Origin of the sequence: Ammoniphilus sp. CFH 90114 (assembly GCF_004123195.1) — a bacterium.
GTDB lineage: Bacteria > Bacillota > Bacilli > Aneurinibacillales > RAOX-1 > YIM-78166.
The window spans coordinates 173,015-288,357 of the sequence record NZ_SDLI01000002.1 but is presented as its reverse complement, the minus strand read 5'-3'; the positions used below and the strand labels follow the sequence as shown (position 1 = coordinate 288,357).

Here is a 115,343-nt window from a genome sequence, read left to right as displayed (position 1 = left end):
GTTGGCTGCAGGGGCAAAAGAGATGTCACTGACTAAATACCTGATACAACAAGTTATGTTATCAAAAGAACAGCGCATGGAAGAGTTACGTGAGTTTATCCCGGACGCCAGAATTGAGGATTGGGATTTAGTCATAGCGGGCCAACGTGTCCAAGTTATTAAGGATACTGAAGCAGGTGGCAAAGGAACTCTTCAATTTGGTACGGAAGTGATTAGTGCTGCTGATGGCTCAATAGCTGCATTGCTTGGTGCTTCTCCGGGCGCGTCTACCGCTGTTTCTGTCATGCTTGAAGTAATGAAAAAGTGCTTCCCACAACATATCAATGCATGGGAACCAAAATTGAAGGAAATGATTCCTTCTTATGGTGTGTCGCTTATGACAAAACCAGAACTCATCGAAGAAATTCATGCATCAACTGCGCAGACGCTCGGCCTAAGCGAAGAGTTGCTTTTACAATTAGTACACTAATATCATAGATTTATTATTATCAGAAATTCTTCCATTGTATTCAAAAAGGACTTCTCAATTTTGTGGGAAGTCCTTTTTTTTCAAGGGAGGGGTAGAAAAAAGAACCTAGTAGTAGTATACTGGGTTCTTTTAATTGCTCATCAAATTTGTATGTTTCACTTTGAATATTGCAACAAAGGAGGGTTGCTCGCTTTTGAGATATTTACAGAACCATCGTTGCAATATGGTAATACCACATAAACCGTCGTCCCTTTTCCCATCTCACTTTCAAACGAGAGATCCCCATTATGCTCTTGTACAATCTTTTTACAAATCGTAAGACCCAAACCCGTTCCTTTTTCCTTTAAACTATAGAATGGCTGACCTAGTTTTTCCATTCGCTCTTCGGGAATTCCCATGCCGTTATCTATTACGGAAACTAAAACGAATGCTTCCCCCTGGGATTGCACTCTCAGCCTAATCACTCCTCCGCTCGGCATGGCTTCGATCGCATTTTTCATAAGATTAATGAAGACCTGTTTGATCTGGTTTACATTACATGTAATCATAGGAAGTTCTTCATCGATCTCTGCCTCCAGTTGGATATTATGAAGTATGGCTTGAGGAGTAAGCAGAAGTGTGACCTGTTCTAGTATCTCCCTGATAGGGACCGTCTTTCTCTCCGCTGCTAGCGGTTTTGCCAAATATAATAATTCATTCGTAATAGCTTCGATCCGATCCAATTCATCATCCATAATACCAAGATAAGAAGAAGGATTATCCTTCTTAATCAAATGGATGAAACCCTTTAATGTAGTCAGAGGGTTCCTTAATTCATGTGCGATTCCTGCTGCCAGCTCTCCAACAAGAGATAATTTTTCTGTATTTCGCAAGAACTCGTCGGTTTTCTTTTGTTCTGTAATATCTCTATACACACCTGAAAATCCAATAACGTGGCCGTTCCGGTCATATATTGTGGAGACAGATATACTCACGTGAAATGGCTCCCCATTCTTTCGCAATCGGACGGCTTCATATCCAATGACGGATCCATTGGTCTTCGTCTGTCTGCGAAACCGGGAAGCCTCTTCTTGATATTCAGCAGGAATCCATGGAAGGGTCTTCCTCCCCAACACTTCCCCTGCCCTCCATCCTGACATTTTCTCAAAAGCGGGATTGATTTTTATAATTCGTTCATCACGATCTAGAATCACAATTCCATCTGCATTATGAGTAATATAAGATTCAAGCTGTTCCTTCGCTTCATGTAAATCGTGAACGGTCTTCTCCATATCCTCTTGAGACTTCTTAAGCTTCATCAGGGTTTGCTGTGACCCTCGCAAGGATTCAATAAGATGAAAAGCAACAGCTCCTCCTAGGAACGCAGCACCAGCGTAAACAATCCAAAAATCAAAACGATGGATCGTTAAAACGTCTGGAAGGATGAAAAGCAAAATCAACACAGTAGCAACCAGCGTAATGTACCAGCTGAAACGGTAAGACCTTATCAGGGGCGGAAGAATGACCCCAATGAGGGCATCCAGCCCGAGAATCAAGATGGGTATAGAGTAATCACCAAGTGGTTCGGTCAAAGAGAATCTTCCCATAGACGCTAAGATCCAAGCAGGAAAAGCGGAAGCCCATCCCCCATAGAAAGCAGCTAATAAAATAGGAAGGTGCCTAAGGTCTACTAATCCACTCTCTAGCTGAAAGCGGAAAAACATGAGAACGACACTCACAAATCCAAAACTAAAGCCAAGAACTACTCTCGATTTTAGTGGAGAATCTCTGAAAACAGGTTCCTTACAAATATAATAATGAATGATAAATACCATAGACAAAAAAAGGGCTGCATTAATGATCATATAACTTATCACAATTATACTCCTTAAGGCCAACATTAAAACGGATTGGCATAAGTAATGCTTTCATATAAAACTTTTAACAATATCAAATTATATACATGTATTCCATCAATTTACTCTATAAATATAGCATATTAAAACCCTTCATCACCAGTAATTCATCTTTTTTACATATTTATAAAACAAAAATGGACTTCTTCGAAAAGAAGTCCTTTAAATATAAGCAACGATGACTTATTGGGTATTTTCCTGAACATCCACTTTTACACCATCAACTAAAAGGGTTTGGCCTTTTACGACCACTTGATCTCCAGCATGGAGACCTTCTTTGATTTCCACTTGTTCGCTTGTTTCTGTTCCTGTCGTGACTTCCACTTTCATTGCTTTGTTTTCCTCTAACTTATAAACAAATCTCTTTCCTTGTTCCTCAACCAACGCTTTACGTGGGATAAGGGTTAATTTTTCACCGCTACCGGAACCAAAACGAACGTGTACGACCATGTCCGCTTTCAATTCCAGGTTCGAATTAGGGATGCTAATCTCAACCGGATAGGCTTTTACATCATTATTCATAATGGGGCTGACGGCTGTCACTTTTGCTTCTAACTGTTTATTTAAGGTTGGTATTTCTACGTTCACATTACTTCCTACTTGAATTTGAGTTAATTCCTGTTCCGAAACATTCGTTTTCACCTTAACCGGATCCATACGGGCCATACTGACTACAGGGGATTGCGGCCCGACGATCTGTCCCGTTGAACCGTGAACGATGGAAACGATACCTGTAATAGGAGCCGTTACGGTTGCGTTAACCAATTGGCTTTGCGCATTTTCTAAAGCAACTCGTGCTTGATCAACAGATGCTTTAGTCACTTGAACACCATTTTTATTTTTAGCATGCTCAAGATTTTTCTTTGCGTTATCATAAGACAACTTCGCGTTTTCCAAAGAGGTCTGTGCATTTGCTAAGCCTATCTGTGCATTTTTCAATGCCGTTTCGACTCTCTCTAGCTCCGAGTTGGGTACTGCTCCTGCCGTATGCAACTGTCTTGTACGTTGCTCAGCCATAGTCGCATCCTGTAGAGCCTGCTCTTGCTGTGTCACTGCATTCTGTGCTTGAGTAATGGCATTTTGATATTGAATCACCGAAGACTCGGCCTGGTCAATTCCTTGTACAGCACCGCTTTCTGCTTGTTTTAGATTGGCTAAGCTTAATCGATAAGCGGCTTCTGCCTGTTTTACGCTGTTGGCAAGATCCGTTTGATCTAAGGTGAACAGAACCTCTCCTTGTTGAACAAACTGTCCAAGAGAAACGTTAATCTTCTGGATTTTACCAGAGACTTTAGGTGACACGTCCACGGCTTCATCTGGGGATAGTTTTCCCGTAATGGATGCTCGTTCCTCAATCGTTCCCTCCGATACCTTTTCTACTTGAACCGGAACAACTTGTTCTTCTGCCGATTGTATGACAGGCTCAGCTTTTGTACAAGCTGATAAGGTCACGGAGAAAGCTAGTATTGAGATCAAAATATATCGGTTTGTCTTCATCTATTCCTTCCCTTCTAAGCCTGAACACTTGGTTCCGGACTTGTTTTCTTTGTTTTGCGGTTCTTCAGCTTTTGTTTCATATCATCAAATAACGTATAGACGACAGGAATGAGGATTAAAGTAATCACTGTTGAAAAACTTAACCCAAAGGCTACGACGATGGCCATCGGCGCCTGACCTTCATTCCCCGATCCTCCCCCGAAGGCTAATGGCAAAATCGCCAAGATCGTAGATAGGGTTGTCATCAGAATAGGACGCAAACGAATAGGTCCAGCTTTTAAAATCGCCTCGTTTCGCTCTACTCCTTCTCCTCTTAATTGATCTACGAAATCAATTAACACGATTGCGTTGTTCACAACGATACCAATGAGTAAGATATAACCGATTAACGCCATGACACTAAGAGGGGTATCCATGATAAGAAGACCCGCTACGACCCCAATAAAGGTAGGAGGAATCGAGAACATGATGATAAATGGGCTTAAAAGAGACTCAAACTGAGCAGCCATGACCATATAAACGAGGACAATGGAAAGAAGCATCGCTAAGCCCAAGCTAGTGAAGGATTCTGCCATATCCTCACTCTGCCCTCCAACTTGAACAAAGTAACCTTCAGGAAGTTGAATTTGGTCTATCTTTGCCTGCACGTCCCTCATAATGGAGCCCAAGTCACGACCAAAAATATCACCGGAAATCTGTACCTCTTTTGTCTGATTCGCACGCTTAATCGTTTGTGGAACATCTTCTTTAATCAGCGTAGCTACCGAAGTCAAAGGTATATTCGCCCCTCCTGGGGTGGTAATGCGAAGGCGCTCTAAGTAACCAATATCTTCTGTGTATTCGGCTGGAAGCTTAATTCTTACGTCGATTTCGTCTTCCCCTGTGCGATAGGTTGTCGCTTTTTGCCCATCGAAGGCTGTGCGTACCACACCCAGAATTTGTGAAGTATTCAATCCGTACAAGCTCGCTAGCTGTGGATCAACACGAACCTGGAATTCCTGTTGTTTAGCATCCAGAGAGGTTTCTACATTGACAGCACCTTGAACCTCTCTGATTTCACCCGCAATAATTTGGCTTATGTCTTCCAACACGGCCAAATCATCACCACGAAGACTGACTTGGATTGGTGCACCCGTGTCCATTCCAGACATTTCTTTAACTACGATTTCTACCCCAGCAATGGAACTCAGGTTTCCTCTAAGCTCGTTGACTACTTCTTCTGAAGAGCGCTCTCTCTGTGCTAAATCTACGAGGAACATATACATTTCAAGTTTATTACTTGAAGCCGCACCGCCAATGGGACCTGAAGCTCCGCCACCGACTGAGCTGAATAACATATCAAATTCTGGTACATCCATTACGACTTTTTCGATTTGCTTTGATACCTTTTCGGTCTCGTCTATAAGCGTACCTGGAGGTAATTTTGCCGTTATCGTGAGCATTCCTTGGTCCATCTTTGGAATAAATTCCATCCCAACCATAGGAACCAATGCCCCTGCACCAATAAACATCGCAATCGTTAGGGATAGTACAGATTTGCGGTGGCTTAAAGACCAACGAAGTAGTTTAGAATAAATATCCACTAACTTTTCAAATCCGATATTAAACCAGACCGCTATGTTTATGCCACGATATGTACCACTTCGATAGACGTGCTCATCCGGTATTTTCTTTAACATACGAGAACTCAGCATAGGAACAAGCATAATAGAAACAACAAGAGCTGCTATGTGGGAGAAAATAACGGTTAACGCAAGCGGACCAAATAGCTCTGCTGCTAAGCCTTCTACAAAAATGATAGGAAGGAATACTACAATCTGAGCTAATGCAGAGGCCATAACCGCATTCCCTACCTGCTTAGACCCCTCTTTTGCTGCTTGCAGCATACTCTTTCCTTGTTGACGTTGCCTAAATATATTTTCAAGAATGACAACGGCAAAGTCTACTAAGGAACCCAAACCTAGTAACAAACCACTCAAGGAGATTAAGTTAATGGTCTGTCCTGTAAAATACATGAGAGAGAATGTAGCAATAACAGAAATAGGTAAGACAATGGATACAACAAGTGTAGATCGAACACTATTTAGGAACAGATATAGAATGAGAACGGCAAAACCGCCCCCTAATAACGCATGCTCCGCCACAGTAAAAATAGAGTCGCTGATATACTTGGAGTTATCCATTACGACCGTAAGGTTCATACCTGATGGTAGATTGGCCTTCAGGTTTTCTATCTCCTCAATGACATCCTTGGCTATGGATACCGTATTACCTCCTGACGCCTTAGTTACCATTAAACCAAGAGTGGGTTCACCATTAAAGTAACCCTTTTGTGTCATTTGCTTGTATGTATCTTCGATCGTTGCAATGTCCTTTAATAAGATGCTTCCACCAGCAACAGGGATGGGAGTAAGTCCAAAGTCAGCAATCTGCGCAAATTCTCCCTGAACTCGAATATTAAGTTTACTGTCCCCTTGCCTTACTGAACCAGAGGCTCCGGAAAGATTGGTTGCAGATAAGGCCATTCGTACCTGATCAAGCGTAATACCGTAGGTTTGTAACTTGGCAGGATCAAGTTGCACATCCACCACTCGATCTCTTCCCCCTGTCACAGAAAGAGATGCCACTCCTCCTACCCTTTCTAATCGAGGCTTAATGACATCATCAGCATAGCCTTTTAACTCTGTTAAATCCTTGTCCCCATTCAAGGCAACAATGATAATAGGTTGGCTATTGGGATCGAGCTTTAGGATCAATGGAGCTTTCGCAGAGTCGGGTAGCATTCCCCGTACTTGATCCACTTTATCCCTCATATCTAAGGTAGCTTGATCTAAATCTTTCCCCCACTTAAATTGAACAATAACTTGTGAGGCACCCTCAACCGAATTAGAAGAAATCTGATCGACTCCCTCCACGGAACCTAACGCTTCTTCTATTGGTTTCGTCACCAGTTTTTCTACTTCGGCAGGTGTACCTCCGTCAACGCTCGTCACGACTACTGCTACCGGTACATTAAGTTCCGGGTAGAGATCAACCGCCATCTTAGGAATGGAGATTAATCCAAAAATAATCATAGCGATGAGGATCATCCAAACCGTGACTGGACGACGGATGGAGAACTCAGATAAATTCACACCACTTCACTCCCTCTCTTTTCTTGAATACTCTTGAGTTTTTTTTCTAGGAGTTGATTGACCAATTGAAGCGAATCATACAAAGAATCCAACTGCTTGGAATCTACTTCTCTCAAATCTCCTACTAAAAAATTCAGAAAAAAACCTTCATTAAATATAGGGCATTTCTTCTCTAAACATTCCATTTGATCTGTTAAGGAGACCCATACGACGCGGCGGTCCTGGTGATCACGTTTACGGATCACAAGTCCATTACGTTCTAACCGATCTACTATTCCTGATACTGTACTATAGGATAGATCTATGGTCTTACTAATTTCTCCAATGGTCATAGGTTTGTCCTTAATGGTACCAAGGACCACAGCCTGGGGAAGCGTGATTCCATACTTCGATAACTCCATGGTCATTAGAGCGAAAAAGTCGTTATTTCCCTTTACGAGAAGTTTCCCTATCTCCTGTAGACGATCCATTATTCCTCCTCATTACATTTCGCTTGCCGAATATTTTCAAACACAAAATAAATGATACTTAACTTATATATTTCCTGTCAAGGAATATTATTCCTGCAGTTGCAAGTGCTAGTTTTGTTGCAAACTAGTAAATTGGTCCTACTTTTAAAAAGTTTAACAAAGTTTTTAAAAAGATCAGTAAAATCATATATAAAAATAACTTTGCTGTAGGTAAAATGGTGATAATCGATAAAAGTATAGCGTTTGAACATACTAGAGGCACTGATAAAGGAGGGGATTTTTCTAATGAGTGGTTTTTTTATGAAAACATCAAGAGACGTGTTAGATGAACTGAACGTTACGGAAAAAGGTTTAGTATCAGAAGATATAGAGAAACGTCGAGATCAATACGGATATAATGAATTGGCTGAAGGGAAAAGAAAAACAGCAATTAGAGTCTTTTTCGAACAGTTTAAGGACTTTTTGGTCATTATTTTAATTGCAGCAGCTATTATTTCAGCTTTTTTAGGAAAGTTTGAGAGTACGATTGTCATCTTGGTCGTTATCATCCTGAACTCCATTCTAGGAACGGTTCAGCATCTGAAAGCAGAACAAAGCTTAAATAGTTTAAAAGCCCTTTCTTCTCCAACGGCAAAGGTCGTAAGAGACGGTCAGAAGGTTGAGATCCCTTCTAGGGAACTGTTGGTCGGCGATATCCTTTTTCTTGATGCAGGTGATTTTGTAAGTGCAGATGGGAGAATACTAGAGAATCACAGTTTGCAAATTAATGAAAGCTCCCTAACAGGCGAGTCCCTAAGTGTCGAGAAGGACGTTGACCCCATAGTTGAGAAGGATGTTCCTATTGGTGATAAAAAGAATATGGTTTTTTCTGGCAGCTTTGTTACCTATGGACGTGGTGTTGTCGTTGTGACAAACACTGGCATGAAGACAGAGATTGGGAAGATTGCCAATTTGTTAGACTCAGCCAAGGAGAAAAAGACACCGCTTCAGGCAAGTCTTGATCAATTTGGAAAAAAACTTGCGGGTATTATCATTGCTATTGCGATCCTTATTTTCATATTAGATATCCTAAGAGGAAACGAGATTGCTGATTCGTTTATGTTTGCCGTGGCATTAGCCGTAGCAGCCATTCCGGAGGCATTAAGCTCCATTGTGACCATTGTATTAGCTTTTGGAACCCAGAAGATGGCGAAAGAAAATGCCATTATCCGAAAGCTGCATGCTGTAGAAAGTTTAGGAAGTATATCCGTGATTTGTTCTGATAAAACAGGTACGTTGACTCAAAACAAGATGACGGTTCAAAAACTCTATGTGAATCAAAAGGTCATGGAACATGACCAATTACATTTAGAGAATCCAATTGAAAAAAGAATTCTATTCATGTCTCTACTATGTAATGATTCCGTGACCATCGATAAAAAGGAGATCGGAGATCCAACAGAAATCGCGCTGGTAGATCTAGGTGAAGAATACCAATTAGATGAACTGATGATCAGGGAAGAATACCCAAGGCTCGGAGAATTGCCTTTTGACTCTGATCGCAAAATGATGAGTACAGTCAACCATTATGAAGGTCAGACCTTGATGGTTACAAAAGGCGCATTGGACGTCCTTTTACAACGAGTAGCGAGGATAGAAACTTCGGATGGCATTATAGATTTTACCGAAAAACATCGACAAGAAATAGAGAATGTAAATCGTGATTTTTCGATGAGCGGTCTTCGGGTTCTTGGGTTTGCCTATAAAGAAGTAGACGAAGGCACAACCATAGGTTTTGTAGATGAGAAGGACTTAACGTTTGTAGGTTTAATTTCCATGATGGATCCCCCAAGAGCTGAATCCGCAGCAGCTGTAGCTTCTTGTATTGAAGCAGGCATTAAGCCGGTTATGATTACCGGAGATCATAAGATTACAGCATCTGCCATTGCTAAGCAGATAGGTATTCTTAAAGATGACTCAGAAGCAGTAGAGGGCTCTGAAATGGAGAAATGGAGTGATCATGAACTTCAAGAAAAGGTAGCTTCTCTCTCCGTTTATGCAAGGGTTTCTCCAGAACATAAGATTAGGATTGTAAGAGCTTGGCAGGAAAAAGGGAATGTCGTTGCGATGACGGGAGACGGTGTCAATGATGGACCTGCTTTGAAACAAGCTGACATTGGAATCGCCATGGGGATCACAGGGACAGAAGTTGCGAAAGAGGCATCGTCTATGGTTCTAACGGATGATAACTTTTCTACCATTGTAAAAGCGATCTCTAATGGAAGAAGCATCTACGCCAACATTCAGAATTCCATTAAGTTCTTATTAGCTGGAAATATGGGTGGGGTTTTGTCTGTTCTTTACGCATCCTTATTAGCTTTGCCTGTTCCCTTTGCTGCCGTACATTTACTATTTATTAACCTTCTTACCGACAGTTTGCCTGCTATAGCCATCGGACTTGAGCCTCATAATAAACAGATAATGAAGGAAAAGCCTAGAGATATTAACATCCCTCTTTTAAATAAAACCTTTGCGAAACGGGTTTCAGTTGAAGGTGTCATCATCGCCATCTCAACCTTAATTGCTTTTCACATGGGTTTATCGACCGGAGACACGATGGTGGCAAGTACCATGGCCTTCTCCACCTTATGCTTAGCAAGATTATTTCACGGTTTCAACTCAAGAAGTAGCCAGACGTTATTAAATATCGGTGTCTTCTCGAATCCATATCTATGGTATGCTGTCATCATTGGAGTCGTACTGCTGCACTTGGTTTTACTTTTCCCACCGCTGATGAGTGTATTTGAAATTGCTAATCTGAATGCAGCACAGTTTGCAACCATTTATATTTTGTCTTTCATTCCTCTTGTGGTTATTCAGTTGTACAGAGTAATTTTTTTCAAAGTAAGGAGTAATTTCGCTGAATAGAAAAATGGCTGCCTTTATGATGGCAGCCATTTTTTAATAACTAACATAGTAGCATGTTCAATCCCTTTTCGTACGCGTCAAAGTCTGTAAAAGATTCCGCTTATACAAGGCTGCAATCAGATTAAGAATAAATGCCGGGATCTTCTTTGGAAAAAAACGCAAACGATAAAATCTATTGAAAGCTACCTTAAGATCATCCCATTGGGTACATTCTTTTGATTGTCTAAAGCGAGCTACATCAATCAATTTTATTTGGTCATTTGTCGTAATCATAATATTTCGAAGGTGAATGTCTGATGGATTCAATCCTTTTGCCCTTGCTAACCTTAATGCTTTATCCACTTCCGTAGTATGCTTGTCTGTAATTTCAATGCCTTTCGTTAAACATTCAAACAAGGTATGACCTTCAATGTAATCTATAACCAAATAGTTTGGGCCAGTCTCATGAAGCTCAGGGTAATATCTCACTCCCTGCAGTACCTGGTAAATAGAAGCCTCCTCCTTAGCTAAATGAGTAAAGGAAGGGAAAAATATCTTAACTACTTTATCCGTCGATTGGATTCGATAAACGAACGCGCTCCTCCCTTCGCCAATCAACTGCAAGGAAGGATCTCGGACAAGTTCAACATCGGGTATCAAATTAGAAAAGTCCTCCTAAACACCAAAGGTGCATTATATTTGCCTCAATCTTGCCCCATTCTTGAATTCAAATATTGCCAGACAAAAAGTAAGCCATACCATACCTGCCGTATACCCAGCTATCACATCGGTTAAATAATGAACGCCCAAATAAAGTCGACTAAAACCGATCAGTAGAATGAGCATCACCAGCAAACTGCTCAATAAGAACTTCACCCGACGATGGACCTCACTCTTTTGTACCAGATAGTAGATAAATCCGTAAAAAATCAAAGAACCCATGGCGTGACCACTAGGAAAACTATATCCGCTTGCTTCATATTCCAGCAAGATGTTAGGGCGTTCACGTTCAAAAAATAGTTTTAACCATTTATTCAATAACCCTCCACCACCAACAGCAAAAAGGAAGCAGAGGATAGACCAAAGACTATGCTGTAACCACCATAAAGTCCCGGCCACAAAAAGAGTAAAGAAGGCAAACCACCATACCGATCCGGTCTCTGTAAGAATTCCCATAGCGGTCAGCATTCCTGGTTGATGAAGAGCTGCTATGACTTCTACAACCAAAATATCTATTTCGATCGGGTCATTTAAATATAAATCTCTTGCCAGCACTATAAATATAACAGCAGATAAGACTAATATCGCAGCCCTAATTATCCACCCTCTAACTACCAGTTCCATACTTCATACCACCCATATCGCTTAAAATGCAAAAGTAACGTCAGTTTATAGTCCTAAATTTTCAATCCGATTCAACAAACTAATTACATCATTAATTGTATTAAAAATTTGTGTATTTTCGATACGATCCAAAACGACATTCCCATTCTCCACTACCTTATTTAATTCATCTAACAGAGCTTGGTTTTTCACAATTAACTGCTCATGAATGCTTTCGGCCAACGAAGGAACTTCAATCTTGTTAAAGTCAATTATATTTGTTTTCAATTCATTCAATTGACTCTCCAGTTCTTTTCTGGCCTCTGGACTTAAAGCTGCATCCTCAAGCAATTGCGGTGCCTCTTCTGCAAAGCTACTTAGTGTATCTAGTTGTTTCTTAATTTCGTTTGCATACTCTAATGAATGATTAACTTCCTCTGAAAGAGAACATGCACTTAACATGAATGCTGACAAAATGACAACCATGAGAATTGCCTTCTTCATCTACTCCAGCACCTCTTTTCATTTCATTGAAATTAAACAGCCTTCCCTTGCTGCTGAGCTACTTCTCCACCTTCGTCCTTAGATAAGAACCATCCTCCTACAGCAATAAGAATAAGCACGCTATAGAACGTAATTTTCCAGGCTGGCTGACTAGTGAAGCCGTCAGGAAGAATAGCGATAGCTGGGTGAGACAGCGTATAAGCTGCCAGCTTTACCCCTACCCAACCTACGATGAAGAAGGCTGCAACTTCCAAACCCGGTTTGCGTTGCAAAAGATTAACAAATACATTAGCAGCAAAACGCATAATAATAAGTCCGATAAAACCTCCTGCAAAAATAACTAGAAACTGCCCTCCATCCATGCCTCCTATTTGAGGTAAGTTCGATTTTGGAAGGGCAACTGCTAAGGCAACCGCTGCTAGGATGGAATCGACTGCAAACGCAATATCAGCTAGTTCTACCTTAAAGACAGTCATCCAAAATCCAGAACCCTTTTTCTTTTCACCATGACCTGCTTTCATAGCTACTTCCTCTTCTGCCTTTTTCACAACTAACTTTCTAAAGATATGGGATATCGCAATGAATAGAAGATAGATCGCTCCAATTGCTTGCACCTGCCATACATCGACAAGAAATGAAATGATAAACAATGAAGCAAGACGAAATACAAAAGCTCCTGCCAAACCATAAAATAGAGCCTTCTTCCTTTGTTCGTCAGGCAAATGCTTTACCATAATCGCCAAAACTAAAGCGTTATCCGCAGCTAGAAGCCCTTCCAAAGCAATGAGAACTAATAAAACCCACCCATACTCAAACAATAATGACATTTCCATTCTCTTCTTCGCTCCTCCTTATTTTAGAAAAAAAATGACCTTTACCATATCTCGGTAAAGGTCATAAAAATATAAATAACCTTTACCGTTTCGTATGGTAAAGGTCTCGCTAACAACATATAGTTGCCAACAAAGCCGAGGGATAACCCTGAAATGACGACTTTGCTGTACCAGCTACTCCCCTTTAGAGGAATATTCGTTTGTAAGAATATAATACATTGATTATAGATTTCCGTCAATCTTTTTTCGGTTACATAACAAACTATTTGTCATCGGCGCCAAGAATTAATACATTGCTCAAATTTATTTAAGTAGACTCAGCCTCAACAAGCGGCCACCGTCACTAGGGCGTGTTTCCCTCGGGGGCGTGTTCTCGTATAAGCAATTTTTGTTTCTTCCAATATTAGCACCAAAGGATAGAAATTGATTAAGGAGCAGCCATAACGAACTGCTCCGATACAAACGTGTTCCTTAAGATTACCATAACTTTATTTATAGAAAAATCGCAATAAACATTAATCCTAATCCTAGAAGAAACGCGCCAATCAAATCATAATTGTCCAATAGAAATGTTAATTTACTTTGATTGGTGAAGTCATATGAAATAACTCTTTTTCTTAACCAGAAACCAAAAATAATAATAAACAGAAACCCAAACAGAAGTAACATAGGGGTATCTTTTATATAAATTTTACTTTCCATATTTTCACCTACTATTAAGATTTCTCTAGTGACTTTTAGGTTATATGGATATAAAAGCAAACTGACGATTTTTATTTAACCCACTCCCATTTAGTTTAGTCAATGAATGAGTCTGTTAAAAACGCCAAGTGGAAGTAACGACTCCCGTCGTATTATAAGGTCAGCCAGTTTTTTCTGGTTGATCTTTTTTCATTATTAGTTTTTATTTTTACGGTAGCCGGGGGAGAACGACCGACTCCCTGGGACTATGATCCCGTCGCTAAAACTGTTCGCCCCCCTACTTGTAGAAACCATGTTTTAGCTGGTTGGGACAATGGATCTCGTATCACAAGCGATGTTGTGGAACTGCAAGCAGTATTAGGGGTTACCGGCATATTTCAATTTTAGAAAGGATGAGATGTATGAATCCAGTCATTGGTCTGGATATTTCCAAGGGGCAAAGTCAAGGACAAGCATTTTTAAAGAAGGGACAACCTCACGGTAAGAGTTTTTCTTTTGTTCATACTCAGGAGGGGCTTCAATATTTTTTAAACCTAATTAAGGAGGTTGAGTCACGTACAGGTCAATTGCCTACTGTAATGTTAGAGTCAACCGGGCATTACCAAGCAGCTGTAGTTCAATTCTTAGAGGAGCATGATATATTCTACATTGTGGTGAACCCGTTAATTTCGAACCAAGCGAAAAAGTCCTCTCTTCGAAAGGTGAAAACGGATGCCGTGGATGCCTTTCAACTTTGGGAGTTGTACTACAAGGAAGAGTTCGAGATATACAAACACAGAGGCATAAAGCTATTAAACCTTCGCCATCTGACAAGGCAATTTGAATCTCTGACAGATATGTATGTTCAAGCGAAATTACAATTTCATGCAGTATTAGATCAGGTTTTTCCTGAGTACAATGGAGTCTTTGGAGATCTGTTTTCGAAGATATCTCTCTCCTTCTTACGGGAATTCCCTACCTCGCAATCCATTGAAGATGCAGGTGAATCTACCCTAGTTGAGAGAGTCGCTTGTATTTGTACCAGCCGTTCTGAGCGTTGGGCTAAAGAAAAAGTTCAAGTCATTATGACTGCTGCATCACGTAATCCATTCAAGAAAACAGCCTACGAGAGCCATTTGATCAGCCTACAGTTGTATATCGACTTACTTCTCCAATACCAAGAGCATCTATCCAAGTTAGAAGTTAAGGGAATTCTATGACAAGAAAAGAGAAGAAGGAAAACCATACCGAGTAGCTATGATTGCCTGTGTAAACAAGCTTCTTCATTGGATTTATGCCCTATTAAAAAACAAAGAAACGTTCCTTGATCTAGCTTAATCTCCAAATTTCATCAGCACTTGAAAAACCTTCCTTTAGGTATTTGGAAGGTTATTTGGCATGCTCACTTTTAGTATAACATCGGATTTTAAAAATTTAAGAGACAAGTATTGACAACCTATTAGCTGGTTTTAGCATAATAAATGATGCTAAACTTTGGATGATAACCATTATTGCACCAGCTACCCAAAGTAGGATAATAACAGGGGTAGCTTCAGGAATCTGCTTATTTCAACGCTTGTAGATTTCCATTAAAAGCCCGATTCTTCTCTAAAGACTAGAGAAATCGGGCTTTACTTCTTTAACTATCAAATCTCTTTAGTTGAATAACCATCTACCTTCTCCTTGGAAGTAAAACGCAATCGCAAGAATAATCAATACAACTATAAAGGCTAGTTTTTGTCCAACTGGTTCCGGAAACATAGTTACACCTCAAACGATAAAAATGGGTTTGTGTCGATGATCCGATGATATCGATCTCGGTTAGAAAATAGTTCCAATGTATATATTCAACGATTGGTGTAACGAAATTAATGGCTATCCCTGCACCATTCAGGAAGAAAATTATATTAAAAAGTGCTTTTTGATAACGACTTTTAGGGAAAATTTCTTTGTACTTTCTATTTAGGAAAACCTGTAGAATCCCAATTAGAATTTAATAAAAAAGCGAAAATCATTATATTATCGTCATTGAAATTGGTATCAGTAAAATTGACTCCCACAGATTCACCTCCAACTTTAATGTCCTAATTCTACCATCATTATTATTAACTTGCCTCTAGTTGCGTAATGTAAAGATGAGCAGCCGTGCGACTGCTCCGAAGCTAATGATCCCCGTTACCAAATCCATGCCACAATCAAAATATTGCGTTCAACTGATTTCATGGAGGGGTGGCTCTCGCCTGTTTGTTAATGGTGGTATCCTCTAAATATCGACGACCCATCGTTCTATATGGGTAACCGTACTCATTATTAACCTTTATGGGGCTTGTGTATTTTTCATTAATAAATGGCTAGGTTCGAACTACCTGCTACCTGTACATTATGAAAAAACCCGGGAATACTTCCCTTCTTGATTATGGCAGGAGAACGACTGGACGATTCTTGATGCGGGATTGAATCGCCCGAAACGGAGAAAACATGGCAAGAAGCATTTGATCAATTTACTTCACATCATAATGACCCGCAAAAGCAGCAAACATGACGTTCTTCGGCTCCCCATCGTTTCGCTTTTTCATCGAAACGACTAAATGATAGCGGCAGGTCCCTCCGAGGGTGAGGTGAACGCCTGAAACCGTGGGCACCGTGTTTCGAATCGACTCCAGCGCTCAAACAGCTTTGCATCTATGCCAAATTGATCCAATGCCTTCCCCACACTCTGATTCACAATATCGTCAAGGCTAGTGGGCTTATGATAAAAGCTCGGGACAGGCTGAAGAATGACTCCTCCCATTTCCGTAACGGACAGCATCAGCTTGATATGGCCGAGATGAAGCGGCGTTTCGCGAAGGAGAATCACCAGCTTTCTACGTTCCTTTAACGTGACATCAGCGGCTCTAACCAATAGATGATCGTTGTAGCTGTTTGCGATCCCTGACAAGGTTTTAATCGAACAAGGGGCAATGACCATTCCATCGACTAAAAAAGACCCGCTGAAAATCTTCGCTCCAATATCGCGATCATCATAGAGATGCGTACAAAGAGATTTGACGTAAGCCAGGCTATAGGACGTCTCATGTTCAATCGTTCGGACTGCAGAGCCGGTGATGACAGCATGGGATTCAATCCCCAGCCGATGGAGCGTTTCGAGGATCCTGACACCGTAGATCGCTCCGCTCGCCCCGGATATTCCTACCACAAACTTCTTATTCACAGCATAGCCCCCCAAATGGAATAAAGGGGGAGCCCAGCCAGCCTGCCCCCCTTTCCTTCCTTACTTTCCTGTAAAATTCGGCTTGCGCTTTTCTACAAACGCTGTTGTCCCTTCCAGGTAATCCTGCGTGCTGCGAAGCAATCCATAGGCTTTGCCTTCCAGCTTAATCCCTACGCTGATTGGGCTATCCTCCGAAGCATTCAATACCTCTTTCGCTACCTTTTGAGCGAGCGGAGAGAAGCGAACAAGCTCGGCAACCAGAGAATCTACTTCCGCCTCTAACTGGTCCTTCGGCACCACCTTGGTTAATAGACCCCATTGGTAGGCTTCCTGGGCAGGAATGCGGCGAGCACGCATAATCATATCCTTCGCACGGGTAAGGCCCACGATCTTCGCGATCCGCTGCGTTCCGCCGCTGCCTGGGATTTGCCCTAGATTCATTTCCGGCAGCGCTAATTGGGTGTCTTCTGCCGCAATGCGGAAGTCGCAAGCCATGGCGATTTCGCAGCCAACGCCAAAGGTATAGCCTTGAAGCTGAGCAATGACCGGCTTAGGCGATCTTTCCGGAGCTGCAACATTGACGGCCAAGTGAGACAATTCTTCTTGATGGACTTCCAAGAACCCATGGATATCTCCCCCGGCCGTAAAGCACTTGTCTCCTGCACCCTTAATAATGATAACCCGCACTTCTTCATCCCGGTTCAGCTCATCGAAGATTTGCGTCAAGTGTTGGCGACCCAGCATGCTCACAAAGTTCATTTTTTCCGGACGGTCCAGAATAATCGTTGCGGTTTGCTTTTCTCTATTTTTCTCTACCGTAATGTGATCGTATTGTTGGTTCATATCTATATTCTCCTCTCAAATGTGAACAGTAGTTTAGGAAACGGCATTATTTCTTGCTTCATATTCAGAATAGTCGCCTTCACGCAGCTTTCTGCGCAGGATTTTACCAACTGGACTCTTCGGAATCTCAGTCACAAAAACATACTTTCGAGGTCTCTTAAAATTCGATAATTCGGCGCTGGCCTTACAGTACTGGTCCAGCTCCTGCATGGTGAGCAGGGAATCCTTCGGCACCACATAGGCGGTGACAATCTGTCCCCATCGTTCATCCGGCTCCCCGACAATCGCTACTTCAGATACCTTCGGATGCTTGGCTAGGAGATCTTCGACCTCCAAGGGATGAATGTTTTCCCCTCCGGAGATAATCATGTCATCCACGCGGCCGACGACAAACAGATCCCCGTCTTGATCGAGCACGCCCAAATCTCCCGTAAAGTACCACCCCTCTCTAATCGCCTTGGCTGTTGCATCCGGGCGATTCCAATACCCTTTGAAGGCTTCTCCTGATTCCGTGTTGGCGATAATTTCACCCACTTCTCCGATTCCTACGACATCATTCGCCGTCGATTTGCCATCCGGATCAGCCACCACCAGCCGGATATTCTGATGAATCCCGGGCTTTCCGGCAGAGCCTGGCTTGGCGGCGACATCTGGACAAATCGTAAAGGTATACACTTCAGTGCTCCCGTAATGGTTCACAAAAATGTTGGGCTGAAGCATGGCCTTGCACTTTTCAGCCAAAGCGGTCGTCATTGCCGCTCCGGCATAGCCAATCTTTTTCAGATGCGACAAATTGTATTCGCCAAAGCGAGGATGATGGAGAATATCATGATAGAGGGTCGGTACCAGATAGACACAGCTAATCTTCTCTTCGCTCAACACTTTTAGCGCGTCCTCGGAATCGAAATCAGGCAGGATCGCGAATTTTCCATTGAGAACCAGCATGGAAAGTAATGAACGCATCCCCATCGTGTGATATAATGGCATTACGCCAAGTGTGCTCTCACCATCGGCATACTGGTTTTGTATGGTATGGGCCAAGGCTGCTGAGTACTCGTTCATGTGCGTGCGCGGTACTCCCTTTGGTCTGCCCGTTGTTCCCGATGTATACAGCATGAGCGCGACATCCGTCTCTTTGACATCGGGCCTCTCGTATCCATCTGCCCCTTTATCTACTAGCTCCTTGTACGTAACCTCTGCTTCACAGTCATCCTCTAGCCCAACAAGAAGAGGGCTGTTCTGGAACCTCGCCATTTTTACCGCATCCTTGCTTGCTCCCTCATAGACGACCACCTTAGCACCCGCGTCATTAACGCAGTACTCCACTTCTTCACCTGATAATCGGAAGTTAATCGGCGTAAATACCGCTCCAAGCTTCTGCACTGCCCAATACAGGATCACGGTTTCAAGGCGATTCTTGAGAATGATCATGACACGGTCCTGCTTCCCCACTCCATGCTTCTGGAGTGAGGAGGCGACTCGAGTGACTTCATTGCTCAACTGCTGGTAAGTATAGCGCTGTTTTCCCTGTACGAGAGCGATTCGGTCGGGGAATCTCTCCACGCTAAAATCAAACAGGGTTCCTAGGTACATAGCTTCATCTCCTTGTCTTCGTCGACATTCTTTTCTTTTACCGTTTTTTCTATGGCTTTTACAATGCCGTCATATCCAGTACACCGGCAGAGGTGACCGGACAGCATCTCTTTAATTTCTTTCGTGGAGGGACATGCGTGCTGCCTTAAGAAATCATCGGTAGACATCAGAATTCCCGGCGTACAGAATCCGCATTGCAAGCCATGGCATTCGGAGAAATTCTGCTGAAGCGGCGTCAGGCTACCCGGTTGGGCTAATCCCTCCACCGTCTTGATTTCCTGGCCATCGGTTTGAACCGCGAAGAGCAAGCAGCTTCGGACCGCCGATCCATTGACTTGAACCGTACATGCCCCGCATACGCCATGCTCGCATCCCACATGGGTTCCCGTTAGCCCGCAGTTCTCGCGGAGAAAGTCGCTGAGCAGCAGGCGAGACTCCACCGTTTCGCGGTACTTCTTTCCATTAATTTTGACTTCAATGGTATGAACGTGATGATCCACTTTTGCTCACCCCTTTGCTTTTGTGTAGGCTTGACGAAGAACATCACCCGCCATCACCTTCGCCAGATGCCTGCGGTAATCGGCGCTGGCATGAAGGTCGGTCTCCGGGTCCACTCGTTCTTCTACGATGTCTTGAATGCGTGCGATGATGGAATCGCTCAGCTTCTCACCCACGAGCAGGTCGAACGCTTCTTCAATCCACAGCGGAACCGCATCCACCCCGCCAAGAACCAATCTTCCTGCAGCAATCCGGTCCTGTTGATCCAATACCATGTGACAAGCACCCGCTACAAGAGCAAAATCGCCATGGCGCCGGCTAAATTCGGTAAAGGCATAGCCCTGGCGTTCCACGCTCCAGGGAATCTGCACCTGGGTGAGCAGCTCGTTGGGCAGGATATCCGTGGTCAGGTACGTGATAAAAAACTCCTCTGCCTTCACTTCTCTCGTTTCCTCAAGCGAGGAGATCTGAACTGAACCGCCTAAAGTTAAAAGCGTCATCGGCAGTTCTGCCGTCGGGTCAGCATGCACCAAGCTTCCCCCCACGGTACCCCGATTTCTCGTTTGTACGTGGCCAATATAAGGAATTGCCTCGCTCATCAACCCCACTCGCTCCCGAATGACGGGGGAATGCTCCAGTTCGCTTTGGCGGGTTAAGGCACCAATCCGCAGAATAGGGCCATCCGCTTCGATATAGCGAAGCTCCGGAATTTGATTAATATCAATTAAGCACTTCGGTGTGGCTAACCGCATGTTCATAATCGGCACGAGGCTTTGCCCCCCTGCAATGACCTTGGCTTCATCTCCAAGCTCATCGAGAAGCTTGAGGGCTTCTTCCAGCGTGCTGGGTCGCAGATAATCGAATGCAGCCGGTTTCATTCCATCGTTCCCCCTTCCCCGTTATGAACCTACGGCTTGTTTAACCTCTTTGCTGAACTTTTTGAAAAAGTCATTAATAATCAGCTTCGCCACACCACCGAGCATGCGCTGGCCGATCATGGCCACTTTTCCGCCAACCTCTGCCTCATACTCATAATTCAAAGTGGTGGTATTCGCATCCACGGCTGACAGGTCGACCACCCCGGTCGCTTCCACATGTCCCGGGCCGCCTTCCCCTTTCACAATCAGCTTATAGCGCTTCGGTTTCTCCAGATCCGCCAATTCGATCGTAGAGGAATAGCTTCCTTTTACCGCTGCGATCCCGACGGACAAATCCGCTTTATACTTGCCTTCTTCCACCAGCTCCAGCTTATTGCAGCCCATAATGCACTTGGCCAAAACCTCCGGGTTCAGCAGGACATCCCATGCTTGCTCCACTCCAGCTTCTAATGTGATACTTCCCTTTCCATTCATGCTCATGCACCTCACCATTTTAATTAAGTAGGATTCTATCGAAGTAATTTCCAAATATAATTCGGGCTCAAAGGCAACGTATCAATCTTCACACCAAAACCTTCCAGGGCATCGCTCACGGCGTTCGCCACCGCTGCCGGCGCGCTCATCGTATTGCCCTCCCCCAGTCCCTTCGCCCCCAGCGGGGTTAGTGGTGACGGGGTCTCGATATGCTTCAGGGTCACACGCGGAATCTCAGGAGCCGTCGGACATAAGTAATCCATGAACGAACCGGTCAGGAACTGCCCGCGATGATCATACATCAGCTCTTCATATAGCGCTCCACCTATGCCATGCGCTAGACCGCCATAGATTTGGCCATCTACAATCTTCGGATTTAATAGCGTTCCGGCATCATGTACGGTGAAGTAATCTTCGATCCTCACCTCTCCCGTATCCGGCATCACTTCCACCAGCACCAAGTCCGCGACAAAACCATAGGTTGCTGAAGAATTGATCAAATCGTTCTCATCCGGCTGGATCGCTTGAGGCAGCGAGAAATACGCGGTTTCATAGATACCGGCCTCCATGTCAGCTGGCAGGTCTGCTGGATTCCAGTGTGCCAGTCCCGTCAGCCTCCTTAAGGGAACCTGCTTTTCCGGCTGCTCCTTCACAAACACTTTGCCCTCTTGCAGCTCTAATTCGTCTTCTGACGTGTGGAGCAAAGACGAGGCAATCTTGATCAGCTTCGCTTTTACTTTGCCTGCGGCATGGTACACGGCACTGGATCCAAGAGCGGCAAATCGGCTGGAGTAGCTACCCGATGCAATCGACCAGGCGCTCGTATTGGTATCAAGTTCAGCGATTACACGGATTCGTTCAGCGGGAATGCCCAGTACATCCGATACGATCTGTGCGGTGACCGTTTCATGCCCCTGGCCGGACGGTGTTGTACTGATTCGTACGGTGACATTTCCCATCGGATCAATGGACACCGTTGCCGCTTCCGGACACCCGGATTTAGGCAAGGATTTCGCCCGTTCCTCCGGCGTGAGGGCGATGGTGACATAGCCCATGTTGGAGCCGGACGGTTCTACGATACAAGCGAACCCGATTCCCAGGTGTCGGCCTTCTTTTCTCGCCTCTTCCTGACGTTGTCGCAATTCCTGATATTTCCCCGTTTCCACCACCAGGTTAAACGCTTTAACATAATCTCCGCTGTCGTACACACCGCCAGTAGCCGTGCGAAACGGAAACTTTTCCGTCGCGATCAGGTTTTTACGTATTACGTCAACCGGATCCAGCTGAAGCTCCTGAGCGATGATGTGCATCATGCGTTCTAGAGGAAAATAGGTTTGCTGGCCGCCATAGCCGCGGATTAATCCCGTCGGACATTTGTTGCTCATCACGGCCATCGTTTCGAGCTCTAGGTTCGCAACATCATAGGCACCCGTCGTATTCCCATGATTCCGGTAAAGACAAGCCGGTTCCGGGGCGCGGATATACGCTCCTACGTTATCGATAAACTTCATCCGAAATCCGGTGACCTTGCCATCCTTCTTGACCGCGGCTTCAATATACGTGACCCGGTCCGTCCCGCTGGAGCTGCTCATCAAGTGCTCTTGTCTGTCCTCAATCCACTTCACAGGGAGCCCCAGCTTCTTGCTTACGGCAGACATCAGGACGATATACGGAACCAAGCCGGCTTTAATCCCGTAGCTTCCTCCGTTATCCTTCGGTGTAATGAGCCGCAAGTGGCTGCTTGGCACTTTCAAGGCCTTCGCCATCAAGGAATGAAGAATAAACGGGCCGTGAAAATTAGCGTGCACCGTATGGACTTCCGAAGCGTGATCATAACTGGCCAGGACGCCATAGGTTTCTACCGGGGTTGCGCTATATTTAGGAAATTTAAACTTGTGCTTGATGATATGGTCGGCTTCCGCAAAAGCCTGATCGGCATTCCCATAATGGAAATAGCGATGGTTGGCTACATTGGATCCAACCTGTTCATGCAGGATGGGGGCATCGGGTTCCGCGGCCTGTTCCACATCCACTACAGCGGGAAGCGGATCATATTCCACCTTGATTTTTTCCATGGCATCCTCAGCGATATAGCGATTCTTTGCCACAATCACCGCAATGGGCTCCCCGACATATCGAACCTTCTCGATGGCGATCGGGTAATATTCCACCGGGGCCGTTACCCCCACTGGCAGATAATCGAGATCCTGGCGCAGATCCTGGCCTGTCAGGATGCCCTCTACGCCTGCCATTTTAAGCGCTTCGCTAACATCAATGCTTTTAATCCGGGCATGCGGAAGCGTGCTGCGCATGATCATCACTTGCTTCGTGTTCGGAAAAACCGGCAAATCATCAATATAGGTCCCCTTGCCGGTCAAAAGTCGGGCATCTTCCACCCGATTCATGGGCTTTCCTAGCGAACTCATCTACGAACCTCCTCGCCTATTAATCTTGCATAATCTTCCATCGTATCGATGTCATTTATGGGTTCGTCATCAAACTCGACCCACTCTATCTGATCGGACAAGCTTCGAATGATGTCCTTTCCGCCCTGATCCCCCTTCACCTTTAGGAGCTGAGGAAAAAGATCTCTAGTAAAGATCACCGGGTGACTTTTCTGGCCTCTGTAAGTCGCTTGAATGATCGGGTTTTCAACTCGATAAAACCGTTCTACTAATTGATCGATGATTGCCGACTGCATGTGCGGCTGATCGCCTAGTAGAACCATCACCGCATCCGCCTCTAGCGGGAGCGACTTCAATCCTTCGATTAAAGATGTCGACATCCCTTGCTCGGCCTCCTCATTTCGGACCATACGATCCGCACCTGAAGCTTGAACGGCCTCCTCCAGCTCCTTCCACTGCGGGTTGATCACCACAGCGACCCCATCCAGCTTGGATTGCACGGCTGAATGGATCATATGCTGGATCATTGGCCTTCCTTTAAAAGGGAGGATCAGCTTGGGAGAACCCATTCGCCGGGAAAGCCCTGCAGCCAAGACTAATCCCCAAATGGTTCTTGTCGGCTTAGATGACGGATGCATACCAATGAAACTCTCCTGCCTTTTCTTTAAGCGAGGAGGAGGCCATGGCTCCCCGATAGCAAGCGGTCAGTTCGCTTAGAATGCTAAGGGCAATTTCCTCCGGCGTTTTCGAGCCGATATCCAATCCGATAGGGCTATGAATGCGTTTTAATTTTGTAGCCTCCCATTGACATTCCATATGTTCCAGCAGCCTTTGCGTACGATGCCTTGGACCCAATACCCCAATATAAGGCACATCCGACGGGAGCGCATGAGTCAGCATCAATTGATCCTGCTCGAAGTGATGGCTCATGATCACGACATAGGTATGGGCATCGAGCTCCACGGCAGGCGCCTTCCCCGCTGGCGTATAAACGAGCTGATCCGCACTGCCGAAGGGAGGCTGGTGGAGATAGCCTGGGCGATGGTCCGCCACGGTCACATGCCACCCCAAGTCCTTGGCTCCCTTCACCACAGGAACAGCGTCTGGCCCAGCGCCAAACACGAGCAGCTTGGGAACCGGTGTGATGCGATCATGAAAAAGCTTCCACACCGCAAGCGATAGGTCCCTTCGCTCCGTTGCCAACCACTTCTCCCCAATCCTGTCGGGATGAGGACCATCGATGATAGTGACGACCGTTTGGGTTTCCTGAATCAGCCGGGTCACTGACATTTCTATCAGTTCGGAGCGATCAGGCTGTTGAATGGGATTGTAGAGCTCTAAAAAAATCTGAATAGCCCCATTGCAGCCGACGCCCAATCCCCAAAGGTCACTTGCTTCTCCGCGAAAATCATAGATAATCGTTTTGGGCTTGCGCTGCTGCAAAACGTCCTTAGCATGTTCTTCGATGTCTTGCTCCACACAGCCGCCGCTAAGAATTCCTGTTAATATGCCATCCTCGGAATAGAAGCATTTCGTCCCTTCCTTTTGATAAGCCGAGCCTTCAACCTGAATAATGGTGGCCAGGACACCGGATCGCCCTTCCCTTTTGCATCTGAGCAGTTCCTTCATGATATTAGACATGGAATTTAGCCTCCCACTTGAATGACAAACTTCTCCTTCAGCTCGTCTGGAATCGCGCAGCTTTTCGCATCCGCTTTTTGAACAGCTACACGAGTCGTTACTGCCTCGGCGACTAATTCGCCCGCTTCATTATGAATCGTTTGTGATAGAGCAAAGCTAGAACGGCCGACTTTTTCCACCTTGGTCATAACGACAAGCTTTTGCCCGTGCCGTGATTCCTTTTTATAATTAATGTTGATATTGACGGTAACCAGCTTGATTCCGTATTGATCTAGGGCTTCAGGAGTCAGACCCACCTCAGTGTTCCATTCCTGTCTTGCCCACTCTAAATACTCCAGATATTTGGCATTGTTCACATGACCATTTCCGTCAATTTCGGTTGATCGAACCGTAATTTGCATTTCCGTCTGCATGTTCATCCCTCCTGCTTCTTTCTTTCTCCTAAGGAAGCTTCTCAGTTATTTATAAAGCAAGATTGATGCCAACTTTTCATATCTAAAACCAGCCGTCATGAGCACCGAAGTGGAACCCCTCCATTTCCATATGGAATGTGAGCGTTTCCAGTGTTTATCAAAAGATGATCCGAACCTCCCATTTCGCAAAAAAAAAGACAGATCAACTCTGTCCTTGTCTCGACCCCCTATGGGATCTGACCCGCTGTAAGGCCAAATTTCTTCATTTTTTTGAGTACCGTGGTATGGGATACCCCCATCGCTTTCCCGGTTTTGCGAACCGATCCGTATCTTTTTAAAGCCTTGACCAAGGCTTCCTTTTCCAGCTGTTCAAATCGGTTTTCCTCCTGCAGGGGATCGTCCCATCCTAGCATCAGGATATCTTCCTCCGCTCGAGGCTCGGCTACTTTTAAGCGGGATTCTGTTTGGCTGATATCCTGAACGACATTGCTTGGCAAATGGTGGACATCCATAATATCCTCCCGGCAAGTCAAAACCAGCCGCTCCACGAGGTTGGACAACTCTCTGACATTCCCCGGAAAGCCGTACATCATGAGCTGATCAACCGCTTCACTGGAAAACTTCTTCGAATAATGATATTTTTCATTAAAAAACTTGAGGAAATGCCCGAGTAGAGGAACAATATCCGCCTTGCGTTCTCTAATCGGTGGGATTTTAATCGGTACGACGTTTAAGCGGTAATATAGGTCCTGACGGAACGTTCCCTGTCTTATCATTTCTTCCAAATCGCGATTGGTTGCAGCAATGATGCGAACATTGATCTTAACGGGCGTTACGCCCCCTACGCGCATGATTTCTTGCTCCTGAAGGACTCTAAGTAATTTAACCTGCATGTCTAGCGGCAGCTCTCCGATTTCGTCGAGAAATAGGGTCCCATTGTGCGCCAGCTCAAAAATGCCAGGCTTTCCTCCCTTCTTCGCTCCAGTAAAAGCACCCTGATCATATCCGAATAACTCTGACTCCAATAAATTGGGAGGAATGGCTCCGCAGTTGACCTTCATGAAGGTCCCCGTCTCAACCCGGGAACTGTTTTCATGTAATATCTTCGCCATGACTTCTTTTCCAACTCCGGATTCCCCCAGAAGCAGTACAGTAGAATCTGACGAAGCCACATGATACACCAAATCAAGAACATCATCCATCTCTTGGCTATAGGCAATCAGCTTTCCCGTGGATTTCATATTTTCAAAACGCAACTGCTTGAGTTCGGTTTGATAGCGGTTGGTAATCTCTTGAGACTTTTCCAACTGCTTCTGCAATCGGGTAAGCTCAGAAATATCTCGAACGTTAGCCAGGACAAACTTTAATTCGCCGTGCTCATCATGGACAGGAGCTGCAGTGACTAAGGTGTCAAGGCCTGTGTTTTTATAGGATTGCACATTGGTATAGGACTTTCCCGTCTGTAGCGTTTTCATCACCACGGACTCGTTACGAAACAATCCCTTGCTGACCAGATCTGTCATATGCATGCCCTCTAGCTCTGTTTTTTTGAGCATAGTCATTTGTTCGAGTGCCTTGTTGATATACAAGATGTATCCCTGTGCATCCGCAATCAGGATCCCGTCGTAAGACTGATCGATTACGGACTGCTGCTGTTGGAACTGATCGCGGATTAAGGCAAAAAGATGTTTCCTATCCATGCATCCTTTATATATTCCTGCCTCCACGATAGGTACATATCGTTCGGATAAACCTGGGAATGCTTGCAGTGTGATTTCTTCCGTTACCGTCACATGATCTGCAATGATGTGCATGGCGACCGGCTCATCAAGTTCAGCACCCAAGAGCTTCCTGGCGTATACCATCCCCATGTATTTCTCCCCTTCTAAAACAGGAATACCTTCCACATCGTAGTGTTTTATAATTTCAATAGCATGCCTGACCAGCGATTGGCTTTGGATCGTTGGGACAGAGGTTTCTACTAAATGTGCAATTCCCATTCTCAACACTCCTTCTCTACTCTATGTTCACTTGCATTTGGCATTAGTATTGCATCAGTTACATGTAAAAGGAGGAAAGACCCGAATGAAAAAAAGTTTTAATGCCGCATGTATGATTGTTAGGTGCTTGTATATGCTGGGGGTAAACCCTGTTTTAACCACAAGAACAAAGACCTCAGCCTGTGATAATGTAAATGAGCACAAAGAAAAGCGACATGTAATGAGTTTGGAATATAACCAACATTATAACATTACAATTAGATGAAAGATTTATCATATCGTTCATTTCTGAACTAAAATCCCTTCTGCGATCCTTTGCGGAACTCGTTCAATCGCCAGCGTCCATCCAAAGATATTAGCGGTCCCTATATCGCGAAATATCTCTGTTTGCGCTTACAAATTCAGTTCTATCTTCACCTCTTCTTTCCAAGCTCCCTATTTTGATTTAACAAATAAATTAAGCAAGTATCATACCAATGCAGGAGCTCCTTTTACTTATCTCATTCACGTCTAAATCCGAGAAAAACGGAAACACATGGTTTCCACTGGAATGGATGCGCTTCCAAGTCTGCTAATTCTGGCTTCACAATCCCATGTTTGATGAAGTTAACCCATTCGTATACAATATCCGATATCCTGCTCTCTCTATCTCGATGCAATAAAAAATGAACCATGAGCATTCATCTCATGGTTCAAGATAGTGAGCTATATAGTTTACGAAAATGGATATTGTCTAGGTTGCTTTTGAACAGAAACCCATTTCACTGTTGTAAACTCTTCGAGTGCCCATTCCCCGCAATATCGGCCTATACCGGAACTCTTCTCCCCGCCGAACGGAACATTGGGTTCTACGTTAACCGTCTGATCATTAACATGGATCATTCCTGTCTTAACCTGTAGCGCTACGTTTATCCCTCTTTCAATAGAACCGGAGAAAACCGCTCCACTTAATCCAAATGGAGTATCATTTGCCACCCGAACAGCCTCTTCTTCACTATCGACCGGGATGATGCATGCAATAGGGGCAAAAGCTTCATTTTGGGCAATGGACATTTCATTAGTAGCATCCACAAGAACGAAAGGTTCCATCAGATTCCCTTCAACATGACCTCTTCTAATCAACTTAGCTCCCTCTGCGACGCTCTGTTCAACTAAGTTCAATGCCCTATCGACTTGTTTGCGGTTAATAAGCGGTCCTATTATAGTTTCAGGATCTGCTGGGTTGCCGACCTTGATTTGGGAGGCTGAATTTAAGAATTTCTCTACAAAAGGATCATATATTTTTCGATCCACAATAATGCGGTTCATCGCAATACAAATCTGACCGGAGTGTAGGAATTTACCAAATGATGCAGCAGAAACGGCTTGGTCGATATCCGCATCGTCTAGCACAATAAAAGCATTATTCCCTCCTAATTCTAGCGCTGGTTTCTTAAGATGCTTCACAGCTAATGAACCAACATGTCTTCCTGCTGCTGTTGAACCTGTAAAGGAAATCACACTTGGAACGGAGTGTTCGACAAATGAATCTCCAATCTCCTCAAGATCCGCAACCGTCACGTTCAATATGCCATTAGGAAGTCCAGCTTCTTCAAAAATTTTGGCAATGACAAGTCCACCGGAGATCGGCGTTTGCGAATCTGGTTTAAGAACCACGCTATTGCCTGTAGCAATGGCTGGTGCAACGACGCGTATTGTTAAGTATAATGGCCAGTTCCAGGGGGTTATCGCACCAACCACTCCTACGGGGTCGCGATATACTCGATTTTCTTTTCCTGGTATGGCAGAAGGGCGAATCGACCCCTCCATCATCATGGGGTAAGAAAACGCAGCTTTTATATCTGCTATGGAACAATCGACTTCAATACTCGCCTTCAATTGAGAACTCCCTGTCTCTTCTACAAGAAGCTGTACAAGCTCTTCTTTTTTGTTTTGAACAATTTGTGCTGCTCTTTCTAGAACGCTTATTCTTTCGTAAGCGGATACATTTTTCCAATAGGCTTGGGCCTTTTCAGCTGTTTGGTAAGCTTCATCAATATCGTTCTTGCTTGCATATTTGAATTGTGTTAATACCTCATGGTTATAAGGATTCGTAACCTTGCAATATTTATCGCTAGACCCTTCTCTCCAAGAACCATTAATGAACATTTTACTCCATTCTGAGTATCTATAAGTTTTAACTGACATTCTATTTCCCCCTTTCATTTACCCGATTCTGAGTACTGGCTTGATTGTAACACCAGATTCCGAATCCGCGCCTGCCTGGTTTATTTCTTCTAAGCTATAGAATGTAATTAATTTATCAAATGGGAATTTCCCTTGTTTATAGAGCTCAATTAATTTTGGGATAAATAGTTGTGGTACTGCAGAACCAAGTAAAACACCGGTTACGGATCTTTCAAATAAAACGGTATTTACATCCAAGCTAACTTCCGTACCAATAGGAGGTGCCCCAATAACAACGGCACGGCCTAGAGTAGCCAGGCAATCAACTGCTTGGCGCAATACTTCAGGGCGACTTGTAGTTTCGATAGAATAATTGACTCCCATTCCTGTTATTTTCAAAATTTCTTCCACTGTATTTGTTTCCTTAGGATTGATGGTGTGGGTTGCGCCAAGTTCTTTCGCTAATTCCAATCGACTATCTTGAACATCAACCCCAATAATAGTGGTACAACTGGCTACTTTAGCAGCCATGACTGCACTTAGCCCCACTGAGCCACACCCAAAAATAACGATACTTGATCCAGCATTTGGCTTTAGTTTATTAAGAACAGCCCCACTGCCTGTCTGAATGCCACAACCTAAGGGTCCTAAGATATCAAGCGGTACATCCTTTGGAACTTTAACCACATTCCTTTCAGAAGCAACAGAATAATACGCAAAACTGGCTTGACCAAAAAAATTCGAAATATCCTGTCCATCTTTGTGTAATCTGCAAGTTCCATCCTTCATTTTTCCAGTAAAATTCAACTCAAAAAATTGAGAGCAGGCATACGGATTCCCACTCCTGCAATTTGTGCAGTCTCCACACGAGCTAAATGAAAGTACAACATGATCCCCTTCTTTAACACTTGTGACCCCTTCTCCTACTTTTTCAACGATTCCGGCACCCTCATGTCCTAAAACTGCAGGCAAAGGAACCGGATAATACTGGTCTCTAACAATCAAGTCCGTGTGGCAAACACCTGTAGCATGAATGCGGATTAAAACTTCCCCTGCTTTAGGATCGTCAATTGTAATTTCCTCGATTTGAAATGGTTCCCCTTTACCATGAGTTATTGCTGCTTTTGTTAACATGAAATTCCCCCTAACTTTTGTAATACACTAATCTATAAAAGCAAGATTCATGCCAATTTTACAAATTTTCTTAAGATAAAATCCACAACCACAATAAATCGTGTGCCCTTAATCAATTCCAGCAACATATAGTATGTTTGGCTCTTCAAAAGCTCATTTAGTTGAAGAGTTTCTTGTTTTTGTTACTCCCGTTGGAAATAGTGTACTTCCAAAATGGAAACCCAATGGAAACAAAAGGTTTCCATTGGGTTTCCATTCATCTTATAGACGGCTTTTTGCAAAGCTGTAGCTCACTTTTATAGGAAAATGTTTGATTTGAAACTAATTATTTTTTCTTTTTTTCATAGATACAACTAGCGGCAAAGACATTGGCTTCTTCTCCAAGCTCATCGAGAAGCTTGAGTGCTTCCTCTAGCGTACTGGGTCGTAAGTATTTTTAAGGTCCCAGTCTCCACTCGATAGTTGTTTCTATTAAATGTGCTATTCCCTTTTCTCAACTCTCCTTCTCTACTGTTTTGGTTTGTATTTGGCATTAGTATTGCATCAATTATATTTAAAAGGAGGACAGACCAGAATGAAAAAAGTTATAATGCCACACCTACTATTGTTAGGTGCCTGTATTTGTTGGGGCGTAAACCCTGTCATTGGAAAAATACTGAATGAATCACTTCATCCCGTTGCCCTATCTACCCTTCGATGGTTAACTGCTCTCCTAATCCTCATCCCATTGACCCTATGGAGAGAGAAGATCGATTTTAGGAAGGTCCTGGCGCACTGGAAGCTCTTTTTCTTCACCGCCCTGTTTGGGGTCACCCTATTTCAGACCTGCACCTATATTGCCGTCAAGTTCACCAGTCCAACCAACACCATGCTCATCAATACGGCCACCCCCATTCTGATCGCTTGTTTCTATTATATTTTCCGAAAGGAGGTCCTTCATAGAATCCAAGTACTCGGTATGGTTTTGGCCACCGCAGGGGTGTGCATCGTCCTTTCCCAAGGAAAATTAGAAGCCCTGCTTTCCCTTGATTTCAATACGGGAGATCTGATTATGGTAGGTGCCGTACTGGCCTGGGCTGCCTATTCCATTTTGTCAAAGGAGCTCATGCAGCTGTTCCCCCTGCTTACGACCATCTCGATTACCAGCCTCATCGGAGTGGTGCTGTTAGTGCCAGCCTTCCTTTGGACGATCATCGAGCATCCAGTGACCGGAATGACGTGGGAAATGGTAAGCGGGATCATCTATTTAGCCATTAGCGCTTCGGTGCTCGCCTTCTTATGGTGGAATTACGGCATGAATGCCCTAGGAACCAATACTGCTTCCATGTATCTCTATCTAGTTCCCGTCATCACCGCTCTTGTTTCTACCATCGTTTTGCGGGAATGGATCACCCTAAGCCAGGTGATAGGCGGTCTGTTCGTAGCCTATGGCGTGTTCCTAACAACTAGAAAAAGACCGCAACCTGTACAATTGGAAATAAGCACAAAGAAAAGTGTCATGTAATGGGTTTGGAATATAGACAACATTATATTAAGATGGAAAATTCATAACTTTTGCTCATAAAAATTGGAAAGAATGTAGTGCTAATGGAAAGAGGGCATTTCCATTGTATCGTGCAACAGTCCGTCCCTTTCTAAGCAGATGGGACGGACTATTATTCCACTTCATGGTCAAGCTTAGAAAAAAAGGGTACCCCAGAAGGAGGTCTTAACAGCCTTTTCGGGTACCCTCTTCGTTTCCTTAGTGATTCACCACGATTTTATCTTCATTCTCCAGAGGCGCATCGTTTTTTTTCAGACTGAAATGGTTTTGTTCCACGATGTAGGAGACTGCGACTCCAATGATCAACGCCCAGAATGGCGCGCTGATCTTAAAGATGGTAATCCCGGACATGGCCACGACAAATGCGGCAAAAGCACCGAACTGAAACTTCTTCCCTGAGAAAGCGCCTTGGAAAACCGAGATTAATACCGCCAGCATCGCAAGGCCAGCTACGGTTGAAATCAGCGTTCGGGGCAGAGCCAGAAGAACCGGCACCGCAATCCCCGCGATCAACCCGAATCCGGCGAACAGAACACCATCCACGACGGTTGCCGCGTAGCGCCCTTCTTTCTTGTCTCCTGCCAATTCAGATGAACAAAGGGCGGTCATTGGACCTGCGATGTTCGCATTGTGGCCTCCAAACAGGGACGTTACCATCCCCCCGATCCCCGAAATCGTGGTCATGTAATTGACAGGCGCCCTATAGCCTTGGGATAGCAATACGCCTGTCGCTTGGGCATTTTCTGCCCCAATGACGAGGACGGCTAGGGGAAGCGCAATCGATAAGAAGGCATCCAGGGTGAATACAGGGGCCACAAATTGCGGAAGAGCCAAACCGATATCCATCGATTGAACCTGGATTTGCCCTGTGATCCAAGCCACGAGCACTCCGACGCCCAATGCTCCGAGAATAGGCGGAAAACGCTTCCATAAACGGTAAAAGATCAAGAACGAAATCACCGTTGCTCCCGCGATAAAGGGAGCGGCCTGAATAGAGTCGACGATACTCAGCGCGAATCGAAACATCGCTCCCGCAATCATTCCCATGATGATCGGCAAAGGAATCCATTTCATGATTTTCCCGATCGTACCCGAGATCCCCAAGATGAACACCAGGATCCCTGCCATCATATAAGCCCCGGACGCTTCATGGATATTGAAGGTAAGAAGAGCGGTCGCCATGAGAACAGCCCCGGGGATGGAATACGCGCCATTAATGGGGGTCTTAAACCTTAACGCCATAATGATACTAAACAGGCCACCGAAAAAGTAAATGGAAAATAGCCACGAAATCGTCTGTTCAGGTGTAAACCCCCCCTTCTCTGCTGCCCCCATGACAATCAGAGCAGGACCTGTACAACCAAAGATCGCAGCTAGTGTACCTGCTGTGACCGATTTGGTGTTCAAATGCTTGGGCAAATCCCGAAGCCCGGACATGATGCCTGGACCCGTTTCAATAATCCTTTCCTTGTTATCACTCACTCGTAACCCTCCTCATATATTTTTTGCTTACGCTTTCATACCAGAAGCAAGAATGATGCCAAGTTATGGTTCAAAGGTGACAGTTGATTTGGTTGGAAGCAATACTTTCACTTTTAGAATTATAGCAAAATTCCATGTGGAACAGCAGTGGTGACAGATGGACCGAATGTCGTTCCGCTTTGACCTCTAGCCTATTGATAATACGGGATTCCCCAATTGGCATAACCCTTGCAATTAACCCTATACGAGAAGAATATGATATCAAGAGGATGATTTTCCTATGAGAGAATATGAGCAGTTAGATCAGGATTTGGAGACCATCCAGGACCTTAAAGTAGAATTAAATGCTACCGCAGAAAGTTCCCTCTGAATGATTATGTATGGACATAAACTTGCTCCTTTCCCGTTGTTAGTAGATCGTCTTCAGCAGCAATTGCAGCGTACTTTTCTACGGCGGAAACTAAATTATAGTCCATGACACTCGGTAACAGCAGCGTAATGCCACCCAATGGCTGACTTGGGCATCGTTTTTTGTACTTTCAGCAACGGTATATAGAAAAACGGAACCACTTGGTTTCCATTGGAAGTAAAGCGTTTCCGTGTTTCCGTCTCGATCCTGCTTACAAAATAAAACGCCAGGCATGTAGCCCAGCGTTCGTTTCTTGTTGTACAGAGATATTACTGTCTAACACCTTGCGTGCCTTTAATTTTCCTAAAAATTGTTTCATTTGTGCTGCTATATTTCCAAATCGAGTCGGGGTACTGAATATGATGGCATCTGCCCATTCGATATCTTTAGGTGTTACGGTGTTGACACATGCTGTTTCCTCTACATAAGCTTTCCAAGCGGGATTCCCTTCGATCACCGATTGAGGGGCAAGTTCAGGAACTTTTAAGATTTTAACCTCTGCTCCAGCTTCCTCACCGGCAGAAGCCGCCCATTGTGCCAGTTGATAGTTGGTTCCTGTGTGGTACTGTAATAAATAACTGCAAGTTTGACAGACATGATCCAGCCTCCTTAAATGGTTTGCTATATATAATCCCAACAATTCCCTTCAAATGGAAGTTATATACCCCTGTGAAGAGGAAGTGAAAGGGGAATTATTACCTTTTAGCTGCTACTTCCTCTCTTTTTGAAAGCCCTAGAGTCTTTCCTAGGGATAAAGCGTAACTTCCATTCAAAGCTAAATATAGTGCCATAGCTAAGAATGCAAGATCCAGCTCCCATCCAGCCATTTGACCATTCCCCAAAAATCCAACCGCTAATTTCACCTTTAAAGTGGCTCCAATCATAATGATTGCCAACAGCGCGGATACTAATCTTGTTCCCAACCCGACAATAAGTGCTAAACCACCTATAAGTTCAATCGTTGCAACCGCAAAGGCAAGAGATCCGGGAAGCCCGATGCTTTCGAACCAACCAGCGATGTTGCCAATGCCCCCTTGGAATTTGACAAATCCATGAATGAAGAATGTAATTCCTAACACTACTCTTAAAATCAATGCTCCTAGTTGATTCGTGTTCATCTTGTTTCTCCTCCTAATGTTCTCTCTAATGAATTTAAGGTAAGTCAATTAACATCAATTTTGCATTAGAATTGCCAGCGATCTTTAATTCGGTAAGATCAGTGATTCTTACTGAATCTCGTTTTTTCAGTTGGGTTTTCTCGTTTAAGGTCACATCACCTTCGATCATAAATAAAAAGATTTTGCGATTTGCCTCTTGGTTAAAAGTGAGTGAATTTCCTGCGTCTAAATCTGACAGATATAGAGTCAAATCTTGATGGATAGATGCTACACTTTCAGATTTAAAATGATTCGAAACGATAGGAAGCAATTGATTTTTTAGCGCATTTTGGTCATAGGCTTTTTGTTCATAAGATGGTGTTAATCCCCTTTTCTCGGGTAGAAACCAAAGCTGCAAAAAGTTGACCTCTTCCGTATTGGATGGGTTAAATTCCGAGTGAACCACCCCTGTTCCTGCGGTCATTCTTTGGATTTCTCCGGGTCTAAGAATCTCTGAACCGCCCGTACTATCTTCATGCTTCAATTGACCTTTTAAAACAATAGACACAATCTCCATATCACGATGAGGATGTGATCCAAACCCATTACCTGCGGCCACAAAATCATCATTCAACACACGAAGAGGGCCAAAATTCATGTTATTCGGGTCATGATACTCAGCGAATGAAAAACTGTGGGACGATTTTAACCATCCGTGATTTGCTGTAAAACGTGATTCTGCTGGATATACTTTGATCATGTTAGCCTCCTGCGTTTTCATTTATTTTTCCCATGTATATTGTTCTCAACCATAGTATGCCTTATAGCCATGCATCAATAGAATAAGAACCAGCTCCAATCAGGGCCACACCGATAACCACCGCAATCAAAACCAATTGATATTCGAATCCTCCCTTATCACTCCAATAACCGTTTTGACCATGAACTTTCAAAATAGCTACTACCATGGTAGATGCAATCAGGAAAGCTCCTACGGGCGTTAACAAACCGGAAGCAAAAAGCAATCCACCTACCAATTCACTCAATCCAGCGAGGATCGCCATTTGAACGCCGGGTTTTATCCCGATGGATTCCATCCAACCACCGGTTCCTTTCGGGCCATATCCTCCGAACCAACCAAACAACTTCTGAGCGCCATGTCCCATAAAGGTTACCCCGATAACTAAGCGAATGATTAATAGACCAAGATCCATCATTGTTTCTCCCTTCATTTACCTTTTGTTATTTACTAACTTTTTATTATTACTTACTTTATGTTAGTATCATACCGTGTCTCACTTACTTATGTCAAGTTGCTTTTAAAAAATAATAAATGAGGTTGTTTAAATGGAATCTACCTTTGAATTACTCGGCAAGAGATGGACAGGTTTAATTATTCGTGTATTAATGAGCGGCCCAAAGAGGTTTAAAGATATATCTAAATTGATTCCCGATCTTAGTGACAGAGTGCTTTCAGAACGATTTAAAGAATCAGAGGAAGCTGATATTGTCGTAGATTCCAAAATGAACTATCCAGTGTAACATAGTTTTTCAGACACAAAAGACCGCCCCCTCTATGGTTATCAAGACCTAATTTAAAAGAAATTCACGAAATTTAAAGGTGACCACATGTTAGACATATCTAATATGTGGTCACCTTTGTTTTTTAATGTGTTATTCAACTATAGACTCCCGTTAAATAAGCACAGAAATTTAGACCTATTGTATTCTTCATCAGTGGATTTACTTACAGTACCAACGGACATACAAACGTGATATGACGAAAGTAATGAATAAACCAATCCAAGTCCAATACCAAGTCCAACCTGTGTACTTGATTAAGTTGGTATTCTTTTCAACCATTACCTCTATTAATGTCATTCCAGAGCAGAACAGGGCGTAGTACCCTAATTTATTAAGCATGCTCCTTTTTTCAGGGTAATGAGCAATAAAAATCGCACAAAGAGCGGGGTGTACAAAAAAATCATAAGTAAAACTCGAACCATATGAGGAAAGTTCACGTACAGGGAATTGAATCCACCCCTTCTCAACCACAAACATAGCTCCTGACCAAGTAATCACCTGTTTTATTAGAAATGCTAACTGTACTTCGCGGAATTTTTCTCTTGGAACCAACAATAAAAGGGCAAGAATTGTTAAAATCCATGCCACAATCAAAATAGTGCGTTCAACTGACATAAAACAAGGTCCTCTCCAGTAATTTTCATTTATTATTTTGTCCAATGTTAACGAAGATAACTGCCCTTTACTTCAATAAAAAAGAAAAGACTGCCGAGGCAGCCTTCCTTCGCTATAGACTCTAGTTGCGTAATACATGACAAGCTTTGAAACTTTTGAATTAAAAACCGACCTCGTATTTACGAAAAGGACTGTTTCGAGTAGTGTTCCATTATTTAGTTTGGGAGATTCCGTTCACGATTTGCGTCAGTGCTTCCTTTATCGGTGTAACTGGGCGACCCAATAACTTTTCGAAATCATTACTCTCAACTTCAAGAGTGCCTTCTCGAATGCTTTCTTGGATACCCACAAGGAAAGGTAGGAGAAACTCTGGTACTCCCACACTTTTCATAATATCGGTATAAGTAGCATCATCAACCTGTTGTACAATTACTTCTTTACCCAAAACATTTCCCAAGGCAGATGCTAATTCCTCTTGTGTCATCAACTTACCGGAAAGTTCGTAGATTGTTCTCCCGTGTCCGTTCCCTGCTAATACAGCTGCTGCTGCCTCTGCATAATCTTGTTGCGGCGCCCAGCCTACTTTACCATTTTCTGCTGACGTTACCCAAGGTGCTCCAGCCATCACGCCTTGAATGCCTGAAATCTCATTTTCCAAGTACCAGTTGTTTCGTAAGAAGGAGTAAGGAATGCCGGTTTTCAAGATAGCTTCTTCTGTTGCCTTATGCGTCGGAGCAAGAAGGTTTTTGCTTTCTTTTGCGTTCGCAATGCTTGTGTAAGCAATAAATTTCACTTCCGCACGCGCTGCGGCAGTTACTGCATTGGTGTGCTGTCGAATTCTCGTTTCGTTGTCTCCATCAGCGGATATAATTAATATTCGGTCTATACCTGCAAAAGCACGATCCAATGTTTCCGGCTGGTCAAAATCTCCGTGTCTAACGTCTACTCCACGGGCACTTAATCCTTCCGCTTTCTCTGGGTTACGAACACTTACAGCCAGTTGTTTTGCTGGTACCGTTTTTAATAAGGTCTCTACAACTTTTGAACCCAATCTTCCTGTTGCACCTGTTACTAGCATTTTCATTGTAATTCCTCCAATAGGTTTTTGTTGTAATAACTATTGTTATAACACAAATGGTTACAACTAGTTTATAAAATAATAGCTCTAAAAAGAGCTTTTATTTATTTGAAATTTGTGGTCAGTTGGCTCAAATTTGTTTGTGCCAACCTATGCTCCATAGCAGATTGGGCTTCTTTTAATTCGAATTGGAGAACCGATTCAATATTTCGCCCGACTGGGCAAAGAATATTGGGTTCTTCGTGAATACGAAATAATTGATTCCCTTCCGTTGCATTCACAGCCCGATAAACATCAAGAAGCGTAATTTGTTCAGGACTCTTGAGTAAAAAGGCACCGCCTACTCCAGCCCTTACGTCCAATAAACCAGCCTTCTTAAGCTTCGCCATAATTCTTCTAATTATAACAGGGTTCGTATTTACGCTGCCCGCAATAAAGTCCCCCGTACAATCATTGGAACTAACAGCAATCACGGAAAGGATATGAACAGCAATAGAAAAGCGGGTGCTTATTTGGCTCAATTGAATCACCACCGTTGTAACCATTATAGTTATATCGATTCAAAAAGTCAAACAAAACAGGGGAGAGCGACTTCCATCGTTTACCTCAGCGTGTGCCGAATATCTTACGATCTCGCTCCCTTTGCTACTCGGACCACTTTGTCAACCAACCACTTCACTGCTATTCCCGTTAAAAGATAATAGAAGAAAGAATATATATAGTTCCATTTGACATAAAGAACCTGATCTAACCAATGAGCTAGGGGTTCCCCGACAAAGGCATAGATAACAGCCATCGCAACCAAAGCTAATGAGTACGATTTCCAGCTATAAAAATACTGGTATATCAGCATATAGGCTACAGGGACGACACTGGCATCAAAAGGTAACGCTTTTGGAATAATAGGGATTAACTTCACTGGATACATCCAATAACCTAACTGAGTTCCTAATGAATCGAGATTAACAGTAAGAAGAATGATGATCATGCCAAAAAGTAAAATTTCCATTACTCTTTGTTTATCCAATAATTTCATCCATATCATCCACGGCACAATCAAGAAAGCGACCAATAACCACCAATTCCATGTCCTAAACGCATAAAAAGACCAACGCTCTATATCTAATAGAACTATTTTATCTTGTAGTTCTCTTATTTCCCATAATAATTCATATGTGATTTCCACTTTGTGTCCTCTTCTCATATAAAGATGAAAGAGATTATCCTTAATCAACAAAGATAAAGAGAGTACCTCCGAAAGACTCAAACAAACTACCCTTGAAGTTCCCCTCTTTTACCCTTGTAACTTCAACCATTCAATGTCATTTTAGGTTTTAATTCCTAAGGAGAACCTTAATCGCTCCATCGAGTTTTGCATCCATTAACTCATACCCGCGTTTTGCTTCATTTAATGGAAGAACATGAGTAAACACATCTGACGCGTCCAGTTTTCCCTGAGCTATTAAATTATAAAGGAAGGGCATATAGTGGATGACAGGAGCTTGTCCTGTTCGAATATTAACATTTCGCTGAAAGATATCTCCTAAAGGAAAACCATTATATCTGCCGCCGTAAACCCCCGTGATCTGGATGGTTCCACCTTTACGCACGGCCTGGGAAGCTATGACGATAGGACTCAATGATCCTCCATGAAGCTTCAAACCAGTAGCAAGAAATTCTAATGGGGTCATCTTTCCATCCATACCCACCGCATCAATCACCACATCGGCTCCACCTTGGGTCATTTCTTTTAAGTGCATACCTGTATTTTCAAAATGTTCAAAATTAACAATTTCCACATGGTTGGTTTTCTTCGCGTGTTCTAATCTATAATCCACATAGTCTACCGCTATGACTCTTGTGGCTCCCTTTAACCAGGCTGCCTTCTGGGCAATCAATCCCACAGGACCGCATCCTAGCACAATGACTGTATCACCCGGTTTCACTCCTGCATTGTCCGCACTCCAATAGCCCGTACAAACGGCATCTGCTAAATGAGTAATTTGCTCATCCGCCAGCTCAGAGTCTTCAGGAACTTTAAATGAGGTAAAGTTTGCGTAAGGTACCCGGAGGTATTCTGCCTGGCCCCCTGCGTAACCACCCGTCGTTTCCGAGTAGCCGAAATATGCCCCCATGTCGCCATGCGGATTGGAATTATCGCATTGGCTTTCCAACTGATGCTGGCAATACCAGCAAGAGCCGCAGGAGATGTTAAAAGGAATAATCACTCGGTCCCCTTTTTTTAGTTTCGTCACCTCTGGACCCACTTCTTCCACAATGCCCATAGGCTCATGCCCAATGATAAAGTCTTGAGGGAAATTAGGAATCATCCCATGGATCAAGTGCAGGTCAGAACCGCATATTGCAGTGCTAGTTACTCTTATAATCATATCATCTGGTTTCTCAATTTTAGGGTCCTGGACCTCTTTCACTTCTACATCTTTGATGCCTTGATATGTAACAGCTTTCATTTTCTTCACCTCCTTGTTTTAATGATCTAGATCAGCAAACATACCCAGACGGGATGTATGGTCAGGAAATAACTTCATACCCGCAATTTTCACCGTCGTATCAGCAGATTTAATATCTAGCAGAAATTGTTCATTCACGTTATAAGAGTGTAACCATCCTTTTTCAATCATGAGCTTGGAGATTTCATTATGAAGTTCAAGAGCTTCTTCCAATTGGGCGCGTACTATGGATCTGACTTCTGGGGTGATGGTTTCCGTCAAGGCTACTGCACAATTCCTCACGCCATTTTTTGCGGTCAGCAAGAAGTCCATGGCAAACATAGAATCGGCCAATTCAGGCATTCCTTTCGCGTTAGTTGGATCTAAGAAATCGCTGTTCATATTTTCACCTCCCTTATTGGGTATGGATTCGGGTATAAAGAGTAGTCAAATCATGGATAGCCTGAACGGATTGTCTTACATCCTTTTCCATCAAGGCTTTCAAATCCTTGTCAAAAACCAGACCTTGCATCAATTTTGATCGGGTTAAGCAAACCGTTTTAAAATTGAGCAATTCGTGAATCTCCATACTTTCATGTGCGGACAAAGTCGGTTGTTCCATCCTTTTCACCCCCATTCTTTAACAACTATATTTTTTACTTTGAGTTACGAAGTATACTACTGAAAAGATAATGATCAGAATATCTTAGAATTTTATTGATCATGCTATGGACGAGAAAAAATATATTCTGGGAATGAGGTGTTGATCATGAATCCACAGGGATTAGCCTTGCACGAAACCCTTGAATTGCATGAATTGCTTCAATTTAGAAATCTTTGCTGCACCAAAGCAACCACAATGCAAGCGCTTGTTTCAGACGAACAACTGAAAACCATCATGCGCACGGATGTTGAAACGACAAGGGAGCATATCCAAGAGCTGCAGGGGTTGTTATCAAACTCTAATTTCCAATAAGTGGGAGGTATACGAAGATAGATGAATAGTGTAATTGAGTACTTAACTGGAATGGACACCTTAACCGATCAAGTGATCGCCTCGGATTTGCTTCTATCTTCTAAAACCGGGATTATCCAATATGCCATGGCACTGACAGAAGCCGCTACAGAAGAGGTTAGACTAATATTAAATAAACAATTGGAGTATGAAATCGAGGTCCACGAACGAATGACTGCCTACATGGTTGATAAAGGTTGGTACCATCCCTATGATATTTCTGAGCAGTTTGCAGTGGATCGTACAATGACACAGACAACATTAAATCTACCGCCTGTACCTTTTAGCTAATAAAAATGAAGTGAAAATCCAAAAAAGGAGCGTCCAACGGAATCGCTCCTTTTTGCTGTTATTCTTGAGGCGGCATATTCGCGGCAATGGCATTGGTGTGGGCTTGATCTAACATTTCCTCTGCGAGAATCAATTGTTCCTGTACTTGTTGAATAACTTGGGGGTTTTGTTCTGCTCCAAGTTGTGTAATGGAGAAGAGCGCTTGATTTAGGGCGGTCTGCGCTTCGGAGATCGCCGATGACGATTGGGCTGTGATCGTATTGCTTTGTCCTAGAGCAGCACGGGCTGGTTTTTCGACTACATGGGTTTCCGGGTTTTGAAAATTGTTTGGCATAATAAAACCTCCCCTTATTGACTTAAACCTTGCGAAAATTCTGTAGCCTGGGCTAGACTCACTTGAGCTAGCTGCAATTGATCCTGAGCCTTGGTCAATTGTTCTTGAGCATTGATGATTGAATCTTTGTTCCCTGTTGCTTGAGCTTGATTCAGCACCGCTTGCGCTCCTTTTAATACATCTTGATAAACTTGAACGATGGATTGTTTGGATTGAAGCACTGCATTAACTACTTGTGGATCCGTTTGCTGCCATGGTTCATTCATAATATGATCTCCTTTTCAGTTAGCGTTAGTACTCATTACTCCTTTAATATTTACCAGACTCTTTGCTTTTAAAAACCTGTTATTAAGCACCATTGCTAATGTGCTAACCTTAAATAATTTCATTGACGAAAAACCGTTCTATTCTATAATATTATTGTATATTGTATACCGTATTTTTCTCAAGAAAACACCCAAGATATGGCCACAGCTTTTTAGGTGTACAGCAAAAAACATTAAAGTAAGAGGTGGTTGTGTTGAGGAGTTATTTTATACTCGCGATGTGTTTTCTGTTTCTTATTCAATATTTTGTTGGTTCCCAAGTGCTTCAATATATCTTAGCCCTATTTGCAGCTATTGCTTTCTTGGGAAGTATTACGCTTGCAAGACCGACTCCCCGATTTTTTAGTATCCTGATGTTTTTGGCTGGAATCATCTTCACGGTCTTAAAAGGCGACGGATTGGAAGAAGTAGTACAAGGAATTACGGCCAACCTTCCCTTGTTGACCTTGCTTGTTCTCGTTCCCTTGCTATCTATTCCACTGAAGATGGGTGGTTTTTTTGATTCCATATTGTTATATCTCAAACACTTTCAGAATCATCCAAGAAAATTATTTATGGGAATTACTTCCGTTCTCTTCTTTCTAGGACCCATACTCAACATTGGTGCTATTCGCATTGTTCATGAATTCGCTCAGAAATTAAAATTGAACTCTACTTTTTTGTCCAAGGCTTACCTGGTTGGTTTTTCAACCACCATCTTATGGTCGCCCTACTATGCAGCTGTTGCTATTACGCTATTGTATCTTCAGGTGTCCATTACCGATTATGTACCGTATGGGCTCGGCTTAGGCATTTTATTTTTAATCATCGGTAACCTCATGTTTAGTCTATGGGCAGGAAAGCAAAAGCTTGAGCCATCTGAACAACAAGATGAAGAATCCTTCTCTCCTGATCATGGAAAAAGGATAAAGGTTCTTGCTGTGATTATCTTTTCCTTAATGACGGTAACGATTATCGCGGAAATGATCACTCATTGGTCCATGCTCGTGTTAGTCAGTTTTGTAGCCATCCTTTTCCCACTGGTGTGGTGCTTATTCTCTCATCAATGGAAGGCATTGAGGCAATATCTACTTGACTTTCGAGATCAATCTGTGCCTATCATGAACAATGAAATCATTATGTATATTAGCGCTGGTTTTTTTGGACAGTCTCTTATTGGGACGAGCTTAGGTCAAGGACTTAGTATATTTATGATTGATTTGGCACAGATTTCATTTTTGCTGTTTGCCCTGTTTATCCTAGTTACCATGGTTATTGTAACTTATATGGGAATCCATCAGGTCGTTGTTGTGACTGTCCTTGCCACCCAAATGGACCCGATTTTATTAGGTACAACCAAAGAAATACTGGCTATGGTGATTATGCTTGCTTGGGCCACATCATCGGTATTAAGTCCGGTAAATCCTGTAAACCTATTGGTAAGCACGCTTGTGAAAAGGTCTAGTATTCAAGTAGGTACCCGAGATAATGGATGGTTTTTGCTCAGTATGTGTACCATTGGGATTGCTATACTTACTCTTTTTCACTAGTTTATGAGGAACGGTTCATACCAGCTTTCATTGTGTGGCAAGCAAGTTCTCTGCTAGAGATTGAAAATGCTTTTAATAATCGCATCCGTCTCTCTTTGCAGAAAGTTCAGAAAGAAATGAAAGGCAGATATATTCGTCAAAAAAAGAACCCAATAATATTCTGGGTTCTTCTTTTGCATGTGCTATACAGGTGTTCAATCCCTAGTTCTCGTCAGGAAGTGAGGAACGACTTCCTGGCCTAATTCTTCAATTACTTCTTCAGCCGGACGCCGGCCATATTTCAAGTTGATCGCCACGTGATTGACACCGGCCAGTTTGAGCCTTTGCAGGAATTCCATTAGAGGATGGCGACCGATCCGGAACCCAAGATGAATCGGGACAGGAGCCTGATTCGGATCCTCGGTCAGATCCACATACAAAGACTGGCTAAATGGTTTAAATGTATCGGAAAAAGAACGCCAATGCTTGATCATGTCCGACTGGTAATCCAGGTTGCGCGGATAGTACAGCCAACCGTCACTGTTTTCGGCAATCCACTCTGGAGTCTGGGAGCTGTGACCCGTTATCAGTACAGGGATATCAAATAGACTCGGCTTGGGCAATATGTCCCCATTCATCAGCTGGCCATTTTCCTCCCAAGCTTTTTTCATGATCCGTATCGATTCTTGAAACAAGGCGGATCGCTCTGAGGGATCAACGGAAAAGGCCGGAAATTCAATGGGACGATCCCCTGTCGCCACTCCCAGAACCAGGCGCTCGCCCGATAGCTTGTCAATTGAAGCGGCAGCTTTCGCCACGTGAAGAGGATGACGCAAGGTCAAAATAATACTGCCAGTAGCCAAGGCGATATTTTTCGTATGAGCCGCCAAATAGCCCAGATAAACCCATGGATCGAACATTTGACCGACATCCCCAAAACTCGGATCATATAAAGGAACATCACGCACGAACAAGGCCGCAAAATCTAACTCCTCTGCTCTTTTGGCCAATTTCACTTGTTTTTCCATATTCATATAAGGGATACTACCCTGGTAAGATTCCAAGGGAAAGAATAACCCCAGAGTCAATTGATTTTGTTGAAACATTCGTGAATATCCTGTGTGCTTTTCAAAATGTTTCATCATAGCTCCTCCATACACTCTTATGCACTTTCTGCGCTTGCTATAGCGACGGGTTTATGAACCGTGTCTATCGTTGCTCCCCCTAAACAAACTTCTCCCATATAAAACACAGCAGCTTGTCCAGGTGTCACGGCTTTTTGCGGGTTATCGAAAAACACATCCACGGTTTGTTCATCCCGAACAAAAACCGTTACGGATTGATCCGGTTGACGGTATCGGAATTTTGCCGTACAGGTAAAAACGGATCCTGCTTCCGCAGGGGACACCCAATGGACGTCGGTCGCCGTTAACCCATGAGAGAACAAAGCAGGATGGTTGGCTCCTTGTCCAACATACAAAATGTTTTGTTCGACATCTTTATCTACCACAAACCAAGGTTCACCGTCCCCGCCAAGCCCCAGCCCATGTCGCTGGCCTAACGTATAGTACATCAAACCATCATGTCTTCCTTTCAGCTCGCCTGAAAGAGTGCGAATGTCACCAGGGTTGGCAGGCAAATAGGAGCTTAAAAATCCCTTGAAATTTTTCTCGCCAATAAAACAAATGCCCGTGCTATCTTTCTTCTTCGCTGTATATAAGCCTGCTTCGGATGCGATTTTGCGAACTTCTTGTTTGGACAAATGCCCGAGTGGAAACATCGCTTTCGAAAGCTGTTCTTGTCCCAAGGCGTTCAAAAAATAGGACTGGTCTTTCGTGGAATCTACTCCTCGCAGCAGACGGTATTGACCATCCACGTTCTCGATGCGAGCATAATGTCCAGTTGCTACATAGTCTGCTCCGATATCCATCGCTTTCTGCAAAAAATCGCCAAACTTGATTTCGCGATTGCATAATACATCCGGATTCGGAGTTCTTCCTCTCTTATATTCATCCAGAAAATAAGCAAACACTTTATCGTAGTATTGCCTTTCAAAATTCACCGTATAATAGGGAATTCCAATCTGATCTGCTACCCTCCAGACATCTTCATAATCCGATTCCGCGGTACAATGACCATACTCATCGGTATCATCCCAATTTTTCATGAAAAGTCCAATTACATCATAGCCTTGTTCTTTAAGCAACAAAGCCGTAACCGATGAATCAACGCCACCTGACATCCCTACCACAACACGAGTATCTTTTGCTGCTTTCATTAATCCTTATCCTCCCTTCAGTGCATACAAGCTAAAATAATGTAAAAGAAATAATTACAGTTTACATATAATAAAGATACACCTAGGTGTTCTTTTTAGTTCATTTTAATCTGTAACATAAATAGTTACTGTTTATTAGACTACCACAATACTCTTTTCAACATCAAGTACTTTTTTGTATTGATTAAGTAAATATCTATATACTGCCATGGATCTACAAGGTTTAAAGAATTATTATACTGTTTCCTCCTAGTATAACGAAGAGACTGTTCTTAAAGGTCGGTAAACCAACTTTTTGAGAACAGCCGTTAATTCGATCAAAAGGGTTATAAAAAGTTACACTTTAAGCATTTTTCCTAGGTGTTTTACAGTAGGAGTAAGATTCGCCAGAAAATAGGATTCTCGCAATCTCCGGGAAGGATCACTATGCTGAAGATAGGCCGTTCCTCCCTGATGCAGCATGCTTTCATGTACCGCTTTCGAAGTCAAATGAACCATATCTAAACGAGCCTTCAAAACCCTTCTCCATTGGGTTATCGAATCTGAGTCATCCACCAGGGCAAGCGTTTGATCTCGGAGCATCTCTAGTTCAGCTATCAATTCATCCGGTTGAACGTTTAGATATTCATTACAGCCACCTGGTTTGTTACCTGCTTTCTGAATGCACTGAATAGAAGCTTCCGTCACACCCAATCCTAGTGAAATTTGATAGAGGACAAAGGTAGAGCGAATTTTTTGTACATAATCATCCGCATGCTTTGCAATAATCCATTCATTTGGGATGAATACATCCTCAAATAAGCAAGAAAACGTGGCACTCCCATTCAAGGCTAAATACTCCTGCTGTTCTTTTCGTTTTAATCCTTCGCTATGACACGGTACTAAAGCCATGATTCGCTGATCCTTATGGACCGATGCAATGATTCCAAAGCAGTGATCAGGCCCCAAGTTAGACACGGAAGGCAACTGGCCGGAAAGGATATATCCACCTTCCAAACGTGTTGCCTTTAAATGAAGGGACTCGAGTCCAGCATAGTATTTCATCGCATTCGACAATCCGGTCCCCCCAAGCCGTTCTCCGTTTTCAAGTAATGGTAAGACTTCGTTTTTTATATAGGAATTGTCGCAATTCCTCACAAAAGTTAAGGCAGCCAGATGACACCATACATTAAAAGCTGTCGTCATGCAAACTTTTGCAATTCCCTCAACTAATTTTATTTCTCGAAGAACAATTTCTTTTTCCGAAAAGCCCTTAGAGGAAAAAAAACCCAATTTACCAAGCGCCACTAGAAACTCACGAGAATAGAAGCCTTCTGCATCAATCTTTTTAACTATAGGCTTAAGTTGTTCATCTATTAAATCTTCCAGTATCTTTTCCACCATCATGGTCCCCTCCCTTCCATCCTTGAACCAAACCTAGCCAGCTTGTCGATCGTAACACACAGATTATAATGCTTCCTGTAAGCCAATTACCGATCCAATTTATCAAAAAATGACCCATCCAATTCCTCACCGTTTCGTAATCGGCTTGCAAACAAGATGAACGAATATACCGACCAGTATTTAACAAATGGTTTTGGATGAAACTAAGGTGCACGAATCATAATAAAAACAGATTGTTAAATTCTATTAATATATTTAAAAATAAAAACTTTAATTTCATGCGAGGAATGATGATGTTTAATAAGAAGGGGAAGAGCATACGAAAAGAAACAACCGTAACGTTGAATGCCCTGCAGAATAGCTTGGCCAACATGGATGACGCTGAGATCATTGAACACTTAACCAATACAGAGCATCCCGTTACACTGGTTTATTTAAGAACGTTAATTGACCAGGAGAGATTAAATGAATTCCTTCATGAGCCGTTAAGCCAATGTACTTCTGACAAAATAGAGGAATGTATCAAGACCTCTAAAGTCTCCCCTATCACCACATTAGAGGAAGCCCAAATGCAGCTGATGCAAGGATCCATTGTTTTGCATGATTCCAACCGTAACCAGTGGGTGTCCATTCAACTTCAAAATCCGCTGAGCCGCGGTATCCAAACCTCTGGAACGGAAACAGTCATTTATGGGGCAAAGGACAGTTTCAGTGAACAAATCGAAAACAATATTACTTTGATTCGCAGACGATTGCCACTGACAGAACTTAAAGCGGAAACGTTTAATGTGGGGTATTTAAGTAAAACAACGGTTGTCCTGATGTATATTGAGGGATTAACGAATCCCGAATTCATTTCTATCGCCAGAAGAAAATTATCAGAAGTTAATTTCGATCAGTTTCTAGATTCCTCTCAAGTGGCAGCTTTCATGGAAGACCATCATCATAGCGTATTCCCGCAGTTTCTCCAAACCGACCGGCCGGATGCCTGTGCCTATGCGTTAGGAGAGGGTAAAATTATGATGTTAATTAACAATACTCCCTTTGCGTTAATTGCACCCATTACCTTTTTCCATCTTTTTCAATCTCCTGAGGATTATTTTCTGCGTTGGCCAATTGCTAGCTTTTTGCGATTGATAAGATATGGAAGCTTTCTTATCTCATTAATTTTGATACCGCTTTATGTGGCCTTAACGTTTCATCATTACCAGATGATTCCGCTGCAGCTTCTCTATGTTTTATTGGAAACCAGAAGCAAATTGCCTTTTTCCCCCTTTTGGGAAGCCCTCATGATGCTAATTATTCTAGAAATTATCAAAGAAGCCAGTCTGCGAATGCCCACGAAAACAAGTCAGACATTAGGGGTGATCGCCGGTATTGTCATCGGACAAGCAGCCGTTGAAGCCGGCTTTGCCAGCAAGATATTAATTGTTTTAATGGGGATTTCCGCCATCGCCTTCTTTTTAGTTCCGAATTATCTCATGACCAAATCCAACGTGCTGATCCAGTTTGTGTTTCTTCTTCTTGCGTGGGTTCTTGGGATTGTGGGAATCGGCCTTGGAGCTATTGTCGTCCTCGCTCATCTCAATGCGCTAACTTCACTGAAACAGCCATATTTGGCACCTGTGGCTCCATTCTTTTGGAAAGACTGGAATGATCTATTCATCCGCGGTCCCTTAATACGGATGAAGGCTCGACCTGCCTATTTGCGTCCACTACAGAAATGGCGCTACAAAAAAGGGAGATGATCGCGTGACATCCTTATCCTTATTTAATAAAAACACTACCTTTGACGGCATTTATGTAGTATTCATCATTAATCGCATGCAAGTCCTTTACTTTTTGTTAGTCATGCCCGGTCAATTAGTGGATCCCTATATGATCTGGGGAATCTTGGCTATAGGATTATTATCGCAAATCAACTTGTTCATCTTATCTAAATGGTTTGCTTCCCATTTTGCCGAAAAAGGTTTTCAGGGATTTGTAGAGCTTTTTGGGTCACGAATTGTACGTTTTCTTGCTGTACTCGTATTGATTCTCCTATTGATAAAAATATCTACCCTTTTACTGGGAGTAGGTGAAGTGGTATATCAGTATATCTTCCCATCAATGAATTCGAACTGGCTGATTCTTTTCATCTTTTTAGTCTGTTACTATGTAGCCGCTCAAGGAGTGGAAAATACCATACGGTTTGTTATGATTGCATTTTTCAGTACGATTTGGATGCTTATCCTTTTTTCTCCTTTTTTCTTTCCATCGACAGCTTCTCTTCATAATCTGTATCCATTAATACCAACGGAGTGGTCGAATCATTCTTGGAAGGGGCTATTGTTTATTTGGTCAGCTTTTTCAGGTCCAGAATTTCTAGTATTTTTGGCTCCTTGGCTAAAACCGCAGCAAAGGATGCTAAAATACTTTTCCATTGCGAATGCCATCTCGGTACTGGAATATTTGCTTATTTTTATTGCTGCGTTATTCTTCTTTGGCTCTGCTTACTTGAACAAAACCAAGTTTCCGGCGGTTGATATGATCCGCTACCTGCAATCACCGGCTTTTGAACGGATTGATATCATTTTGATCGCCATTCATTTGTTTATTCTAGTATTTGTGATTTCATTCTACATGTTGTTTTTTTATTACACTGGCCGAATCGTCCTAGGAACACGGGATAAACAAGCAACTCGCTTCGGCTTCACGACTAGTTGGCTAGTGATGGTTGTCACGGCTATCGTAGTGAACGAGGGCTTATGGAAATCCGGTGAAGAGCAAAACCTGTTTCTGAACCTCGAAATTTGGTCACGCGCTTTCACCTACCTTGTGGTGCCGGCATTCCTTCTAGGATCCACCAAACTGAAGGAGCGTTTTTAAGCATGATAAAACGGATATTTTGGGTTGGCGCGTTAATCAGCATCATATGGATGACCGGATGCTCCCCTTTTGTCGAGAACAATACGATCGAAGAAATCGCTCCCGTCATTTTCTGGTCCATACGAGAAGGTAAAGAGGGGAAGCTAGAAATCAGTACACTGGCGCCCCCTCTTATTAAAGAACAAAAGCGTCTTCTGACCCGAGAAGTAACTTTATTGAAGGAGAGCGGAAAGGAATTTAACTTAATCTATTACCGAGAACTGAAATCTGGACAACTGAGAATGCTGTTTATTGAAGAAAATCTTGCTAAAAAAGGAATCTCCCCTATCATTAACACCATACTGACAGATCCTGATATTTCTCAACGACTTTTTCTTGTGATCGTGAAAGGAAATGTTGAGGATTACATTAAAAGTCAACTAGATAAACAACCAGACTTAGATTATTTCCTATACCGCATGTTGAGGCATTATGAAAAAGAAGGAGAAATCACGGCTATTAATCTTCATCAGTACAAGGAGATGCTGTATGCGCCTTATGCCGATCCCATCCTGCCTGTTTTCAAAGTAAACAGCCATAATTTCACCTATGACGGAACTGCGTTATTCCAGAACGATCGTTTCATTACATCCATCCTGCACATGGATGATAATATATTCCAACTGATTAGCAACAACCACTTCCTGAAAATTCTTCCCATTCCGTCCCTATCGGTCTCTCTAGGCAAAGTTCGATCCAAGGTTCACATGGAGTTGAATCAGGACAATTCTGCGCTTAATATCGAGGTCCAGCTCAATGGCAGAATTGAGGAATATCGGGGGGATAGGAATATCCTTCAGCGTGATCCATTAGCGGATCTCAATAATGATATAGAATCCTATCTCGAAACTCAAACGACAGCATTAATAAAGAATTTACAGAAACAGAAAATGGATCCATTGCAAATCGGTACTCTAACCCTTTCTCCCTTTTCCAAGCCTATCAGTGAAGAAGAATGGTTACGCCAATGGGAACACATGAAGATCCACGTGGACTATCAAGTACATATTCAGCCATTGACCAATGTGATGGAGTAATCAACACTAAAAGGGAGTATGGCTTACCTGTGCTATCCACTAAGGCAAACCTTTAATTCTGGTCATGCGTGGCCAGATGTTCCCGGAATGATGAAAGATTTCATCAAAAAACTGAACGATTAAACCATTTTAGAAGGCAATATGACAAAGCGCTACGCTGGAATGGAAGAAGCCCAATCCAATAAAGGGATTGGGCTTCGTTATTAGGTCATCGATAATCTGATGCAGCATGCATGCGTGTATGTGGGATTTGGTAGAGAACGAAGATGGGGCTGATATTACCCGATGTATCCTAATGTGATTAACCTATTTTATCTATAAATATATATAAAGAATGAATCCAAATAACATGATCAAAGTCACAATCCCATAAATAATACTTAAGTTTCTGACTCTTCGATTCACCGTTCCATAATTTTTATCTTTTGGATTTTTAGCTACTTGCAGCGTCCCTATCAACGCTAGAAGGCAACCTAGAATGATAACGATCGTATATAGCATTGTTTTATCCTCCAATATTAAAGTACAAACTGATTATAATGCTTCCTATAAACGAATAACCGATCCAATTCATCTAAAAATGACCCATCCAATTTCCGTATCGTTACGAATCACTTGACAACGAACTAGATAAACCTTTTAATGATAAGGTTGGTTGACTGTTTTTTTACCTAAAATCTCAATCAAAATATATGGTGAATGCAATGGAATGGAAACCAGACAAACAGGGAGATATCCCTATATACAAACAAATAGCCGACTATATTCAAAGAAGAATCGCTTATGGAGAATATCCGCCAGGCAGCAGCTTGCCTTCCGAAAGATCTTTGGCGAAAAGCTTCGATGTAAACAGAGGCACCATTATTGCCGCCTACGATGAGCTCTATTCTAATGGCATGGTAGAACGGATCAAGGGAAGCGGCACGAAAGTCAGCAGTGACGTATGGGGACTCACCCGTACCCGCATCCCAAATTGGGATCTTTATGTTGAACGAGGATCTTTTCTGCCTAACCTCCCTATGTATCAGCACATTCATGAGGAAGTACACGAAAGAAATTTGATCAACTTCGCAAGCGGCGAATTGGCGCATGACTTGATGCCTTATGATAATTTCCGCGAAATTCTTCGCGATCATCAATTTCGGCAATCCCTAGGGTACGAACATCCTCAAGGAAACCTTGACCTTCGTAACACAATTGCTAGACATTTAAAACAGTATAAAAACATTGAATGCACAAGCCAGTCCATCTTAGTTACTTCCGGGGCCCAACAAGCTCTTCACCTTTTAATTCAATGCTTACTGAATCCAGGTGATGCCGTGGCCTATGAGGATCCATCTTATGCTCACTCATTGCCTACATTCCGATCAGCGGGTCTTAAAACCTTCAAGTTACCAATACGTAAGCAAGGCATCAATCCTGAAGATATTATTCATTTTTATAAGAAGCACAAGATTAAAATGATTTTTCTCAACCCCATTTTTCAAAATCCGACGGGAACACTTCTTTCGGTGGAAAGTCGAAAAAGAGTTCTAGATATCGCTGCGGAATTTGGGATAGCGGTGATCGAGGATGATCCTTACAGTTTAATTTCCTTTTCGGAACAGACGAACACGACTACACTCAAATCTATGGACAAAAACGGAACCGTGCTCTATGTTAGCTCCCTCTCCAAATTGGTTGCATCAGGACTTCGAATTGGATGGATCGTGGGACCGCAAAATGTAATCCATCGCCTTTCCGATGCCAAGCAACAAATTGATTTTGGACATAGTATCCTTCCGCAATGGCTAGCCAATGAATTTTTACAATCGGACTCCTTTGAAACCCATCTGCATCATGTAAAACAGAAACTTCACGAAAAAAGAAATATCATGGTTTCCGCCTTACAGGAGGAACTGCCCGATCACCTCACGTTTCAGATACCAGAAGGAGGAATCCATCTTTGGTGCAAACTAGCAAATAAGGTTAACGAATATCGATTGCTCGAAGAGTCGTTGAGAAATGGGGTTATATTTGTCCCAGGCAGCTTGCTCGGTTCCCCAACCGGTCATATCCGACTTACCTATGGCCGAGCAGAGACCGAATCCATTCCGGAAGGAATTGTACGATTAAGGCAAGCAGTACTTAAACTTTAAAACGCACCCAGCTTATCCTTCCGCACATGCAACAACAGGTTGGCAAAAAGCACCGTTCTCTCTTATTTATTCCTAACTAAAACGAAACTCTTTATGCAAATGTAAATAGAGAAAAAGGCAACTGAAGTGACAGTTGCCTTTTTAGGTCTATTTTTTAGGTTATAATGACACGCCTTATATTCTTAAATCCTTATTTGATGCTATTGAGTAATTCTTCGGCGTTCTTTGGCTTTTCCGTGAATAAACTGACAACAACAGTTACTAACAAAGCAACAAGGAATCCAGGAACGGCTTCATAAGTAATACCGAATAGAATTTTTCCCATTAATGCTTTTACATCAGGCAAGAAGGTAAAGGTCCACTCAGGTTGTTTTTTGACAAGAATAACCGTAACTAATCCTGTTATCATTCCAAACAGTACTCCGGCCTTACTGACACCTTTCCAATAGAGGGTAAGCAATAGAGCCGGTCCAAAACAGGCCCCTAATCCTCCGAAAGCAAACAGCACCATCCAAAACACGAATTCCTTAGCAGAGAAGGCAAGCCAAATCGATAAGAGCGCAGACTCTTACCCTAAGAGGTATCCCTGAAGTGGGAATCCACTATTTTTCCTTATGAAAAGGTTGGAGCAGGCAATTCATCAATTTTCATACGAAGTAAAGTATACGGTTTTTGGCGTAGGTCTTTTCCATAATGAAATCTTGGTTGGCGATGTAATTGGTTCACAATGACATATAAGTATTGATCAGGACCAATCGAAAACGTATCCGGCCATAAAATTCTCGGATCATGTGCGATCGTTCCCATTGTGCCATTCGGCAATATCTTTCGAATACTGTTGTTTTCATAGTCTCCAGCATAAACGGTTCCTTTTGCATCGGTGATCATTCCATCAGACGCACCTTTTTCTCCCCAATACACCACATGATGAGGTAAATCCATATCCGGTATGGTTCTGTCTCTTAGGGCTTCGGTTGAGATCGAGAAGAGATGACGGCTGGTTAGTGGACAAAAAAATAAAATCTTTCCATCAGGGGAAATCGCTATACCATCAGACGCCAGTCTAAAGGGCGAAGCCCCGCCATCAAGGTTGCGATTCATCAAAATTTCACCTTCTACTTTTGGTAGCATATAGGGATCGGGGGAAGTTGAAGTTGCTCCATTTAACCGTCTAAACGCATTTCCATTTTCTAAATCTACGACAATAATAGCTCCTGGTCCTCTAGAAGAAGAATCCGTTATATAAGCATAACCTGCTTTACCCACACGAAAATCAAATCGGACATCATTCAGATAAGTTGTTGGCAGGACAACATCTTCTGTAAAGGTATATACTTTTCTTATCATATTTGTTTTTAGATCAACAGCGACTAATTTTGCCCCCCCTTTAATAGGTTCAGAGAAATGGGGTGCCGCTGTATCTAATACCCAAAGGGTTCCCATTCCATCAGCAACTACACTTTGGACACTGATGAAAGACATCGTGATATTTCCTGGGTTTACCATATTGGTTTCTAGACTAGGATAAGGTCGCAATTTATTTTCAACAATTTCCGCTACCGTAAATTTAACATCGTCTCCCCATTTCGGGAAACAAATGAAAATGCGCCCGGTTTCTGAAACACTAACACCTGTTGGCATAGCCCCATAGAATGAATAAACGAGTTCAAACTTACCGAAATATTTTTCCATAGGTAACATAGGTTTCTAAATATCCTCCTCAACAAATTCGAAAGTATATCACCTATATATGACTAATCTTTTTTCTAGTGCCTGGTTCTTAATGAGTTTTTCTTTTCTATTAATTGGGGACAGACCCCTAGCTGATGGAGAATCCCCTAAGCAATATGAATGATCACAACTTGGAACCGACCATCGGACCGGTCTACCAAAAACACCCTGGCGGTCTCCGATTGCTTTGCCACCCCTGTGAGCTGGTCGCCGGACGGAAACCGCTTAGCTTACTTGTCCGGATGCGGGAACTTAGAAAGAGCGAGTCAAATATGGGTTGTCGATCGTGGAAACCTCGTACCATAAAAAATCATCTTTAACATTATTGTTCTACGTATTAATAGTGCGAATACTAGAATTAGACAAAGAACAGCATTCGATCGTTTTTGCTGTGATTTTTGTCACACCATTCCATCATTTGCTTGATCTTCATAGCCCTTCCGTTTAAAAACCACCCAAAAAAGCCGAATGACTGATCTTAGCCACTGGACAGTAACATTTTCTTTCCCTTACACATGGGACTTGCCAGGAAGCGCATATCAAGTCTTTATAGGCTAGAATATAGATACAACTCCAAAATAGAACTCCAAACGATACTGATGCCGCAATTGCAAATAATGAACTAGAATGGTTCTTAACATATCCTCTCTTGTGAAGAAAGGCTAAATTTGTGTTAAAATCTATTTAACTTATTTAAGTAAGGGGGGAAATAAAGTTGGAAAAGCCTCTTTCTATTCCACGACCACTCGTACGTACGAATCAATGGGTAATCGTTCTTTGTGTAGTCATGACCTGGTTAACGAATCAGAGTTGGTTTCTGCTGATTCCACTTGCCGCTGGCATTTCTGGCCTTATTTTTGGATTTAATCCGATTATGCGGGTAGCTAAACTGTTTTTAAAAAAGCATCCTTCTGAATATATTCCAGAAGAATGGGAACAACAGCAATTTAACCAAAAGATCGCTGTTCTCTGTTTGCTATTAGGGTGGCTTGGTTACTTAGCCGATTGGACGTTGTTGGCGTATGGATTTACAATTATGGTAGCCCTAGCTGCTTTCATTGCGATCCTTGGCTTTTGTATCGGTTGTTATGTACGCTTTCAGTGGCTCATGTATCGAAATCGGAAACGACAAGCCTAACTTTAAACCGCCTGAACATAGACAAATGCCTATTTGACTTGGGGAATGGTTCCCTCCTATGCAATTGCGTTCAAACACGGACCACGTCCGAAGAGAACTCGGAAAACGTGGCCAGCTTTTGTTCCTTATTTTCTTTACCGCTACACTGATTCTAATCGTTGGGGTATTTATCATCCTAGTAGGCAATACTTTTGCCGCTGTACCTGAAGCAGCAACCGCTTCATCTTGTTTTTAGCTTTAGCCATTCTCCCTGCTCCTATCGAGCGTTATCGGATCGCTCGCCGTGTTCGGTTACATGGGAGCAACCCTTCAGAATATTGCAGCTCCGTTTGCAGCAGTGATCGCTTTTATTCTCACGAACGTCCTGGCTGTTGCAACAAAAGGCAAGTATTATGGCTGGAAAAGCCCTTTTTCTTTACAAAAAGGAAAGAATGGGGTTTGGAGACCTCTGGTTATGTCTTTTCAGAGTATATAGGTTATACATCACCTAGGATTTCCCCATAACTCTTTTGCGATAAGCTCATAGGAACGAAGACGATCTTCAAAGCGATGGGTAATCGTTACAATCATGATTTCGTCGGCTTGGTACAGGGTCTGGATTTGACTCAGTTGGTCTTTGACTTCCCGCGGATTGCCGATCACCATCAGCTTTCGCATGTCCTTCAGTTGTTCTTTCTCGCCGTTCCGACCAAGATATTGTTTGGCTTCTTCAATGGAAGGGATCCCTGTCTTCCCTTCCCCTTTGGCCATCTGCATCTTCCACGTCAGTTCGCTTAAAGCCAATTCTTCAGCACTTTCCGTTGTATCGGCACAAATGGCCGAAACAGCCACGATGGTTATTGGTTGCTGTAACCTGTTTGTTGCTTTGAAATTTTCGATATATGTTTTCATGATTAAGCTTCCGTCTTTTTCGCTCATGAATTGACCAAAGGCATAGGCGATTCCATACTCTGCTGCCAATATGGCGCTCTTTTCACTTGTTCCAAGAAGCCACACCTCAGGGGGGATCGGAGGAAGAGGAGATGCAGAAATTTTTGAAAATAGGTGATCGGAAGGAAAATCCTCATGAATGAAATGAAGGAGATCTTTTAGAGATTCAGGCAGTTTACGAACTTGCTCCAAAAAGTTGTCAGAAAGAGCCATGCTGGCTTCAGCCGATCCTCCTGGTGCTCGGCCTATTCCGATATCCACGCGCCCCGGAAATAGGTTGGCCAGCAGGTTATAGGTTTCAGCTATTTTATAAGGCTTATGGTTCGGCAGCAGAACGGCTCCAGATCCCAGTCGAATGTGTTTTGTATTAGCTCCAACATAGCCTAGCATTACCTCCGGGGATGAACAAGCAAGTCCAGGAATATCATGATGCTCAGCGATCCAATAGCGAGTATATCCTAATTGTTCGCCGAGTTGGGCCAAATTCATTGATTCGTATAAAGCTTGCCGAGCGGTCGATCCAGAAGAAATCGGGGATTGGTCTAAAATACTGAGTTTCAATTCATTCGCCTCCTAGCACTCGTTTACTGAAAGAATTATAAAGGATTCCTTGGCTGGCCCCAAGCCTGTGCGCAGAAATTCCATTTGACGTTTTATGTCAACTGAGTTGTGCGGCAGTCTCCAATCTTGATGTCAAGGTAGGAGACCCTAGTTGCCCTTATATCTAAATAGATACCATCAAATTTATAAATTCTGATAGACCGAAAAAGAGTCCCTGAATCCGGGGACTCTTCGATTGCCTAACTTACCTCATCTCCATAAGCTCTAATTTGAATATACCCACTTCATCTTCCTTATACAGGTTTGTGATTGAAGTCGAGTAATTCGCGATCGTTCCTCTGAATTCGAGCTTGGTCAGAGGAACCTTCACGTTAAAATTTTGCTCATATAATAATGTAGTGACCTTATGGTACTCTTCGCTTGTGACTTTAAACTCAATAGCTATATGATGCAATTCCTTTTTAGAAATCGGGTCGCAAATCACATTTTCTCGATAGTCAGTAACCTTTAATTTAACTTCATCTAAAAATACTTCCGTAACTATTTTCATTCATCCCCTTTCAAACATAGATATAGATTATTACTCCACTCACGGTCAGTCCCTTATCACATGGTAAGGTGCAGAGCATTTTTTTATGCAGATAGGTCTTCTAAAGCTTCCCGGTTTAATCCAATAATGAGTTTCTCTCCATCCATAAGAAGTGGCCTGCGTAGGAGTTTAGGCTCTTCGCTAAGTAAATGGAGTGCCTCGAAGAATCTCAATTCCTCTATATCCACGTTTAAGTTTTTAAAAGTTTGGCTGCGCTTGGATAAAATTTCATCAATCCCATTTGTGGTCAATTTCAACATTTCTAACAATTCTACTTCCGTTGGCGGATCACGAAATAGATGGCGTTCTACAAATGATACCCCTTTTTCTTTTAAAATGGCTTTTACTTTCCGGCAAGAGGTATCACTAGGATTAGTAAATAACGTCAATTGTTCTAACATTATTAAGTCTCCTTTATATATAAAGTATTCCCCAACAAAACAACCGTGGAGTCACTTGTCAATATTTTTGTTTACGGTTGATGATAGAGTTAATCTTTCCAACTGAACTGCTCCCCGCTTTTGTCAATTACTATTTATATTCTTTCAAAAGTCGCCTCTACTTATTGTTATAAATATTATTACAGTTAGATTAAAGTCTATAAAGACATTGTTCAAAAGCCCTTCTAAAGCATCTACTTTATCCATTTTCTAAGAGGAATACAATACTGTAATTATAATTCTTACAGTTATTGCGGTCAATACACCAGTTACCATCAATACTTGTTCTTTTTCGATGTCGCTTATTATCCTATCAAGAAGAGTGTTTCTATTTATTTCTATCTTCTCCCCATGAAAGTTTATAGATGTTTTAATGTCATCTAAATAGACTCGGCATGTTTTTTTCCGATAAGAGTTCAATAATACCCTTTTCAAAACTAAAGAAATGTGTTGTGTTAGTACATCATTTCACAATCTTTTATATAAATTTAACACGACACTTCATAAAAAATCACCTATATTAAGAAGTTCTATTTAAAGACTAGAGCTGTTTCTTACAAGAATTATAAAAACAAAGGCTTCCCATCATTTGATACCTTATGGGTGATTACATTTCACTTATTAGGAGCATGTCAGCCTAATTTATTCAGTTAGAATTATGGAAAAGGAATTCCTACTCTGGAGATTTTCTTTTCAATTTTTTTGCCAAAGAGAAAATCTCATTTACCTATGGTACGGTTCCCCTTATAGAAACGATAAAGTTTTTACAATCATACACAACGGCATTGTGTATGATTAATAACATGTGTTGTTAATTTTCGTTATTCTGTATAATTGAAAATAAATTATTTACGTCCTTAGGAAAGAAATTTTCTCAAACTATATGACAATATTTATCCCAAAATAAAAGGCACCTAGAGCCTATAATATACCTCTAGATGCCTTTATTTTATCGTTGGTGTGGTTGTCTCAAACTATATGAATTTTAATCTTGACACATCAGGCTTTGTTTAAGTTCTTTGTCTCAAACTATCTGACGTGTATCTCAAACTTGGTGACGATTTACTCGATTTACAACAATAAACAAATCTATATTCTATTAAAACCTACTACCCACAACGACTATACCCGCAGTTGGTACAACTCTTGCAACCTTCACTGTTTACTAGAGATGCGGCTCCGCATGACGGGCAAATATCTTTTACTCCGAAATCAAAATGATCATCATGGATATCTTTTTCTTCGATCACTGGGGCTTCCGTAGCTGCGATCAAACCATTGGTATCTGGTCCATCCAAGTGCAATTCCATAGCTTTTGCTACAGCATCGGCAACGGATTCAACGCGGTTAGGTCCAAATCCAACAGCTCCCGTTCCACCGATCCCCTTTAAGTGCTTGATCAATAAACGAGCTTTATTACCGTCTGGAAGCTCTCCAAATCGTAAGAATAGGGTAGCTACGCGTCCAAGGGCCTCGGACATGGCAAAGACATCTGAACCTGCTTTTCCTACGTTTACGATAACCTCAAATGGTGCATGATTGGAATCATTAATCGTAATATACGCCTTTCCTAAAGGTGTATTCATCTTGTACGTTGCACCTTGTAGGATTTGAGGTCTGCGCTGGTATTCTTTTTCCTTCTCCGTTAATGGCTTTACTTTCACTTCTGCAACTTGTTTCTTCTCTTCAGGTTTATCCTTCTTCTCCGTAGATAGAACCTGTACATCACGACTTCCGTCACGATAAATCGTTACTCCCTTACATCCTAGTTCAAATGCAAGTTCATAGAGTCTCTTCGTGTCTTCTACCGTAAAGTCATTCGGAGCATTTGCTGTTTTAGAAATGGAGCTGTCTACCCAACGCTGAATAACCGCTTGTACGCGAACATGATCTTCAGCAGATAGATCTTGTGCCGTAACGAAATAGAATGGTAACTCTTGACCCGGGTTTTCATTGACCCAGTTTTGAGCGATAGGAACATATTGCTTGTCCATGCCAAGACGACTTTGGCGGAAGTATTCGAATGCAAAGTAAGGTTCTATCCCCGTACTTGTGCCAACCATGGTTCCTGTTGAACCAGTAGGAGCCTGGGTGATCACTGTTACATTACGAATTCCCTTCTCTTGGATCGCAACACCAACTTCAGGATAAGTAGAAGCCAAGTTTTTCATAAATCCGCTTTGTAAGAATTTCTCTGCTTCAAAGGCTTGGAAGGATCCTTTTTCAGATGCAATTTCTGCAGATGCAAGGTAGGATTCACGAGCCATAAATCCATAGAGTTTATCTAAGAATTCAAGAGATTCGGGACTGCCATAACGGATATTAAGTTTAATTAACAATTCAGCCAGACCCATACTGCCTAAGCCTACACGACGTTCTCTTTGTTGATTCTCTTTATTTTCTTCAAAATGATATGGTGTCGTATCGATAACATTGTCTAGGAAACGAACAGAATAGTTTACACATTGCGCTAGTTCATCCCACGCCACATCATGATTTTCTTCATCGTAGAATTTTGATAGATTAATAGCAGAAAGATTGCAGACACCCCATCCTGGGAGGCCTTGTTCTCCACCTTTATACGTTAAAGCGTTAGTGTGCTAAACCAACCCTCCTGTGTTATTCACAGCTGTATCTTTCAATACAGAACAGACCATATCATAACGGCATTCGTTTACCGTCCCTCCCACTTCGGCTACCCATTAAGCACTTGGTAACCTACTCTACTCCCTTATAAAAAGATTTTAATCTTTTTACGGTTTCGATGGTCGTTGAACGTTCACCATAGGAATTACTTCCCTTAGGCGCTTCGCTGCTGATTATCCAATTCATATGATTTTCGAACCATCACGCTCACCGTTTCCAATCACGTTGTGGTTCATATGACTCTAAGGAACTTCCAGCAATTCAAGAGGTTTTACATCCACTATGGTTTTTGTTTAAATCATTTTTTTTTCGCTCCAAATATATATATGCATTCTCATACATGAACCGCGATATGCTTACTGATGCCTTAGAACCAAACACCAGTTCAGCATATGTACCCTTCCTATTCTGAAAATATCCATCCTTTTCGGCTACAATTCCGTATTTAAAAAACTTCGTTTTTAAAGATTGAAGAAAGAAGATATTCCCACAAAACCCCAATTTTTTTCGGGTGGAAATTACATACCCATCTCCGTCAAAATAGCCACGTATAAAGTGCCTTAGCAAGGAATCATCTAACCATTCAGGCAAGCGAATCTTATCAGATTTTTTTCCACTTGGAATGTATTTTTCTAATGCTCTAACAAGTTCGGTTGAATTCACCTCTAGTAAAGAAGAGTCAGAACCCTTTATAAAATTCGTATCCTCTTTCTTATCTACAGGATTACCGGTAAACTCTATCGCTTGAGAAAACCTAATAAGATGTCCTTTATCTTCAGTTGCGAGCTTAATCGTTAATCGATTTCTATTCAAGTGACCGTCTGCAAAAATGAAGCCAAGCCAATAGGCTTTTTCTTCGCTATCAACTATATTGAAGTAATTCACATTTAAAGAGTATTTAACTCTTCTAGATTTACTTCGATTTATTTCTTTAATAGTACATACAACGGACAGTTCATCTCTAACAAATTCTAATAATCGACTAACGGGAAGATTAAGCTCTCTGGCAATACGCTTGGCACCATATCTTTTTTCTCGCAATTTTTTAATTAACTCGATCTGCTCTTTTGAAAAAGTAACGTTTCTTCTTCTTTTATATAATCCTTCTTTTTCCAAGTTATACAGTAACGTAGTTAGTGGAATTTGTAGTTGTTTTGCAATCTTTGATGGACTATTCCCTTCTAGAAAAAGCTGTTTCGCGATGTCATACTTATCCAGATTCATCTTAATTTTAAGTCACCTCAAAATTAATATTAGATCCATTTGTATGAGAAATATGATTTAAGCAACCTTTAATGGATTCGTAGCAATAATGGGATTAAAGTACCAAGAATTAGACATCTGGTTATAGTATTCCATGAACACCACACCAGGCTCGGCAGACTTCCAAGCGGATTCAATAATCGTATGCCAGATCTCTCTGGCTTTTACGGTTTTATAAACCTTAACCGCTTTCCCAAGCTCTTTCCACTTCTCTAAATTTCCGTCCCATAACTTATCATAGTCAGGATCGTTCGTGTCTGGGAAAACGAAGTCCCAATCCAAATCTTCTTTTACAGCCTTCATGAAGGCATTACTTACACAAACAGAAAGGTTCGCATTCGTTACTAGACCTGCTGTTTGCTTGATGGTGATAAATTCAAGAACATCCGGGTGCCAGTCCCAGAGCATTAGCATTAGGGCTCCCCTTCTTGAACCCCCTTGCTCTATTAATCCTGTCGTATAACTAAATAATCCACCCCAGCTGACAGAACCGCTAGAAGAACCATTCACGCCCTTTACAAGGGCTCTTCTAGGACGGAGTGAGGAGAGGTTAATTCCTACACCACCGCCTCGTGACATGATCTCCGTCATTTCAGTGAGGGTCGTCATGATGCCGCCACGGCTATCGTGAGGAGACGGGATAACGTAACAATTAAATAAGGTTAGTTCATCGTTAGTTCCGGCTCCTGCAGCAATACGTCCTCCAGGAACTAGCTTCCAATCGTCTAATAGATATCTGAATTTATTTTCCCATTCTTGTTGTTTATCAGGGGTTTGTTCGCAACGGGACATGGTCTTCGCTAGCCTGTCCCACATTTTATCTGGAGTCTCTTCGAGAGTTCTAATCATTCGTTCAGGAATGGTAACGATCTCTTCTCCACTGCGTAACTTAACAGTAACGTCATTCCCATTACGCTTGGTGACCACACCGACTTCTTTTTGAGGGAACTTCGGATCATCCTTCGTTAAGCAAATAACAGTATCCCCTTCGGTTACATGATCAGGATCAAGATCTTTCATCGCATATCGGTCTAAGAAGATCTTCTCGCTTAGACCCTCCAAGCGATATGTATTCTTCGTTAATTCCATCCTTAGTCCTCCAATATATTAAATTGACCTAACTCTATGATGTTTGATAAAGTAGTGATTACGCAGGTATAGTTAAAGATACCATACACCTTAACTTCATTCAACATATTGACAAGGTGTTTTTGCATTTCTACTAGATGTTGTGCATAATGTGGATTATGTGAAGAAAAATGGTTTAATACTCTATTGATGAAAGAAGGCTGAACCACCCATGATACTGTATAACGATAGGTTGGTTGACCGGGAAGACGTACGCATCGATATTGAAGACAGAGGATATCAGTTTGGTGATGGCGTCTATGAAGTAGTTAGCATTTATGAAGGAGAGATCTTCCGCCTCCAAGAGCACCTTACTCGGTTTGAATACAGTGCAAATCAAATTGGGATTACCTTGCCCGTCACCCTAGAAAAATTACAAGACAATCTACATAAACTAATCGAACACCATCAACTTTCTAACGGACAAATCTACTTTCAAGTCACTCGTGGATATGCCCCACGAAATCATCCTTTCCCTGAAGAGTCTCACCCCGTATTAACGGGCTATGTGACTCGTAGACCACGGCCTGTAGAGTCCATGAAGAATGGAGTAGCTGCCATCATTACAGAAGATCTGCGCTGGCTTCGTTGTGACATCAAGAGTCTGAACTTGCTTGGCAGTGTACTTGCAAAACAAAAAGCAGCGGAACAAGGCGCTTTTGAAGCCATCCAGCATCGTAACGGCACCGTGACTGAGGGAAGTGCATCCAACTTATTCATGGTTCGGGACAACAAGCTCTATACGCACCCTCTCGGTAATCTTATCTTAGGCGGTATCTCAAGAATCGTCGTACTTGAGCTAGCTGCGAAGCTAAATATCGAAGTTATTGAGGCGCCATTTAGCCTAGAAGAATTGCATCAGGCTGACGAACTCTTCTTAACGAGTACGACCTCTGAGGTCATGCCTATTGTTACATTAGACGGAAAACCCGTAAAAAACGGAACACCAGGTGCCGTAACCAAACAACTACAAGAAGCGTTCAGTGCCTTAATTGGCTTCTAACAAAAAAGCTTGGCCTATGCCAAGCTTTTTTTTCTTTCCACTCCGCTGAAGATCCTATAACATGTAAGGGTTGGTCCGAACTACTCGACCAACCCCAATGGTGAAAATTAATTTAATTTATTTACTTCATAAACAAGATCGTCTAGGCGATAGATTTCTATTTTGTCATTGCGCTTCAAGCTATCTAGAGTGACTCCCTTATTTCCTGAGCGAACAAATAATTCTGGAGCATACTTGTAGCTGCGTACACCTTCCACTACATAGATATAGTTACTATCCTTATAATAATAGTCTCCCGTGATCTTCTCCATCTTAATTAGACGCTTCTTCCCTCCAGCCCAATCGCTCACTTGAATTCTATCATTGACTGATAGACTGCTTAATTGGGTATATTCATATGACTTGTATTTGATAACATCTCCAGTTCCGAAGGTCAAGGTTAACGTGGTTCCATCATTTTTCAAGACCGTATACTCTTTCTTATCGGTATTGATATTCGTGACCATCGCTTTGTAACTAGGAAGAACTTCGACTTTCTCTAATTCATCTCCGATATAAGTCGCTTTGACCGTATCACCTTCCTTAATATCAGCGAACTTCGGTCTATCTTTTCCTGGGATCTTCAAATCAACGCCAGCATTCAAATAGAAGCTGTATTCATCTTCGTCTTCATCCTCGGCGTAGAACTTCTTGCTGCTCTCATAGAGGTCTGTTACGACATAGATGTAATCTCTTCGCACATCAATTTCGGTAATTTTATTCGCATTGTCTAATTTTACACGAACAAAGTCATTTCTCTCTAAATCAGATAGATCTTCTCCACTCTCGTGGCGGATGGTCACATCATAGCTGCTATCCACATAGTATGGCTTCTGTTCCCCAGTAGCCAAAGCTAAGGTGACGATTCGACGATCTGCATCTACTCTCACAACCGTTCCATCAAGTCGATTGTCTACTTCTAAATAAACGATTTTATCTTCATACAACTGGAGCTTAGCTCGCATATCTTTCTTAATGTCATCTAGGGAGTTGCGATAGCTGCCATTGATATATAGTTCATACGTCGTATCAAACTCATACGGCTGATAAGATTTCTTACCATCCTTATCAAATTCAAGAATGATCGTCTTGTTCGTTTTATCCAGCGAGAATACCTTACCAGAGATGAGATCACTATCTTCTACCTTCACGCTAGACTGGGATCGATTCGTGATATCTAAGGAAGTAATCGTTCCATCGGATCCAATAAGGATGTCAATATTATCGCCAGCTTGAATATCGGAGGCGCCTGAAGCGGTTTGCCCTTGAAGCTTAATTGTCGCAGTCGGGGACAATTTATAAACGCTTGGACGCGTATTCTCCTTCCCTTGAACAGTGAGATACGCCTGGTCTTGAGAAACGGAAATAACGGTTCCTTCTTCAATAATCGTAATAACTTTAATCTCTGTCACTAAGGAGCTATCTAATTTGACTTCGACTTCCATTCCCTTACGCAAGCCATTAAAACCCGCTGTTCGATGATCGGGATAAGACACCGCAGCGTTGGGTGAAATCGAATAAACTTTAACGGAAGTCCCTTTTTGAAGTGTCAGCAGTCCCTTCGTTGCATCTACTTCATAGATAAGTCCACTACTTGAGAGGTCGGCTTGTCCGATAACACGGTAAATCTTAATAACCTTACCGCCGATGACTGTAATTTCTATCGTGTCATCAACCGCTAGATCATCAATAGATTGAACCGTACCATCCTTTGAACCAAAGCTTACTTGATCCACTAACTGGTAATTCTTGAGTCCTTCCGGCGTCGTTACGGCAATGGTCTTGAATTCCTTTACGACCTTCGATAGGGTACCCGTGATTGTTTCTTGTGCTGCCGCTTCATCTAGTATCTCGATCATGGCCGCCGTGCTAGAACTGGTAGCTCCTAGCAATACATTCACAGGCTGGTAGCGGGCGATCGAAGAAAAGCTTACCTTCTGATTATCCTTAAATACTTGTGTGTCTGAACTTAAAGTGACCTTCATCTGGCCGCTCTTTGTCTCTAACAGCATCTCATCACCCATATAAGACAAGATCTGTCCTTGGACTTCATTCCCTACGCGAGTGGCAAGATGCTTCTCTGCTCGGTTGACTAGAACAGCGAACTGAGCTCTAGTAACAGCTTGCTTAGGTCTAAAGCTAAAGCTTCCGTTCGTGTTCTCGAATCCCTTGATTAAATCAAATTCATTGGAAGCTGCTAATTTCACATAATTACTAGCCCATTGGCTAATATCATCGTTGTCAGAGAAGGTACCTGCAACATTCTCATATAGTTTCGCTTCTGCTTCCTTCTCGATCATCCGAACGAGAAGCTGTGCAACCCATTGGCGAGACGCTTCATATTTCCCTCTAAATTCTTCTCCATCCTCAAGCTGAAGCAGACCTTCTCTATGAGCCACGGATACATACCCCTTCGCCCAATCCGAGACATCGCGATAAAGGCTGGAGTAATCCGTACCGGAATAAGCTTCTGCTTCGGTTTTAAGTCCCATGGTACGAAGAGCCATAGCCACAGCCTGTTCCTTGCTCACCTTCTGATCTGGAAGGAATCTTCCATCATTGGTCCCCTCAATTAGTCCCTTTAGTGACATCTTGGTGATGCTCTGCAGTGCCCAACCATGTCTTGCATCCACGTCACTAAATGTCTTTCCTTGGGCCCCGACTGTGATCGGGTTAGTAAGTATTAAACCAACGACAAGCAATAAAGATAAAATACTGGAAATAGTTTGTCTGAACTTTCTACTCATGCTGTTGTCTCCTCTCCCTTTATGTAAAATTTTCCTTATAAGGTGACATGAAAAAAAGAGGGCTTTTGCCTTTCTCCCTCTTTTTACCTTTCGACACCATTCCTGCAAATTCCTCTTCATAAAGAGAAAATTTTGCCGAACTTTACCTCTTGAAATTCCAATCCTTATGGCTATATCGATCCCTTGCCAGGTGTTCGGCCAACTCCAATTCTTCCTCCGTCAGAACGCTTGGTATCAGCTCCATTCCAAGACCAGCCTCGAACCCCTGATAAAAAGCTTCATGTGCCTCGACTAAAGTCACTATTCTCGAGCTTAGGTGATTAATGGCAACCGCCTTCTCTAGAAATGATGCTTTCATTCTCTCCTTTACACGCTCGGAGGGAAATCTTAAGACATTAAACAGCTTATCCACATCAAAATCAAGTAAGATCGAGCCATGCTGAAGAATCGTTCCCTTTTGTCTTGTTTGTGCACTTCCGGCAACCTTCTTCCCCTCGACAACCAGCTCATACCATGAAGGAGAATCAAAGCAGGCTGAAGAACCCATGGATGCATATTTCGCTTTTTCTTCCTCTGATGCTAGGGATACCATCTCTGCATGAAAACCAAGGGTTTGAAATCCTTCCAATAGGCCATTGCTTATCACACGATAAGCTTCATTCACTTGAGTTGGCATACCTGGATAAGACTCTGACACAACCACACTGTATGTAAGTTCTTGATCATGAAGAACCGCCCTTCCCCCCGTCTGGCGGCGAACGAATCCCAAACCATACTTACGAACTGCCTCGTGATCAATCTCCTTCTCTGCCTTTTGGAAGTATCCGATCGATAAAGTAGACGGCTCCCATGTATAGAATCTTACAGTTGGCGGCGTTTTTCCTTGACTATGTATAGTGAGGATGGCTTCATCGATCGCCATGTTCATGGCTGGCGACATGGGGCCAGAATCGATAAATCTCCATTTTGCTTTTTCTCTCATCTAACTTGCCCTCCCCTCCTCTTTCACCAGTAACATATAGTGTAACATGAATGAAACAATCTTGTAGTCTCCTGAGAGTATGTTATAGCTGTTCCCTCAAAAAATAACCGGAAACACCCACTCAGGTGACTTCCGGTTATTCTTCACACGACATTACTTTCTTTTATGCTTTGGACCTTTGTTTGGATCCTTGATTTCCGTTTTCCCACGTGTATCATTTACTTCGTCCCAGGATGTCTTCGTACGGATATCCGTTTTCCCCTGGTCTTGACGCTCCTTCATGAAAACCCCTCCTTCTTGATAAAATCAGTTTTAGGGTTTCCAAATGTCGAAGAGTTGAATCCTACTGTTTCTTATAACGGAGTACCGGCTTTCTTGCAGCTGTCACTTCGTCCAAACGAGTCACGACGGTGTGATGTGGAGCTTCCTGAACGACCGAAGGATTCTCTTCGGCTTCCTTCGCAATTTGAATCATCACATCGATAAACTGATCGATGGTTTCTTTCGATTCGGTTTCAGTCGGTTCAAACATCATACACTCTTCCACAATTAACGGGAAGTAAATGGTTGGCGGGTGGTAGCCGAAGTCTAGCAATCTTTTCGCTATATCCAACGTTCTTACGCCCAGCTTTTTCTGACGGCGACCAGATAACACAAACTCATGCTTACACACTCGATCATAAGGTAGATCATAATAAGGGGCAAGCTTTCTCATCATATAGTTTGCATTTAATACAGCCTCTTGGGAAACACGAAGCAACCCTTCTGGTCCATTGGAGCGTATATAGACGAATGCACGCAAGTTGATCCCGAAGTTCCCGTAGTACCCTTTCACTCGTCCGATGGACTCAGGAATATCATAATTTAAGCGATATTGTTCGCCATCTTTGACCACCTGCGGTCTAGGAATAAACGGAGATAGCTCCTTCTTACAACCGATTGGACCAGAGCCCGGTCCCCCACCTCCGTGTGGGCCAGTAAATGTTTTGTGCAAGTTTAGGTGAACGACGTCAAATCCCATATCCCCAGGTCGAGCAATACCAAGAATGGCATTCGCATTTGCTCCATCATAATATAGCAGTCCGCCTGCCTCATGTACGATTTCGGCAATTTCCAGAATATGTTCTTCAAATAAACCTAGTGTATTAGGGTTAGTCAACATAAGGGCTGCTGTATCCGGACCGACAGCTTTACGTAGCTCTTCTACATTGACAAGGCCATTTTCATCAGAGGAAATAGTCACTGTATCTAAGCCGGCGACAGAAGCACTTGCTGGGTTCGTACCATGAGCGGTGTCCGGAACAATGACCTTCGTTCGATTCTCTCCACGGCTCTCATGGTAAGCGCGAATCATCATTAACGCCGTCCACTCGCCTTGGGCTCCGGCAGCTGGCTGAAGAGTAACTTCATCCATCCCCGTGATCTCGGCGAGTTCTGTCTGAAGGTCATACATCACTTTTAATGCACCTTGGATCGTCTCTTCTGCCTGATAAGGATGAATCTTGGCAAATCCAGCGTAACGAGCCACGTCTTCGTTTATCTTAGGGTTATATTTCATCGTACAAGAACCTAACGGATAGAATCCATTGTCAATCCCGTGATTGCGATTAGACAGTTCCGTGTAGTGGCGAACAAGCTCTAACTCGGACACCTCAGGAAGTTCAGCCGGCTCTTGGCGGATAAACTGTCCAGGCAAGACGGACGTTATATCTACTTCAGGCACATCGCAAGCTGGCAAAGAATAGGCATGACGACCCGCTTTACTAATCTCAAAAATGAGTGCTTTATCTTGATCCTTAACCACGAGTGATCGCCTCCAATCCATTCACAAGTGCATCAATTTCTTGCTTCGTACGAATCTCGGTAACCGCTAGCAACATATATCCATTTAACTCTGGATAGTCACGTCCCAAGTCATATCCCCCAACAATTTTGTGTTGAAGCAAAGAGCGGTTAATATCTCCCACATTCCCAGGGACTTTCACGACGAATTCATTAAAGACTGGGCCTGGGGAAGCTACCTCGTACCCAGGAATTTTATCTATTTGGCTCTTAGCATATTGGGTCTTTTGGACGTTCAACATGGCCATTTCCTGCACTCCGCGCTTGCCTAACGCTGTCATCGCCACCGATGCAGCCAAGGCATTCAATGCCTGATTAGAACAGATGTTAGAAGTAGCTTTTTCACGGCGGATATGTTGTTCCCGTGCTTGAAGCGTCAACACGAATCCACGTTTTCCATTGGTATCTGTCGTCTGTCCAACGATTCTTCCTGGAATCTTGCGCATCCATTTTTCTTTCACAGCGAAGTATCCACATGTTGGCCCACCCAATTGCATGGGTATACCAAAAGGCTGCATATCTCCTACTACAATATCAGCTCCAAAGGCTCCAGGTGGTTCTAGCACACCAAGCGCCAACGGGTTGGAAGATACAACAAACAATCCTTTATGTTGATGAGCAATTTTTTCTATAGCAGCTAAATCCTCAACACTCCCAAAGAAGTTTGGGTATTGGACGATAACCGCTGCTGTATTTTCGTCGCACCCAAGTTCAAGTGCCTCGAGATCCGTAACCCCATCCTTATGATCCACTTCCACGACTTCGTATCCCTGTCCCTTACCATTCACCTTCAAAATGGAACGAGCCTCTGGATGTACGGTTTTAGAGACGATCACTTTCTTGCCTTTAGCCCCACCGACAGCTAGATTCGCTGCCTCAGCCAACGCAGTCGGACCATCATACATAGAAGAATTGGCTACGTCCATCCCTGTTAATTCAGCAACCATCGTCTGAAACTCAAAAATAGCCTGTAATTCGCCTTGACTGATCTCGGGTTGATAGGGAGTGTATGCTGTATAAAATTCTCCGCGTAGAAGCACATGATTCACTGTACTCGGGATGTAATGATCATAGATTCCTGCCCCAAGGAAATAGGAATACTCATTACTGTTTACATTTTGGGAAGCTAGCTGAGAAAAATATCGAACAATTTCCGGTTCAGATAGAGCTTCTGGAATGTTTAATTTACCTTGAAAACGTACATTTGCTGGAATATCTGAAAACAGTTCGTTTACATCTTGAATTCCCAAGAAAGATAGCATTTCTTTCTTATCTTCCGTTGTCATGGGAAGGTATCGATAGATCACTGTTACTCCTCCTTTATATATACATCATATTCTTCTGCAGTCATAAACAAACGAACATCTACGGTAGAAGGAGAATCCATCACCGCAATCCAGCCTTCACCATATGGATCTTCATTAATCCGTTCCGGTGATTCCTCTAAGGTCCAATTGACCTCTAAAATGCCTCCGAGAATGGGGGAGTAGAGATCACTCACCGTTTTAGAGGATTCGATCGTACCTATAGGTTGCCCCGACTTCCCTGTCGTTTCCTCTAAAGGAAGTTCGACATGAATAACCGTCCCTAGCTTCTCCGCAGCGAATGAGGTAATGCCGATTCGTATCCGATCCTGCCCGATATCTTGTACCCATACGTGATCACGGGTATAAAAGTAGTCAGGATGTAGGTAAGTCATAGCCCTATTTACTCCGCTTATAGAAGGGCGTCTTAACAATTTGGGCTTTGACGCGCTTTCCACGGATCTCCACATCAACCTCTGCATCTAGGGTGGCATACTCTGTACGAATCAGTGCTAGACCCACGTTCTTCTTTAAGGTAGGGGACTGTGTTCCCGTTGTGACTTCCCCAATTAGCTCATCGCCAGAATAAACAGGGTAATGTGTCCTTGGGATGCCTCGATCAATCATTTCGATTCCTATTAATTTCCGAGGGACCCCTTGGTCTTTTTGTTCTTGAAGTGCTGCTTTGCCTATAAAATCGGCTTCCTTATCTAATTTCACAGCAAATCCTAATCCCGCCTCTAATGGGGAAATCTCTCGCGTCAATTCCTGTCCGTAAAGGGGAAGCTTCGCTTCAAATCGAAGGGTATCCCTTGCGCCAAGTCCACAAGGGAGGACTCCTTCTTCTTTGCCTACTTCAAGAATTTTCTCCCAAAGCGATGCAGCAACATCAGCATGACAATAGATCTCAAATCCATCTTCTCCCGTATATCCCGTGCGAGAAACTAAAGCTTTATATCCTCCTAGATTCACTTCAGGCAGGAAGCGAAAAAAACCAATCTCCCCAAGGTCCGTATCTGTAAGCTTAGCTAATACTTGTTCAGCCAGTGGACCTTGTAAAGCTAGTTGAGCCATTTCACTTGAGATATTTGAAACCGTGATGTTGCCTTCTTCATGCTCTTTTAACCAGGAGACGTCTTTATCAATATTGCCTGCATTGATCACTAGCAAATAATGATCGTCCGCTCTTTTATAAACAAGGAGATCATCCACCGTACCGCCGTCTGGGTAACACATGATAGCGTATTGAGCCTGGTTGACTACTAATTTTGAAGCATCATTGGTCGTCATCTTCTGAACAAACGCTAGTGCGTCTGGTCCTATAACGTCCACTTCTCCCATATGAGAAACATCAAACAGTCCAGCCCGCTCACGAACAGCTTCATGCTCCTCCTTGATGCTAGAAAACTGGACTGGCAGCTCCCAACCCCCAAAGTCAATCGTTTTCGCTCCATATTTTGCATAGACAGAAAATAAAGGAGTTCTCTTCAGTTCACTCACTTATGTACACCTCCAGGAATTTTTATATTTACCTCAAGTGTTTCCTTTAGACCCAATCATAGACAAGAGTTCAAATGTACTATCCCACTTTATTCTACAAAGCATAAGGTTTAGACAGAACAAAAAAGGACAGACGTAGGCTAATCATTATTAGCCTACTCTGTCCTTGGTACCTGAGAGATTTTCCCCTTTGGTGGCCTCTACAATCTTGGAGGCGCTCTCCAGAGCCGCGTCGGATAGAAGTACTTTTGCCTGAGAGATTCACCTCATAACAAGGCTTGCTCCTTCGGCGCTGCATGCACAGTCTCTCCCTCTATCTTCATTCGCCTATTCAACTTTTCTTTAACAGAAATTGCAATATCTTAGTATGAAACCCGATCATTTGTTAAATGCTATATTATAACCCTTTTAATCCTATCATAGTTTTACCAAAAAGGGAATAATCAGCTACAACTTTCTGACTTAGGAAAGGACGTATCTTATGTTTAAAATTCCCGTCAACTTCAACCGTGAATGGATTACGGATCTAAAATCTAAGCTCAAGGAAGATGGCCCATGGCATAAGTGGGAGCTTTTTCAATTAGCTTACCAAGCTGAAGAAGTGACTTCTGTCGCGAACTTTGATGAACTGCAATGTCTTAAACACCTTCCTCAACTTGAACCATTTCCTCATCAGTTAGAAACGGCCAAAAAAGTGATAACAGAAATGCACGGCAGGGCCATCTTGGCGGATGAAGTCGGCCTTGGAAAAACTATTGAGGCAGGTCTAATTATTAAAGAATACATGGTCAGATCTCTCGCAAAAAAAATATTGATCCTTGTTCCCGCTTCCTTGGTCGTTCAATGGGCAAGGGAATTAAACCAAAAATTCGGAATACCAGCAGTAGCTCAGAAAAAAGAGTATATGTGGAAGCAATACGACGTTGTCATTGCCTCTATCGATACAGCCAAAAGAGATCCCCATCGCGATCATGTTCTTTCCCAAGAATACGATATGCTGATCATTGATGAGGCTCACAAGCTTAAAAATAAAAACACAAAAAACTACCAGTTTATAAAAGAAATTAAAAAGAAGTACTGCTTACTTTTAACAGCAACCCCTATTCAAAATGATTTAGATGAACTCTATAACCTCATCACCCTACTCAAACCTGGGTATTTAGGGCAGACAACAGATTTTCAGAAGAATTATGTCGAGAGTAAGAGACAAGCTAGAAATCATGAGGTACTGCAAGAGGAACTTAAAGATATCATGATTCGCAACAAACGAAGTGATGGAGGCTTGTTCTTTACGAAACGGATCGTCGAAGCGATCCCGGTAACCCTATCAGCGGAAGAGTGGGAGCTTTATGACGGGGTCACTCGTTTTGTCAAGGAACAGTACCAAAACTCTGTATTCAAGAATCCTTTGGCTCTTATTACCCTTCAACGAGAAGTATGCAGCAGTCGATTTGCAGCCTTTGACACCTTGGTTAATATGCACAATAAGTTGACTGAAGACTCTCCAGCTAGGCAGGAGATTTTAAGATTAGCGGAGTTAATTCGAAGCATAAAGAAAAATGCGAAAGCAGAAAAAACACTAGAGTTGATTCAAGAGTGTGGAGATAAGGTTATTATTTTTACAGAGTACCGTAAAACACAAGAGTATTTGCATCACTACCTAGCCGAGAACGGGATTACCTCCGTGCTGTTTCGAGGAGGCTTTAAGCGAAATAAAAAGGATTGGATGACCGAATTATTCCAGAATCGAGCTCAGGTTCTAATTGCTACCGAGGCAGGTGGTGAGGGGATCAACCTACAGTTCTGTAATCGAATTATCAACTTTGATTTACCTTGGAATCCCATGCGTGTTGAACAGCGAATTGGACGCGTCCACCGTCTTGGGCAAACGAGAGACGTGTTTATCTACAACCTATCCACCCAAGGTACGATAGAAGAACATATTTTACATTTGCTATATGAGAAAATTAATCTCTTCGAAATGGTGATAGGTGAGTTGGATACGATCGTGGAAAGATTGAAATTGAATCAGTCCATTGAAAATAATCTGGTCAATATCTTCCTTGAATCCGACTCTTTCCGTGAGATGGAAATCAAGATTAACAACATCGGGGAAGTCATGAAAATGAACAAGGAACCTTCTCCTGTAAGCGAGGGATTAATGCCGTGATGAACCAACAGGAAATCCGACAATATATTGAAGAATATTTCAAAGCCTTTCAAAGTCCTTTTACGGAGGAGTCCCCTGCCTACTTCTCCGTCCAACTCCCTATTGAGGTAGATAAAGATCTAGGGAACCGGCCATTCTATTGGACTTATGTCGAGAAAATTGGCATGGAACCCACTCCTCTGCACTTAACCTTCATCTTTGACCGAGAGCAAGTGCCTGAGGGAATACGCGGAGAAGAGATTATCTTTGGATCAAGGCGTCTTCACCAGATCTTTGACTCATCAAAGAAACATGGAAAGTTTGTCCGCTTATACGAATCCTCAAGGACTAACTCCCTCTTAAGCTCTATTTCATCCGTACCGCTCGTTCCATGGCTTGGAGTAAATTATAAAGTGGAATTTATATGTGATCAGAAGAAGGACATATTATTGCCTCTTGGGATTAATCTCATTTCCGGGGCAATTGTCCATTCCTTCTACCAAACTGCCAAACAATTAGAATTAACACCCAAACTCCCGGATTACTCATTTACTATGCAACCCATTTTCGGGGTAGATTCTGCCATATCACGTCTAGAGCAATATATTCAAGCATACTTAGATCAAGAAGACACCCTCTGGGCCCAGCAGGCGAATGAACGTCTAGATGAGGAGAAATTGCTTATTGAATCCTTCTATTCGGAAGAAGCTACACGTCAAAAGATCACGGAAGAGGAACAAGAAAAACAAGCAGAAAAAAAGTTAAGACTGGAAGCGGAAAAGGACACGCGGTTAAAAGAACTAGAATGGCAGTTTACCCCTCGGATCGAGGTGTCCGTTGTGAACGCAGGACTCTTTTACCTTAGAACGCCTATTGATGGGTAGTTTTGTGTCGGAAAGGGGCGGAAAATTTGTTTATTTTCGCCAATCCCCCCGACAAGGAGTGGCAAATTTTGTAATTCTCTTCCTGTATGATGAACATATCTTAAGTAGTTAGGGGGAATTAGAGATGAAACGATGGCTCGGAATCAGTCTATTATGGGCATTACTCGCCATTCCTTGGACCGGACAAGCCGAGACATGGAGAGAGGCTTTTCAATACCAAGTTACGCAATGGGCTCAAGAGCTTGCTCTCCAAGATCCTCGTTTTTCCCCTTTATTGGAAGCTTCACTGAACCATCAGGGCTTAGGTCCAAACTCCAAACAGTGGTTGGTCACCTTTTCAGCTGACAACAAGCATATAGGATATATGGTGGTGGAGGAAGATCCCAATGGCTTCGCCTTACTGGAGTACGGTCTTGGGGAATATACTCTATTTGATCAAGAAACGTTGGACGAGCTTCAGTCGAACCAGCAAAAGATAAGCATGCACTATTCGGGGCTTGAATCCGTTTGGTTGGATGAGGAGAGGATCTATGATGCCAAATCAGGAGAGAGGTACCCATTAGAAGCTGGCATACCGAAGACAGACATCTCCTCTGCCGTTCGTAAAGGGGCTCTTCTGCATACGGCCGTTAATCACGAGTCTATTCCTTACGAAGAAGGCTGGATAAAACCTGGGGAAGTCATCAAGCAGGATGTTGAGTTTATCGACAAAATGTCCCAAGGGGAAGTAGCTTATATCGCTCGCTTATTTCAAAATACAGTTACCGCTCCATTCAAAGTAGTTGGATACCATCACTGGGAAGATCAGCTGTTCATAGAACTAGATGATTATGGAAGTCGGTATATTCCTTTCCAATACGCTCTTCAAATGGGACATTTTTATGAGTAAGAAACAGAAGAAGGGCTCTCCTAGAAGCGTAGAGAACCCTTCTGCTCTATTTAAAAACCGTCTAGCCTAATGATGAGGGATCGCGTGATTTATCTGACGTAGAATCTGTTCAGGCGTCTTTCCCTCTGCATTAATTACTGGAGAGCCTGTTGCAGCTTCAGCGAATCCCATTACGTTTTGGTCCATCCCTGAAATGACAAAAGCGTCCGCATCACTTGCCGCGTTGGTCCCAATTCCAACGACGTTCATTCCGTTACTGCGCAAATACTTTTCCACTTCACGCAGAGACTGTTCGATAGCGATAGTGGGCATTCCACTCACCTCCCTACCCTAGTTTATCTCATACGTCGGATAAACATCCGTATCGCCATAGGAATCATGCCAAACCATCGTGAGGACCATTGCTCCTTAGGCCTTTTCTTTCGTTCCGTTTTCGGTGTATCGATATACTTTACAAATTCTTGGGTCAGGTATTTTACCATATCATTCGATTTCATAAGGGCTGGCCTCCTTTAAATAAAGGATTATAACCTTATTCTTGCCTAAATTCCTCTTTGCCAACCCTATTGGTGCCTTACCCCATCGAGAATCTCTTCAACGATTTTTTCGACATCTTTCCCCGTTGTATCCACTATCAAATCAGCAAAATCATATAATCCTTTCCGCTGTTCCATCAGATGAGCGACTCTTTCCTCCAGGTTCCCTTGTAACAACGGTCGATTCTCATCACCACGTACTCGTTTAAGAATCGTTTCATAATCAGCTGTTAGGGCAACCACCATTCCTTTTTCCTTCATCAACCGCCTATTCTGTTCTCGAATTGGGGCACCTCCCCCGGTTGTGACAATTTGATTCTCCCGTTCACAGATCTCTTGAAGCGCTTCAGCTTCGAGATCTCTGAAGTAGCTCTCACCTTTATCCTTAAAAATCGTTGGTATAGGACTCCCTGTCTTCTCCTCAACCCACTGATCTGAATCCATTTGCTCCCATCCTAGTTTGGCTCCTAAGGCTCGTCCTACTGTCGTTTTGCCGGTTCCCATTAATCCAACTAATATCAAGTTTCTCGCCATTAGAAATTTCCTCTCTCCCTGTTCCACTTCGTTATTTTTTGGTTTTCTATATCGTAATAAACTAACAATCGATCTCGATAATAAGGAGGCACCCTTCCTTCAGAACGAATCTCTAAATATTGATCGTCCCTTACCCTTAGAGAAACAGAAGTTATCCCCTCACTTAGACTTGCTATGAAACCAAGTTGACCATCTGCTTCGTTTTCCCACTTCTCTATAGCTAACCAAACTCCCGCTTCTGCACAAGATCTGGCTTGGAGTTTTTTCATATCATTAACCATCACGGTGCGTGTGTTCACGAGAAAAGTCATACTGCCAGTTAACTGGATCATGATCAAAGTCGAGAGAAACAGGACAAAGAACAGTACTGTCCCCTTTTCATTTTTGACCATTATACCACCCTTTTTCTTTCCCTTACAGGGAGTAAGCCAATATAGTCTGGGCTTGCCATTTCGTCGTACCCCTTTGCATGATTAGTTTGATTTTTATCCCTCCTGGGGTAGGTGAAATGTCAAATTCCTTCACATAAAGACACACCTCGATCCAGCCCTTGCTGTCCACTTCTCGAACGATGTAGTTTCCATTAAGTTTATAATCATAACGGACTTGATCACAATAAAAAAACATCCGTTTTTTCGAAATGTACACCTTATCTGTACAGCTCATCTCCCTTTCTAGATAATGAAAAAAGGAAGAAGCTTCCATCTGCATGAGTTGAGCCGATTTCCCCTTCTCCAACCGTTCCTGGATATGTAAGGAAATCTGAAGACTCATCGATATTAAAATAATACTCAACGTTATACCCAACGTCAGCTCAATTAGGGTGAAACCATTCTGTAGGCAAACCCTTTCCATTCTTTGACGCCTTTTCTGCTGTTCCAAGACACCCTGATCTCTCCTTCCATTACTCTTGGGGATATGTACCGCTCAATTACCTCTACCTGAAACTCTGTTTCGCCTTCAACAGGACTGGCACCAAACCCTTTTTTCCATTGTTCTGTTACTTCATACAATCGCCAATAGGCGCGACTTCTCGTGGAAGACTCTGACATATCTGAAGATAGCTCATAAAACACAGATAACATGGGTAATAAGGTCATAGAGAAAAGCAAAATGGAAAAAACTACACTTAAATAGGAGGAACCCTTCTCATACATACCTTATCCAAAACCTTCCACTCGACATTTGAACGACCAATTGATAAACCTTCCCCCTTGTATCTACAATTTCAATTGTTCCTGCTCGAGAGACCTGACCATCCCCATAAAATGTGACTCGTTGGTTAGGATAATTAGTCTTTATTTTATTTCCCTTTGGTATCTCCACTTTCCTAACTTGCTTACCATCAATTTTTAAAATATAAAACGAATAACTCGGGAAGATATCAATGACTGTCTCTACTTGCCTCGTTCTCGCAGCGTTGGAAGCTAAGTACATGTCACTCGCAAGCAATTGAACAAACGCTTTTGTTTTTTGTTGATTAAGAATTTGAAGAGTAACCGGCATTGCTGCAATAAAGAACAGGCTAAGCAAGGAGAGGACAAGGGTAAGTTCAAGGAGGGTGTAGGCAGAGGGGTTTCTCATTGGTGTTTTGAACAAGAGACCTCGATTTTGCTTAGGGTTGTTTCAGTTGCGGGCTCAACATTAAACGTATAGGCCCCACCAATTGGGCAAGCTGGTTCATCCCTTAGATAACCTTCCGTATACAAATCCTTAACAATTTCCGGCGCATCTCCTTTATCAATCATATAAGAAACAACCTGAGCCTCTATCAGCTTTCGATTTGCCTCACAACTCTTTGCTTGCGCTTTTTCTGCTGTACTTTTATAGTTCGGCATTGCAATCAGCATGATAATCGCGATGATGGCTACGACTATACTCATTTCCAAGAACGTGAATCCTTTTTGATCTTTCATTAGCTTTAACACAGGCAACTCTCCTCTATAATTGATTAATCAGATGAAATAAAGGTACAAATAACAAAAGCATGAGAATAAACACGATCCCTCCTGCACCAATAGTCACGAGCGATTCACCGATAGAAGCCAGTTGTTCCGTCAGATCATCTAATTCTTGTTCGAGCTGTTCTCCTAAACGAAGAAGCGATAGCCCAAGGGTTCCTGACTGTTCTGCGATAAATAGCATTTCGTGGAGAACCGGAAGAAAGTAGGGACATGGCCAAAAAGCTTCACTGATCCGAGCCCCCTCTAACAATCTCTCCCTAACGACTGTAAAGGATTTCTGTACCATCCCATTTGGACCCTTCTCGGCAAAGAGCGAACACACTTGAAGAATAGAGACTCCTGATTCAAGAAGTAGCCCAACCTGACTACAAACTAAATAGGTTTGCTGAAGACGATAGTACTTTGAAATTCCCGGCAACCTTAAAATCCACTCTCTCCATCTCAACCTTAGCCAATGCCACGCTACCCCAATTAATAAGAACATGGTCAGTAGAATCCAGAAGAAGTACATTCTGCCAAGATTACTCCATTCGATTAAAATTTGAGTCAAAGGAGGCAGCGGGGCGTCAAAACTTTGATATAAGGAGATAAACTGAGGAAATAAACCATTAATCAAGATCAATAATGTTCCTGTAGACGATAGAAGGATGAGGGAAGGATAAAACAAGGCTTTGATTTGTTTTTTACGACGATGGTGTCTTTTTCTATAGAACTCTCCAGCCATCGTAAGTGCGGGCACCAATTGACCATGTTGTTCTGCTGCCTGAACTAGAAAAATAAAAAAGGGAGGATATCGAATCCGCTGCAAACTATAAGAAAGAGGATGGCCGGCTTGTAAGCTTTCAAATAAGAGATCAAGATCCTTTTTCCTTTTCTTTGGCCAATGATACTGAACTATTTTAAGCGCATCGATTAAAGGTAGACCAGCATCAAGCAGCTGATGAAGCTTATGACTTAACAACGCGATGTGACGATCCGACCAATAGTTATTCCACATCTGCGAGTAGGACCCTTTGGTATTCATTTATGGTAGTTAGCCCTTGCCTCACCATTTCTCGTAGTTTCATATTCAGGTTACAAAAGCCTCGCACACGAAGAAAATCACGAATCTCTGCGGCTGAAACCCGCTTCATCATAAGAGGATACAGCTCATCCTGAATTGGCAGCACCTCATAAATGGCTTGCCTGCCAAAGTACCGTGTTCCATGGCAAAGGGAACACGAGCCAACTTCAGTCATAGAGCAAGAACATACCTGTCTAATAAGACGTTGCGCAATAATACCTCGCATAGCAGATGCGAGCAAATAAGGTTCAATCCCCATGTCGAGAAGACGCGTGATTGCACTGGCGGCATCGTTCGTATGGAGTGTGGATAGGACGAGATGGCCGGTGAGAGCTGCTCTAACTGCTATTTCAGCCGTTTCCTTGTCCCGGATTTCTCCGACAAAGATAACATCAGGATCTTGTCGCAAGCTAGCGCGCAATCCAGAGGAAAAGGTTAGTCCTGCTTTAACATTTACCTGAACTTGGTTGATACCTGGAACTTGATACTCGACGGGATCTTCTAGTGCAATAATATTACGTTCTTGATTGTGGATTTCTTTAAGGATGGTATATAAAGTGGTTGTCTTACCTGAACCTGTAGGACCTGTGGCGAGGAGTAGTCCTTGAGAAGAACAAATAATTTTTCGAATGGTTCGACACTGTGAATCATCAAGCCCCAAGGAGGGCAAGTCGTCGAATGGGAGCTTTCGAGTGAGAAGACGAAGCACCATTTTCTCTCCGTAGATGGTAGGAAGAGTGGAAACTCGTATATCCATATCGGAATCGTATAAGCGACAGGAGAATCCTCCATCTTGCGGAATCCTTCTTTCCCCGATATCTAGATGTGACATTAACTTTAACCTTGAGATGAGCGGTGGCCCTAACGCCTCTTCTTTCTGTTCAAGAAAAGTCATTATGCCATCAATTCTCAATCGAACCTGAATTCCTTCTGGCATGGGCTCTAAATGAATATCACTCGCCCTTCTCTTCACGGCTTCCTCTAACAAATAAGAGAGATAAGAAGAAACATCATTCACTGGCATCACTCCTTTTATTTCGTTTCACCCGTATTATTCGTTTAGGGAGTGATGAAATCCTGCCCCTTAGGAATAGTAGATGTTTCAGCTTGAAAAGTCAAAAAAAACAAATACCCGCCTTCCAACAAAAAACACCCCAGACATAGGGGTGCTACACACATATCAAAAGTCCATCAATTTGTTATTGTTAGTACGAGAGTTGGACTAAGCCCTGCCTAGCGCCCCAGCCTAACTCCTTAACTCTCCCAGCTTACCCTACAATGCCCGATTCCTTGATCCGCTGAACCACTTCCCGCAGGACATTCTCTTCTTCAACTAATGCGATTCGGACGTAGCCTTCTCCCTCCACGCCAAAGGCGTTGCCTGGTATCACCACGATCCCCGCACGTTCTAGCAAAGTAAAAGCAAAGTCTTCTGATGACCAACCTTCGGGAATCTTAGCCCAGACGAACATCGTTGCCCTAGGCTTGTCTACGTTCCATCCGATTTCGCTAAGTCCATCCACAAGCACATCTCGGCGGCTCTCGTACGTCTTCGCAATGGAGTTGCCAAAATGACCATTGATATCAGATCTCATGGCTTCTATCGCTACCTGTTGAACGGCAAGGAATACACCATAGTCAATATTACTCTTCACCACGGCGAGCGGCCGGATGATCTCTGCATTTCCTACAACATAAGCAATACGGCATCCCGCTAAGTTAAAGCTCTTAGAGAGGGAGTTAAATTCAATTCCTATTTCCTTAGCGCCTTCCACTTCTAAGAAGCTCACCGGTTTATACAGATCGAAGGCGAGTTCAGAATAGGCCATATCATGAGCAACGATGATCTCATACTCTTTAGCGAACTCCACAACTTGACGGAAAAAGTCAACATCCGCTGTAGCTGCTAGAGGATTGTTAGGATAATTTAAGACCATCATCTTTGCCCGTTGCCTAATTTCTGTAGGAATAGCTTCTAAGTCGGGCAAATAACCGTTCTGTGCAGTGAGTGGCATCGTATAGATTTCTCCTCCTGCCAGTGTTACACTCGCCGCATAAATCGGATAACCAGGATCCGGAACGAGAACAACATCTCCTTCATCGATCCATGCCAACGCTAAGTGCGCTAGTCCATCTTGAGATCCCATCAAAGAGAGAACTTCATCATCGGCATTTAATTGAACCCCGAACCGATAAGCATACCAATCGGTTACTGTACGACGAAACTCTAAACTCCCTTCTGAGGTAGGATACCGGTAGTTATCGGGATTCTGAACCCCATTCACTAACGCTTCAATGAGGTGGGCAGCCGGGGGTTGATCTGGACTGCCGATCCCAAGATCAATCACTTTCATTCCTTGTTGTTCAAGCTTTCGCTTTCTCTTATTCATTTCCGTAAAAATAGCAGATGAAAGCGCCTGTAGTCTTCTTGATGGCTTCACGAAAAAGATCTCCTCTCAAAATCCTATTTATGAAGAATACTTTTCATAATATTTGCATTGGAATATGTATAACGTACGGAACCAATTACCCTAATAGTAGAAGAAAACTCCTCGAGAAAGGAGTTTTTTCATAAAGTAAAGATTATTTTATTTGTAATACTCTAGCTGGGTCGATCTCTTCAACGAGTCCGATCCGCTTTTCCTCCAACTTATAGTCATATTCCTTCGCCTTATCCGGCTTGGAATTCTTGTATTCTGTTGGGATTTCATGGCGGTGCGAACGTTCAACCCTCACTACAAAGTCTAGTCGCTGAATTTTTTCCAACAGCTGGTTTACTTCATCCGCCTTGACGTACATACTTACATAGTTCAATCGTCGGGATACATAGTGTATGTTCCCGTATCGTCGCAAGTTTCGGGCCGCCTTATTACTCTTGACCCAAACGGCAAGACCTACTCGCCTCTCTCTCATAGCTACCCCCTTATACCCATATTCAGGGATAAAATGTTTTCTCTTGGAAATCACGCTAGAAAAATGGTATCATGTCCCCAATCTCTGCGCAAGCGTTTTAACTACATCCTATGACAGAATTATCATTTTGCGCAATACCTAATGCATAATGATTCGTCTTATAGTTCCCAAAGAAGGGAGGGTTCTACAGTGATAAAGCGATTTATGGAAGATTTACGCAGTCATCCTTTGATCCTTAGCGTGGATCAGCGATTTCTTGCGGGTATTCCTTTCTTATATGTACAATCCATTCAAACATGGCAAGAAATAAGCCGCCTGATCACTCAGACGGCCGATCGACTTGTAATGGATACATCACTTCATTATGAATTAATCTATGTTAGAACCTTTAAGCACAACCATGTCTATCGCTTTCGTTTTCTGTACCCATTAGCCAAAAGCTTCTGTTGTGGTAAACAATGCGGGGAAGACTGCGTGCTCCGAAATCCTCCACAGGTTTAACCGCAACCGCAGGCCCCACCTGTCCCACAGCCTCCTGTGCTGCATCCGCCTCCACCGAGATTGTAGAGCGGATTATCACTTGGGACTTTAATGGCTTCCGAGACCCCATCAGCAATGGTGCGGCACACGTGATAGAGTAGATCATCTAAGATACTCTCTGCCTTCTTGAAGGCTTCAATGGTAGCAATAGACTTAAGCTCTCGACGCATCTCCCGAACTTGTCGATTTACCCGATCATAGTCGGGATGATACTTCCCAAAGCGCTGAACTTCTTCGTAGTCCTCTTTCAACCGCTGAAACCCGGCCATTTTATTTTGAGCCTCCTGATCTTGAGCTAGAGCCTTCTTGGCTTCTAGATATTCTTTCATCTCCTCAGAGGCCATAATCATATCTGCTATATCCTGCGCTGTCCCCAGCACTTCAACGATGTTAAGCTCTTGAGCAATCATCGGTCATTAGTCACCTCATCTCTCTTCTATTATACCTTAAAAAATGACACTTTGCCTCTTTCTCAGCCGCTTCCAATTTTCTTCAGGGCCATAGGATCTGAATATTACCTATATCTTGGAGTCTAATATCCTGCTCTTCCTTACTGTTGCCTAATCCTTGTACATGCCAATATCCATTTTTATTCACCACTTGAACCGGGTGCAGGCGATATTCTTTTCCTTTCCATTGCATCCGAAGTTCCATCTTTAGCTGAGCTGCTTTCTGTATCAGTTCTCTGAGAGTCGACTCATGATAGCTTGAATAATTCGATAACCACATCTTGGGAAGTTGACGTAACCCTGGTATGGCATCTTCGAGCTCGGGAAAAACACTTTCCACCTTATAATCAACGGATATAGGAAAACCTGTTTTAAACACTTGTAAGGACAACATCTCCTGCTCCTGCTGATGGACAAGAAGGTCTTGTACAGAGCCAATCGGATATCCTCGTTTTTCAAGTTCATCCTTTAACTGATCGAACTCAACCGCATGAATCATGAAGGCCCGTTCTCCAAGCCTAGCCCGAATAAATCTAGAAATGGCTGGAATTCTCTCCATTTCTAGGGCTAAATCAGCATGGCTAACCTGCATGATTCGGCAGTCAAAGATAGACACTTGCTGAAAGTCCTTCTCCCATTGAGAAACGACTTCCTTCATAGCGTCAGTCAAAGGAATAGCAGAGTACTGCTCCAGTAGAGCTAGTAACTCGTTCGCCGTATTCCCTGCACTAAAGTAGGGCTGAACAGACTGGCGAGTAAGAACAAGACTCCACATTTCTTCCTTTTTTTCTAGGGAACAAAAAGAAAGAAGCTCCCATTTGATCTTTAAAGATGAAAAAGCAGGAAGAAGTATCTCAAAATTCGGTTGCACGTATATAGGCGAATTCGGCCATTCGTTCTCTTCTCTCCACATCCATAACGAGTCATCCTTTATTTGTACGGAATGAATAATCCCCATTTGACTTAGAGGCTTTATCCACTGAGAAACTACAGATTCGTAGGTTGGAGCATCTTCCTTCATTGAAGCTAGGATGCTTCTTACCGAGAACACTTGGTTCCGTTCTAACCCGAAGGTAATATCCCAATAAAACTGCATGCGTGGAGACAAGTCCAAATAGGCATAAAGCAGATCACAAAATTGAATCAGATTTTCACGATGGGTTCTCTGAATCCAACGATCAACATTTCCCAAATGGAGCCCATCCTCTCTCACTTCGAGAAGCTCCCACCTAGACAACAAATCTAATAAAATCGCTTCATGCTTGTCATACGGTGGAAGACAGGGAGGGAGGTTTAGGGATGAGGGGAACATTTCCTTGTCCATCTGTAATCCAGTAAACAACTGCCGTATACTTTTCTTGCTTACTGTACCTTTTTTGGTGAGCTCCAACGGATGATATCTGACATTATTTAACGCTTGCAATATGTCCTGTAGAATGTGATATGATGTCGGGGCGGGAAGCGTTCGTCCCCTTTTCCAAGATAGGTTTTCAGAAACCATCTGTCTCCGGAATAAGGTTAACAGTTCGCGTGGCATCACATAGGCCAATTCTCCCCACAATCGTCTTAATGTAAATATGAATCCTAATCGTCGAAGACGGGTGAGCGCGACGCGAAATCTTGCAGTGGAGATACGAGGATCCCCTTGCTCCATCTCGCGATAAGTTAAAAAGTCCTCCCCCTTTTCACTTATAAAATATCGAATAACATCTTGCTCGTCCGCCGCAAGTCCCTTCCAACACCGGTCTATATATTCAGGCTCTAGGACGAAGCTTAAATCTTCTCCTGATTCTCCATGTTCTTGTATAATTTGCTTTTTCACTCGGTCTGAAAGCATTCCAACCGTTTCTGTCCATAACATGACCCTCAACACCTCACTGTTCCTACTATAACACGGATACCCTATAAGAAAAAAATTCATACTAAACTTAATGAATCATTGGAAGGATGTGTTTCTCATGAAGCGTTTCGGCATAGACATAAATTGGCAGGTCATTTTTTGTCTACTCTTATCATTAGCCATTGTTACAGGCTGCACCGTCCAAGCTGCAGGACCTGGTACACAAGAAAGGAAGGACGCTACTGTGAACTTCGAGTTACTCAAAGCTCCGTACCCCGCGTTTGTGGATGATGTCGCAAAATCAATGAAACAGAAGGGTGGATCTAAGGTCATTCATAAAAATGGGCATACCTATGTTGTCATTGCTTTGGGACAGCGCCCATCAGCAGGTTACTCTGTTATCATTGACAACGTCCAACATAGTGATGGAAAACTCGTCATTACTTATGAGGAGAAAAAGCCACAGGGAATGGCGGCTTCCGTCATTACCTACCCTGTGACCGTTGTGAAAATGACAAAAACGGACTTACCGGTCAAAGTAAAAAGTAAAAAATAAGAACTCTTTTTCCTCCTAAGCATAGGCTGATAACAACCTTTCAATAGGTATGTATCATTTCTATCTTAGGAGGCTTTTTTATGGGTGTCGAATTATTGCCTTTACACTGGGTATACCTCCTGTTTGTCTTGCTAATCATTGGAGTCATGATTATGCGGCGAGATACCACGTTAACTTGTATAGTTGGAATTCTAACTATCGGTTTTCTTGCTACAGGTACCATTAGTCAATCTGTGGGTACTGTGTTTAACAGCTTTGTCTTTGCCATTACGGAGCTGCTAGGTACCATCCTCGTAATCAGTATAATCGTAGCCATGAGTAAGATTCTGACGGACTCAGGCATTAATGAGATCATGATTAGTCCAGTGGCAGGACTGATTAAATCACCGGGATTGGCCTATTGGGTCATTGGTATTGTTATGATGCTTATTTCTTGGTTTTTCTGGCCATCCCCGGCCGTAGCTCTCATCGGTGCTGTCCTACTCCCGGTTGCCCTTCGAGTCGGCTTACCAGCACTTGGCGTCGCCATGGCTATGAATCTCTTTGGGCACGGTATCGCTTTGTCAGGAGATTTTGTTATCCAAGGCGCTCCTACTCTAACTGCAGGGGCTGCAGGTATTCCTGTAGGTGATGTTGTGAGTGCAAGCGTTCCCCTTGTGTTAGTTATGGGTGTAGTTACCACCGTGACGGCTTTTTGGTTTCTTCGTAGAGATATGAAGAAGGGACTGCTTACCGTAGACAAAGACCAGTTACGAAGTTTACAAAGTAAGCGACGCACCACGACCCCTAGCCGTTGGATCAAGCTTATGGCCCTCGTCATCCCCCTTTTCTTTGCTTTAGATGTCGCAGCCATGGTCATGTTAGACTTGCAAGGAGGAGATGCCACGGCGTTAGTAGGTGGGACGGCCATTATCATCTTGATTATGGCCACTCTCCTCCACTATAAAGAGAAACGAATGGAAAAAATAACGGATTATTTTATTGAAGGATTTCAATTTGGTTTTAAAGTCTTCGGCCCCGTCATTCCTATTGCTGCCTTCTTTTATCTCGGAGATTCCGGGATCACGAAAATCATTGGAGATGTGCTTCCCGCCAGCTCTCATGGGATTGTCAATGACTTGGGGGTTGCCCTTGCTTCTGTTGTCCCACTCAATGCTCCCGTTAGTGCTATCACGTTAACGGCTGTTGGTGCCATTACGGGCTTAGATGGTTCAGGATTCTCGGGTATCGCTCTCACAGGTTCCATTGCCCAGCTTTTTAGCGCGGCCATAGGAACGGGTATTGCTACCCTTACAGCCCTAGGGCAAATCGCTGCTATCTGGGTTGGAGGAGGGACACTGATTCCTTGGGCGCTTATCCCCGCGGCTGCCATCTGTAACGTAAGTCCTTTTGACTTAGCCAGAAGAAATCTTGTACCTGTCGTAATCGGTCTTGCGGTTACAACGGTGGTAGCCATGTTTTTACTTTAATTAACCTCTCTTATTGAAGGCCCGGATAACTGGGCCTTCTTTCTATTTATCAAACGTAAATCTTCGAGGAAACCTACCCTTATACGGTTTACAAGGGGGTGTAGAGGTGAAAAAGATATCGATAAAAGAAATCGTTGAAACCATGCATCTAGAGGTTCTAGCTGGTCATGAAGGATTATCTCGAGACGTCATTCATGATGACATTCATCGCCCTGGAATTGAGTTCACTGGTTTTCTCGAACATTTCCCTATGGAGAGAATTCAAATTCTGGGAAGACAAGAGATTACCTACCTCCACTCTTTATCCCACGTAGAACGGGACAGTAGAATTGGCGCAGTCGTCGCCAAGCACCCTCCTTGTTTTATCATTACGAGAGGCCAAGAGGACTTGACCTATTTTGAGAAGCATTGCACCAAGGAGCAGGTTCCTCTCTTGCGAACACCAGAGAAGACCACCAAGTTTCTCTCCAAATTAAATAATTTTCTAGAAAAAGCTTTAGCAAAGGAAATTGGGATCCATGGAGTATGTTTAAATGTATTTGGAGTGGGGATCCTCCTCCGTGGGGAGAGTGGAATCGGTAAAAGTGAGGCAGCACTTGCTCTCGTTGAGAGAGGACATCGCCTAGTATCAGATGACTTGGTGATATTGAAACAGATTGATCCTGTCACACTTCTCGGTACTCATAACCAAAGTAACCGGGACTTCTTGTCTTTACGAGGCATCGGATTGGTAGACATTCCAAGGTTGTATGGGTCCGGTTCATTCCAACAGGAGACACAAGTTAATTTAGACATTCTATTGTCTCCTTGGAAAGAAAAACATCACTACGATGCACTAGGCGTGGAACAAAACGTTGTCACTTATTTGGATGTCACCATCCGACACATCGAGATCCCTGTTCGCCCAGGTCGTGATATTGCTGGATTAATTGAAGTTGCCGCCAAAAATTGGAGGCTCCAACAACAAGGGTATAATGCTCTTAAAGCTTTTGAAGATCGACTAAGAATAGCAAAGGAGTAGTTCTAAGGTAAACCTTAAACTACCCCTTCTCTCTCATACGATCCAATAAAATAGACTTACTTGCCACCATCCCCTGTCCAGCGGCCCAAGAAACACTCCGCAGCTCTGGAGCCGTAACAAGATCCCCCACTGCAAAAATCCAAGGCACTGACGTTCGATAGAATTCATCTACTGTTATGGATCCATCCGATTTATGAAGAACCATTCCTTGAAGCAGTTGATTTTCCGGTTCCATCCCTATCCGCACCAGCACTCGGTCCACATGGACCAGTTGTTCTCTTCCTTGCACCCGCAACCGAACTGCCTTTAATGTGTGTTGATCTACAATTTCCGTAAGCTCTGACTGCATGAAGATCGTAATGTTAGGATGCTTATGTACAGCCTCTACAAATCTTTGTTGTGCTCTAAAATGGGACCCACGATGTACAAGCCAAGTATGTTCTGCTATATCAGCCACATTAAGAACCCCTTCTATAGCTCGATCCCCTCCACCTACCACAAGGACTTTCTGCCCCTCAAAACGATGTTTCTCTTTCGTTGTGGAATACTGTTCCCCTCGATCCAGCATTTCTTTTTCACCTGGGATGCGAAGAAGTCTATCTTTCACTCCTGTAGCAACAATGAGATATTCACAATGGAAGGATCCTTTTTCAGTTATAACCTCTCTTCGACCCTCATGAATCTGTAATACCTCCGCTTGTAGAACGGGAATATGAAGGGCTTGGATATGCTCTTGCAGTGTCTCAGCCAGCTGTATACCATGACTAGCCATAATGCCTGGATAATCAATGATAGGATTCCCTACCCGATGCAACTGTCCCCCTACTTTGGCTTGCTTCTCAATTAATAAAATAGTAAGATCCAAACGCTTGCACCATATGGCAGCCGATACACCCGCTGCACCTGCTCCAATGACAATTACATCATATTTCTTTTCCATGTACACCACTCTTGAGAAATATTCTATTACTTTCTTACTCTACTGTAGCTAGGCTTAAGTTCAGATAAAAATGTTAATATCTTCCCAAAACCAAGAACAATCTTCGTACTATTATGGATCGCAATATTCTTCCCGATGGCCTTGCTTCCTACAATAGCCGAGCTAGATAAGCCTGCCACAATAATAGATACAACCGATTCATAAACAGTCAACTGATCCGTTAGTCGAACAATCTGAAGAACTAATGTCGCCCCCGCAAACCCGGCAATGTAACCAAGAACATCTCCAACAACGTCTGCAAAGAAGTTCGCGTATTTCTCCGCGTTTTGAATCATTTGAATGCCCTTGCGGGCCCCATAAATCTTACGAGAAGCCATCGCATTAAATGGGCTAATATCAGCCGCTGTAATGGCAACTGCAATAATATCAGATACGGTACCGATAACGACAATACTTAGTAAGGTAATAAGGGCGAGCAATAAGGAAGATTCCCTTAACAATAACTGGCTAATCATACTAATACCTATAGCTGTAAAAAATGTCCAAATGGATATAACTAATGCCCAGCGAGTAAAAATCTGATTTTTTTTTCGTTCTTTCTTTTTCTTTGGTTTTCGACTCAAGATGGCTTAACTCCTTTTTCAGGCAACCGGACGAATATAGATAACAAAAGTGTACTTGCACCATCATTTAAAATCAAGTCAAAAACAAAAAAGCCCCACTTCATGGGACTTTTTCGAAAAAACGTTCGTATTATTGTACACCTTGAGAATGCTGTCCAGTTGGCTCAGAGATCTCACTAAGAGCATAGCCCGCTTCATTAACATATCTGCTATGAGTAGCAAGGTCAGCCATAGCTACAATTCCAACAAGGCGTCCATTCTCTACAACAGGCACACGACGGATTTGTTCTTTTGCCATCTTTTTAGCTGCCTCATCAATGCTCGTATCAGGAGAACATGTGATTAGTTCTGTACTCATCACCTGCTCTACCTTAGCAGATCCTTCTCTCTTCTCAGCCAATCCTCGAACAACGATATCGCGGTCAGTTATGACTCCAATACAGTGTTGATTTTCATCAACAACAGGGATAACGCCCACGTTATGATCTCTCATTTTACAAGCCACTTCATACACATTATCTAGTAAAGTAACTGTTTCGACATCTGTTGTCATAATCTCACGAAGTGAATTAGCCATTCAAAAACCCTCCTTTAAATCTTGATCAGTTGTAAGTTTCCCAAAACTTCCAAGGATCATACACGAATTCGTCACCAATTAGATCCTACTTTTGGATTGCGCGTTTCAGGAAAACATAATATCATGGTAAAAGCGTTTATTACTATATAAAGACTAAGGAGGGCTTTCCACCGTGCTAATTAATGTGGGTTTTAATGGGTTAGAAACAAGCTTAGGTGAATTGGATCATATCCTTCTTGATGCCGGATTTGTTCGTTGGGCATGGGATTATGAACACGCTACATATGATTATAAACTTGAGGATAGAGCAACTAAAGCCACTTTCTATCTACGTGTACAAGCTCATGTAGTGAAAGGGGACTCGCTAGATCACGATACAATCTTGAAGCTAGAAGAACCGTATATTGGAAAACATCTATTCCCTCATGGAATCGATTATCAAGCCGTTGTTCCTTCTTCGATTTCTGAGGCAGCTAAGAAGAAGCTGAACTCTGTTAAGGATAAGCTGAAATAGAAAGCTCGCAGATGTGTAAATGAAAAAAACTCTTATTCCCAGCTTTAACTTTTGGGTGTAAGAGTTTTTTTGTGGAAACCTATCTTATTTTATATACTTCCTCGACTGCAGGGGGTTTGGCGTCCTTAAACTCAACACCTTCCACTTTCACGTTTACTTCAATCACCTTTAGCCCTGTCATCGTTTCAACTGCATCTTTAACCTGGAATTGAAGCTGTTTACATACTTCATCAATCTTTACTCCATAATGTAAAATGACGCGTAGGTCAATCGCTGCTTCCACCTCGCCTACTTCAACATGAACTCCCTTATGCACATTCTTACCGCTTACTCTGCGAGCAAATCCTTCTACAATTCCCCCAGACATGCTTGCTACTCCGTCGGTCTCAGCTGCCGCAATGGCGGCAATAACTGCTACCACATCATCCGCAATTTTCACAATGCCCTTCTCAATCCTCTCAGCCAAGAAAATCCCTCCTTCTTTGGTTCTCTCTATCTTATTCCGAAACCTGGGCTCCCGGAACATGATCCAGTAATAATTCTTTTGTATCTATGTATTTCTATATGACAAAAAGAAAATCCTTTAATAATTCTGTTAATTTTATCTCATCGTTGTATAGTTTTTTGCAGCCTTGATAAACTGTTCTTCATCTTCAATAATACTGCAAGCGGCACATTGCACCCGATACGCAGGTCCACCATAAGGAAGATGAAAAGGTGGAATATCTTCTTGATAAACTTCCATAACATTTCCCGTTTGTGCGTCCATTTTAATGGACTTCGAAACTTGCTGAATAATATTAAAGCGCGAACGATTCGTCTTACAATTCGGGCAAAGGTAAGGATGACTCATGGTGTTGCCTCCTCTGTGTTCCTTTTTGTTTATTCTTTCCATTTTTCACTTCTTTTACTATTCCTACATAGGATAAAGAGAATAAACAAACACCTACCACTTTTTTCTGCTACTTTATATACCTTCAGCACTCAGGGGAGCAATCCCCTTTTTTTTTATGCTACAAAAAAAATATCCCTCTTAGATAAAAGGGATTATTCGCTCGTATTCTTGTTTTCCCGGTACAACTCGTTAAGTTCGTTTAGCTTTCTCTCTAGCTCCTGGAGAATTCGTTTGCCTGTATCTTCTTGAATCAGCTTCAGTCTCACGGCAAAATCGATCTCTCGTGATAATCCGAACATCTGTGTATCCAATACTTCTTCATATAGAGGACATTGAGGCATGGTAAAGTTCTTCATCTGCACCTCAATGAGCTTCAAAATTTTCTCCGCATCAGCCTGTAACATCTGGATAGCCTTCTGCTGAATCTCTATAGCTGTGACTGTAGGCAATCTCCTTCCCTCCTGTCCAAAATTAATCTTTAACTATTAGTGTATCACAATCTGCATGATTGGGAAGATAAAAAATACGACGAAACGCGCTACCAAATCCTACTATACACCAAGCGTATTATGATAAGATAGGGGATAGACTAGTTATGGAGGATAAGAGAACCTATGTCAGACATCATACTTATTAAAGGTAAAGTACAACATGGTATAACCCTAGATCCAAGTGTTTGGATTTTTGATGATCGAAAGAAACGGCTTGATGAATTTTTCGTGCTCGATGTGAAAGAAGACGAGGATACCGCTTATCAGAGAAGTATCGGACAGCAGTGGGACAAGGAACTAAGTGAAGGGGCAGCATTGCCTAACCCTGAAAAAGAAAAGCAGCTGTTTGTGCAGAAGAAAGATATATCAGGAGATTGGGCCGTTCCTTTTAAACCTTTTCTGCAAAATGCGCAACCCATAGAAGGAGCTAGTGCCGTAATCTGCCATTTAGAATCTGGAGAACATGTCGAATTAGACCTTCAAACAGCCATGGATAGTATATTATGCTTTGCCCGTGATGGGAAGCCGATCCGTCAAGAAGGCCCTGTCCATCTTCTGTTTGCTGACGGTAGTAATCGGAATGAACCGATAAAAGGAATTCAACAGTTTGAAGTAAAGTAAAAAAAATGACCCAGATGAATAATCTCACCTGGGTCAATTACATAACTCTCAACCATTTGGTTCTCACCGAATGGTTCATGATCTAGCATATAACAAAATATGACACAATACAATCCTATTTTGCATATTTTTTAAGAAAAATGGATGTAATAAGGAAGATTTTAGTATAAATCAGACAACCTTATACCGAATTCTATCCTCATCTAACAATTGAAAGAAGCGCTCTTCTTCCATAGGATTCACATTCACCCTCATAAATTTAGCAAAGTAAACCTCTACTTTCTTCTCTTCCACAGAACATAGCGCGTATGCCGAGAGCTCTTCGAGATCTTGAATTCGTTTAAAATAATGGAGGGCTTCCTCCGTCAACGGAGCCTGGAAAATCCGACTGAGGACGACTTCCCCTTTTTTATTTTCAACAATGTTTTCTTTCTTCGCCCCTAATAAGCTTAATAGCTGCTTAGCGCGCTCTGATCCGAGTTGTTTAGCTAGAAACACATCAACATACTCCACCTCTATCGTAGTTAAACTCTCCTCCACGGCTAGAATCATCTGCCTAAACAAGCGTGTTAGGATTTGATTCGCCGGCGAGAGACCATGATCATCGAATTGGTAAGTATATTGGACTCTTTGATCATCTTGTTTTTGTCTTCTTAAGTAAAGATGATGCATAAATTATCCCTCTTTTAACGCTTCTTAATTTCCTCTAATGTAGCACGATCCATCTTCTTTACCAGAGAGATTAAAAGCTTCTTCGCCGCTTCGTAGTCCTCCCTGTGGATAATGGCCGCATGGCTGTGAATATAGCGGGCTGGAATGCCGATGACAATAGACGGTACACCCTTCCCTGACGTATGAACTCTCCCTGCATCTGTTCCTCCCTGAGAAACGAAGAACTGATATTTAATATCTTCAGCATCACATACATCAATCACGTAATCCCGCAATCCAGGATGAGTCACCATCGTTCTGTCCAGTATTCTCATCAGCAATCCACCACCGAGTTTACCCATGCCATCCTGTACTCCAGGAATGTCTCCTGCCGGACTTGCGTCCAAGGCAAAAAATAAATCTGGCTCAATCATCTGGGCAGCCGTTGCTGCACCACGTAATCCTACTTCCTCTTGAACCGTGGCGCCTGAATAAAGAATATTCGGATGAACCTCTGACCCGATTTCCTTCAAGAGTTCAATGCTTAAGGCACAACCATAACGGTTATCCCAGGCTTTCGCCATGAGCTTCTGGTCATTTGCCATAATCGTAAAAGGACATACCGGTACAATAGGTTGCCCAGGCTTAATCCCGATTCGTTCAGCATCTGCTTTATCATCTGCGCCAACATCAATAAACATATTTTTAATCTGCATAGGCTTATTTCTTGCTTCATCACTTAGGACATGGGGAGGGATCGAACTAATAACTCCCGTTACAGAACCGTTGTCTGTTATGATCTCCACGCGTTGAGCCAATAAGACTTGGCTCCACCAACCACCTAAAGTCTGAAATTGTATAAACCCATTGTCCGCAATCCTAGTGACCATAAACCCTACTTCATCCATATGACCAGCCACCATAATGGTTGGGCCTTCAGGATTTCCGATCTTCTTTCCAAAGATGCTTCCCAGGTTGTCCTGGACAATCTCCTCCGAATAGGGGGTTAGATACTGTTTCATGATCTGACGCACAGGCCCTTCGAATCCCGACGGTCCAGGGGCTTCGGTTAATGCTTTAAAAAGGTCCATCTGCCAACTCATAAGAGTAATCTCCTTTATCATAAACTTCTTCCTCTATAGTATCCCATTCATTTCCTGTAATTTCAATCTTCTTGCACACGCCAAGCCCGCTTCTTCATCGGTGTTTCGGCAACGACAATCCCAAAAACAATCGTCAAGACACCTAACCATTGGATCAGACTTACCTGCTCTTTAAGAATGAGATGGGACATAAAAACGGCCATTGGAAGCTCAACTGAACTTAGAATCGTCGCCATTCCGGATCCAACCTGAGGAACTCCATAGGTAAACAGGAGATTCGGAAGGACAATTCCTAATACAGCTAGCAGCAACCCCCACAACCATAGCCCCTCTCCTAAAGATCCGTTAATTATAAAGGTTGGGGGAAACACAATAAATACAATAATAAGAGAACCCAAACTGAGAAAGAAGCTTCTTAACCAAGGGTTTACATCTACAGCTAGCCTTCCACTTGTAAAGATAAAACCAGCATAACAGAAGGCGGCTAACAGGCCGAACACGAGACCCTGCACCGGGATCTCTTGAAAATCCATATGCCAAACGTTTCCCGCTAATAAGGTTCCAAAGAACAGAAGGATCAAGGAAATCAACCTGGGCCACTGAGGCCATTTCCGTTCCATCCATGCCTCCATCAAGACTCCGATCCAAGTAAACTGGAACAAAAGCACGATAGCCAAGGAAGCAGGAATGGTTTGAAGTGATCCATAATATAAGATACCTGTTAAACCCACAAACATACCTGCTAAAGTTAATAAACCCCATTTGCTCAGCGGGATTCTTCTGAAATTACCTGTTGCTATCGTTAAGAGGAGTAACAGCAGGACACCAAACAGCATCTGACTTCCCGTTACTCCTGCAGTAGTAAAGCCATGGCTATAGGCCGTCTTCACAATCGTTGATAACACACCATAACAGGATGCTCCCACTAATACAAAGGAAACCGACCTCCAATAAGTCATCTCTTTCTCCACACCTCCAACCTACATTATAAGTCTTCTTCTTGGTTAGTAAAGTCATCCATGCACATCCTATACTAGAAAGGAGGGAGAGATCCTTGGCAAAACGAAACCGTTTACTCATTCCTGAGGCACGTGCTGGACTTCAAAAGTTAAAGCAAGATGTTATGAAGAATGAAGGCTACCAAGTCAATCAGGCAGATGATGTCAAATTTGAAGTGGCAAAGGAACTTGGCATCCCACTGCAAAAAGGTTATAACGGACATTTAGAAGCAAAAGACGCAGGAAGCATTGGCGGTAAAATCGGGGGCAATATGGTCAAAGAAATGATACGCATGGCACAGGAGCAATTAAGGAAATAAATTCTTCCGGTTATTATCGGCAACCACCCCAACCAACTAACAGAAAAAGACCCTCAAAAGGGTCTTCTCCTTCTTCCTTACTCACTCTCTAGGTAAGCTCGAATTAATTTTGCTGTATTCTCTAATGCCTCTTTATGTGTTCTCTCATGAGAATGAGAAGCATCAATTCCAGGGCCTATGAGTCCATGGATGATATCATGCCCCGCTCGCAGTGCGGCACTTGCATCCGAGCCATAATAAGGATAGATATCCACCTTATAATAGGCCTCTACTTCTTGGGCAAGCTTAACTAGCTTTTGTCTGAATTCTTTATGATACGGCCCTGAACTATCCTTCGCGCAGATGGAGACACAGTACTCGTCTGTTGTTTGCCCTTCACCTATAGCCCCCATATCTACAGCTAGATACTCTTTGACTTCAAGAGGAATATTCGAGTTGCCTCCATACCCAATCTCTTCATTGTTGCTAATCAAAAAGTAAGTCGTATACGGAAGCTTTACTCCACTCTCAACGATTTGCTTAATTACCCCTAAAAGAATGGCTACACTCGCCTTATCGTCTAGGTGCCGCGACTTTATGAATCCGCTATCCGTAACTTGTACGCGAGGGTCAAAACTGACAAAATCACCAACTTCAATGCCAAGCTTACGAGTTTCCTCCGCGGACCTTGTCACTTCATCTAAACGAACAATCATGTTTTCTTCTGTTCTCGGCAATTTCTCCATCTCTCTATACACGTGGACGGAAGGTTGCTTACTTAGAATCGTTCCTGTGTATACTTTGCCTTCTGCGGTTTCAATCCAGCAATATTCGCCCTTAACGGAATGCCATCGGAATCCGCCAATACTGGTTAAACGAAGGGTCCCGTTAGCATGGATCTCCTTCACCATCGCACCCAATGTATCCACATGAGCGGTAAGCATCCGTGCTGGACGATCCTTTTTTCCTTCAAGGGTCGCAATCACTCCACCTTTATGATTTCGTACATGAGGAACTCCAAGCTGAGTCAGCTCTTGTTCAATATAACGTATTACCTGTTCGGTATTCCCAGAGGGACTAGGAATATTTAAGATGGTGACAAGCTGTTCTACAATATAATCTAAACTCTTCATCCCCTTAATCTCCTGTCTTAATATATAAGTCAAGTCTTCGATCCTCAAATATAGGGATCATCCTCCTGATCTCGTCAACCATCGTCAGATCAATTTCCCCAATAATAGTTTCTTCCTTCTGCATACCCTCCACCACAATCTCTCCCCAAGGATCTATAACCATAGAATGCCCACAAAATATATTATTGGGATCATCCCCTACCCGGTTGCAAGCAATGACAAACATCTGATTCTCAATCGCTCTGGATATAAGCAATTGGCGCCAGTGATGGAGTCTAGGATGTGGCCATTGTGCACTGACAAAAAGTATCTTGGCTCCGTTCGCAGCGGCTGTACGGATCCCTTCTGGGAAGCGTATATCATAACAAATCTGACAAAGGGCAGGTTGACCCTCGAGCTCAAACCCTCTAATATGCTCACCAGGCAAGAGAAATTTTTCTTCTTGCATGAGCCGAAAAAGGTGGACCTTGCTATATTCATGTATAAGTTGACCTTGCCGATTGAATACGAATGTCGAATTGTATACTCCCTGCTCTTTTTTCTGAGCAACTGATCCACCGATAATATGTACGCCATAGGTTTTCGCTAGTTGGGAAAATAGCTCTTTGGCTTCCTGGCCCTCAGAGTCAGCTATTTCTTCAAGTCGCTGCAGATCATACCCTGTATCCCAGAGCTCGGGTAACACGACAACATCGATTTTCTTGTCGCGCGTAAGCTGTGAGAAAAGTTTATCTACCCGGTTTCGATTCGCTTTAGGTTCACCATATCGGACATCCATTTGGAGTAAAGCAATGGTTAATCGATTCAAGCGAAGTTCCCTCCATATCCATGTGTTTCATCTATAATTTCTAGAAATTTAAGGGAAATCCTTCTACACATAAGAAGAAAAGAAGCCTATTCCTAGGCTTCTTTTCTATCCATACGATTATTTAAATACAGGTTCTTTAAGCTCGGCTAATTTCTCGAATGAACTCTTATCTACATCCGCATGTAAGCTGTTTCCGTGGGAGTCCATCGTTACGATGGCTGTAAAGCCCTTTACTTGAAGATGCCACATCGCTTCAGGAATTCCAAATTCCATAAAGTCAACACCTTCTACTTTTTCAATACATTGGGCATAGTATTGAGCAGCTCCACCGATGGCATTTAAGTAGACAGCTCCATGCTCCTCAAGCCCAGCAAGCGTCTTTGGCCCCATGCCGCCTTTCCCGATGACAGCGCGAATTCCAAATTTCTTGATAATATCGGCTTGGTAAGGTTCCTCTCGAATACTCGTCGTCGGACCAGCCGCTTTTACATGCCATTCTCCCTGCTCGTCCTTTAGCATAACAGGTCCGCAGTGGTAGATAATTCCTCCATCTAAATCCACCGGACAATCATTGTTCATTAAATAACTATGCAAGGCATCACGACCGGTGTGCATTAAGCCATTAATCACCACTACATCTCCTACCTTCAGGGAGCGGATCTGCTCTTCGGAGATCGGAGCTTCAAGCACCACTACTTCTTTCCCGTCCTGTTGATCTTGACCTTGCCCATCACCGGTAACCTTTACTTCTTCATCTTTATATAACCAACCACTAATCTCTCCTGACTCTGGATGAATGGTCACGCCTTGACGGCGGAATGCCCAACAGTTGTAGGCAACGGAAACAAAGAAGCTTGCAGGAAGACGGTTCATAACGCCGATCTTACAGCCAAGCAATGTAGCTTGTCCGCCAAATCCCATCGTTCCAATACCCAGCTTATTAGCAGCTTCCATCACGTAATCTTCAAGTTTTGCAAGGGTTTCGTTTTGATTCACGTCATCCACTTTTCTAAACAATTGCTCTTTAGCTAGCGCATACCCTGAAGTACGGTCTCCACCAATCCCAACTCCAATGAAGCCTGCGGAACAGCCTTGTCCTTGTGCTTGATACACACTGTGCACGATACACTTGCGAATACCATCTAAGTCACGCCCTGCTTTTCCTAGTCCTTCTAGCTCGCAAGGTAAGCTATACTGAATATTCTTATTCTCACATCCGCCGCCCTTAAGAATCAGGCTCACTTCAATTTCATCCTTCTCCCACTGTTCAAAGTGAAATACGGGAGTACCAGGTCCTAAGTTATCCCCGGAGTTCTCTCCCGTTAAGGAATCAACAGAGTTTGGACGAAGCTTTCCATTTTTGGTGGCTAATGCGATAGCTTCTTTAATGATCTTTTTCATTTCTACCTGATTGGTTCCAGCAGGTGTCTTTATCTCAAACGTCGGCATTCCTGTATCTTGGCAGATCGGAGATTGATTCACTTCTGCACTTTCAATATTTCCTGTAATGGTCGCCAAGGAAAGAGCTGCCCTTGTTCCTGCATCCTCCATTTGCTTCGCCTTGAGGATGGCCCGACGAACATCGGGAGGAAGATTCGTAGATGTTTCAACAATCAATTGATAAATACTTTCTTTTAAATGTTTCAACTCCTCAACCCCTATTCAACAATTATCTCAATTTAATGTGAGTTTCCTTTCTTATTATAGCTCAAACCCTAAAGATGGAACAGTATTCATACTACGAAGTATCATCGCATGCCTCAACTAACTCATTTTTTACAGATTAACTGTTCTTTACTAGCATTCTCATAGATTATTTTAATATGCTATACTATGGAGAAGATTAAAAGAGAGAGGTCTAACATGAACGTAATAGAACCCACCCCCCTTTCCTTTACCGTTGGATTGGTAATGGTCCTGTTTATCGCCCTTTTTAGATTTCATTTTCCATTTCGATATCAATATATCTGCATCTTGTTTCGTCGCTCGCCCTATTGGGTGAAACGGATCCTTAATCGTTCCTATCACAAGAATCGTTCGTCGGTTGGCTTACTCGATCGAGCAACGAAAGAAATACTAGATGAGCGGTACGATGAGGCCGAAAAGTACGTCTTGGAAGGAGTCCAGAAGGTTATTCAATTGCGCGGACTTCGCAATCGACTCATCCGTACGTTATTTTATAACCATTTATCCTGGATTCTCTATTATCGTGGCCAGTATAAAGAATCTCTTGAGATTTCCATTCGACTTTATGAGAAAGTGCCTTCGACTCCGAATATCCTTGCGTTAATCTCCTGTAATTTTGCCCGTATTGGGGAGATTGGTCAAGCCATTGAAGTGATGGCTAAATTAAGTGCTATCAAAAGAGTCAACCCTATCGTATTACTCTCCTGTGAAGCAGAAATCGAAGCTGCAAAAGGAAATATACAAAAAGCCGTTCAATTGCTCCATCAGGCCAAAGGTCGCAAATCGCATACCTCTATTTATTTCATTCTCCCTGAAATTGATAAGAGAATAGGCCAATTGAAAAAAACAGCTTAATTATCACAACAACAATTTAAAGGAGTATCCCTTATGCGGATACTCCTTATAAGTTTATCTTATTGGTTTATCTGTTCTTTCTCGTTCTGCTCTACCTCAGCGTGAACCATCTTCGCTGAAGATTCAAGAAAATCAGTGTACTCCTTACCGTACAGTTCCTGGGTAACCGCAAGACCAAATTGAAGAAGTTGTCCATACTCTACACCGAGGACCTCTCTCTTCTTCTCAATGACCGAATGCAACTTATAGATAGAGAAATCATCTTCCTGAGACATTTTTTCGCGCAGGGCTCGTCCTTTTTCTGTTAGGTAAACACGAGAGGCTCGCTTATCATTACGAAGTCTCTCTTTGCGTACTAAGTTTTTCTCTTCTAGCTTATCGATCAAATGCATGGCCGTGGATATATGCCATAGCCCCAAGTTAGCTACTTCAGTAATCGTGCTTCCATCACGAAAATGCAGGATCCATAATAAATGCTGTTGGGGAGAGGTCAAGTCGTGTTGCTTTGCCTGTCTTGTCCAATCCTCCTCCAATGTTTTATACATAGCACGGACAACATTAATCATCATATGTAAATCAGAAGAAAGCCTGCTATCTTTATCTACCATTTTAAACTTAATACCACCTTCTAATAGGTTTTGTCTTCTAGCATTATAAATTCTTCTTATTTATATAAATTCCTTCTTTGGTATCTTTTATTCTGATTTATTTTTAGAAGATGAGAATAATAGCCGTTCATACATGGCAAAAAAATGATCAAGTGTTTTCTGATATTGTTCAAGTGTTGTAGCCCAGGCACTTAAGTAGTCTTCTCCTTGCTGGGTAATGGAATATATGCGCTTGGCTGGTCCACCTGAAGTCGTATCCCATTGAGAGTGGACTAGGTTCTCCTTTTCCATTTGCCTTAATGTCCGATAGACGTAGCCTTGATCGATAGAATCAAATCCGAAGGAAACCAATTCCTGGATTAACTGATAACCATGGACTCTCAGATCCCGTAGCAGAAGTAATAAGCAAGGAATCAGCAAGTTCTTTCTTGCAGCCAGACCTCCAAGCTTATCATTCTGGAGTTTATCCATATCAGACATTCTTCCTCTCCTCCCAAAATATCCTTTATCTACGTGAATCCTTACGTGAACATTTTATTACCAACTTAATTATTATATGCATGTATACCCTAAAATCACGAAAAACCATGCACGTTCTGCCATCAAAGTCTGTAGATTCCCCTCGATTCCTGTGCCCTATTACAGGTTCCGACAATTCATGATCCGTTTATGAACATTGACAACTTGAACAGAAGCACCTATTATAAACTCAAAAAACCAAGAATCCTAATGGGATTTATTTAATTATACCAGAGACTGGAAGGAGGAGTAATATGCGTGTGGTGCAAAATATGTCCGAACTCATTGGCCTTACTCCAATGGTGAGGTTGAATCGGCTCACAGGTCCCGAAGATGCCGAGGTCCTTGTAAAGCTGGAAAAGTTCAATCCAAGCGGAAGTGTCAAGGACAGGGCGGCCTTTAACATGATTATCGAAGCCGAAAAGGCTGGATTGTTAACGGCGGGATCTACCATCATTGAACCCACTAGCGGGAATACTGGAATCGGACTCGCTATGAATGCCGCAGCTCGAGGATACAAGGCCATCCTTGTTATGCCGGATACGATGACGAAAGAGCGTATTAATATTCTAAAAGCCTACGGCGCAAAAGTCGTCTTGACCCCTGGGGACGAAAAAATGCCAGGAGCCATTCGCAAGGCTCAAGAACTACAAAAACAAATCCCAAACAGCTTTATCCCTCAACAATTTGAAAACCATGCTAATCCTGATATTCACCGAACTACAACAGCCCTTGAAATTATATCACAAACAGATGGAAATTTAGATGCCTTCGTGGCAACAGCAGGAACAGGCGGTACAATTACAGGAACAGGGGAGACCTTAAAAGAAAAGATTCCAGGATTGAAGGTATATGTCGTTGAGCCCAAAGGATCTCCTGTTCTCTCGGGCGGCCAACCAGGACCTCACAAGCTTGTGGGAACCAGTCCCGGATTTATCCCTAATATCTTGAACGTCCAAGTTTATGATGAGATCTTTGCCATTGCAGATGAAGATGCCATCCACATCACTCGTGAACTAGCTTCAAAGGAGGGCATTCTTGTAGGTACATCGGCTGGAGCTGCTGTATATGCCGCATTGCTAGTCGCTAGACGTCTTGGAAAAGGCAAGCGGGTTGTATGCATTGCTCCCGATACGGGAGAGCGTTATTTATCAAGTGATTTATTTTCATCAGATTAAAGAGAAGTCTTGCCAGCTCAGATTACTCTTGAGCTGACAAGACTTATTTTTTCTTAGTCTTCCATAGTCGATAAATCACCGGTTGGAAGGCCAAGCTCCCACGCTTTCAATACCCGGCGCATGATCTTCCCAGAGCGTGTCTTCGGAAGCTTCTCCTTGAATTCAATGAGTCGAGGCGCAGCATGTGCGGCTAGTCTGTCTTTAACATATTGAGTAATCTCTGCTTTTAATTGGTCGCTTTCTTCGTAGCCTGCGCGAAGCGTAATGAAGGCCTTAATCACTTCTCCACGTATGGCATCTGGAACACCGATAACGCCTGCCTCAGCCACAGCTGGATGCTCAACGAGCTTACTCTCCACTTCAAAAGGTCCTACTCTCTCTCCGGAAGTATTAATGACATCATCCACTCGACCCTCGAACCAAAAGTATCCGTCCTCATCCATATAAGCCGAATCGCCGCTGACATACCATCCCGTTATGAAATACTCTTGGTATTTAAAAGGATTCCCCCAAATCTGTCTCATCATAGCCGGCCATGGTGGCTTAATAGCTAGATTCCCCATCGTATTAGGCGGAAGTTCATTGCCTTCATCATCAACAATAGCGAGACGTATTCCCGGTAGAGGTTTGCCCATTGAACCTGGTCGAATCGGCAGGCTTCGATAGTTCGCGCATATGGTTGAACCTGTCTCCGTCATCCACCAATTGTCATGGATACGTCTTCCCAAAACCTCTTGTCCCCAACGAATGACTTCCGGATTCAATGGTTCTCCTGCAGATAAGATATGTCGGAGCGAGCTAAGGTCCGCTGCCCTTGGTAATTCATCCCCTTCTCCCATCAACATACGAAAAGCTGTAGGGGCACTAAACCAAACGGTCACCTTATACTTCTCTAGCGTCGCATACCAATCTTCTGGCTTAAATCGACCGCCACGAAGAACGATAGTAACCCCATTCAACCAGGGAGCCCACATGCCTGCAGAGGTTCCTGTAACCCATCCAGGATCCGCTGTACACCAATAGATGTCTTCTTCTCGCAGGTCGTATACCCACTTCCCGGACATGAGCTGATGAACCATAGCATCATGGACCTGGAACACCCCCTTCGGCTTACCTGTAGAACCAGAAGTGTAGTGAAGAAGCATACCTGATTCTCTGTCTACCCATTCAACAACATAATCTTTAGAAACTTGCATGAGCTCCTCGAACCGGATCTGACCCTCACAAACTTCTTCTTCATGTGCTCCAACAAGTATGACATGTTTCAAGTCAGGAAGATCCGTTGTTGGAATACGCTTTAATAATTGAGGGGTTGTTACTATGGCTACAGATTGACTATCTAATAGGCGATCACGAACGGCGTCCTCCATAAAAGCCTCAAATAGAGGACCTGCAATAGCTCCGATGCGAACAAAGCCCAATAAGGCTATATATAATTCAGGACTTCTAGGCATAAAGATGAAAACCCTTTCACCTTTTGAAATCCCTAAATGCTTTAATCCATTAGCAAATTGACAAGACAAGTCTCTCAGTTCAGTATAGGAATACTCTTCTTCTCTTATTCCGTCGGTATAAAAGAGTGCCGTCTTACTACCTCTTCCCTCATCGACATGTCGATCTATCGCCTCATAAACTATGTTGACTCGGCCTGTTCGAGACCAGGTGAAATGCTCTATCACCTTACTCCAATCCATTGTAGCAACGGCTTCATCATAATTTGTTAGATTTGCGCTTTCATCAAGAAGTAAAATTTCCTCTTTGAACTTTGTCATCGCAACTCTCTCCCTGTCGTGTTCTAATTTATATCTATATGTTGTATAACAATTCTCTTTTGTAAAGACAAATCCTGCTGCACTTTTTAAAAAATTTAAAAACTTCACATGGCAGCAATACCAACATTTTTAACCCCAAAACCTGCAAGAATTCATGTATAATCGAATATAACTTAGAGTATAGAAAGAGTGATAGATCATGTTGTGGATTATTGTATTGTGCGTCTTTGCCGTTATCCTCTTCTATGCTTACACGAATACGAAGAGAGCGGTATTTACCCGTATTACCCTTCCTGTTAATCAAGCTTGGAATGGTGAGATGAAAGTCCTTCATCTTTCAGACCTGCATATGGAGAACTTATCCATTAGTCCAGAACAACTTTACAACGATTTGAAAAATGAAGAGATTGACTTGATTGCTCTAACAGGGGATTACCTTGATCGAGCAAGAAGCATCCCTAAATTTATGGAATATATTAAAGTGTTGAAGCGCCTCCCTGTTAAACATGGCATTTATGCCGTTTTCGGAAATCATGATTATGTATTGAAGAAGCCAGATTTCGAACGTATGAAAGAAGCTATGATCCAAGAAGGAATTCATGTTCTCATTAATGAAACAAGAAAAATTAAACATGCTGGAAAAACAATTAACATCGTAGGAATCGACGATCACTTCACTCGCCGCAGTGATATTGAAGAAGCTTACAATGAAGTCACAGATGGTGTAGTACTCGTACTCACCCATGATCCTAACATTGTCTTGAACATGAAGAAATACCATTATGACTACCTATTAAGCGGTCATTTTCACGGAGGGCAGATTCACTACCCGCGTGCGTTCCACTTGGCTAAGATGGGCAAACTCCCACGGATGAACATGATTAAAGGCCTGCATTTCCATGATGAAAAAGCTTTTTATATTAGTGAGGGATTAGGGCAAACAGGATTTAACATCCGATTGAGATCCAGACCAGAGATCACTCTTCATACGTTAACCTCTTCCTATAAGAATATCTCATAACACAAATAGATCACCCTTAGTGGGATGGTCTTTTTTAAATTACCCTTATTTTTTAATTGGTATGAATCTCCATCATGATATAGCGACATTTTACTCATGATAACCTTAAGGACTAAAATCTTGAGGTGAGCCATGCTAATCCGCTATTTCTTAACTTTTTCGCTAATTGGTTTTCTTTTTGCTTTGGTCATTACCCCTTTTTCTAACCGAATACCTTATCCTGATCCTACTGCAGGTATTACAGATCAGGGTCCACAGAGAATTAATTATATAGGGCGGGTCAAAAATACCGTTGAGACTCTAAATCACAGCCCACACATCATGACCATTCATCACAATAAACAGGATAAGAGTCATGCCGTAAAACGAGAGGTCACTGTCAAATTCAAAAAACATCCTACTAAGGATGAACTAGCCCAAATTTGCAAAGACCTAGACGCCAAAGTAAAAAGAAATTGGGATCCTTACCACATTTTTAAATCTTCAACCAAAAGTACAGAAGAGTTAATTGATTACTTTGAAGAAAAAACTTATATGGTTGAATTCGCTGAACCGAACTACCTCTTACTCCCAAATGAAATGCCCAATGATCCGTTGTATACCCGTTATCAATGGAATTTGCCTCTCATTCATGCAGATGAAGCCTGGAGGATTACGCCGGGCAAAGAAGATATCGTCATTGCGGTCATTGATACGGGCGTGGATTTAGAGCACCAAGATTTTCAAGATAAATTAGTTACAGGCTATAATGTCATTTCTGACAACAACTACGCAGATGATGATAATGGACATGGTACACATGTAGCTGGTATTATTTCAGCAAAAACCAATAATACAGTAGGAATTGCTGGAGTTTCCTGGCACAACAAAATTATGCCGATCAAAGCCATGACTCCGGAAGGGACGGGTTCATCCTTTGATATCGCCAAAGGGATTAAATGGGCAGCGGATCATGGGGCTCATGTTATTAACATGAGCGTGGGAAATTACCACCCCTCTGCTATGCTTCAGGAGGCTGTGCGGTATGCCTACAACAAAGGGGTCGTTCTTGTGGCCGCTTCAGGGAACGATAACACAGATCAATCCAGCTATCCGGCCGCTTATCCTGAAGTCATTAGTGTTGCCGCCGTTGACTCACGTGCCCAGAGGGCCAATTTCTCTAATTACGGCAGCTATGTTGAAGTTGCTGCACCTGGGGTGGATATCCCTAGCACCTATCTGAATAACGAATATGCTGCACTCTCTGGTACTTCTATGGCTTGTCCTCATGTTGCCGGACTAGCAGGGTTAATCCTATCCACGAATCCTGATCTTGGAGTAGAAGATGTACGGAAGATTATCCAACAGACATCAGAAGACCTTGGGACCAAAGGGTGGGATCCTCAATATGGTCACGGCATGATCAATGTTGCCCAAGCACTTGAGTTAGCAACCAATCAGCAGAGCGACCTAGATCCCCCTGCTACAGTAGAAGAACCGCCTACAACAGTGAAGTGGGGTGATCGCTTTTTTCTTAGGCTAAGGTTTGGTTCGTTTCAAGAACGATTTGGCTTTCTAAACCAGGAGAACACAAGAAAAAAGCAACCCTAGAGGGTTGCTTTCTTCTGTTTATTCATCTTCTTCATTGTTATATAATCGGTCTCATAATACTGCAGTTCATCTCGAAGATATTCGAAGGTCTTAGAAAGAGACAAAGTTAACACCTTGAGTTCGGGAGTAACTTCCTTACGGAATATGATGGCGTCTCTGCCCGTGTAGCTGTGTCTTCCATCTTCTTCATACACTTCACCCTTCGGATAGTAAAACAGGTTTACACAAGTGTGATACAGGTGATAGAGTGCTTCCTCTGCAAATTCCTTATTAAACTCAGATCTTCGTAGACAAACACCTATGTTTTCATAAACTTTTTCACAATTAACTAATAAAGTTCGAAGATCGGATAAATAAGCTCGGTAATAGGCTTGATATTCCTCTTGATCTCCACTTTGCTTAACGAGATCCTGCAGTGTGGTTGAATTAAGGAAATTCTCAATGTCTAAGGCCGTCTTCTTAAGATGGTGGTAGGATTCTTCACAAAGTTCCTTAACTTGAATCTCAGGCATTGTATACCCTCCAACTTTTGATTTATATCTATTCTAGCAAATTACAGAAGGTTTAAGAAGAGGGAATTATGTTATAAATAAATGCTTGAATTTTTAATTAAATGAACAAAAGAGAACCTGTGGATAGTACAGATTCTCAACTTTCATTTACTATACGGCTTTTCCTTTACTTGGAAGTAATTTATTGATTCGTTGGGCTAAAGCAAAATCCTTTCCTGTGAGTCCTCTGTCATCATGAGTAGTTAAAGTAAGCATAACCCTATTAAAGCGCAAAGTAAAATCCGGATGATGATTCATCTGATCGGCATACTCAGCTATCTGGTTAATAAAAGAAAGAGCCTGCCTAAATCCCTCGAACTCAAAAGACCTCTCTATACGATCTTCATTTAATCTCCACCCTGGAATCTTAGACATATTAAACGCAATCTGTTCTTTTGAAAGTTTAGCCATGCGGATTCTCCTTTCATCTGTTAAGGGTTACCTTCCTGTTCCAACTCTGCAAAATCTCTTCCTATCTCCTCTCACTTATCTTCATTATATAATAAGAATATTTTGACATATGATTACAAATTCCAGTTCCTATTTTTTGAAATCGCATACATTTTTTTAGGATTGTATTCTGACTATCTACAGAAGAGAAAAGATGAAGAATACGAATAAAAAAAAGAGCGATGTCAGACACTGCCATAAGTCCAGCAGTAGCTTAACGTCGCATCTCCTCTCTTGATTACATTATTATATAGACGTATAAAGTTGTTCATCGATCCTACTAGAAGCTCTAGACTCCCACTTGTCTATAAAACAACACAGTTGTTCGTTGGTCGACAAGATGGTGGTCTTCTGCCTCATGAGAGCTTCTATGCCTTGTAAGTTACCCTCTTCAAAATAAACAAGAACTTGCTTGTCCAATTGTTGAATCTTATCATTTCTTAGTTGAATGATCTGACGAAGGCGATCAAATCTTCTTGCGAGGAAAACTTCCGTCTCCACGGGGATCCCTTCCTCGATCTAAGACAAATCGTTTACGATATCTTTAATCTTGAGAAGGACTTTTTCATTTTTTTCCTTTTCAGACATTAAGGACTTAATCGCATCTAAATTATTAGCTGTGAAATGAGTGATTACTTCGTCTTTCATTTCAGCAGATCTCTTCTCTAATTTAATTAGCGCACCCATTAAATCTTCCACTACTTGATCTACAACGGTCTTCTCCCCTGCAACTTCTACTAATTCTAAGGTTTCCTGATTCATGGCTGCCGCCACCTCCATTATTGATGTATGTTGAGATTCCAAGATTAGATTGTTATTAGACTCGCTTGCTTGCTCTTCTGCCATAGGCTGTGTATCAACTTGTAGTAAAATCTTATCTTCAACTATTCTAAATCGAACATCTAGCTCAGGAAGGAACAAATTCTTCCTCTTAGACATTCCCTTCACCATCTGGACGATATAAGGGATATCCTTCATAAGGATTTCTTTTGTTTCCTTTCTTAGGATTAGTTCAAAAATTTCATCGTTAACTATCTCCCACTCACTCATGATCCAACGACCATCGCTGAGTTGGGAAAAGCGGTGGTCTCCCATCAAACCTAATCGTTCAAAAGAAAAACTCCAAGAGATTAAGTTTAGGCTTCTTAATTTACGAAGAATCTGTTCTTCAGAAAGTGGACTCCCCGTCTCTTGTAGAATTCTCAACACATGTTGAGATAAGGGTTGGGATTCTTGGACATATTCAATGACAGCACGAGAACTTCCTTCACGGAATGGAGAGGAAGGTTGATCTAACGCAAGCTGAATTAAGGGTTCAGCAGCTTGATCCTCAACTTGTGCCATGGACCGCAGACGATGTAATATCTCATCGCGGGATAAAGATCTCTCACCTGTTTTGAATGTCTTTTTGATTAAGCTGATGGGCGTATACATATGTTCTAGCAATGGTGTCATTACCCCCCTTTAACTCTCAAAAATTGGTATATTTATACTATAACATGTCTACTAGAGTTTGTCTCATGTTTCATGCTTTTTTTCTGTCACATTCTTTTCAGAAGTATAGAAAAAAGAGACATTGTTAAGTTATCTTTTTTTAGCTAAACTAAGGATGTTACATTACATTACTCACCTAGAAAGGTATGATGATATGTTCTCGAACATCGGCGTACCCGGTTTAATCCTTATCCTCATTATTGCCCTGGTTATCTTTGGCCCAAGCAAGCTGCCTGAATTAGGACGAGCAGTAGGACGTACATTAAAGGAGTTTAAAGATTCCACTAAGGGTATCATGGAAGATGATGAAAAGAAGGAAGATCCTAAACCAATAAAGTAAGTCATTCCATTAGAAGTGAGAAGATTCTCCCATAGGAGTTCTTCTCACTTTTTCTCGGTTTTGGTCTTTATCCACCCTAAAGCACGAGTAAACAAACTCCAAAGCGCGGACTTCGGCACGGCAATATAGGAAGAGTGCTTTCTTTCCTGCACATATTCACCCCTTCTGAAGCATTAAGGCTCCCAATACAAACTATGCAGCATCTAGACTTTATGTTTGCTTGAGAGAACCCCTCTCGAGCCCCTGACATAGAATAAATCGGGTTGTGATTGAAGGGGTGAATCATAAATGATCATAAAGTTAAACTTCCGAAATCGGATTCGTAAAAAAGACAACAGATACCTACTCCGCCTGATCAGGCGCAATCTCGGTCACTATCCTTCAGCCCAGGGCCTTAGCAACAAGAGGATCCTTGAGCTCATGGATGAATATACACGAGTGATCCTGTTTACAACTCCTAGCGGGGAAAGAGTGGGATTCTTAAGTTGGACCGAAAAGGAAAACATCCTATTCCTTGAGCTTTGCGTCTTAGAGGAACGATATCAAGGGAAGGGTATTGCCACTTCTTATCTTAAGCGGCTTGAGAAATATGCTCTTGGGCGAAAGTTCAACACTCTTCAATTTTACGTAGACAAGCAAAATAATGAGGCTTATGAATTATATAAGCGTTTTGGATTTTACCCTATACCCACTCCACCTCAAGCTCCCACGATCCTAATGGAAAAAAAACTCTTGTGAGATCGATCACACCCAAAAGTATCTTCCTGTACTATACTCACATTAATACGAAAGTAAGTACAGGTGGTGATAGGCTTGTCCTATTCTTCAGCACAAACTCTCTACGATCAACTGGGCGGTTCGGCACGGGTTAACCAACTTGTCCAAGCATTTTACCCCCGAGTCTTGAAAGACCCGGATTTAAGTCCACTATTCGTAGACGGTATAGACGAGATTATGAGAAAACAAAAATTATTTTTAACCCAATTTTTAGGCGGACCCATACTCTATAGTGAAGAGTTTGGCCCACCAGCTATGAGGGCCCGTCACTTACCGTTTGTAGTCACTCCGAGACGTGCAAAAGCATGGCTTAAATGTATGGAAGAAGCCATGGACGAAGTTGGCATACAAGGCAGCGTACATGATGAAATCATCATTCGGTTATCCCAAGTCGCCTTTCAAATGATCAATAGCCCTGATCGCGATTAATCTCAATTACGAAAGGTAGCCCCGCTTGTGGCTACCTTCTTCCACATTAGAGATTTACATTAAAAAAGATTTATGGGGCTGGTATTGAATCATCACCTCAATTTCCAGCAAAATCTTCTCAATTTCTTCAATATCATCTTTATAAATCTGGCTTAAGTAACTATTGCCTTTTAAATGTCGTTGGGTTTGCTCGAGCCGGTACTGCAGATCTATCACCCTTAAATCCATTCCAAAAACCTCCATGGTGTTCGTATTCCATTCCACGATTAACTTTATTCTCCAAAATGCTCTATTATGCTTACCTGATCTTAAGTTTTGTAATTCTCTCTTTCTAAGGGGAAAAGATAAAAGAAAGGAAAATTTCGTTAAATTTGTTTGTGATCTTCATAACTTCAAAAAAATACCCCGACCTCTTACTATCACGGTTTTGGTGATAACAAGATTCCGAGGTGGACGTAGAAGACTGTCTTTCTTTGGATCTTTCGCTGCTACGGACTGGGCCAACAAAACTTATATCCGAACCCTCGAATGGTTAGGATATACTGCGGATCATTTGGATTTTCTTCGATTTTTTTCCGCAAGTTTCGTATGTGAACCATAACGGTACGATGACTACTTTCTTTATTCCATCCCCAGATATTCTCATATAGCTGTTCCACTGAAAAGACCTGGTTGGCATGTTCGACTAAGAACAATAATAGCTTCAGCTCTTTGGCATATAATGCGACCGGGTGCCCATGAATTTCCACCTTCATGCTTCGCGCATCGATTTTTAATCGATAGTCGCTCCATACAGGAGTGGCTGCTTCTTTATGCTTAAACCCGTTAAGATGAGCTCTTCTTAATTGGGAACTAACCCGAGCAACAATGACGCGATAGTCAAAAGGCTTCGTGACATAATCATCTCCCCCCAGACGCAAAGCATCAATGATATCTTGAGGCTCTTTTTTACAGCTGACAAAGATAATCGGGATCGAGGATATTTCACGAATTTTTTGCGCAAGATCAAGACCGGTGCCGTCTGGAAGAATGATGTCGGTAAGCAAAAGGTCAGGCTTTTTCTGTAGGAATATAGAATAGGCCGATGCCACATTCGATGCCATCGAAACATTCATGCCTTCCGTTTGCAAATACATGCCTAGGATCTCCATGATGTCCAAATCATCTTCTACCAGCAATATATTCATCTCTCTGCCTTTGCCTCCTCCCTTTCAAACCAGACTGGAATGGCGAAATAGATGCAACAGCCTTTACCTTCTATATTTTTCGCTTGGATGTTTCCTCCATGGTAGCGTATGATTTCCTTGCTAATCGACAGTCCTAGCCCAGACCCTTCCATGGCTTGCT

General features: G+C 42.6%; 119 protein-coding genes, 6 pseudogenes and 1 riboswitch (2 of these 126 running past the window's edge). Of the genes and pseudogenes, 34 read left to right on the top strand and 91 right to left on the bottom strand.

Annotated features, from left to right (window positions below; genetic code table 11):
* Positions 1-469, top strand: the 3' portion of a protein-coding gene (locus tag EIZ39_RS06080) for a malate:quinone oxidoreductase (RefSeq protein ID WP_129198507.1). It extends 1,040 nt beyond the left edge of the window; 469 of the gene's 1,509 nt are visible here — the last part of the coding sequence; its start codon lies beyond the left edge, outside the window; its stop codon occupies positions 467-469.
* A 155-nt stretch (positions 470-624) separates the two neighbouring features.
* Here EIZ39_RS06080 and EIZ39_RS06075 read toward each other — a convergent pair whose 3' ends face one another.
* The 4 genes from EIZ39_RS06075 to EIZ39_RS06060 all read right to left on the bottom strand — a co-directional run bounded on the left by EIZ39_RS06075 (position 625) and on the right by EIZ39_RS06060 (position 7,465).
* Positions 625-2,325 carry an ATP-binding protein gene (locus EIZ39_RS06075; protein ID WP_164984929.1) on the bottom strand — a complete coding sequence of 567 codons (1,701 nt, stop codon included), beginning with the start codon at positions 2,323-2,325 and terminating at the stop codon, positions 625-627.
* 222 nt (positions 2,326-2,547) lie between these two features.
* Positions 2,548-3,861 carry an efflux RND transporter periplasmic adaptor subunit gene (locus EIZ39_RS06070; protein WP_129198503.1) on the bottom strand — a complete coding sequence of 438 codons (1,314 nt, stop codon included), beginning with the start codon at positions 3,859-3,861 and terminating at the stop codon, positions 2,548-2,550.
* A 14-nt stretch (positions 3,862-3,875) separates the two neighbouring features.
* Positions 3,876-6,995, bottom strand: coding sequence for an efflux RND transporter permease subunit (locus EIZ39_RS06065; protein WP_129198501.1), 3,120 nt, complete (start codon positions 6,993-6,995; stop codon positions 3,876-3,878).
* On the bottom strand, positions 6,992-7,465 hold the full coding sequence (locus EIZ39_RS06060; protein ID WP_129198499.1) for a MarR family transcriptional regulator: 474 nt from the start codon (positions 7,463-7,465) through the stop codon (positions 6,992-6,994). Before EIZ39_RS06060 ends, EIZ39_RS06065 begins: the two co-directional genes overlap by 4 nt.
* A gap of 285 nt (positions 7,466-7,750) precedes the next feature.
* On the opposite strand from EIZ39_RS06060, the gene EIZ39_RS06055 reads away from it, so the two are divergent.
* Positions 7,751-10,372 (top strand): calcium-translocating P-type ATPase, PMCA-type, encoded by a 2,622-nt coding sequence (locus tag EIZ39_RS06055; RefSeq protein WP_129198497.1) that lies wholly within the window; start codon positions 7,751-7,753, stop codon positions 10,370-10,372.
* 57 nt (positions 10,373-10,429) lie between these two features.
* Here the strand turns inward: EIZ39_RS06055 and EIZ39_RS06050 are convergent, their stop codons facing one another.
* The 4 genes from EIZ39_RS06050 to EIZ39_RS06035 are packed head-to-tail and all read right to left on the bottom strand — an operon-like array spanning position 10,430 to position 13,011.
* The gene (locus EIZ39_RS06050) at positions 10,430-11,011 is read right to left on the bottom strand and encodes a protein kinase family protein (RefSeq protein ID WP_129198495.1); all 582 of its coding nucleotides are present in this window, start codon (positions 11,009-11,011) and stop codon (positions 10,430-10,432) included.
* A gap of 33 nt (positions 11,012-11,044) precedes the next feature.
* A complete protein-coding gene (locus tag EIZ39_RS06045; RefSeq protein WP_129198493.1) occupies positions 11,045-11,695 on the bottom strand; it encodes a phosphatase PAP2 family protein in 651 nt (216 codons plus the stop codon).
* Positions 11,696-11,740: 45 nt separating this feature from the next.
* Positions 11,741-12,178, bottom strand: a complete 438-nt coding sequence (locus tag EIZ39_RS06040) for a DUF6376 family protein (protein ID WP_129198491.1) — start codon at positions 12,176-12,178, stop codon at positions 11,741-11,743.
* 32 nt (positions 12,179-12,210) lie between these two features.
* On the bottom strand, positions 12,211-13,011 hold the full coding sequence (locus tag EIZ39_RS06035; RefSeq protein ID WP_129198489.1) for a TerC family protein: 801 nt from the start codon (positions 13,009-13,011) through the stop codon (positions 12,211-12,213).
* A 1,103-nt stretch (positions 13,012-14,114) separates the two neighbouring features.
* Here EIZ39_RS06035 and EIZ39_RS06030 point away from each other — a divergent pair.
* A pseudogene (locus tag EIZ39_RS06030) lies at positions 14,115-15,030 on the top strand (IS110 family transposase).
* 929 nt (positions 15,031-15,959) lie between these two features.
* Positions 15,960-16,106, top strand: coding sequence for a TMEM164 family acyltransferase (locus EIZ39_RS27240; protein WP_483296023.1), 147 nt, complete (start codon positions 15,960-15,962; stop codon positions 16,104-16,106).
* An 87-nt stretch (positions 16,107-16,193) separates the two neighbouring features.
* Here the strand turns inward: EIZ39_RS27240 and EIZ39_RS27235 are convergent, their stop codons facing one another.
* The 14 genes from EIZ39_RS27235 to EIZ39_RS05960 form a co-directional block, all read right to left on the bottom strand.
* Positions 16,194-16,334 (bottom strand): UbiD family decarboxylase domain-containing protein, encoded by a 141-nt coding sequence (locus tag EIZ39_RS27235; RefSeq protein ID WP_240675718.1) that lies wholly within the window; start codon positions 16,332-16,334, stop codon positions 16,194-16,196.
* Entirely contained in the window at positions 16,277-16,903 is a 627-nt protein-coding gene (locus EIZ39_RS06020) for a UbiX family flavin prenyltransferase (RefSeq protein ID WP_129198487.1), read from the bottom strand. Before EIZ39_RS06020 ends, EIZ39_RS27235 begins: the two co-directional genes overlap by 58 nt.
* A 60-nt stretch (positions 16,904-16,963) precedes the next feature.
* A complete protein-coding gene (locus EIZ39_RS06015; RefSeq protein WP_164984928.1) occupies positions 16,964-17,746 on the bottom strand; it encodes an enoyl-CoA hydratase/isomerase family protein in 783 nt (260 codons plus the stop codon).
* Positions 17,747-17,779: 33 nt separating this feature from the next.
* Complete coding sequence (locus EIZ39_RS06010) at positions 17,780-19,339, bottom strand: class I adenylate-forming enzyme family protein (protein ID WP_129198483.1); 1,560 nt, start codon at positions 19,337-19,339, stop codon at positions 17,780-17,782.
* Positions 19,330-19,839 carry a (2Fe-2S)-binding protein gene (locus EIZ39_RS06005; RefSeq protein WP_129198481.1) on the bottom strand — a complete coding sequence of 170 codons (510 nt, stop codon included), beginning with the start codon at positions 19,837-19,839 and terminating at the stop codon, positions 19,330-19,332. Before EIZ39_RS06005 ends, EIZ39_RS06010 begins: the two co-directional genes overlap by 10 nt.
* 6 nt (positions 19,840-19,845) lie before the next feature.
* Entirely contained in the window at positions 19,846-20,715 is an 870-nt protein-coding gene (locus EIZ39_RS06000; protein WP_129198479.1) for an FAD binding domain-containing protein, read from the bottom strand.
* A gap of 21 nt (positions 20,716-20,736) precedes the next feature.
* Positions 20,737-21,195 carry an SRPBCC family protein gene (locus EIZ39_RS05995; protein WP_240675717.1) on the bottom strand — a complete coding sequence of 153 codons (459 nt, stop codon included), beginning with the start codon at positions 21,193-21,195 and terminating at the stop codon, positions 20,737-20,739.
* Between the two features lie 29 nt (positions 21,196-21,224).
* Positions 21,225-23,615, bottom strand: a complete 2,391-nt coding sequence (locus tag EIZ39_RS05990; protein WP_129198477.1) for a xanthine dehydrogenase family protein molybdopterin-binding subunit — start codon at positions 23,613-23,615, stop codon at positions 21,225-21,227.
* Positions 23,612-24,232 (bottom strand): nucleotidyltransferase family protein, encoded by a 621-nt coding sequence (locus EIZ39_RS05985; RefSeq protein WP_129198475.1) that lies wholly within the window; start codon positions 24,230-24,232, stop codon positions 23,612-23,614. The genes EIZ39_RS05990 and EIZ39_RS05985 overlap by 4 nt, the downstream gene beginning before the upstream one ends.
* Positions 24,216-25,235 (bottom strand): XdhC family protein, encoded by a 1,020-nt coding sequence (locus EIZ39_RS05980; protein ID WP_129198473.1) that lies wholly within the window; start codon positions 25,233-25,235, stop codon positions 24,216-24,218. The genes EIZ39_RS05985 and EIZ39_RS05980 overlap by 17 nt, the downstream gene beginning before the upstream one ends.
* A gap of 5 nt (positions 25,236-25,240) precedes the next feature.
* Entirely contained in the window at positions 25,241-25,648 is a 408-nt protein-coding gene (locus EIZ39_RS05975; RefSeq protein WP_164984927.1) for an acyl-CoA thioesterase, read from the bottom strand.
* Between the two features lie 227 nt (positions 25,649-25,875).
* Positions 25,876-27,648, bottom strand: a complete 1,773-nt coding sequence (locus EIZ39_RS05970) for a sigma 54-interacting transcriptional regulator (protein WP_129198469.1) — start codon at positions 27,646-27,648, stop codon at positions 25,876-25,878.
* 714 nt (positions 27,649-28,362) lie between these two features.
* Complete coding sequence (locus EIZ39_RS05965) at positions 28,363-29,835, bottom strand: aldehyde dehydrogenase family protein (RefSeq protein WP_129198467.1); 1,473 nt, start codon at positions 29,833-29,835, stop codon at positions 28,363-28,365.
* Between the two features lie 18 nt (positions 29,836-29,853).
* Positions 29,854-30,948, bottom strand: coding sequence for an NAD(P)-dependent alcohol dehydrogenase (locus EIZ39_RS05960; RefSeq protein WP_129198465.1), 1,095 nt, complete (start codon positions 30,946-30,948; stop codon positions 29,854-29,856).
* 574 nt (positions 30,949-31,522) lie between these two features.
* Between EIZ39_RS05960 and EIZ39_RS05955 the strand changes: the two genes are divergently transcribed.
* Positions 31,523-32,452, top strand: a complete 930-nt coding sequence (locus tag EIZ39_RS05955; RefSeq protein ID WP_164984926.1) for a DMT family transporter — start codon at positions 31,523-31,525, stop codon at positions 32,450-32,452.
* 237 nt (positions 32,453-32,689) lie between these two features.
* On the opposite strand, the gene EIZ39_RS05950 is transcribed toward EIZ39_RS05955, so the two are convergent.
* From EIZ39_RS05950 to EIZ39_RS05930, 5 genes and pseudogenes are all read right to left on the bottom strand, one after another.
* Entirely contained in the window at positions 32,690-33,973 is a 1,284-nt protein-coding gene (locus tag EIZ39_RS05950; protein ID WP_205668516.1) for a benzoate/H(+) symporter BenE family transporter, read from the bottom strand.
* A gap of 713 nt (positions 33,974-34,686) precedes the next feature.
* Positions 34,687-34,982, bottom strand: a pseudogene (locus tag EIZ39_RS05945) (NAD(P)H-dependent oxidoreductase); the annotation flags it as partial.
* Between the two features lie 95 nt (positions 34,983-35,077).
* Positions 35,078-35,500: a DoxX family protein gene (locus EIZ39_RS05940; protein ID WP_129198461.1), complete on the bottom strand. Its 423-nt coding sequence runs from the start codon at positions 35,498-35,500 to the stop codon at positions 35,078-35,080.
* A gap of 34 nt (positions 35,501-35,534) precedes the next feature.
* The gene (locus EIZ39_RS05935; protein ID WP_129198459.1) at positions 35,535-36,239 is read right to left on the bottom strand and encodes a pirin family protein; all 705 of its coding nucleotides are present in this window, start codon (positions 36,237-36,239) and stop codon (positions 35,535-35,537) included.
* A 61-nt stretch (positions 36,240-36,300) separates the two neighbouring features.
* The gene (locus tag EIZ39_RS05930) at positions 36,301-36,696 is read right to left on the bottom strand and encodes a DoxX family protein (protein WP_129198457.1); all 396 of its coding nucleotides are present in this window, start codon (positions 36,694-36,696) and stop codon (positions 36,301-36,303) included.
* Between the two features lie 130 nt (positions 36,697-36,826).
* On the opposite strand from EIZ39_RS05930, the pseudogene EIZ39_RS05925 reads away from it, so the two are divergent.
* A pseudogene (locus EIZ39_RS05925) lies at positions 36,827-36,994 on the top strand (winged helix-turn-helix transcriptional regulator); the annotation flags it as partial.
* Between the two features lie 228 nt (positions 36,995-37,222).
* On the opposite strand, the gene EIZ39_RS05920 reads toward EIZ39_RS05925, so the two are convergent.
* From EIZ39_RS05920 to EIZ39_RS05890, 7 genes are all read right to left on the bottom strand, one after another.
* Positions 37,223-37,678: a CBO0543 family protein gene (locus EIZ39_RS05920; RefSeq protein ID WP_129198453.1), complete on the bottom strand. Its 456-nt coding sequence runs from the start codon at positions 37,676-37,678 to the stop codon at positions 37,223-37,225.
* Positions 37,679-37,889: 211 nt separating this feature from the next.
* Complete coding sequence (locus EIZ39_RS05915) at positions 37,890-38,762, bottom strand: SDR family oxidoreductase (RefSeq protein WP_129198451.1); 873 nt, start codon at positions 38,760-38,762, stop codon at positions 37,890-37,892.
* 98 nt (positions 38,763-38,860) lie between these two features.
* A complete protein-coding gene (locus EIZ39_RS05910; protein WP_129198449.1) occupies positions 38,861-39,277 on the bottom strand; it encodes an Rrf2 family transcriptional regulator in 417 nt (138 codons plus the stop codon).
* Between the two features lie 104 nt (positions 39,278-39,381).
* On the bottom strand, positions 39,382-39,942 hold the full coding sequence (locus EIZ39_RS05905; RefSeq protein ID WP_129198447.1) for a CBO0543 family protein: 561 nt from the start codon (positions 39,940-39,942) through the stop codon (positions 39,382-39,384).
* A gap of 148 nt (positions 39,943-40,090) precedes the next feature.
* Positions 40,091-41,227, bottom strand: coding sequence for a zinc-dependent alcohol dehydrogenase (locus EIZ39_RS05900; RefSeq protein ID WP_129198445.1), 1,137 nt, complete (start codon positions 41,225-41,227; stop codon positions 40,091-40,093).
* A gap of 18 nt (positions 41,228-41,245) precedes the next feature.
* The gene (locus tag EIZ39_RS05895; RefSeq protein WP_129198443.1) at positions 41,246-41,608 is read right to left on the bottom strand and encodes a spore coat protein; all 363 of its coding nucleotides are present in this window, start codon (positions 41,606-41,608) and stop codon (positions 41,246-41,248) included.
* A gap of 13 nt (positions 41,609-41,621) precedes the next feature.
* On the bottom strand, positions 41,622-41,828 hold the full coding sequence (locus EIZ39_RS05890; RefSeq protein WP_129198441.1) for a spore coat protein: 207 nt from the start codon (positions 41,826-41,828) through the stop codon (positions 41,622-41,624).
* Between the two features lie 147 nt (positions 41,829-41,975).
* On the opposite strand from EIZ39_RS05890, the gene EIZ39_RS05885 reads away from it, so the two are divergent.
* Both EIZ39_RS05885 and EIZ39_RS05880 read left to right on the top strand, forming a co-directional pair.
* A complete protein-coding gene (locus tag EIZ39_RS05885; RefSeq protein ID WP_129198439.1) occupies positions 41,976-42,182 on the top strand; it encodes a hypothetical protein in 207 nt (68 codons plus the stop codon).
* A gap of 21 nt (positions 42,183-42,203) precedes the next feature.
* The gene (locus tag EIZ39_RS05880) at positions 42,204-42,512 is read left to right on the top strand and encodes a spore coat protein (protein WP_129198437.1); all 309 of its coding nucleotides are present in this window, start codon (positions 42,204-42,206) and stop codon (positions 42,510-42,512) included.
* A 58-nt stretch (positions 42,513-42,570) separates the two neighbouring features.
* Here EIZ39_RS05880 and EIZ39_RS05875 read toward each other — a convergent pair whose 3' ends face one another.
* Together EIZ39_RS05875 and EIZ39_RS05870 are read right to left on the bottom strand one after the other, a co-directional pair.
* Positions 42,571-42,846, bottom strand: a complete 276-nt coding sequence (locus EIZ39_RS05875) for a hypothetical protein (protein ID WP_129198435.1) — start codon at positions 42,844-42,846, stop codon at positions 42,571-42,573.
* A 14-nt stretch (positions 42,847-42,860) separates the two neighbouring features.
* Complete coding sequence (locus EIZ39_RS05870; RefSeq protein ID WP_129198433.1) at positions 42,861-43,112, bottom strand: hypothetical protein; 252 nt, start codon at positions 43,110-43,112, stop codon at positions 42,861-42,863.
* 254 nt (positions 43,113-43,366) lie between these two features.
* Between EIZ39_RS05870 and EIZ39_RS05865 the strand changes: the two genes are divergently transcribed.
* Positions 43,367-44,701 (top strand): hypothetical protein, encoded by a 1,335-nt coding sequence (locus tag EIZ39_RS05865; RefSeq protein ID WP_129198431.1) that lies wholly within the window; start codon positions 43,367-43,369, stop codon positions 44,699-44,701.
* A 194-nt stretch (positions 44,702-44,895) separates the two neighbouring features.
* Here EIZ39_RS05865 and EIZ39_RS05860 read toward each other — a convergent pair whose 3' ends face one another.
* From EIZ39_RS05860 to EIZ39_RS05850, 3 genes are all read right to left on the bottom strand, one after another.
* On the bottom strand, positions 44,896-45,822 hold the full coding sequence (locus EIZ39_RS05860) for an LLM class oxidoreductase (protein WP_129199130.1): 927 nt from the start codon (positions 45,820-45,822) through the stop codon (positions 44,896-44,898).
* Between the two features lie 20 nt (positions 45,823-45,842).
* The gene (gene mnmA, locus EIZ39_RS05855) at positions 45,843-46,958 is read right to left on the bottom strand and encodes a tRNA 2-thiouridine(34) synthase MnmA (protein ID WP_129198429.1); all 1,116 of its coding nucleotides are present in this window, start codon (positions 46,956-46,958) and stop codon (positions 45,843-45,845) included.
* A gap of 336 nt (positions 46,959-47,294) precedes the next feature.
* Positions 47,295-48,344, bottom strand: coding sequence for an acyl-CoA dehydrogenase family protein (locus tag EIZ39_RS05850; RefSeq protein ID WP_129198427.1), 1,050 nt, complete (start codon positions 48,342-48,344; stop codon positions 47,295-47,297).
* Positions 48,345-48,631: 287 nt separating this feature from the next.
* Between EIZ39_RS05850 and EIZ39_RS05845 the strand changes: the two genes are divergently transcribed.
* The 3 genes from EIZ39_RS05845 to EIZ39_RS05835 are packed head-to-tail and all read left to right on the top strand — an operon-like array spanning position 48,632 to position 52,285.
* Positions 48,632-50,089, top strand: a complete 1,458-nt coding sequence (locus EIZ39_RS05845) for a spore germination protein (protein ID WP_205668525.1) — start codon at positions 48,632-48,634, stop codon at positions 50,087-50,089.
* Between the two features lie 4 nt (positions 50,090-50,093).
* The gene (locus EIZ39_RS05840) at positions 50,094-51,209 is read left to right on the top strand and encodes a GerAB/ArcD/ProY family transporter (RefSeq protein ID WP_129198425.1); all 1,116 of its coding nucleotides are present in this window, start codon (positions 50,094-50,096) and stop codon (positions 51,207-51,209) included.
* A 2-nt stretch (positions 51,210-51,211) separates the two neighbouring features.
* A complete protein-coding gene (locus EIZ39_RS05835; RefSeq protein ID WP_129198423.1) occupies positions 51,212-52,285 on the top strand; it encodes a Ger(x)C family spore germination protein in 1,074 nt (357 codons plus the stop codon).
* Between the two features lie 315 nt (positions 52,286-52,600).
* Here EIZ39_RS05835 and EIZ39_RS05830 read toward each other — a convergent pair whose 3' ends face one another.
* A complete protein-coding gene (locus EIZ39_RS05830; RefSeq protein ID WP_129198421.1) occupies positions 52,601-52,786 on the bottom strand; it encodes a hypothetical protein in 186 nt (61 codons plus the stop codon).
* Positions 52,787-52,989: 203 nt separating this feature from the next.
* Here EIZ39_RS05830 and pdxR point away from each other — a divergent pair, with 203 nt between their 5' ends.
* The gene (gene pdxR / locus EIZ39_RS05825) at positions 52,990-54,423 is read left to right on the top strand and encodes a MocR-like pyridoxine biosynthesis transcription factor PdxR (protein WP_129198419.1); all 1,434 of its coding nucleotides are present in this window, start codon (positions 52,990-52,992) and stop codon (positions 54,421-54,423) included.
* 190 nt (positions 54,424-54,613) lie between these two features.
* Here the strand turns inward: pdxR and EIZ39_RS05820 are convergent, their stop codons facing one another.
* Positions 54,614-54,973, bottom strand: coding sequence for a sodium:solute symporter family transporter (locus EIZ39_RS05820; RefSeq protein WP_129198417.1), 360 nt, complete (start codon positions 54,971-54,973; stop codon positions 54,614-54,616).
* A 62-nt stretch (positions 54,974-55,035) separates the two neighbouring features.
* On the bottom strand, positions 55,036-56,124 hold the full coding sequence (locus EIZ39_RS05815; protein ID WP_129198415.1) for an L-dopachrome tautomerase-related protein: 1,089 nt from the start codon (positions 56,122-56,124) through the stop codon (positions 55,036-55,038).
* Between the two features lie 745 nt (positions 56,125-56,869).
* Here EIZ39_RS05815 and EIZ39_RS05805 point away from each other — a divergent pair.
* The 3 genes and pseudogenes from EIZ39_RS05805 to EIZ39_RS05795 all read left to right on the top strand — a co-directional run bounded on the left by EIZ39_RS05805 (position 56,870) and on the right by EIZ39_RS05795 (position 57,767).
* The gene (locus EIZ39_RS05805) at positions 56,870-57,292 is read left to right on the top strand and encodes a DUF4395 domain-containing protein (RefSeq protein ID WP_205668515.1); all 423 of its coding nucleotides are present in this window, start codon (positions 56,870-56,872) and stop codon (positions 57,290-57,292) included.
* Between the two features lie 100 nt (positions 57,293-57,392).
* Positions 57,393-57,524, top strand: a pseudogene (locus tag EIZ39_RS05800) (hypothetical protein); the annotation flags it as partial.
* Positions 57,525-57,575: 51 nt separating this feature from the next.
* Positions 57,576-57,767 (top strand): hypothetical protein, encoded by a 192-nt coding sequence (locus EIZ39_RS05795; protein ID WP_129198407.1) that lies wholly within the window; start codon positions 57,576-57,578, stop codon positions 57,765-57,767.
* Positions 57,768-57,775: 8 nt separating this feature from the next.
* Here EIZ39_RS05795 and EIZ39_RS05790 read toward each other — a convergent pair whose 3' ends face one another.
* The 6 genes and pseudogenes from EIZ39_RS05790 to EIZ39_RS05765 all read right to left on the bottom strand — a co-directional run.
* Complete coding sequence (locus tag EIZ39_RS05790) at positions 57,776-58,783, bottom strand: LLM class flavin-dependent oxidoreductase (RefSeq protein ID WP_129198405.1); 1,008 nt, start codon at positions 58,781-58,783, stop codon at positions 57,776-57,778.
* A gap of 244 nt (positions 58,784-59,027) precedes the next feature.
* Complete coding sequence (locus tag EIZ39_RS05785; RefSeq protein ID WP_240675715.1) at positions 59,028-59,333, bottom strand: DUF3219 family protein; 306 nt, start codon at positions 59,331-59,333, stop codon at positions 59,028-59,030.
* A gap of 83 nt (positions 59,334-59,416) precedes the next feature.
* Positions 59,417-59,773, bottom strand: a complete 357-nt coding sequence (locus tag EIZ39_RS05780; protein WP_129198403.1) for a Spx/MgsR family RNA polymerase-binding regulatory protein — start codon at positions 59,771-59,773, stop codon at positions 59,417-59,419.
* Positions 59,774-60,921: 1,148 nt separating this feature from the next.
* Positions 60,922-62,385: pseudogene (locus EIZ39_RS05775) on the bottom strand (TSCPD domain-containing protein); the annotation flags it as partial.
* 334 nt (positions 62,386-62,719) lie between these two features.
* Entirely contained in the window at positions 62,720-63,682 is a 963-nt protein-coding gene (locus EIZ39_RS05770) for an LAGLIDADG family homing endonuclease (protein ID WP_129198401.1), read from the bottom strand.
* A gap of 72 nt (positions 63,683-63,754) precedes the next feature.
* A pseudogene (locus tag EIZ39_RS05765) lies at positions 63,755-64,810 on the bottom strand (adenosylcobalamin-dependent ribonucleoside-diphosphate reductase); the annotation flags it as partial.
* A gap of 211 nt (positions 64,811-65,021) precedes the next feature.
* Between EIZ39_RS05765 and dat the strand changes: the two are divergent.
* Complete coding sequence (gene dat, locus EIZ39_RS05760) at positions 65,022-65,852, top strand: D-amino-acid transaminase (RefSeq protein WP_129198397.1); 831 nt, start codon at positions 65,022-65,024, stop codon at positions 65,850-65,852.
* Positions 65,853-65,959: 107 nt separating this feature from the next.
* Here dat and EIZ39_RS05755 read toward each other — a convergent pair whose 3' ends face one another.
* From EIZ39_RS05755 to gcvT, 7 genes are all read right to left on the bottom strand, one after another.
* Positions 65,960-68,638 carry an S-layer homology domain-containing protein gene (locus EIZ39_RS05755; protein WP_164984924.1) on the bottom strand — a complete coding sequence of 893 codons (2,679 nt, stop codon included), beginning with the start codon at positions 68,636-68,638 and terminating at the stop codon, positions 65,960-65,962.
* Positions 68,639-68,780: 142 nt separating this feature from the next.
* Positions 68,781-69,620 (bottom strand): lipoate--protein ligase family protein, encoded by an 840-nt coding sequence (locus EIZ39_RS05750; protein ID WP_129198393.1) that lies wholly within the window; start codon positions 69,618-69,620, stop codon positions 68,781-68,783.
* Positions 69,621-69,773: 153 nt separating this feature from the next.
* Complete coding sequence (locus EIZ39_RS27495; protein WP_255433876.1) at positions 69,774-69,902, bottom strand: hypothetical protein; 129 nt, start codon at positions 69,900-69,902, stop codon at positions 69,774-69,776.
* Positions 69,903-69,963: 61 nt separating this feature from the next.
* Positions 69,964-71,424, bottom strand: a complete 1,461-nt coding sequence (gene gcvPB, locus EIZ39_RS05745) for an aminomethyl-transferring glycine dehydrogenase subunit GcvPB (protein WP_129198391.1) — start codon at positions 71,422-71,424, stop codon at positions 69,964-69,966.
* Complete coding sequence (gene gcvPA, locus EIZ39_RS05740) at positions 71,417-72,769, bottom strand: aminomethyl-transferring glycine dehydrogenase subunit GcvPA (protein WP_129198389.1); 1,353 nt, start codon at positions 72,767-72,769, stop codon at positions 71,417-71,419. Before gcvPA ends, gcvPB begins: the two co-directional genes overlap by 8 nt.
* 2 nt (positions 72,770-72,771) lie before the next feature.
* Positions 72,772-73,161 carry a glycine cleavage system protein H gene (locus EIZ39_RS05735; protein ID WP_129198387.1) on the bottom strand — a complete coding sequence of 130 codons (390 nt, stop codon included), beginning with the start codon at positions 73,159-73,161 and terminating at the stop codon, positions 72,772-72,774.
* Between the two features lie 4 nt (positions 73,162-73,165).
* A complete protein-coding gene (gene gcvT, locus EIZ39_RS05730) occupies positions 73,166-74,266 on the bottom strand; it encodes a glycine cleavage system aminomethyltransferase GcvT (RefSeq protein WP_129198385.1) in 1,101 nt (366 codons plus the stop codon).
* 230 nt (positions 74,267-74,496) lie between these two features.
* A riboswitch (glycine riboswitch) is annotated at positions 74,497-74,589 on the bottom strand.
* Between the two features lie 158 nt (positions 74,590-74,747).
* On the opposite strand from gcvT, the gene EIZ39_RS05725 reads away from it, so the two are divergent.
* The 3 genes from EIZ39_RS05725 (at position 74,748) to EIZ39_RS05715 (ending at position 78,188) form a co-directional block, all read left to right on the top strand.
* The gene (locus EIZ39_RS05725; protein ID WP_129198383.1) at positions 74,748-76,436 is read left to right on the top strand and encodes a DEAD/DEAH box helicase; all 1,689 of its coding nucleotides are present in this window, start codon (positions 74,748-74,750) and stop codon (positions 76,434-76,436) included.
* Complete coding sequence (locus tag EIZ39_RS05720; RefSeq protein ID WP_129198380.1) at positions 76,436-77,299, top strand: YqhG family protein; 864 nt, start codon at positions 76,436-76,438, stop codon at positions 77,297-77,299. Before EIZ39_RS05725 ends, EIZ39_RS05720 begins: the two co-directional genes overlap by 1 nt.
* A gap of 124 nt (positions 77,300-77,423) precedes the next feature.
* A complete protein-coding gene (locus tag EIZ39_RS05715) occupies positions 77,424-78,188 on the top strand; it encodes a hypothetical protein (RefSeq protein WP_129198378.1) in 765 nt (254 codons plus the stop codon).
* A 66-nt stretch (positions 78,189-78,254) separates the two neighbouring features.
* On the opposite strand, the gene EIZ39_RS05710 is transcribed toward EIZ39_RS05715, so the two are convergent.
* From EIZ39_RS05710 to EIZ39_RS05655, 12 genes are all read right to left on the bottom strand, one after another.
* Complete coding sequence (locus EIZ39_RS05710) at positions 78,255-78,500, bottom strand: YkuS family protein (RefSeq protein ID WP_129198376.1); 246 nt, start codon at positions 78,498-78,500, stop codon at positions 78,255-78,257.
* Positions 78,501-78,523: 23 nt separating this feature from the next.
* Positions 78,524-78,685, bottom strand: coding sequence for a YqzE family protein (locus EIZ39_RS05705; protein ID WP_129198374.1), 162 nt, complete (start codon positions 78,683-78,685; stop codon positions 78,524-78,526).
* Between the two features lie 66 nt (positions 78,686-78,751).
* The gene (locus EIZ39_RS05700; RefSeq protein ID WP_129198371.1) at positions 78,752-79,258 is read right to left on the bottom strand and encodes a shikimate kinase; all 507 of its coding nucleotides are present in this window, start codon (positions 79,256-79,258) and stop codon (positions 78,752-78,754) included.
* Positions 79,258-79,650 (bottom strand): hypothetical protein, encoded by a 393-nt coding sequence (locus EIZ39_RS27860; protein WP_129198369.1) that lies wholly within the window; start codon positions 79,648-79,650, stop codon positions 79,258-79,260. The genes EIZ39_RS05700 and EIZ39_RS27860 overlap by 1 nt, the downstream gene beginning before the upstream one ends.
* Positions 79,651-79,672: 22 nt before the next feature.
* The gene (locus EIZ39_RS05690) at positions 79,673-80,053 is read right to left on the bottom strand and encodes a hypothetical protein (protein ID WP_164984923.1); all 381 of its coding nucleotides are present in this window, start codon (positions 80,051-80,053) and stop codon (positions 79,673-79,675) included.
* A gap of 23 nt (positions 80,054-80,076) precedes the next feature.
* A complete protein-coding gene (locus EIZ39_RS05685) occupies positions 80,077-80,310 on the bottom strand; it encodes a hypothetical protein (protein WP_129198365.1) in 234 nt (77 codons plus the stop codon).
* Positions 80,311-80,407: 97 nt separating this feature from the next.
* On the bottom strand, positions 80,408-80,857 hold the full coding sequence (locus EIZ39_RS05680; protein ID WP_164984922.1) for a GspH/FimT family pseudopilin: 450 nt from the start codon (positions 80,855-80,857) through the stop codon (positions 80,408-80,410).
* Positions 80,839-81,186 (bottom strand): competence type IV pilus major pilin ComGC, encoded by a 348-nt coding sequence (locus EIZ39_RS05675; protein ID WP_129198361.1) that lies wholly within the window; start codon positions 81,184-81,186, stop codon positions 80,839-80,841. Before EIZ39_RS05675 ends, EIZ39_RS05680 begins: the two co-directional genes overlap by 19 nt.
* 13 nt (positions 81,187-81,199) lie before the next feature.
* Positions 81,200-82,219 carry a type II secretion system F family protein gene (locus EIZ39_RS05670; RefSeq protein WP_164984921.1) on the bottom strand — a complete coding sequence of 340 codons (1,020 nt, stop codon included), beginning with the start codon at positions 82,217-82,219 and terminating at the stop codon, positions 81,200-81,202.
* Positions 82,209-83,309, bottom strand: coding sequence for a GspE/PulE family protein (locus EIZ39_RS05665; RefSeq protein WP_129198357.1), 1,101 nt, complete (start codon positions 83,307-83,309; stop codon positions 82,209-82,211). The genes EIZ39_RS05670 and EIZ39_RS05665 overlap by 11 nt, the downstream gene beginning before the upstream one ends.
* A 244-nt stretch (positions 83,310-83,553) precedes the next feature.
* Positions 83,554-84,726, bottom strand: coding sequence for an LL-diaminopimelate aminotransferase (locus tag EIZ39_RS05660; RefSeq protein ID WP_129198355.1), 1,173 nt, complete (start codon positions 84,724-84,726; stop codon positions 83,554-83,556).
* Positions 84,727-84,868: 142 nt separating this feature from the next.
* Positions 84,869-85,198 (bottom strand): YlbG family protein, encoded by a 330-nt coding sequence (locus EIZ39_RS05655; RefSeq protein ID WP_129198353.1) that lies wholly within the window; start codon positions 85,196-85,198, stop codon positions 84,869-84,871.
* Between the two features lie 189 nt (positions 85,199-85,387).
* On the opposite strand from EIZ39_RS05655, the gene EIZ39_RS05650 reads away from it, so the two are divergent.
* Complete coding sequence (locus EIZ39_RS05650; RefSeq protein WP_129198351.1) at positions 85,388-85,699, top strand: hypothetical protein; 312 nt, start codon at positions 85,388-85,390, stop codon at positions 85,697-85,699.
* On the opposite strand, the gene EIZ39_RS05645 is transcribed toward EIZ39_RS05650, so the two are convergent.
* Together EIZ39_RS05645 and EIZ39_RS05640 are read right to left on the bottom strand one after the other, a co-directional pair.
* Entirely contained in the window at positions 85,696-86,148 is a 453-nt protein-coding gene (locus tag EIZ39_RS05645; protein ID WP_129198349.1) for a YlbF/YmcA family competence regulator, read from the bottom strand. The two genes, EIZ39_RS05650 and EIZ39_RS05645, sit on opposite strands and share 4 nt — an antisense overlap.
* A gap of 82 nt (positions 86,149-86,230) precedes the next feature.
* The gene (locus EIZ39_RS05640; RefSeq protein WP_164984919.1) at positions 86,231-88,048 is read right to left on the bottom strand and encodes a helicase-associated domain-containing protein; all 1,818 of its coding nucleotides are present in this window, start codon (positions 88,046-88,048) and stop codon (positions 86,231-86,233) included.
* Between the two features lie 97 nt (positions 88,049-88,145).
* Between EIZ39_RS05640 and EIZ39_RS05635 the strand changes: the two genes are divergently transcribed.
* The 3 genes from EIZ39_RS05635 (at position 88,146) to hprK (ending at position 91,073) form a co-directional block, all read left to right on the top strand.
* Positions 88,146-88,583, top strand: coding sequence for a protease complex subunit PrcB family protein (locus EIZ39_RS05635; protein ID WP_164984918.1), 438 nt, complete (start codon positions 88,146-88,148; stop codon positions 88,581-88,583).
* 80 nt (positions 88,584-88,663) lie between these two features.
* Positions 88,664-90,052, top strand: coding sequence for a hypothetical protein (locus EIZ39_RS05630; RefSeq protein WP_129198343.1), 1,389 nt, complete (start codon positions 88,664-88,666; stop codon positions 90,050-90,052).
* Positions 90,053-90,158: 106 nt separating this feature from the next.
* Positions 90,159-91,073: an HPr(Ser) kinase/phosphatase gene (gene hprK, locus EIZ39_RS05625; protein ID WP_129198341.1), complete on the top strand. Its 915-nt coding sequence runs from the start codon at positions 90,159-90,161 to the stop codon at positions 91,071-91,073.
* 19 nt (positions 91,074-91,092) lie between these two features.
* Here hprK and EIZ39_RS05620 read toward each other — a convergent pair whose 3' ends face one another.
* From EIZ39_RS05620 to EIZ39_RS05610, 3 genes are all read right to left on the bottom strand, one after another.
* Positions 91,093-92,013 (bottom strand): NAD(P)/FAD-dependent oxidoreductase, encoded by a 921-nt coding sequence (locus tag EIZ39_RS05620; protein WP_129198339.1) that lies wholly within the window; start codon positions 92,011-92,013, stop codon positions 91,093-91,095.
* 26 nt (positions 92,014-92,039) lie between these two features.
* The gene (locus EIZ39_RS05615; RefSeq protein WP_129198337.1) at positions 92,040-92,636 is read right to left on the bottom strand and encodes a hypothetical protein; all 597 of its coding nucleotides are present in this window, start codon (positions 92,634-92,636) and stop codon (positions 92,040-92,042) included.
* A gap of 130 nt (positions 92,637-92,766) precedes the next feature.
* The gene (locus tag EIZ39_RS05610) at positions 92,767-93,213 is read right to left on the bottom strand and encodes a CBS domain-containing protein (protein WP_129198334.1); all 447 of its coding nucleotides are present in this window, start codon (positions 93,211-93,213) and stop codon (positions 92,767-92,769) included.
* 172 nt (positions 93,214-93,385) lie between these two features.
* On the opposite strand from EIZ39_RS05610, the gene EIZ39_RS05605 reads away from it, so the two are divergent.
* Positions 93,386-93,727, top strand: coding sequence for a YugN family protein (locus EIZ39_RS05605; RefSeq protein ID WP_129198332.1), 342 nt, complete (start codon positions 93,386-93,388; stop codon positions 93,725-93,727).
* Between the two features lie 79 nt (positions 93,728-93,806).
* Here EIZ39_RS05605 and EIZ39_RS05600 read toward each other — a convergent pair whose 3' ends face one another.
* The 3 genes from EIZ39_RS05600 to EIZ39_RS05590 all read right to left on the bottom strand — a co-directional run bounded on the left by EIZ39_RS05600 (position 93,807) and on the right by EIZ39_RS05590 (position 95,071).
* On the bottom strand, positions 93,807-94,193 hold the full coding sequence (locus EIZ39_RS05600; protein WP_205668513.1) for an Asp23/Gls24 family envelope stress response protein: 387 nt from the start codon (positions 94,191-94,193) through the stop codon (positions 93,807-93,809).
* Between the two features lie 135 nt (positions 94,194-94,328).
* The gene (locus tag EIZ39_RS05595; RefSeq protein ID WP_129198327.1) at positions 94,329-94,580 is read right to left on the bottom strand and encodes a DNA alkylation repair protein; all 252 of its coding nucleotides are present in this window, start codon (positions 94,578-94,580) and stop codon (positions 94,329-94,331) included.
* A gap of 194 nt (positions 94,581-94,774) precedes the next feature.
* Positions 94,775-95,071, bottom strand: a complete 297-nt coding sequence (locus EIZ39_RS05590) for an Fpa/YlaN family protein (protein ID WP_129198325.1) — start codon at positions 95,069-95,071, stop codon at positions 94,775-94,777.
* Positions 95,072-95,236: 165 nt separating this feature from the next.
* On the opposite strand from EIZ39_RS05590, the gene EIZ39_RS05585 reads away from it, so the two are divergent.
* Complete coding sequence (locus EIZ39_RS05585) at positions 95,237-95,734, top strand: peptidyl-prolyl cis-trans isomerase (protein WP_129198323.1); 498 nt, start codon at positions 95,237-95,239, stop codon at positions 95,732-95,734.
* A 171-nt stretch (positions 95,735-95,905) separates the two neighbouring features.
* Here the strand turns inward: EIZ39_RS05585 and EIZ39_RS05580 are convergent, their stop codons facing one another.
* The 3 genes from EIZ39_RS05580 to EIZ39_RS05570 form a co-directional block, all read right to left on the bottom strand.
* Positions 95,906-96,406, bottom strand: coding sequence for a hypothetical protein (locus EIZ39_RS05580; RefSeq protein WP_129198321.1), 501 nt, complete (start codon positions 96,404-96,406; stop codon positions 95,906-95,908).
* A gap of 14 nt (positions 96,407-96,420) precedes the next feature.
* Positions 96,421-97,488 carry a M42 family metallopeptidase gene (locus tag EIZ39_RS05575; RefSeq protein WP_240675714.1) on the bottom strand — a complete coding sequence of 356 codons (1,068 nt, stop codon included), beginning with the start codon at positions 97,486-97,488 and terminating at the stop codon, positions 96,421-96,423.
* A gap of 62 nt (positions 97,489-97,550) precedes the next feature.
* A complete protein-coding gene (locus tag EIZ39_RS05570; RefSeq protein ID WP_129198320.1) occupies positions 97,551-98,447 on the bottom strand; it encodes an EamA family transporter in 897 nt (298 codons plus the stop codon).
* A gap of 95 nt (positions 98,448-98,542) precedes the next feature.
* Here EIZ39_RS05570 and EIZ39_RS05565 point away from each other — a divergent pair, with 95 nt between their 5' ends.
* Entirely contained in the window at positions 98,543-98,806 is a 264-nt protein-coding gene (locus EIZ39_RS05565) for an alpha/beta-type small acid-soluble spore protein (RefSeq protein ID WP_129198318.1), read from the top strand.
* A gap of 77 nt (positions 98,807-98,883) precedes the next feature.
* Here the strand turns inward: EIZ39_RS05565 and EIZ39_RS05560 are convergent, their stop codons facing one another.
* From EIZ39_RS05560 to EIZ39_RS05550, 3 genes are all read right to left on the bottom strand, one after another.
* Positions 98,884-99,918, bottom strand: coding sequence for a M42 family metallopeptidase (locus EIZ39_RS05560; protein WP_129198316.1), 1,035 nt, complete (start codon positions 99,916-99,918; stop codon positions 98,884-98,886).
* 4 nt (positions 99,919-99,922) lie between these two features.
* Positions 99,923-100,726, bottom strand: a complete 804-nt coding sequence (locus tag EIZ39_RS05555) for a carbon-nitrogen family hydrolase (RefSeq protein ID WP_129198314.1) — start codon at positions 100,724-100,726, stop codon at positions 99,923-99,925.
* 117 nt (positions 100,727-100,843) lie between these two features.
* A complete protein-coding gene (locus EIZ39_RS05550) occupies positions 100,844-102,373 on the bottom strand; it encodes a fumarate hydratase (protein WP_129198312.1) in 1,530 nt (509 codons plus the stop codon).
* A 216-nt stretch (positions 102,374-102,589) separates the two neighbouring features.
* On the opposite strand from EIZ39_RS05550, the gene EIZ39_RS05545 reads away from it, so the two are divergent.
* Complete coding sequence (locus tag EIZ39_RS05545; RefSeq protein WP_129198310.1) at positions 102,590-103,267, top strand: tetratricopeptide repeat protein; 678 nt, start codon at positions 102,590-102,592, stop codon at positions 103,265-103,267.
* Between the two features lie 59 nt (positions 103,268-103,326).
* Here EIZ39_RS05545 and EIZ39_RS05540 read toward each other — a convergent pair whose 3' ends face one another.
* On the bottom strand, positions 103,327-103,875 hold the full coding sequence (locus EIZ39_RS05540) for a MarR family transcriptional regulator (RefSeq protein ID WP_129198309.1): 549 nt from the start codon (positions 103,873-103,875) through the stop codon (positions 103,327-103,329).
* Positions 103,876-103,962: 87 nt separating this feature from the next.
* On the bottom strand, positions 103,963-104,355 hold the full coding sequence (gene phaQ / locus EIZ39_RS05535; RefSeq protein WP_129198307.1) for a poly-beta-hydroxybutyrate-responsive repressor: 393 nt from the start codon (positions 104,353-104,355) through the stop codon (positions 103,963-103,965).
* A gap of 293 nt (positions 104,356-104,648) precedes the next feature.
* On the opposite strand from phaQ, the gene cysK reads away from it, so the two are divergent.
* The gene (gene cysK / locus EIZ39_RS05530) at positions 104,649-105,572 is read left to right on the top strand and encodes a cysteine synthase A (RefSeq protein ID WP_129198305.1); all 924 of its coding nucleotides are present in this window, start codon (positions 104,649-104,651) and stop codon (positions 105,570-105,572) included.
* 53 nt (positions 105,573-105,625) lie between these two features.
* Here cysK and acsA read toward each other — a convergent pair whose 3' ends face one another.
* The gene (gene acsA / locus EIZ39_RS05525; protein ID WP_129198303.1) at positions 105,626-107,344 is read right to left on the bottom strand and encodes an acetate--CoA ligase; all 1,719 of its coding nucleotides are present in this window, start codon (positions 107,342-107,344) and stop codon (positions 105,626-105,628) included.
* 199 nt (positions 107,345-107,543) lie between these two features.
* Between acsA and EIZ39_RS05520 the strand changes: the two genes are divergently transcribed.
* A complete protein-coding gene (locus tag EIZ39_RS05520; protein ID WP_129198301.1) occupies positions 107,544-108,365 on the top strand; it encodes a metallophosphoesterase in 822 nt (273 codons plus the stop codon).
* A 132-nt stretch (positions 108,366-108,497) separates the two neighbouring features.
* A complete protein-coding gene (locus tag EIZ39_RS05515) occupies positions 108,498-109,955 on the top strand; it encodes a S8 family peptidase (RefSeq protein ID WP_129198299.1) in 1,458 nt (485 codons plus the stop codon).
* On the opposite strand, the gene EIZ39_RS05510 is transcribed toward EIZ39_RS05515, so the two are convergent.
* The 4 genes from EIZ39_RS05510 to EIZ39_RS05495 all read right to left on the bottom strand — a co-directional run bounded on the left by EIZ39_RS05510 (position 109,952) and on the right by EIZ39_RS05495 (position 112,411).
* Positions 109,952-110,467: a DUF3907 family protein gene (locus EIZ39_RS05510; protein ID WP_129198297.1), complete on the bottom strand. Its 516-nt coding sequence runs from the start codon at positions 110,465-110,467 to the stop codon at positions 109,952-109,954. The two genes, EIZ39_RS05515 and EIZ39_RS05510, sit on opposite strands and share 4 nt — an antisense overlap.
* A gap of 150 nt (positions 110,468-110,617) precedes the next feature.
* The gene (locus EIZ39_RS05505; RefSeq protein WP_129198295.1) at positions 110,618-110,917 is read right to left on the bottom strand and encodes a 4a-hydroxytetrahydrobiopterin dehydratase; all 300 of its coding nucleotides are present in this window, start codon (positions 110,915-110,917) and stop codon (positions 110,618-110,620) included.
* A 285-nt stretch (positions 110,918-111,202) separates the two neighbouring features.
* Positions 111,203-111,457 (bottom strand): hypothetical protein, encoded by a 255-nt coding sequence (locus tag EIZ39_RS05500; protein ID WP_129198293.1) that lies wholly within the window; start codon positions 111,455-111,457, stop codon positions 111,203-111,205.
* Positions 111,458-111,475: 18 nt separating this feature from the next.
* A complete protein-coding gene (locus tag EIZ39_RS05495) occupies positions 111,476-112,411 on the bottom strand; it encodes a hypothetical protein (protein WP_129198291.1) in 936 nt (311 codons plus the stop codon).
* Positions 112,412-112,604: 193 nt separating this feature from the next.
* On the opposite strand from EIZ39_RS05495, the gene EIZ39_RS05490 reads away from it, so the two are divergent.
* The 3 genes from EIZ39_RS05490 (at position 112,605) to EIZ39_RS05480 (ending at position 113,996) form a co-directional block, all read left to right on the top strand.
* Entirely contained in the window at positions 112,605-112,790 is a 186-nt protein-coding gene (locus tag EIZ39_RS05490; RefSeq protein ID WP_129199122.1) for a twin-arginine translocase TatA/TatE family subunit, read from the top strand.
* Positions 112,791-113,078: 288 nt separating this feature from the next.
* Positions 113,079-113,528, top strand: a complete 450-nt coding sequence (locus EIZ39_RS05485) for a GNAT family N-acetyltransferase (protein WP_129198289.1) — start codon at positions 113,079-113,081, stop codon at positions 113,526-113,528.
* A gap of 75 nt (positions 113,529-113,603) precedes the next feature.
* Entirely contained in the window at positions 113,604-113,996 is a 393-nt protein-coding gene (locus EIZ39_RS05480; RefSeq protein ID WP_240675713.1) for a globin domain-containing protein, read from the top strand.
* A 54-nt stretch (positions 113,997-114,050) separates the two neighbouring features.
* Here the strand turns inward: EIZ39_RS05480 and EIZ39_RS05475 are convergent, their stop codons facing one another.
* The 3 genes from EIZ39_RS05475 to EIZ39_RS05465 all read right to left on the bottom strand — a co-directional run.
* Positions 114,051-114,224 (bottom strand): hypothetical protein, encoded by a 174-nt coding sequence (locus EIZ39_RS05475; protein ID WP_164984917.1) that lies wholly within the window; start codon positions 114,222-114,224, stop codon positions 114,051-114,053.
* Positions 114,225-114,484: 260 nt separating this feature from the next.
* Entirely contained in the window at positions 114,485-115,183 is a 699-nt protein-coding gene (locus tag EIZ39_RS05470; protein ID WP_129198282.1) for a response regulator transcription factor, read from the bottom strand.
* Positions 115,180-115,343 carry the end of a sensor histidine kinase gene (locus EIZ39_RS05465; RefSeq protein ID WP_129198280.1) on the bottom strand. Its footprint extends 1,933 nt past the window's final position, so only the last 164 of its 2,097 coding nucleotides appear in the window; its start codon lies off the right edge, out of view — the gene reads right to left on this strand; it ends in the stop codon at positions 115,180-115,182. The genes EIZ39_RS05470 and EIZ39_RS05465 overlap by 4 nt, the downstream gene beginning before the upstream one ends.

Excerpts from the sequence above, each read along its gene's own strand:
- EIZ39_RS05780 (WP_129198403.1), bottom strand. The coding sequence starts at position 59,773 with ATGTTAGAACAATTGACGTTATTTACTAATCCTAGTGATACCTCTTGC.
- pdxR (WP_129198419.1), top strand. The coding sequence starts at position 52,990 with ATGGAATGGAAACCAGACAAACAGGGAGATATCCCTATATACAAACAA.
- EIZ39_RS05715 (WP_129198378.1), top strand. The coding sequence starts at position 77,424 with ATGAAACGATGGCTCGGAATCAGTCTATTATGGGCATTACTCGCCATT.
- EIZ39_RS05635 (WP_164984918.1), top strand. The coding sequence starts at position 88,146 with ATGAAGCGTTTCGGCATAGACATAAATTGGCAGGTCATTTTTTGTCTA.
- EIZ39_RS05655 (WP_129198353.1), bottom strand. The coding sequence starts at position 85,198 with ATGAGAGAGAGGCGAGTAGGTCTTGCCGTTTGGGTCAAGAGTAATAAG.
- EIZ39_RS05470 (WP_129198282.1), bottom strand. The coding sequence starts at position 115,183 with ATGAATATATTGCTGGTAGAAGATGATTTGGACATCATGGAGATCCTA.
- EIZ39_RS05830 (WP_129198421.1), bottom strand. The coding sequence starts at position 52,786 with ATGCTATATACGATCGTTATCATTCTAGGTTGCCTTCTAGCGTTGATA.
- EIZ39_RS05785 (WP_240675715.1), bottom strand. The coding sequence starts at position 59,333 with ATGAAAATAGTTACGGAAGTATTTTTAGATGAAGTTAAATTAAAGGTT.
- EIZ39_RS05890 (WP_129198441.1), bottom strand. The coding sequence starts at position 41,828 with ATGGAACAACCGACTTTGTCCGCACATGAAAGTATGGAGATTCACGAA.
- EIZ39_RS05860 (WP_129199130.1), bottom strand. The coding sequence starts at position 45,822 with ATGAAACATTTTGAAAAGCACACAGGATATTCACGAATGTTTCAACAA.
- acsA (WP_129198303.1), bottom strand. The coding sequence starts at position 107,344 with ATGACAAAGTTCAAAGAGGAAATTTTACTTCTTGATGAAAGCGCAAAT.
- EIZ39_RS05935 (WP_129198459.1), bottom strand. The coding sequence starts at position 36,239 with ATGATCAAAGTATATCCAGCAGAATCACGTTTTACAGCAAATCACGGA.
- EIZ39_RS05755 (WP_164984924.1), bottom strand. The coding sequence starts at position 68,638 with ATGAGTAGAAAGTTCAGACAAACTATTTCCAGTATTTTATCTTTATTG.
- EIZ39_RS05700 (WP_129198371.1), bottom strand. The coding sequence starts at position 79,258 with ATGGCGAGAAACTTGATATTAGTTGGATTAATGGGAACCGGCAAAACG.
- EIZ39_RS06070 (WP_129198503.1), bottom strand. The coding sequence starts at position 3,861 with ATGAAGACAAACCGATATATTTTGATCTCAATACTAGCTTTCTCCGTG.
- EIZ39_RS05915 (WP_129198451.1), bottom strand. The coding sequence starts at position 38,762 with ATGAAAATGCTAGTAACAGGTGCAACAGGAAGATTGGGTTCAAAAGTT.
- EIZ39_RS05610 (WP_129198334.1), bottom strand. The coding sequence starts at position 93,213 with ATGGCTAATTCACTTCGTGAGATTATGACAACAGATGTCGAAACAGTT.
- EIZ39_RS05725 (WP_129198383.1), top strand. The coding sequence starts at position 74,748 with ATGTTTAAAATTCCCGTCAACTTCAACCGTGAATGGATTACGGATCTA.
- EIZ39_RS05870 (WP_129198433.1), bottom strand. The coding sequence starts at position 43,112 with ATGAATGAACCATGGCAGCAAACGGATCCACAAGTAGTTAATGCAGTG.
- EIZ39_RS05985 (WP_129198475.1), bottom strand. The coding sequence starts at position 24,232 with ATGCATCCGTCATCTAAGCCGACAAGAACCATTTGGGGATTAGTCTTG.
- EIZ39_RS05585 (WP_129198323.1), top strand. The coding sequence starts at position 95,237 with ATGTCAGACATCATACTTATTAAAGGTAAAGTACAACATGGTATAACC.
- EIZ39_RS05955 (WP_164984926.1), top strand. The coding sequence starts at position 31,523 with ATGAAAAAAGTTATAATGCCACACCTACTATTGTTAGGTGCCTGTATT.
- EIZ39_RS06000 (WP_129198479.1), bottom strand. The coding sequence starts at position 20,715 with ATGAAACCGGCTGCATTCGATTATCTGCGACCCAGCACGCTGGAAGAA.
- EIZ39_RS05815 (WP_129198415.1), bottom strand. The coding sequence starts at position 56,124 with ATGTTACCTATGGAAAAATATTTCGGTAAGTTTGAACTCGTTTATTCA.
- EIZ39_RS05770 (WP_129198401.1), bottom strand. The coding sequence starts at position 63,682 with ATGAATCTGGATAAGTATGACATCGCGAAACAGCTTTTTCTAGAAGGG.
- EIZ39_RS06060 (WP_129198499.1), bottom strand. The coding sequence starts at position 7,465 with ATGGATCGTCTACAGGAGATAGGGAAACTTCTCGTAAAGGGAAATAAC.
- EIZ39_RS05885 (WP_129198439.1), top strand. The coding sequence starts at position 41,976 with ATGAATCCACAGGGATTAGCCTTGCACGAAACCCTTGAATTGCATGAA.
- EIZ39_RS05665 (WP_129198357.1), bottom strand. The coding sequence starts at position 83,309 with ATGCCAGTGAATGATGTTTCTTCTTATCTCTCTTATTTGTTAGAGGAA.
- EIZ39_RS27860 (WP_129198369.1), bottom strand. The coding sequence starts at position 79,650 with ATGGTCAAAAATGAAAAGGGGACAGTACTGTTCTTTGTCCTGTTTCTC.
- EIZ39_RS05560 (WP_129198316.1), bottom strand. The coding sequence starts at position 99,918 with ATGAAGAGTTTAGATTATATTGTAGAACAGCTTGTCACCATCTTAAAT.
- EIZ39_RS05920 (WP_129198453.1), bottom strand. The coding sequence starts at position 37,678 with ATGTCAGTTGAACGCACTATTTTGATTGTGGCATGGATTTTAACAATT.
- EIZ39_RS05630 (WP_129198343.1), top strand. The coding sequence starts at position 88,664 with ATGGGTGTCGAATTATTGCCTTTACACTGGGTATACCTCCTGTTTGTC.
- EIZ39_RS05720 (WP_129198380.1), top strand. The coding sequence starts at position 76,436 with ATGAACCAACAGGAAATCCGACAATATATTGAAGAATATTTCAAAGCC.
- EIZ39_RS05975 (WP_164984927.1), bottom strand. The coding sequence starts at position 25,648 with ATGCAGACGGAAATGCAAATTACGGTTCGATCAACCGAAATTGACGGA.
- EIZ39_RS06040 (WP_129198491.1), bottom strand. The coding sequence starts at position 12,178 with ATGAAGAAGGCAATTCTCATGGTTGTCATTTTGTCAGCATTCATGTTA.
- cysK (WP_129198305.1), top strand. The coding sequence starts at position 104,649 with ATGCGTGTGGTGCAAAATATGTCCGAACTCATTGGCCTTACTCCAATG.
- EIZ39_RS06015 (WP_164984928.1), bottom strand. The coding sequence starts at position 17,746 with ATGAACCAACAATACGATCACATTACGGTAGAGAAAAATAGAGAAAAG.
- EIZ39_RS05875 (WP_129198435.1), bottom strand. The coding sequence starts at position 42,846 with ATGCCAAACAATTTTCAAAACCCGGAAACCCATGTAGTCGAAAAACCA.
- EIZ39_RS05520 (WP_129198301.1), top strand. The coding sequence starts at position 107,544 with ATGTTGTGGATTATTGTATTGTGCGTCTTTGCCGTTATCCTCTTCTAT.
- EIZ39_RS05835 (WP_129198423.1), top strand. The coding sequence starts at position 51,212 with ATGATAAAACGGATATTTTGGGTTGGCGCGTTAATCAGCATCATATGG.
- phaQ (WP_129198307.1), bottom strand. The coding sequence starts at position 104,355 with ATGTCTGATATGGATAAACTCCAGAATGATAAGCTTGGAGGTCTGGCT.
- EIZ39_RS05930 (WP_129198457.1), bottom strand. The coding sequence starts at position 36,696 with ATGATGGATCTTGGTCTATTAATCATTCGCTTAGTTATCGGGGTAACC.
- EIZ39_RS05485 (WP_129198289.1), top strand. The coding sequence starts at position 113,079 with ATGATCATAAAGTTAAACTTCCGAAATCGGATTCGTAAAAAAGACAAC.
- EIZ39_RS05960 (WP_129198465.1), bottom strand. The coding sequence starts at position 30,948 with ATGTTAACAAAAGCAGCAATAACTCATGGTAAAGGGGAACCATTTCAA.
- EIZ39_RS05750 (WP_129198393.1), bottom strand. The coding sequence starts at position 69,620 with ATGAGAGAAAAAGCAAAATGGAGATTTATCGATTCTGGCCCCATGTCG.
- EIZ39_RS05895 (WP_129198443.1), bottom strand. The coding sequence starts at position 41,608 with ATGAACAGCGATTTCTTAGATCCAACTAACGCGAAAGGAATGCCTGAA.
- dat (WP_129198397.1), top strand. The coding sequence starts at position 65,022 with ATGATACTGTATAACGATAGGTTGGTTGACCGGGAAGACGTACGCATC.
- EIZ39_RS06045 (WP_129198493.1), bottom strand. The coding sequence starts at position 11,695 with ATGGAACTGGTAGTTAGAGGGTGGATAATTAGGGCTGCGATATTAGTC.
- EIZ39_RS05570 (WP_129198320.1), bottom strand. The coding sequence starts at position 98,447 with ATGACTTATTGGAGGTCGGTTTCCTTTGTATTAGTGGGAGCATCCTGT.
- EIZ39_RS05880 (WP_129198437.1), top strand. The coding sequence starts at position 42,204 with ATGAATAGTGTAATTGAGTACTTAACTGGAATGGACACCTTAACCGAT.
- EIZ39_RS06055 (WP_129198497.1), top strand. The coding sequence starts at position 7,751 with ATGAGTGGTTTTTTTATGAAAACATCAAGAGACGTGTTAGATGAACTG.
- EIZ39_RS05845 (WP_205668525.1), top strand. The coding sequence starts at position 48,632 with ATGATGTTTAATAAGAAGGGGAAGAGCATACGAAAAGAAACAACCGTA.
- mnmA (WP_129198429.1), bottom strand. The coding sequence starts at position 46,958 with ATGAAAGCAGCAAAAGATACTCGTGTTGTGGTAGGGATGTCAGGTGGC.
- EIZ39_RS05980 (WP_129198473.1), bottom strand. The coding sequence starts at position 25,235 with ATGTCTAATATCATGAAGGAACTGCTCAGATGCAAAAGGGAAGGGCGA.
- EIZ39_RS05515 (WP_129198299.1), top strand. The coding sequence starts at position 108,498 with ATGCTAATCCGCTATTTCTTAACTTTTTCGCTAATTGGTTTTCTTTTT.
- EIZ39_RS05685 (WP_129198365.1), bottom strand. The coding sequence starts at position 80,310 with ATGTCAGAGTCTTCCACGAGAAGTCGCGCCTATTGGCGATTGTATGAA.
- EIZ39_RS05970 (WP_129198469.1), bottom strand. The coding sequence starts at position 27,648 with ATGGGAATTGCACATTTAGTAGAAACCTCTGTCCCAACGATCCAAAGC.
- EIZ39_RS05710 (WP_129198376.1), bottom strand. The coding sequence starts at position 78,500 with ATGCCCACTATCGCTATCGAACAGTCTCTGCGTGAAGTGGAAAAGTAT.
- EIZ39_RS05595 (WP_129198327.1), bottom strand. The coding sequence starts at position 94,580 with ATGAGTCATCCTTACCTTTGCCCGAATTGTAAGACGAATCGTTCGCGC.
- EIZ39_RS05580 (WP_129198321.1), bottom strand. The coding sequence starts at position 96,406 with ATGCATCATCTTTACTTAAGAAGACAAAAACAAGATGATCAAAGAGTC.
- EIZ39_RS05510 (WP_129198297.1), bottom strand. The coding sequence starts at position 110,467 with ATGCCTGAGATTCAAGTTAAGGAACTTTGTGAAGAATCCTACCACCAT.
- EIZ39_RS05705 (WP_129198374.1), bottom strand. The coding sequence starts at position 78,685 with ATGAAATCGAATGATATGGTAAAATACCTGACCCAAGAATTTGTAAAG.
- EIZ39_RS05940 (WP_129198461.1), bottom strand. The coding sequence starts at position 35,500 with ATGAACACGAATCAACTAGGAGCATTGATTTTAAGAGTAGTGTTAGGA.
- EIZ39_RS05995 (WP_240675717.1), bottom strand. The coding sequence starts at position 21,195 with ATGAGCATGAATGGAAAGGGAAGTATCACATTAGAAGCTGGAGTGGAG.
- EIZ39_RS05495 (WP_129198291.1), bottom strand. The coding sequence starts at position 112,411 with ATGACACCATTGCTAGAACATATGTATACGCCCATCAGCTTAATCAAA.
- EIZ39_RS27495 (WP_255433876.1), bottom strand. The coding sequence starts at position 69,902 with ATGAAGGAGCGTCAAGACCAGGGGAAAACGGATATCCGTACGAAGACA.
- EIZ39_RS05640 (WP_164984919.1), bottom strand. The coding sequence starts at position 88,048 with ATGTTATGGACAGAAACGGTTGGAATGCTTTCAGACCGAGTGAAAAAG.
- EIZ39_RS06010 (WP_129198483.1), bottom strand. The coding sequence starts at position 19,339 with ATGTACCTAGGAACCCTGTTTGATTTTAGCGTGGAGAGATTCCCCGAC.
- EIZ39_RS06035 (WP_129198489.1), bottom strand. The coding sequence starts at position 13,011 with ATGGAAATGTCATTATTGTTTGAGTATGGGTGGGTTTTATTAGTTCTC.
- EIZ39_RS05540 (WP_129198309.1), bottom strand. The coding sequence starts at position 103,875 with ATGGTAGATAAAGATAGCAGGCTTTCTTCTGATTTACATATGATGATT.
- EIZ39_RS05900 (WP_129198445.1), bottom strand. The coding sequence starts at position 41,227 with ATGAAAGCTGTTACATATCAAGGCATCAAAGATGTAGAAGTGAAAGAG.
- EIZ39_RS05645 (WP_129198349.1), bottom strand. The coding sequence starts at position 86,148 with ATGATTGCTCAAGAGCTTAACATCGTTGAAGTGCTGGGGACAGCGCAG.
- EIZ39_RS05735 (WP_129198387.1), bottom strand. The coding sequence starts at position 73,161 with ATGACTTACCTACATCCTGACTACTTTTATACCCGTGATCACGTATGG.
- EIZ39_RS05990 (WP_129198477.1), bottom strand. The coding sequence starts at position 23,615 with ATGAGTTCGCTAGGAAAGCCCATGAATCGGGTGGAAGATGCCCGACTT.
- EIZ39_RS05575 (WP_240675714.1), bottom strand. The coding sequence starts at position 97,488 with ATGAGTTGGCAGATGGACCTTTTTAAAGCATTAACCGAAGCCCCTGGA.
- EIZ39_RS05505 (WP_129198295.1), bottom strand. The coding sequence starts at position 110,917 with ATGGCTAAACTTTCAAAAGAACAGATTGCGTTTAATATGTCTAAGATT.
- EIZ39_RS05670 (WP_164984921.1), bottom strand. The coding sequence starts at position 82,219 with ATGTGGAATAACTATTGGTCGGATCGTCACATCGCGTTGTTAAGTCAT.
- EIZ39_RS05620 (WP_129198339.1), bottom strand. The coding sequence starts at position 92,013 with ATGGAAAAGAAATATGATGTAATTGTCATTGGAGCAGGTGCAGCGGGT.
- EIZ39_RS05965 (WP_129198467.1), bottom strand. The coding sequence starts at position 29,835 with ATGTCAGTTAAAACTTATAGATACTCAGAATGGAGTAAAATGTTCATT.
- EIZ39_RS05545 (WP_129198310.1), top strand. The coding sequence starts at position 102,590 with ATGAACGTAATAGAACCCACCCCCCTTTCCTTTACCGTTGGATTGGTA.
- EIZ39_RS05490 (WP_129199122.1), top strand. The coding sequence starts at position 112,605 with ATGTTCTCGAACATCGGCGTACCCGGTTTAATCCTTATCCTCATTATT.
- EIZ39_RS05475 (WP_164984917.1), bottom strand. The coding sequence starts at position 114,224 with ATGGATTTAAGGGTGATAGATCTGCAGTACCGGCTCGAGCAAACCCAA.
- EIZ39_RS05850 (WP_129198427.1), bottom strand. The coding sequence starts at position 48,344 with ATGATGGTGGAAAAGATACTGGAAGATTTAATAGATGAACAACTTAAG.